Origin of the sequence: Streptomyces sp. NPDC048484 (assembly GCF_040651415.1) — a bacterium.
In the GTDB taxonomy this organism is placed as follows: Bacteria; Actinomycetota; Actinomycetes; order Streptomycetales; family Streptomycetaceae; genus Streptomyces.
The window spans coordinates 1-115,343 of sequence record NZ_JBEZJY010000008.1 but is presented as its reverse complement, the minus strand read 5'-3'; the positions used below and the strand labels follow the sequence as shown (position 1 = coordinate 115,343).

Here is a 115,343-nt window from a genome sequence, read left to right as displayed (position 1 = left end):
AAGGAGAGCAGTCCGTAGAGCACGGCCGGGACGACCATGACGCCGAGCATGACCTGCCAGGCCTCCAGGCCCATGACCTTGCCGCGCTGGTCGCCGTCGGCGGCGTTGAGGATGCCCCAGTTGACGAGCTGCGAGACGGCGATGCCGATGACGATCGCGGCCTGCTGGAAGGAGCCGAGCCGCCCGCGGTACGCGGCCGGGGAGACCTCCGCGATGTAGGCCGGGCCGATGACCGAGGCCATACCGATGGCGAAGCCGCCGATGACCCGCCAGAAGGCCAGGTCGTACAGGGCGAAGGGCAGCGCGGAGCCGACGGCGCTGACGGTGAACAGCACGGCCGAGATCTGCATGCAGCGGATACGGCCGATGCGGTCGGCGATCCGGCCCGCGGTGGCGGCGCCGATCGCACAGCCGATCAGCGCGATGGCGATGACCTGAGCCAGGGCCGCGGAGCCGACATCGTATCGGTGACGAATGGCCTCGACGGCGCCGTTGATCACGGCACTGTCGTAGCCGAAGAGAAAGCCACCCATCGCGGCCGCCGCCGCGATGAAGATGACGTGCCCGAGATGCTCGGGGTGAGCCGTCTGGGCTGCTGACGGGGGTGGCTGCGCTGTGCTGGTCACGTGTAACTCCTCGGGCCACCGGCCTCACTGCCGGGGGTGGGGGGCGAGCCCTTCCGGACGGTGTCTCCAGTGGCGCACACGTTTACGCCACCCACCACCTGAAGGTAAAAGCAACGAAGCAGAGACTATGCCTTCAAGTTTCGAAGTCAAGAGGGGGTCACTGTCTAAAAAAACACCACAGGTGACGGACTCGTGTTCAAGTATTGAAGAGATAGGGACCGCATAGCTACGAATACCCCGTAAGCGGCGCGGGGAACGTCACACCCGTGCGCCCACCGCCACGGCTGATCCGGGATCTGATCCAGGAGCTGACCCGGGGCCTGATCCAGGATCTGATCCCGGACCTGATCCGAGACAGCCGGTATGGCCGGTACGGCCGTTCAGGCGAGGGTCAGTGGAGCCGCTGGCTGATGACCTTGGACACTCCGTCGCCCTGCATGGACACGCCGTACAGCGCGTCGGCGACCTCCATCGTCCGCTTCTGGTGCGTGATCACGATCAGCTGCGACGCTTCCTGCAGCTCCTCCATGAGCCGGATCAGCCTCTGCAGGTTGGTGTCGTCGAGCGCCGCCTCGACCTCGTCCATCACATAGAACGGACTGGGCCGCGCCTTGAAGATCGACACGAGCATCGCGACGGCGGTCAGCGACCGTTCCCCGCCGGAGAGCAGCGAGAGCCGCTTGACCTTCTTACCCGGCGGCCGCGCCTCGACATCGATGCCCGTGGTGAGCATGTTGTCGGGGTCGGTCAGGATCAGCCGTCCGTCCCCGCCGGGGAACAGCCGGCTGAAGACCCCCTCGAACTCCCGCGCCGTGTCCCAGAACGCCTCGGTGAAGACCTGCTCGACCCGCTCGTCGACCTCCTTCACCACCTGGAGGAGATCGGCACGCGTCTTCTTCAGGTCCTCCAGCTGCTCACTGAGGAACTTGTGGCGCTCCTCCAGCGCGGCGAACTCCTCCAGCGCGAGCGGATTGACCTTACCGAGCTGCTGATAGGCCCGCTCGGCCGACTTGAGCCGCTTCTCCTGCTCGGCCCGGTGGAAGGGGCGGGGCTGGTTGCGCGGATCCGCCGGGTCGTCCGGCAGTTCCTCGCCCTCGGCGGGAAGGGAGGGCGGGACCGGCTGGGCGGGACCGAACTCCTCGATCAGCCCCGCCGGTTCGACGCCCAGTTCCTCCAGCGCCTTCGCCTCCAACTGCTCGATCCGCATCCGCTTCTCGGCGCCCAGCACCTCACCGCGGTGCACCGAGTCCGTCAGCTTGTCGAGCTCGGCCTTGAGATCGCGGCCTTGGTTACGGGCGACGACGAGATCCTGCTCCCGCCGCGCCTTGGCGCTCTCCGCGGCGTCACGTTCCTCGTCCGCCCGGCCGAGCGAGACCTCGACATGGGCGAGCAACTGCCGCGCGCCGGAGGCGACGGCCTCGGCGACGGCGGCCTCGTGCCGCAGCCGCGCGCGGCGCTGCTCGGCGCGGGCACGGGCCTCACGTTCGGCGCGCGCGGCCCGGTCGAGCGAATCGGCCCGCCCGGCAAGACCCTTGACCCGCTCCTCGTGGGTACGCACCTGGAGCCGGGCCTCCATCTCGGTCTGCCGCGCGTTGGCTCCGTCGGCCGCGAGCCGGTCCCGTACAGAGGTGTCGGGCTCCTCCTCCACCGGCATCTCCTCGGCCACGATGAGCCGTTCGGCCAGCTCCTCGGCCTCTTCCACGGCCCGGTCGAGGGCTTCCTGCGCACGCGCGGCGGCCGCGGTGCTCCGCTCGGCCTCTCCCACGGCGCCCCGCGCCTGCCCGGCCAGCCCTCCGAGCTGCTGCGCGACCTGGGACTTCTCCCGTTCCCCGGCCCGTCGCCGCTCGCCCAGCTCGTCGACCGCGGCGACCCGTTCCCCGCGCAGCTCGGTGGCACGGTGCTGAGCTTCGCTCAGCTCCTCGCACCGCACGCCCAGCTCTTCCAGCTCCGCCGCCGCCTCGTCGACCGACGCCTGCACTTCGAGCAGACTGGGCGCCCCGGCGGAACCGCCCTGCGCGAAGTGCGCCCCGAGCAGGTCTCCCTCAGCGGTCACAGCGGTCGTCTCGGGGCGCGCGTAGACGAGATCCTCGGCGTCCTCCAGCGTCCCGACCACGACGATGCCCCGCAGCAGCCGCCGTACGGCAGGCATGAGGTCGGACGGCGCACGGACGAGATCGGCGGCGTACACCGGCGGGCGAGGGCCGGCCGCCCGCGCCTGCGGAGGTACGCGGCCGGGGCCGTCCAAGTCGCCGTGGCCCTCGGGGCTGTCGGGGCCGGCGGGGCCGGCGGGGCTGCGGGGGCCGTCGTGCTCGTGTACGCCGTCGGGTGCGCCGCCCGCAGCGGACGCGTCCTGCGCCGCCCGGTGCCGGCTGCCGTCTCCGGGAGAAGAAGCCGGGGACCCCGGCGCGTCCGTCGGCTCCGGGGCTCCCGCCAGCAGGAGCGCCGCCCGCCCCGCGTCCTGCTTGCGCAACAGACGGATGGCGTCCGCCGCCGCGGCGGGCGTGGTCGCCGCGATCGCATCCGCCGCGGCACCGAAGGCGGCCGCCAGCGCGACCTCGTGGCCCGGGGCGACCGAGAGCAGTTCGGCCGCGGGGCCGAGCAGGCCCGACAGCCGGTCCTTCGCCGCGAGCAGCGCCCCGGTGCCGTCCTTTCGGCGCAGTCCCAGGGACAGGGCCTCGTGGCGGGCCTGTGTGGCCGCGCGCCTGCGCTCTGCCGAGGTGGCCGCCTCACGGGCCGCGGTCAGCGCGGCCTCGGCGTCCACGAGGGCGCTCTTGGCCGCCTCGTGCTGGTCGGCGAGTTGCTCGTCGCCCGCGTCCAGGCCGTCGACCTCTGCCTTGAGCTGCTCGTACGCCTCCTGGGCGGCAACGGCGCGGTCCTGTGCCTCGTCGCGGGCGGAGGCGAGCCGGTCGATCTCGGACTGGGCGGAGGCGGCGCGCGAACGGGCCGCGTTGACCTGGCCGCTCAGCCGGGCCAGGCCCTCGCGCCGATCGGCGATGGCCCGGGCCACATCCTTGAGACGCCGCTCCTCCACCGCCAGTTCACGTTCCAGGTCGGCCCGGTGGGCGACCGTGTCCTCCAGGGCGTGCTCGGCGGCCTCCAGGGCCGCTTCGAGTTCGGCCTCCTGTTCCCGCACCCGCTCGGCCTCGCGCTCCATGTCCTCGGGGTCGCGTCCGCGCCGCTCCTCCGGCGGCTGGGCGGTGGCGCTCTTCACCCGGGCGTCCGCCAGCGAGACCGTGCCGCGTACCCGCTCGGCCAGCTGCGAGAGCTCGTACCAGGTCTGCTGGGCCCGCTGCAGGCGCGGGGCGAGCCGCCGCACCTCGTCCTCAAGCATGGCCTCCCGTTGGAGGGCCTTCTTCAGCTCGGCCTCGGCGGCCTCCTTGCGCTCCTTGAGCGCGGCCTCGTCGGCCACCTCGGCCTGGAGCGCCCCCCGGAGTCGTACGAGATCGTCGGCGAGCAGCCGCAGGCGGGCGTCCCGGAGGTCGGCCTGGATCACGGCGGCCCGGCGCGCGACGGCGGCCTGCCGGCCGAGGGGCTTCAGCTGCCGCCGCAGCTCGTCGTTGAGGTCCTGCACGCGCGCGAGGTTGACCTGCATCGCGTCCAGCTTCCGCAGCGCCTTCTCCTTGCGCTTGCGGTGCTTGAGGACGCCCGCGGCCTCCTCGATGAAGGCGCGGCGGCCCATCGGATCGGCGTGCAGGACGGAGTCGAGCCGGCCCTGCCCGACGATGACATGCATCTCACGGCCGATACCGGAGTCGGACAACAGCTCCTGGATGTCCAGCAGTCGGCAGGTGTCGCCGTTGATCTGGTACTCGCTGCCGCCGTTGCGGAACATGATCCGCGTGATCGTGACCTCGGCGTACTCGATGGGCAGCGCACCGTCGGAGTTGTCGATCGTCAGCGAGACCTCGGCACGGCCCAGCGGGGGCCGCCCGGTGGTGCCGGCGAAGATGACGTCCTCCATCTTGCCGCCGCGCAGCGACTTGGCGCCCTGCTCGCCCATGACCCAGCTGAGCGCGTCCACGACGTTGGACTTGCCCGAGCCGTTGGGCCCCACGACGCAGGTGATGCCCGGCTCGAACCGCAGCGTGGTGGCCGAGGCGAACGATTTGAACCCGCGCAGGGTCAGGGCCTTGAGGTGCACGCAGCCGGACTTTACCTTCCGGGTCGGCCTCACTCCACGAACGCGCGGTTTCACCCATGAACGTGCAGGGCACATCAGACGTTAAAGAAAGTGCACAGTAAGTGTTGGGGCGCGGGGGCGGGAAGACGCAGGAAAGACGCGGAGGCAAGAAAGAAGGGACGCCGAAGCGTCCCTTGCAACTGTGTTAGCGGCTGACACAGGCAGCCTGTTCACTGGTGGTGGTGTCTGTGCTGTTCAGTGATCAGGTGAGCGCAGGCTCCGCCTGGGGTACGTCGATGCTCTCGAGAAGCGAGTCGTGAGAAGCGGCAGCCGCGAGCGCGTCGTTCTCGGCCTGGATTCGTCCGAGTTCGGATTCCAGGTCCTGGACGCGCTGCTGGAGCCGTCGCATCTCGGCAATGAGTCGCGGGTCGGAACCGCCGACGTAACCGAGAAGCGCCTTTGCCATGATGGATGGTCCTCCACACTGAGTGACCGACCGAAGCGGTGTGGGTCGTGAGGGAATCGCACCCGCGATGCTTGGCAATCTTGAGTTCTACTGCCGCTCTTACATGCCAAACAGCTAAGGTGCGCGGGGTTTTCAGCGTCTCACCAAAAAGTTTGACGGTCAACACGATCACGCCCCGTATTGGGCGGCGCCCCTGGGCGCGCGGGCCGGGACAGGCGGCGCTGCCTCACTTCAGAGGCCCTGAGGGTGCGGAGATCATTCTTGTCGGCGGAGCCTGCCACGGTGGGGCCTTTCTTGGCAACCACCTGGTGGTTTCCACCCTGGGCAGGTGCCTGGCGCACGCCCCGCGCTCCCGTTCCGGGGCGTCCCGACCGGCGCGGCGGAGTGGATCTCACCGGATGGCGAACCCGTCGTAGCCGCCTCGGGGCGTGTCCCAGATCTCAGTGACTCCGTCCACCCGGCCCGGCGTGTCGTCTCCCACGAGCCACTCGAGCAACCCCTGACACCCGTCCTCGGGGCCCTCCGCGACCACCTGGACCCGTCCGTCCTCCAGATTGAGAGCAAAACCACTCAGGCCGCCGATCTCCAGAGCCTTGGCCCGCGTGTACCAGCGGAAACCCACACCCTGGACGCGCCCGCGTACCCAGGCGACCAGCCTTTTATGCTCACTCATGGCTGCACGCTAACCGGCCAATTGCTCTCGGAGCACTTCCTCCCCTTGCACCATGCGATACCGTCCCGACCCAATGAGCCTCACCCGTTCGGATGAGGCTCGCGTTGACCGCAAGGATGAGGAAGGCCAGAAGATGGGACGCCACCGACGCTCCGCCGCCGGCCGCGCCGTCACAGGCCGCGCCACCGGGGATACGCAGACGTACGAGTCACACACGAACGGTTACGCGACGGGTGGTGCGGGCGACTACGCGGACCTGGGTGACCACACCGCCGCGGGTGACTACCGCACCGCCGGGGACTACCTGACCGGGGGCCCCTACTCGACCGCCGGCCTGTACAGCTCGCCGGGCGGCATTCACGAGACGGGCGACCTCTACTCGAAGAGCGACGCCTACCTCTTCGAGGCGCGCGGGGCCGCCGGCCACGCCTCGGGCGACTACGCGCCCGACCGCGGCTCCGGGGGCCAGCGCCGCCGCAAGAAGGCCGTGACTCCCGTACGCACCGGCCTGCTCGGGGTCTCGGCCGCCGTCGCGATGGGTGCTGTCGCCGTCGCTTCCGGGCTGATACCGGGCAGCGACAGCCTCTCGATCGGCGGGGGCGGCGCTGACAACGTGCGCGCCCAGGACACGCCGAGCGACGTGCAGACCCAGGGCGGCACGAACGACTCCGCGGACGACCGCGTGGACCCGGGCACGAGCCGGGACCTGGAGCGCTCCGCGTCCCCCTCGGTCTCGCCGACGAAGGCTCCGGAGAAGACCGAGAAGAAGCCGTCCGCCACGCCGTCGGCCAAGGCACCGGCCAAGGACTCGAAGACCGAGAAGCCGGCCACGAAGGCTCCTTCGAAGAAGGCGCCCGAGACGACGCCGTCGAAGGCGGCGTCCACGCCGTCCACCGCCGAGGCCGCGGTCCTCTCGCTGGTCAACGACGAGCGGGCCAAGGCCGGCTGCAGCCCGGTGACCGCGTCCGGCTCGCTGGCCGCGCTGGCCGAGGCCTTCAGCGAGGACATGGCCGCGCGGGGCTTCTTCGACCACACGGACCCGAACGGGGCCTCCCCCTGGGACCGGGCGGAGAAGGCCGACATAACGAACCTCGGTGGCGAGAACATCGCCCGCGGCCAGGCCGACGCCGCCGCGGTGATGGAGGCCTGGATGAACAGCCCTGGTCACCGCGCGAACATCCTGAACTGCGACTTCAAGACCCTGGGCGTCGGCGCGCACTTCGCGTCGGGCGGCCCGTGGTGGACGCAGGACTTCGGCTACTAGTCACGACGCGGGCACGCTCTGCAGCAACGCCGTACTCCCGGACAGCGCTAACTTCTGGTTAGCGCTGTCCGGGAGTACGCTCTGCTCATGGACGCCACGGATCGGCCGGATCTCGCGTACGACGTGTTCTCCAAAGGGTGCCCGTCCCGGGGCACTCTTGAGCACGTCACGGGACGCTGGGGCGGGCTCACGCTGGGAGCGCTGTCCGAGAGCCCGCTGCGCTTCAACGAACTGCGCCGGCGCGTGGACGGCGTGAGCGAGAAAATGCTCTCCCAGACACTGCACGCGCTGGAGCGCGACGGGCTGGTGCACCGGGAGGCCCAGCCCACGAACCCGCCGCGGGTGGACTACGAGCTGACGCCGCTGGGCCGCGAGATCGCCGGTCGGCTGGTTGCCCTCATCCACTTCGTGGAGGGGCGCATGGACGACGTACTGGGGGCGCGCGAGCGCTATGACACCGCGCGCGGCGGGCGCTGACAGCGCGGACAGAAGTAGCTGGACCGATTCATCCAGGGCCTGCGCCGCATCACGGTGCCGCAGCGGCGGCACGGCTCGCCCTCACGGCCGTACGCGTCGAGCGAGCGGTCGAAGTAGCCCGACTCCCCGTTCACGTTGACGTAGAGGCTGTCGAAGCTGGTGCCGCCGACGGCGAGAGCCGCGTTCATCACATCCCGTACATGGCCCAGGAGTTCGGCCGTGCGCGGGCGCGTGAATCCGGTGGTGGAGCGCTCGTAGTGGAGCCGCGCGCGCCAAAGTGCCTCGTCCGCGTAGATGTTGCCGACGCCGCTGATCAACGACTGGTCGAGCAGGGCGCGTTTGACGGTGGTGCGCCTGCGGCGCAGCGCCTCGTGGAACGCGTCGTCGTCGAACAGCGGGTCCAGAGGGTCACGGGCGATGTGCGCGATGACGTCGGGCAGCCCGTCGGGCGACGTCTCGTGCAACGAGAGCCCGCCGAAGGTGCGTTGGTCGACGAAGCGGAGCTCGGTGCCGAGGTCGTCGGAGAACCGGACGCGGATGCGCAGATGCTTCTCGTCCGCTGCGTCCTGCGGCTGGACGAGCAGCTGACCGCTCATCCCGAGGTGCGCGAGGACGGCGCTCGGTGAGTCCGCGAGCGGCAGCCAGAGATATTTGCCGCGGCGCTGGACCAGTCCGACGCGGTGGCCCTTCAGCCGGGCCCCGAAGTCCTCGCCGCCCGCGATGTGCCGGCGCACGGCGCGCGGGTGCAGCACCTGCGTGTCCGCGACGATCCGTCCGCTGACCCAGCGTTCGAGGCCTCGCCGTACGACCTCGACCTCGGGCAGTTCGGGCACGGGGTCTCCTCCGGAGGGGGCGGTTTCTGAACGTGTGCGTTGCGCTGGGCTGGGCTGTTGTCGGGCGCGGGTCGGTGGGAGCTGGTCGCGCCGCTGGAGGCAACGGCGCTTCGCGCGTTGAACGTGTTTGCCCGCCCCCGGTGACCGGGGGCGGGCAAACACGGATGCTTCAGGCCGAAGCGGGGTCGGATGCCGTCGGGGGGGAGGCGTCGAGCGTCTCCTCCTCGACTGCGTCGACCGTCTCGACTGTCGTCGGTGCTTCAGCCTCTGCGGCGGCGGCCGCCTCGGCCCGCTCGTCCGCGGCGGAGCGGATGGCCCGCCAAGCGGACTCCGCGGCCTGCTGCTCCGCTTCCTTCTTGCTGCGGCCGGTGCCGGTGCCGTACGAGACGCCTCCGACGCGGGCAGCAGCGGTGAAGGTCTTCTCATGGTCCGGGCCGGTCTCGGTGACCAGGTACTCGGGAACGCCGAGCCCCTCGGTCGCCGTGAGTTCCTGGAGACTGGTTTTCCAGTCCAGGCCCGCGCCCAGATTCGAGGATCTCTCGATCAGCGGGTCGAAGAGCCGGTGGACGAGTTCGCCCGCCGCATCCAGACCCTGGTCGAGATAGACAGCGCCGATCACCGCTTCGAGGGTGTCGGCGAGGATGGACGCCTTGTCCCGGCCGCCTGTGCCCTCTTCACCCCGGCCGAGCCGGATGAAGGAGCCGAGGTCGAGCCCCCGGCTCACCTCCGCAAGTGCACGCGAGTTGACCACCGCGGCCCGCAACTTGGCCAGCTGGCCTTCGGGCAGGTCGGGGTGGGTGGTGTACAGCGTGTCCGTGACCACGAGGCCGAGCACGGAGTCCCCGAGGAACTCCAGTCGTTCGTTGGTCGGCAGACCGCCGTTCTCGTATGCGTACGAACGGTGGGTCAGTGCACGCACCAGAAGGGCGGACTCGAGCTTGTACCCGAGCCGCCCTTCCAGAAGGGTGTGGGACGAGGCTGTGTTCTCCGCCTTTTTGCTGGCGCTGACTTCCGCCTTGGCGTCGTCCGCCTTCTTGGGGCTAGACACAGTGCCTCTCACCAGCCGCTCAGACCTCGAGGACCTGGCGCTTGTTGTAGGTGCCGCAAGCGGGGCACGCGATGTGCTGCAGCTTGGGCTCGTGGCAGCGCTCGCACGCAACCAGGTTGGGGACCGCAGCCTTCCACTGCGACCGGCGGTGGCGCGTGTTGCTGCGCGACATCTTCCGCTTCGGAACAGCCACGGCTACTTCTCCTGCTTCTCGGCGGCGCGTGTTGACTTGGGCGCTTCGCCGCTCTTGTCCTTCTCGCCATCTTCGAGTGAACCGGCGAGTCCCTGCAGTGCCGCCCAACGGATGTCGACGGCGTCATGGTGGTGGTCCGGGTCGTCCGCGAGCCGGGCTCCGCACTGGGAGCACAGGCCGGGGCAGTCGTCCTGGCACACCGGCTGCATCGGCAGTGCGAGCACCACCGCATCACGCAGCACGGGTTCGAGGTCGAACAGGCCGTCCTCGATGAAAAGCGTGTCCTCGTCGTCCTCGGCGTCGTCGGCCGGCTCCGCTTTCACACGGCCCCGGTCGTCGGCGTCACGGTACGAGAACATCTCCTGGAAATCCGTTTCGAGCTGCTGCTCGACCGGCTCCAGACACCTTACGCACTCCCCCTTGGCCAGTGCACGGGCGGTGCCTGTGACAAGCACCCCTTCCATGACCGACTCAAGACGGAGGTCGAGCTTCACCGGGGTGCCTTCCGGCACTCCGATGACTCCCTGGATACCGAGATCCGTGGGAGCGTCGATCTCGCGGGTCAGGCGCTGCAGCGCACCGGGACGCCGCCCCAGCTCGTGTGTGTCGAACACGAGAGGGTTGCGGTGGTCTAGGCGGGCGTTCAGAACCTGTTCCTACTTTCGATCTTGAAACTCGGGGTTACCGCCCTTGGTGTTTCCCGGGCAGCGTTGATCGCGGACGTGCACACGACCGAAGAGCCAGGATACTGGACCTTTCGCTCTCGGCCCAATCCGGCGTCAGCGCCCCTGTTCGTACGCCCGCAGCTGCTCCGCGCTGATCATGCCGGTGTCGAAGAGGCTGGTCTCGTCGAGCGCATTCTCGGGCGGCTGGGGCGTCTGGGGCGGCTGAGGGGACGGGGCGTACGCCTGCTGCCCGTTCTGGTCGTACGCGACCTGCTGGTCGTAACCCTGCTGCGGGTAGGCGGCGTACGGATCGGCGTTCTGCTGGTAGCCGTACCCGTCCTGCTGTACGTACTGCTGCTGCTGCTGATAGCCGTACGGGTCGGCGCTCTGCTGCTGGTAGGCGTAGGCGTCCTGCTGCGCGTACTGCTGCTGGTGGGGCAGGTCCACCGGAGCCGGAGGCTGGGGCAGGTCGGCGGGCCGGAGCGGGGCCGAGGCGGCGGCGGACTGCTCGGGGGTCTCCGCGAGGCCGTCCAGGTACTCGGCGTCGGTGGTGTGCCCCGGCGTCCCGTCCTCCCCGAAGCCGCCCAGGTCGCTCAGGTCGTCGCTGGCGATCCTGCCGTGCAGCTTCTGGCGGCCCCGGCCGACGGCGTCCAGGGTCTTGGCGAGGACGGCCTCGAAGGCGCCGAGCTTGACGTCGACGTATTCGTCGGCGCTGCGGCGCAGGGTCTCCGGGTCGTGGCTGCGCTCGGGGGCGTCCTCGTCCTCGTAGCCCTGTTCATCGGTGCCGGGCCCGGTGCCGAGGAGCTTCTCGCGGCCCCGGCCGACCGAACCGAGGGTCTTGGTGAGTACGACCTCGAAGTTGGCGAGCTTGGAGTCGACGTACTCGTCGGCCTCGGCGCGGACGTCCTCGGACTCCTTGCGGGCCCCGGCCAGGATCCGGTCTGCCTCGTTCTGCGAGCGGCGGGCGACCTCGGTGTCGGAGATCAGCGAACCGCGTTCGGCGTGCGCGGACTCGACGATCCGCTCGGCCTCCAGACGGGCCTGCTCGACCATCTGCTCGCGGCCGCCGATCAGTTCCTCTGCCTGGGCGAGAGAGCCCGGCAGCGCCTGGCGTACCTCTTCCAGCAGGGAGAGGAGCTCGGCGCGGTTGACCACGCACGAGGCCGACATGGGCATGGAACGGGCGCTGCCGACCACCGAGACGATCTCATCGAGCTTCTTCTGCACGTCCACCGTGTGCTCGCCACTCTCTACAGCTGTGATGGAGACGGACAGTCCGACTGTACGACCACTCCTGCCCCGCCCGACACCGGATGGCGGACTCCCGGAACCGCGAGGGCTGTTCAGTCCTTCCTGAGACGCTCACCGAGTGCCTGCAGGACCACCGGGGGCACCAGGTGGGAGACGTCTCCGCCCCAGGTCGCGACCTCCTTGACCAGTGAGGAGGAGAGGAAGCTGTAGGTGGGGTTGGTCGGGACGAAGAGGGTCTCGACGCCGGAGAGGCCGTTGTTCATCTGGGCCATCTGCAGCTCGTAGTCGAAGTCGCTGACCGCGCGCAGGCCCTTCACGATGGCCGGGATGTCGCGCTCCTTGCAGAAGTCGACGAGGAGTCCGTGGAAGGCCTCCACCTCGACGTTCCCGAACTCGGCGGTGACCTGACGGATCAGGTCGATCCGCTCATCGATCTCGAACAGCCCCTTCTTGGACTGGTTGATCATCACCGCGACGTGCACGACGTCGTACAGCCTGGACGCTCTGGCGATGATGTCGAGATGTCCGTTGGTAATCGGGTCGAACGACCCGGGACAGACGGCGCGGCGCACTTCAGATCCCTCGCTCTCCGGTCCGGTCATCGTGCGTCTTCGCACGTAGAGGCGGCGCGACCGTACCAAAACGTTCCCTCGCCGTAGCGACGGGAGCGCAGTGCTTCAAAGCCGTCTGGCCATCGGAATTCGCCGCCTCTTGTACCGCGCTCAACGGTGACGAGCGCTTCGTCCGTGAGCCAGCCCCCCGCACGGAGTGTGAGGAGAATCTCGCGAAGATCGTCATCCGTGACCGCGTACGGCGGATCGAGAAACACCAGGTCGTACGGGGTTTGTGGCACGCCGGTACGGATGATCTGTTCCGCTTTGCCGGACCTCACCTCGGCGCCGGGCAGCCCCAGCGACTTCACGTTCTCCCGGATCGTGCGGGCCGCGCGGGCGTCGGCCTCGACCAGGAGGGTGTGTCCGGCGCCGCGGCTCAGCGCCTCCAGGCCGACCGCGCCCGAACCGGCGTACAGGTCGAGGACGCGGTCGCCTTGCAGGGGGCCGCCGAGCAGGGACTGCCAGGTGGAGAAGAGACCCTCGCGGGCACGGTCGGAGGTGGGCCTTGTGCCGGTGCCCGGCGGGACTGCCAGGCGTCTTCCGCCTGCTGTGCCGGCGATCACGCGGGTCATCGCGGGTCCTTGCTGGAGGGAGTGGTCACGGGATCAGTCTGGCAGGTGGGCAGTCCTTCGCGTGGTGGGTGGGTGCGGGGCTGATCGCGCAGTTCCCCGCGGCCCTGACGGGGCGCTCGGTGCGGGGCCAGCCCGGCGCGAGGCGGGGCAGGGCGGGGCTGCCTTCGGGCGGCGGGCTCGGCTCGGAGCACCCCGGAGCCCAGGGGTCAGCCCTTGTCCAGGTACTGCTCCCTCTCCTCGTCCAGCAGAGCCTGCAGAGCCGTGCGCAGGCCGGGGAAGCGGTCGAGGTCCGGGTCGGTGGCGACCAGCGCGGTCGCCTCCTCGCGGGCCTCGGCGATGATCTCCTCGTCCTCGATGACGGCGAGCATCCGCAGCGAGGTACGGGCCCCGGACTGGGCCTGGCCGAGGACATCGCCCTCGCGTCGCTGTTCGAGGTCGATACGGGAGAGCTCGAAGCCGTCGAGCGTGGACGCCACCGAGGTCAGCCGCTGGCGGGCCGGGCTCGCCTCCGGCATCTCGGTGACCAGGAGGCACAGACCCGCTGCGGAGCCACGGCCGACACGACCGCGCAGCTGATGGAGCTGGGACACTCCGAACCGGTCGGCGTCCATGATCACCATGGCTGTCGCGTTCGGCACGTTCACCCCCACCTCGATGACCGTCGTGGCGACCAGGACCTGGGTCTCCCCTCCCGAGAAGCGGCGCATCACGGCGTCCTTCTCATCGGGTGGCATACGGCCGTGCAGCACTTCGACCTTGAGGCCCTGGAGAGGGCCCTGGGCGAGCTGGTCGGCGACTTCGAGGACGGCGAGGGGCGGGCGCTTCTCGGCGTCCGCCGCGGCCACCTCCTCGGCGGACGGCTTCTTCTTGCTCTTCTTCTTCGGGTCGTCGTCCTCGTCGCCGATGCGGGGGCAGACCACGTACGCCTGATGACCGTTGGACACCTCCTCCCGCACGCGCTCCCACGCGCGCGCGAGGAAGTGGGGCTTGTCCGCGGCCGGGACGACATGGCTGGCGATGGGCGAGCGCCCGGCGGGGAGCTGGTCCAGGACCGAGGTGTCCAGGTCGCCGAAGACGGTCATGGCGACCGTGCGGGGAATGGGCGTGGCGGTCATCACGAGGAGATGCGGCGGCTGCTTGCCCTTGCCGCGCAGGGCGTCGCGCTGTTCGACGCCGAACCGGTGCTGTTCGTCCACCACGACCAGGCCCAGGTCGTGGAACTGCACCTTGTCCTCGATCAGGGCGTGCGTGCCGATGACGAGCCCCGCCTCGCCGGTGACCAGGTCGAGGAGGGCCTGACGGCGGCCGGCCACCCCCATGGAGCCGGTGAGCAGCACCACCTTCGTGGAGTCGGCGGCCCCGCCGAGCATTCCGCCCTCGGCCAGCTCCCCCATCATCTCGGTGATGGACCGGTGGTGCTGCTGGGCGAGCACTTCGGTGGGCGCCAGCATCGCCGCCTGCCCACCCGTGTCGACCACGGCCAGCATGGCGCGCAGGGCCACCAACGTCTTTCCGCTTCCCACCTCCCCCTGCAGCAGCCGGTGCATCGGGTGTTCCGTGGCCAGGTCGTCGAAGATCTCCCTGGAGACCTTCTGCTGGCCTTCGGTGAGGGTGAAGGGGAGCTTTGCGTCGAAGGCGGACAGCAGTCCGTCCTTCTTGGGCTTCCTTGCCACGGCGGGCAGTTGGGCGTCCGCGTGGCGGCGGCGGGCCAGGGCCACCTGGAGGACGAAGGCCTCGTCCCACTTGAGGCGGGAGCGGGCGTCCTCGATGTCCGCCTTGGTGTGCGGGCGGTGGATCTTGAGCAGGGCCTCGGGCAGGGAGACCAGGCCGCGGCCTGCCTGGAGCGGCTCGGGCAGCGGGTCGACGGCCTCCTGGGCGCTCGGCAGCACCGTCTGCACGGCCTTGGCGATCTTCCAGGACTCCAGTTTGGCGGTGGCGGGGTAGAGCGGGATCAGCGCTCCGGCCCAGGAGTCCACCGTCTCGGACGCGTCCTCGCCGCGCAGCAGCTCGTACGCCGGATGGGCCAGCTGGAGGCGGTGATTGAAGACGGACACCTTGCCCGAGAACAGCGCGCGCGTGCCGGGGAGGAGTTCCTTGTGGGGTTTGTGCACGCCGTTGCCGAAGAAGACGAGCTTGAGCCGGCCGTTGCCGTCCGTGATGGTCACTTCGAGGCGCTGGCCCTTGCCGCGGGGGGCTCTGGGCGAGGCGAAGGTGTGCAGACGGGCGTCGGCGACCTGGGCGACCACCGTCACATGCTCGTCCATGGGCAGGTCCGCGAGGTGGGTGAGCTGCCCACGCTCCTCGTACCTGCGCGGATAGTGGTGCAGCAGGTCACCGACGGTGTGCAGGCCGAGATGCTCGCCCATCACCTTCGCGGTGGCGGGTCCGAGCACCTTCTTCAGTGGTTCTTCGAGCGCGGGCACGAGATCCATTGCACACCACAGCACTGACAATGCCGTATACGTCCTGGAAATCCGCTGGTCAGACGGCTCGTTCGGGGCCTACGATGGCCGCCTCCGGCACCTGTTCGCGGTCACCTCGTTCGGGACCGCCCGACCCCGCGCCGTCGCACGTCCCCCCACCGGCGCAGCGACGATGGATTCCCAGATCTCACAGCCCTCTCAGGCACCCCAGTCACCTCATACGTTCCAGGTCGACCTGCGCGGCCTCGTGGACCTCCTCTCCCATCACCTCTACTCCAGTCCCAAGGTCTACCTGCGCGAACTCCTGCAGAACGCCGTGGACGCGATCACCGCCCGCCGCGCCGAGCAGCCGGACGCGCCCGCCCAGGTGCGGCTGTTCGCCGAGAACGGCACCCTGCGCGTGGAGGACTCCGGGATCGGGCTCACCGAGACGGACGTGCACAGCCTCCTGGCGACGATCGGCCGCAGTTCCAAGCGGGCCGACGGCCTGGAGTCGGCCCGTTCCGACTTCCTCGGCCAGTTCGGCATCGGTCTGCTCGCCTGCTTCGTGGTCGCCGAGCGCATCCGGGTGGTCAGCCGCAGCGCGCGTACGCCCGACGCGCCGCCGGTGGAGTGGACGGCGACCGACGACGGCTCCTACCTGGTCCGTACCCTGCCGCCCGAGGCCCGCGCCGAACCGGGCACCACCGTGTACCTGGAGGCGCGCCCGGGGACCGCCGACTGGCTGACCGGGGAGCGGGTGCTGTCGTTGGCCCGGGACTTCGGTTCGCTGCTGCCGTACGACGTCCGGGTGGGCGACGAGACGGTGACGGACCTTCCGGCGCCCTGGGACCGCGCGTACCCCAGTCCCGCCACCCGGAGGGTCGCCCTGGCGCGGCACTGCCACGACCTGTTCGGGTTCACACCGCTGGACTCGATCGAGCTGAACGTGCCGCTGGCCGGGATCCGCGGGGTGGCGTACGTGCTGCCGGCCGCGGTCAGCCCCGCCCAGCGCGCCGGTCACCGCGTGCATCTGAAGGGCATGCTGCTCACCGAGCGGGCCGAACAGCTGCTGCCCGACTGGGCGTTCTTCGTGCGCTGTGTCCTGGACACGGACAGTCTGCGGCCCACCGCGTCCAGGGAGTCGCTGTACGAGGACGAGACCCTGGCGGGCGTACGGGAGGCGCTGGGCGAGCGGATCCGGTCCTGGCTGACCGGGCTCGCGGCCGGAGATCCGGAGCGGCTGGCCGCCTTCCTGTCGGTGCATCACCTGGGAGTGAAGTCCCTGGCGCGGCACGACAGCGAGATGCTGCGCACGATGCTGCCGTGGCTGCCCTTCGAGACCACCGACGGGCAGCTGTCCCTCGAGGAGTTCGCCCAGCGGCATCCGGTGGTGCACTTCACGCGGACCGTGGAGGAGTACCGCCAGGTCGCGCCGATCGCGTCGGCCCAGGGCGTGGGTGTCGTCAACGGCGGCTACACGTACGACAGCGAACTGGTCGAGGCGCTGCCGTCGGTGCGCCCGGGGACGGTCGTGGCAGAGCTGGACGCCGACACGGTGACCGCGCATCTGGACGTGGTCGACCCGGCGGAGGAGCTGGCCCTGTCGGCCTTCCTCGGGACCGCGCGGGCGAAACTCGACCCCCTGGGGTGCGATGTCGTCCTGCGGGCCTTCCACCCGCTCTCCGTGCCCGCGCTGCACCTGGACGACCGGACGTCCCGCCACGAGCAGGCCCGCGCGGACGCCGAGGAGCAGGCCGACGACCTGTGGGCGGGCATACTCGGCTCGCTGCGCGGCAGCGCCCCGCGCGCGCGTCTGGTGCTCAACCACCTCAACCCGCTGGTCCGGCGGATCAGCGCACTCCACGACCGGGAACTGATCGGCACGGCCACGGAGTCGATCTACGGGCAGGCCCTGCTGATGGCGCAGCGTCCGCTGCGGCCCGCGGACTCGGCGCTCCTGAACCGGGCGTTCATGGGCCTCCTGGAGTGGGCCACCCACAGCGACCCCCCGGAGGATGGCCACCGATGAGCCGCGCCATGGACTTCGAGACGCTGCGCCGGGCGATGCAGGAGAACTACGAGCAGCCGGAGGGCCCCGCCCGCAACGCGCGCGCGGAGCAGCTGCTCACCGAGGCCGAGAGCCTGAACATTCCGCTCGCCGTGATCGAGGCGCTCGGCCACCAGCTGAAGGTCTACAACTACAGCTCCGAGAAGGACAGGATGTTCGTCCCTTTCGCGCGCCTGCTGCGCATGTGGGACGAACGGCCCGAGGACTTCGACTGGTACGAGATCCACTCCCTGCACTGGGTGTTCAAGTGGGTGTCCTCAGGGATGCTCGGTCAGCCGCACATACCGCTCGCCTCCATCGAGAAGTGGCTCGGCGAGATGGAGCACCGCTACCGGCTCGCCGGACACTCCGAACGGGCCGTGCGCGGCGCCGAGTTCAGTGTGGCCCGGGAGGTCGGAGACCTCGCGCGGGCCGAGCGCGCGTACGCCGCGTGGCTCGCCGCGGACCGGGACCGGATGGCCGACTGCCACGCCTGCGAACTGCACGACCAGGGCAGGTGGCGTGCCGAGCGGGGCGCGGACGCCGAGGCCCTTGAACTGTGGCGGCCGGTCCTGGAGGGCGAGTACACGTGCGCCCACGAACCGCACGCCGTCCTCGCGTCCTCGCTGCTGCCCCTGCTGCGCCTCGGCCGCCCGGACGAGGCACGGGCCCACCACCTGCGCGGTTTCCGGCTCGTGCGCCCCATGGAGAGCATGCGCGGCGCGTACGCGGACCACGTGGAGTTCTGCGCGCTCACCGGCAACGAGGCGCGTGCCCTGGAGCTGCTCGCGGAGCGGCCGGCGTACTTCACGGACGGCGGGGAGCCGCGCAGCCGGATGGACTTCCTGGCCGTGGTCGCCCTGCTGGCGGACCGGCTGACCTTCCTGGGGCTCAGCGAGCAGACCATGCCGGGCCCGGCCGGCCGTGCCTGGACCGCGAGCGAACTGGCCGCCCACGCGCGCGTGGAGGCCCTTTCCCTGGCCGGGCGATTCGACGAGCGCAACGGAACGACGCAGGTGAGCGAGCGGGTCCGCAAGCGCGTGGACCAGCGGCCGCTGGTGGAGCGCCTGCCGCTGGGCGTACACGCCGCGCGGACCGTCACCGCTCCCGTGCGGCCCGCTTCCGGACAGCAGACGCACGGGCAGCAGCAGCCTGGGCCCTCCGCCGGCGCGGGACCTGATCTGCCCGCGCTGCTCGTCGAGGCCCGCCGGCTCTCGGAGTCACTGCACCCGGAGTCCGTCGCGGCGTGGGCGGCGGTCGCCGGGGCCGCCGGGGACGAGGTACTCGCCCCGCGCGACCGCGCGGAGATGACCGACCACGAGGCGATGGGCCGCGGCCCCGAGGGCGTGGAGCTGTTCGCCCGCGCCGCCGAGCTGTACGAGGAAGCGGGCGACCCGGGCGAGGCCCTGGCGGCACGCGCGCGTGGAGCGTACGTACTGGCCCTGTCCGGCCGGAGCGACAAGGCGCTGGCCGCGGTCTCGGAGCCGTACGAGCTGGTGCTCGCGCTCTTCGCGGAGGGCGGCACCGGGGTCGGGCAGGCCGCTTCCGTGCTGGTCGCGAGGGCCCGGATCCTGCTGCAGCGGGTGCACGAGGCGGCGGAGACGAACGGGACGGGTGACGGGTCCGAGGCCCTGGCCGCCGCGGAGACCGCCGCCCGGGAGCTGTTGGCGCTCGCCGGGCCGGACGCCGGGCCGGACGCCGAGGGCGATCTCCTGGTCGCCGCGCGTGCCGCGGAGGCACAGGCCATGCTCGGGGAGCTCGCGGCGCACTCCGGGGACGCGGAGAGGGCCGCGGAGCTGCTCACGCGGGCCTCGGAGGCGTTCGTCGCCGCCGGGCTGCCGTGGTTCGCGGTGGAGTACGAGGCCCGGCTGACCGGGCTCGCGCGCCGGCTGGGCGACGCCGAGGCGGCCGAGCGGGCGGCCCGGGCGGCGCTGGAGCACGGGGCCTCCTTCGTGGAGCCGGCCGGTCATGCCCAGCTGCATCTCCAGCTGGCCGAGATACTCGGCGCCACCGGACGGTTCGGGCCGGCCGCGGACCACGCCCTGGAGGCGTCGCACTGGGCCGACGAGGGCGGCGAGAGTGCCACGCTGGGCGCCTGGGCACGACATCAGCTGGGCGGCTTCCTGCTGCGTCGGGGGCGCTGGGCGGAGGCAGCGGAGGTCTTGGAGTCCGCGCTGATCGAGCTGAGCGCGCGGACCCACGGCGACGGGGCGATCGTGCAGACCCGGTGGTGGCTCGGCGACTGTCTCACCGAGCTCGGGGAGCACCGCGGGGCCGCCGAACACTGGCTCCGGGCCGCCGACATCGCCCGCCAGTGGCCCGAGCAGCACGACCACGCGACGCTGGCCCACCTCGCCGCCGAGGCCCTCGGCCACGCGGGGCTGCTCCCTGAGGCGGCGCAGGCCTACGAGCGCGCCGGTGACCTCTGGCGCACCCTCGGCAACGTCCACGGGCTGATCCGCTCGCTGCGGGCCCGCGCGTGGCTGGCGGTGCGCGCCCAGGACCCCGAGGGGCCGAAGGACGCCGGGCTCGACGTGGCACGGGAGTTGATGGGCAGGGCTGTCGCCGCGTGCGAGGCCGCCCTGCTCGGCAGTGCCGCAAACGAGGAAGGTGACGAAAGCGACGAGGCGCGCGAGGCCCGCGAACAGCTTGTGTCCGAACTCGCCCACACGCACCGGCAGTTCGGTGACCTGGTCGCCCGTTCCGTGCCCGACGACGCCGAGGACGCGACGATCCACGCCCTGTTCGAGGAGGCGCTGGCCCACCTCACGTCGGCCGTCTCCGGCTTCCTCATGCTCGGCGAGGACGCCCTCCACGACCGCACGAGCGCCCAACTGGCCGCCGGGTGGCTGGAGGCCGACCTGGAGCACCCGGACCGGGCGGCGGCACACGCGCGTGCGGTGCTCGCCGCTTACGCCGACATGGGCACCCCCGCTCCCGCTCCCGCCCCCGACGCCGACGCCGACGGGACAGTGGCGGCTCGTCGCGCCGAGGCGGAGCGGCTGTTGCAGGCCACGGAGTCAGGCCTGACAGGCACGACAGTCACGACAGGCACGACAGACGTGTCGGACGTATCTGATGTGCCTGATGTATCTGATGTGCCGGACGTGTAGGGGCTACTCCACGCCGATCAGCAGCAGCGCTCCCTGGCGTCCGCCCCGGTACACGACCGTGTCCACGGCCAGGTACGACTCCCGGACCCGGGCTTCGAGATGGTCCGCGATCGCGTCGGGAGCGTCGTCACCGAGGACCAGGGTGACCATCTCGCCGCCCGCCGCGAGCATCCGGTCGAGGACCGTCTCGGCGGTGGCCGTGATGTCGGAGCCGATCACGGCCACGTCGCCCTCGATGAGGCCGAGGACGTCGCCGGCCTGGCAGATGCCGGCCATGGTCCAGGACTGGCGTTCCGCGACCTCCACCTCGGCGTACCGGGTCGCGCCCGCGGCCGAGGTCATCGCGACCACGTCCTCGTCGAAGCGCCTCTCGGGCTCGTGCACGGCGAGCGCGGCGATCCCCTGCACCGCGGAGCGCGTGGGGATCAGCGCGACCCGCACGCCCTCGGTCCGGGCCTGCTCGGCCGCCGCGGCCGCGGTGTGACGCAGTTCGGCGTCGTTCGGCAGCAGCACCACTTCGAGCGCGTGGGCCCGCCGGACCGCCTCGACGAGCTCCCCGCTCGCCGGCGGCTCCCCGGGGCGTGCGAGGACCGTGGTGGCCCCGGCCTCCGCGTAGAGGCGCGCGAGGCCTTCTCCGGGGACTACGGCCACGACCGCGCGCTGTGCCCTCTCCCGGACGGGCCGGACGGTCGAGCCGGTCGTGTGCGCGTCGGCCGGCCCGAAGTGCGTGATCCGGATCCGGTGCGGCCGGCCGGCCTCGACTCCCGCCTCCACGGCCGCGCCCGCGTCGTCGACGTGCACATGGACGTTCCACAGTCCGTCCCCGCCGACCACGACGAGCGAGTCCCCGAGCGCGTCGAGCCTGCCGCGCAGCCGCGCCACGGCCGCGTCGTCCGCGTCCAGGAGGTAGATCACCTCGAACGCGGGGCCGCTCTCCTCCGGGGCGGGCCCGCCGCCGTCCCCGCATCCCGGGGCCGTCACGGCCGAGTCGGCCCCCACGCGCGCGTGCGACGCGAGGACCGGCACCGCTCCCGCCGCGGGAGCCTCGCCCGTGAACGTCTCCACCAGCGCCGCCAGCACGGCCACGAGTCCGCGTCCGCCCGCGTCGACCACCCCGGCCCGCTCCAGGACCGCGAGCTGCCCGGGGGTCGCCGCGAGTGCCGCCCGCGCACCCTTGTAGGCGGCCCGCGCGACCGCCGCGCAGTCCTGCCCTTCAGCGGCGGCGGCCGCTTCGGCGGCCGCCGAGGCGACCGTGAGGACCGTGCCCTCGACCGGGTGCGCGACCGCCTGCCTGGCCGCGTCGGACGCGTGCCGGAGGGCAAGCCGCAGGCCCCGGCCGTCGGCCTGTGCGGTGTCGGTCCGTACGGGGGTCTGTGCGAAGTCGGTCTGTGCGGTATCTGTGTCCGCGGCGAGCACCTGGGCCATGCCCCTCAGGAGCTGCGCGAGGATCGTTCCGGAGTTCCCGCGGGCCCCGATGAGCGCGCCGTGCGCCATGGCCCGTATCGCGTCGGCGAGCGTGGGCGGCTCGATCACCGGCCCGCTCACCGGCCCGCTCACCGGCCCGCTGCGAAAGGTGTCGGGTCCCGCGGCGCCACCGGAGGCGGAAACGGCGGCGTGCGCCGCGAAGACCGCCTCGACGGCCGCGGCCGCGGATTCGACGGTGAGATAGAGGTTGGTGCCGGTGTCCCCGTCCGCGACGGGATAGACATTGATCGCGTCGATCTCCTCGCGCGCGCGGCCGAGAGCCCGCAGCGCGAGTCCGCTCCAGGCGCGTACCGCGGATGCGTCCAATGTCTGCGGCACCTGCGGCACCTGCGCCTCCTTGAGCAGCCGAACTGGACAGCCGGACCGAGCAGCCGAACGTCCGACGCAGCGTAGACCCAGGTGGGTGGGGTTCGTACCGGAAGAGGGCCGGGAGGGAGCCTGCACGGAACATGGTAGTTTCGTTGTACGGACGCAGTCGTTGTATGCTGCTCCGGTTGCCCGATCTCATCGGGCCTTCCCCCTGGCAGCGCCACTTCAGATCCTAGATCTTGATCCCGGCATGCCGGGATCCACCGTAAGTGCATCTGAAGTCTTTGGAGTGACCCGTGGCTGCCAACTGCGACGTCTGTGGCAAGGGGCCGAGCTTCGGCAACAGCATCTCGCACTCGCACCGCCGTACGTCCCGTCGCTGGAACCCGAACATCCAGCGCGTACGTACCGTGGTCAGCGGGACGCCGAAGCGCGTCAACGCTTGCACCTCGTGCATCAAGGCCGGCAAGGTCTCACGCTGACGCTCTGCCAGCGCGCGGCCACTGCCGGTTCTCTGCTCAAAGCCGGTCCACCTCACCGTGGACCGGCTTTTTGTTATGCCGGTGGCCGTCATGCCGGTGTCTGTCATGCCTGTGGGTGCTCGGGCCGCCACCGCCATCCGTGATCCACCGGCCCGATCCCGCCCCCCAGCGCGAACCCGGCCCCGATCGCGCCGGTGACGTACTCCTTCGCCGCCACGACCGCCTCCGGCACCGACCGCCCCCGCGCGAGTCCCGAGGCGATGGCACTCGCGAGCGTGCATCCCGTGCCGTGGGTGTGCCGGTTGTCGAGCCGGGGCGCGCGCAGCCAGAGTTCCTCGGAGCCGTCGGTCAGGAAGTCCACCGCGTCACCGCTCAGGTGACCGCCCTTGATCAGCGCCCAGGCCGGCCCGTACGACAGGACAGCCGCCGCCGCCCGCCGCATCCCGTCCTCCGACTCGACCCGTACGCCCGTCAGCTGGGCCACCTCGTCGAGGTTCGGTGTCGCCACCGTCGCCACGGGCAGCAGCTTCGTCCGTACGGAGTCCAGCGCCGACGAGGCGAGCAGGGGGTCGCCGTGCTTGGAGACACCGACCGGGTCGACGACGGCGGGCGCGTCGGTGCCGCCTATCAACTCGGCGACGGTCTCGACGAGTTCGGCGGAGGACAGCATGCCGGTCTTGACCGCCTGGACGCCGATGTCGTCGACGACGCTGCGGTACTGGGCGCGCACCGCCTCCACCGGCAGCTCCCAGGCGCCTTGTACGCCGAGGGAGTTCTGCGCGGTGACGGCGGTGAGCACGCTCATGCCGTGCACGCCGAGCGCGAGCATGGTCTTCAGGTCGGCCTGGATCCCGGCCCCGCCACCGGAGTCGGAACCCGCGACCGTCAGAACGCGGGGCGGAACACGGGGCAGTACAGGGGGCGGGGCGCTCATGACTCGATGTCCCCGAAGTGGTCCCAGCCGCCCTTGCTGGTCCACGGCGCCCCGTCGACGGTGACCTGGGGCAGCGCCGACGGGTTGAGGACCTCGCCGATCACCTTCCAGCGGGCGGGCAGCTTCACGTCCGCCGGGAAGGTCGCCACGATCGCATGGTCCTCACCGCCGGTGAGCACCCACTGGATCGGGTCGACCCCGACGGCCTGCCCGATGTCGTTCATCTGCGTGGGGATGTCCACGGCGCCGGAGCGGATGTCGATACGCACCTTGCTGGCCTCGGCGATGTGCCCGAGGTCGGCGATCAGCCCGTCACTGACGTCCGTCATGGAGGTCGCGCCGAGCCCGGCGGCCGCGGGGCCCGCGTGGTACGGCGGTTCCGGTCGCCGGTGCGCCTCGACGAAGGCGCGCGGCGAGCGGAAACCGCGGGAGAGCACGGCGTGCCCGGCCGCGGACCAGCCCAGCCAGCCCGTCACGGCCACCACGTCGCCGGGCCGGGCGCCGGCCCGGGTCACCGGCTCGTGGTTGCGCAGGTCACCGAGCGCGGTGATCGCCACGGTGATGGTGTCGCCGCGTACGACGTCTCCGCCGACCACGGCCGCACCCGCGACCTGGCACTCGTCGCGCAGGCCGTCCATCAGCTCGGAGGGCCAGGTGGCGGGCAGTTCGGCCGGGACGACCAAGCCGAGCAGCAGCGCGGTCGGCACGGCGCCCATGGCGGCGATGTCCGCGAGGTTCTGCGCGGCGGCCTTGCGCCCGACGTCGTACGCCGTGGACCAGTCGCGCCGGAAGTGCCGCCCCTCCAGGAGGATGTCGGTACTCGCCACGACCCTGCGGTCGGGGGCGGCCACCACGGCCGCGTCGTCACCCGGCCCGACGCGTACCGCCGGGGTGGTGGTGAGCCGAGAGATGAGCTCCTTGATGAGCCCGAACTCCCCCAACTCGCCCACGGTTCCCTTCACCGAGTCTCACCTGTTCCCTTCGTGCCCATGAACTCGTGCCCCATGAACTCGTGTCCATGAACCGAGCTGTCTTTTGACCGGGAGTCCGCCCGGTCGCGGTCCCTCTCATACCTCGGTACGGTCGAGTCGGCCGTCAACCTGTGCGGCCCGTGTACCCCGGCGCGCAAGCCCCCGCCCTCGCGGGTCTCCCCGTGGCGCACGGCGACGCGATACCGTGGCGTTCCTTTTCCCCACATGATCCTCGTGGCCGCCCTGGAGGTTCCGTGGTACAGGCGTACATCCTGATCCAGACGGAGGTCGGCAAAGCGTCGACCGTCGCCGAGACGATCAGCAAGATTTCGGGGGTGATCCAGGCCGAGGACGTGACAGGACCGTACGACGTGATCGTGCGGGCCCAGGCCGACACAGTCGATGAGCTCGGCCGCATGGTGGTCGCGAGAGTCCAGCAAGTGGACGGCATCACTCGCACCCTGACCTGCCCGGTCGTGCACCTGTAGCCCCCGTCTACGCTGGGCCGGTGGACCTCTTCCGTCACCGGCGTGCTTCTCTGGTCGGGCTGCGTGCCCTCGTCCTGCTGATCGCTGCCACCGGCTGCTCCTCAGCAGACGACAACGCCCCGACCTCGGTTCCCAGTCCGGGCACGAAGGCCACCAAGCTGTGTCAGAACCTCGACAAGTCGCTGCCACGGAAGGTGGACGGCCTCGATCGGGAGGATCCCGAGCCCCGGTCAGCACTGACCGCGGGCTGGGGAAGCCCGGCGATCATACTGCGCTGCGGGGTCTCGCGGCCCGCGAAGATGGTCGACCCCGAGGTGGCCAACGGCAACGACCCGACGGCGATCGGTGGCGTCGTGAACGGTGTCGACTGGCTGATGGAGAAGCGGGACGACGGAGCGACCCGCTTCACCTCCGCTCAGCGTCTCGCGTACGTCGAGGTGACTGTGCCCGACGGGCGGGACACGTCCTCCGTGCTGGTTGATCTGGCCGGGGCGGTCAAGAAGGCGGTCCCTGAGGGAATCGCGGACTGAGATCGCCACGGTCGCCCGTCGACCGCTACCGCAGGCCGGTCGGCCTGCGCAGCGCCGCCTGGATCAGGCGGTCCACCAGTTCCGGGTAGGGCACTCCGGTGGCTTCCCACATCTTGGGATACATCGAGATGGGGGTGAAGCCGGGCATCGTGTTGATCTCGTTGATCACGAACCCGCCGTCCTCCGTGAGGAAGAAGTCCGCGCGGACCAGGCCCTCGCAGGACGCGGCCTCGAAGGCGTCGACGGCGAGGCGCCGGACCTCGGCGGTCTGCTCGGGAGTGAGCGGCGCGGGCACGATACCGGGGGTCGAGTCGATGTACTTCGCCTCGAAGTCGTAGTACGCGTGCGACTGCACCGGCGGAATCTCGGCCGGCACGGAGGCGCGGGGGCCGTCCTCGAAGTCCAGCACCCCGCACTCGATCTCCCGGCCGCGCAGCAGCGCCTCCACGAGGATCTTCGGGTCGTGGAGGCGGGCCGCGGCGATCGCCTCGTCCAGTCCCGACAGGTCGTCGACCTTGGTGATGCCGATCGACGACCCCGCGCGCGCGGGCTTCACGAAGAGCGGCCAGCCGTGCTCCGCCGCGAAGTCGACGATCTTCTTGCGGGCCGCCGCCTCGTCCTGCTCCCACTCGCGGGGACGGATCACCACGTACGGGCCGACCGCGAGCCCGAAGGAGGTGAGCACCCGCTTCATGTACTCCTTGTCCTGGCCGACGGCCGAGGCAAGCACGCCCGAACCGACGTACGGGACACCGGAGAGCTCCAGCAGACCCTGAAGGGTGCCGTCCTCACCGTACGGACCGTGCAGCACCGGGAAGACGACGTCGACCTCGCCGAGCGCCTTGGGCACCGAACCGGGCTCGCTGTAGACCACTTCACGGTTGGCGGGGTCGACGGGCAGGATCACGCCGCCCTCGCTCGACTCGGCGAGTTCCTCGACGTCGGGCGTACGACGCTCGGTGATCGCCATGCGTTCCGGTTCGTCGGCGGTGAGCACCCAGCGGCCCTGCCGTGTGATGCCGATCGGCAGGACGTCGTACTTGGTCCGGTCGATGGCCCGCAGGACAGCTCCGGCGGTGACCATGGAGATCCCGTGTTCGGAGCTGCGCCCGCCGAAGACGATGGCCACGCGAGGCTTGCGAGGCGGCTGCTCAGGGCTCTGGGGGAGATTCTCGATGCTCATATCGGGTTGAGAATACCCGTTGGTAGGGCATCGGGTCAGCGTCCGTGGGGCCCGGTCGCTCAGCGTCGCGCGGACGGTCGCTCAGCGTCGCCCGGACACCCTCGGCGCCGTTCGCTCAACGCCGTTCGTTCAGCGCCGTTCGGGCTTGGCGCTGCGCGACATCATTTCCTTGAGGGCGACGACCGGCGGCTTGCCCTCGTGGACGATGTCGACGACGGTCTCCGTGATGGGCATGTCGACTCCGTGCCGGCGCGCCAAGTCCAGTACGGACTCGCAGGACTTGACGCCCTCGGCGGTCTGCCTGGTGACCGCGATGGTCTCCTGCAGAGTCATGCCTTTGCCGAGGTTCGTGCCGAAGGTGTGGTTGCGCGAGAGCGGCGAGGAGCACGTCGCCACGAGGTCGCCCAGGCCCGCGAGTCCGGAGAACGTCAGCGGGTCCGCGCCCATCGCGAGCCCGAGCCGGGTCGTCTCCGCCAACCCTCGTGTGATGAGGGACCCCTTGGCGTTGTCGCCGAGCCCCATGCCGTCCGCGATGCCGACGGCGAGGCCGATGACGTTCTTGACCGCGCCACCCAGTTCGCAGCCCAGCACGTCGGTGTTGGTGTACGGACGGAAGTACGGCGTGTGGCAGGCGGTCTGGAGCCGCTGGGCCACCCCTTCGTCGCTGCACGCGACCACGGCGGCGGCCGGCATACGGGCGGCGACCTCACGGGCCAGGTTGGGCCCGGTGACCACGGCGATCCGGTCGGCCCCGACCTTCGCGACGTCCCCGATCACCTCGCTCATCCGCATCGCGGAGCCGAGTTCGACACCCTTCATGAGGGAGACCAGTACCGTGCCGGGCGCGAGCAGCGGCGCCCATTCCGCCAGGTTTTCGCGCAGTGTCTGCGAGGGCACGACAAGCACCGTGAAGTCGGCGTCGTGGGCGGCCTCGGCGGCGTCCGTGGTGGCCCGCAGATTCTCCGGGAGTTCGATGCCCGGCAGGTAGTCGGGGTTGGTGCGGGTGGAGTTGACCGCTTCCGCGATTTCGGCCCGCCGTCCCCACAGCGTCACGTCGCACCCGGCGTCGGCGAGCACCATGCCGAAGGCCGTGCCCCACGATCCGGTCCCGAAGACGGTCGCCTTGACGGGCCTGCCGGATGTCGTCACTTGCCGTGCCCCTTTTCGTGCTCTGCCTCGGTCATCTCCCGCACGGTCTTTCCCCGCACGGCCTTTTCATGCTCTTGCCGGTCTTCGTGCTCTTCCCGGCCTTCCCGCTTCCCCGTCCTGGGCTGCTGCCCGCCGCGCACCCTGCGCGGGTCGTACGGCGTGACGGGCGACTTCTCACCGCGGATCAGCTCCAGCTGCGCGGTGATCGCGGCCATGATGAACTCGGTCGCCTCCTTCAGCAGGACCGGGGTCATCTCCTCGCCGTAGAAGCGTGAGAGGTCGACGGGCGGGCCCGCGAGCACATGGTGTGTCTTGCGCGGCCAGAGGTCGGGCTTCTTGGCGTACGGAGCCAGCAGGTGGTTGGCGCCCCACTGTGCCACCGGGATGACCGGGCACCTGGTCTGCAGCGCGACCCGCGCGGCACCCGTCTTACCGGTCATCGGCCACAGGTCGGGGTCGCGGGTGAGGGTGGCCTCGGGATAGAAGGCGACGCACTCGCCACGCTCCACGGCCTCGATCGCGGCTCGGTAGGCGCTGAGCGCGTCCGAACTCTCGCGGTACACCGGGATCTGCCCGGTCCCCCGCATGGCCGCCCCGACGAAACCGCTCTTGAAAAGCCCGCTCTTGGCCAGGAACCTCGGAACCCGACCCGTGTTGTACTGGAAGTGCCCGTACCCGAACGGATCGGCGTGTGAATTGTGGTTCACCGCGGTGATAAATCCGCCCTCGGCAGGAATGTTCTCCATTCCCCGCCAGTCCCGCTTGAGGAGAACCACCAGCGGCGGTTTGCAGAGGAACGCTGCGAAGCGGTACCAGAAGCCGATTCTGCGGCGGGACACGCGAACACCTTCCTCCTGGACCTGGGGAGCCGCACAAGTGTCGCCCCAGGTCGTCTGTCTGTCGAGAACACCGTACGCCCCGGCCCCGGGCCCGCCCCGGTGTACGGGTGACAATGGGTGCGACAAGAGAGGGACTGAACGCTCGTGCAGTGGACCTTGGTCGTACCCCTCAAAGCCCTGGCGCGGGCGAAGAGCAGGCTCGCGGACACCGCGGCCGACGGTTTGCGCCCGGGACTCGCCCTCGCCTTCGCACAGGACACGGTGGCGGCGGCGCTGGCCTGCCCGGGAGTCGCAGATGTGGCAGTAGTCACGGGCGATGCGCTGGCCGGGCGCGAGCTGACCGCCCTGGGTGCCCGGATCGTCCCGGACGAGCCTGGCGGCGGGCTGAACGCCGCCCTGCGGCACGCGGCGACGGTCGTACGCGCCAGGAACCCCCGGACTCCGCTGGCGGCCCTGAACGCCGATCTGCCCGCTCTGCGCCCTCTGGAATTGGCCCGCGTACTCACCGCGGCCGCCGAATTCCCCCGCGCTTTCCTCCCTGACGCCGCCGGATTCGGCACCACTCTCCTGGCCGCGTCCCCGGGCCGCGAATTGCTCCCCGCTTTCGGAACCGATTCCCGGGTCCGTCACCGCGCCTCGGGTGCCGTGGAACTCCTTCTGCCCGCGGTGGATTCCGTACGCCAGGATGTGGACACGGGTGCGGACCTGCGAGCGGCTCTGGCCCTCGGTGTGGGTCCGCGCACGGCGACAGCGGTACAGCTCCTGAAGACATCGAGCGCATAGGGTTCCCCCATGCAGGCGACCGCGTACACATACGACTCCGACACCCGCACCGGCCAAGTGCTGCTGGACGACGGCACTCCCGTCCCCTTCGACGCCCCGGCATTCGACAAGGGCGGTCTCAGACTGCTCCGTCCGGGCCAGCGCGTACGGATCGAGGTCGAGGGCGAGAAGGACGACCGCCGCATCACCCTGGTGACCCTGCAGACTTTCTGAGTGCAAAGCTTCTGCGCGCGGAAGTTCTGCGTACGGAACGTCTGCGTGCGGAACTTCTGAAAACGCCGCGGGCCGGGCTCCCCCGTGGAAGCCCGGCCCGGCGCGTTTATGCCGTGCGCCCCTGTCTACCTGCGGGCGGTGGCCTTCTTGGCGGTGGTCTTGCGGGCCGCCGACTTCTTGGCCGGGGCCTTCTTGGCCGCCGCCTTCTTCGCGGGGGCCTTCTTCGCCGCCGCCTTCTTGGCGGTGGTCTTCTTGGCCGTGGTCTTCTTGGCGGCCGCGGAGGTCTTCTTCGCGGTCGTCTTCTTGGCCGTGGCCGTGGTCTTCTTGGCGGCCGCGGAGGTCTTCTTCGCAGTCGCCTTCCTGGCCGTGGCCGTGGTCTTCTTCGCGGCTCCCGTCGCCTTCTTGGCAGTGGTGGCCTTCTTGGCCGCGGCCTTCTTGACCGTGGCGGAGGCGCCGCCGGTCAGGCTGCCCTTGGGCGCCTTCTTGACCGCGACATCGTTCTTCGGGAGCTTCTTCGACCCGCTCACCAGGTCCTTGAAGCCCTGGCCGGCACGGAAGCGCGGCACGGAGGTCTTCTTGACCCGCACGCGCTCTCCGGTCTGCGGGTTGCGGGCGTAACGGGCCGGACGGTCCACCTTCTCGAAGGAACCGAAGCCGGTGACCGAGACCCGGTCCCCGCCGACAACTGCACGCACCACGGCGTCCAGTACGGCGTCGACCGCGTCGGCGGCCTGCTGACGCCCGCCGACCTTGTCGGCAATCGCTTCTACGAGCTGCGCCTTGTTCACGTCTTCCCCTTCGGAGACATTGCCAGAACGAAAGTGTTCAAGCTTTTTCGCACGTTAGGCAGATATATACCGCAAATCAAACACGAAACGGGCTAATCACCCTTGTGCCGCAACGAACTGGGACTGTCGCCAAGTTCCTCAGCGTTCCTCTTCGGGGATTCGGCCCTCGTAGAGGTCCGCTGTGAACCGCTCCAGACGCCTTGTCGCATCGGCGAGATCATGTTTGGCCACGGCCGTAATGACCAGCAGCTTCCGGGTCAGCGCCATTCGTACGCCCTCCGGGACTTGCAGTGCGCGCACCGCTGCGTGCGCTTCCTTGAGTTGGGACGCGACCGCCACATAGAGCTCGAGTTGGCCGTCGTGTTCCATGCACAGATTGTGCCATCTGGGGCGAGTTGTCGCCTGCGCAGGGGGTAACTACCGCCTCCCGAGGGCCTCCCGCACACCTCTCCACAAGGCTCTGCCGAGTTTCGGCTACCCCATCAAGGCCCCTTGAAACAAGGGTAGTTGAGGCCAACCACAAAGGCCGGAACACCCCTTCCCAAGGCAGACACAGATGTACCCCCAACCGTCCACGATTGGGGGTACAGAGGCCTGTTGCCCTGGCTGAAATCAGCCTTGCGGGTTCGGCTCCGATCAGACCTGAACGGTCCGCGGCTTGTAGGACGGCCTCTTGGACTCGTACGCGGAGATGTCCGTCTCGTTCCGCAGGGTGATGGAGATGTCGTCCAGCCCGTTCAGCAGCCGCCAGCGGGCGTTCTCGTCGAGTTCGAAGCCGGCCGTGATGCCCTCGGCACGTACCTCACGGGCCTCCAGGTCGACCGTGACCTCGGCCTCGGGGTCCTTCTCGGTGAGCTCCCGCAGCGCGTCCACGATCTCCTGCTCCAGAACCACCGTGAGCAGGCCGTTCTTCAGCGAGTTACCGCGGAAGATGTCTGCGAAGCGGGACGAGACGACGGCCTTGAAGCCGTAGTTCTGCAGTGCCCACACGGCGTGCTCACGCGAGGAGCCCGTGCCGAAGTCGGGTCCCGCGACGAGGACCGTGGCGCCCTTGCGCTCGGGCTGGTTGAGGACGAAGGACGGGTCCTTGCGCCAGGCCTCGAACAGCCCGTCCTCGAAACCGTCCCTGGTCACCTTCTTGAGCCAGTGGGCGGGGATGATCTGGTCGGTGTCGACGTTGCTGCGGCGCAGCGGGACCGCCCGGCCGGTGTGCGTGGTGAATGCTTCCATGGCTCTCAGACTCCAGCGGGCGTACGGACGTCGGCGTCGGACAGGTCGGCGGGGGACGCCAGATGGCCCAGGACCGCCGTCGCGGCGGCGACCTGCGGCGACACCAGATGCGTACGGCCGCCCTTGCCCTGCCTGCCCTCGAAGTTGCGGTTGGAGGTGGAGGCGGAGCGCTCACCGGGGGCCAGCTGGTCGGGGTTCATGCCCAGACACATCGAGCAGCCCGCGTGCCGCCATTCGGCGCCGGCCTCCTTGAAGACCAGGTCCAGGCCCTCGGAGACGGCCTGCAGACCGACGCGCGCGGAGCCGGGGACCACCAGCATCCGTACACCGTCGGCGACTTTGCGGCCCTCGACGATCGCCGCGACGGCGCGCAGGTCCTCGATGCGTCCGTTGGTGCACGAACCTACGAAGACGGTGTCGACCTTGATGTCGCGCAGCGGTTGTCCGGCGGTCAACCCCATGTATTCCAGGGCCTTTTCGGCGGCGAAGCGTTCCGAGGCGTCCTCGTACGAAGCCGGGTCGGGGACGGCTGCCGAAAGCGGTGCGCCCTGGCCGGGATTGGTGCCCCAGGTGACGAACGGCGCGAGGGAGGCGGCGTCGATGACGACCTCCGCGTCGAAGTCCGCGTCGTCGTCCGACTTCAGGGTCTTCCAGTACGCGACGGCGGCGTCCCAGTCCTCGCCCTCGGGGGCGTGGGCGCGGCCCTCGATGTACGCGAAGGTGGTCTCGTCGGGGGCGATCATGCCCGCGCGGGCGCCGGCCTCGATCGACATGTTGCAGATGGTCATCCGGGCCTCCATCGAGAGTTTCTCGATGGCGGAGCCGCGGTATTCCAGGATGTATCCCTGGCCGCCGCCGGTGCCGATCTTGGTGATGATCGCCAGGATCAGGTCCTTGGCCGTGACGTCCTCGGGCAGTTCGCCGTCGACCGTGATGGCCATGGTCTTGGGGCGGGCCAGCGGCAGCGTCTGGGTGGCCAGCACGTGCTCGACCTGGGACGTGCCGATGCCGAACGCCAGCGCGCCGAAGGCGCCGTGCGTGGAGGTGTGGGAGTCACCGCACACGACCGTGGTGCCGGGCTGGGTCAGGCCCAGCTGCGGGCCCACGACGTGCACGACGCCCTGTTCGACGTCGCCCAGCGAGTGCAGGCGCACGCCGAAGTCGGCGCAGTTCTTGCGGAGCGTCTCCAGCTGGGCCCGGGAGACCGGGTCCGCGATGGGCTTGTCGATGTCGAGGGTGGGGGTGTTGTGGTCCTCGGTCGCGATGGTGAGGTCGAGCCGGCGCACGGGGCGCCCCGCCTGGCGGAGACCGTCGAAGGCCTGGGGGCTGGTCACCTCGTGCAGCAGGTGCAGATCGATGAAGAGAAGGTCGGGCTCGCCCTCCGCGCGCCGGACGACGTGGTCGTCCCATACCTTCTCCGCGAGTGTCCTACCCATCGCTTTCCCTCCGGCCGGCCTGTGTCGGCGCCGGCCCAACTAGAGATTTCCGGGGCGGCGGCGTCCGTACCCCCGGTTCCGGACGCCTGCCGCCAGGCCCGTTGGTCCGCGGGCCGTGTATCTATCAGGGTGGCGCGTTCCACGGAAAATTGAACTTGCGTTTCACAGAGTGAGACGCGAGTATCGTTTCATGGACAACAGTAGCGGCGTCGGCGTTCTGGACAAGGCAGCCCTTGTCCTGAGCGCACTGGAGTCCGGTCCGGCCACCCTCGCGGGCCTGGTCGCGGCGACCGGACTGGCACGGCCCACGGCACATCGCCTCGCCGTGGCACTTGAGCACCACCGGATGGTGGCGCGTGACATGCAGGGCCGTTTCATTCTCGGCCCCAGGTTGGCGGAACTGGCCGCGGCAGCGGGCGAAGACCGTCTCCTCGCCACGGCGGGCCCGGTGCTCACCCATGTCCGCGACCTCACGGGTGAGAGCGCGCAGCTCTACCGCCGCCAGGGGGACATGCGTATCTGTGTCGCCGCGGCGGAGCGCCTGTCGGGCCTGCGGGACACGGTCCCGGTCGGCTCGACGCTCACCATGAAGGCGGGCTCCTCGGCCCAGATCCTGATGGCCTGGGAGGAGCCGGAGCGTCTGCACCGCGGCCTCCAGGGCGCCCGCTTCACGGCGACGGCCCTGTCGGGCGTACGGCGCCGGGGCTGGGCCCAGTCGATCGGCGAGCGCGAGCCGGGCGTCGCGTCCGTGTCCGCACCGGTGCGCGGGCCCTCGAACCGTGTGGTCGCCGCCGTCTCGGTGTCCGGTCCGATCGAGCGCCTGACGCGCCACCCGGGGCGGATGCACGCCCAGGCGGTCATCGACGCGGCCGCGCGCCTGTCGGAGGCACTGCGCCGCACCAGCTGACACCGCATCCACCGGCTGCCCCGTCCGGCGCCGACTGGCACCGGCTGACACCGGCTGACACCGGCTGACACCGCAAGTCGACTCCCCGGCCGATCGCTTCAACGCCGCAGCGAACGGCCGGAGTTGATGACCTCACGGTACGCAGCACAGAGCCGACGGAAGCCGCGACACGAAAAAAGCCCTCCCCTGTTGCTGGGGAGGGCTTCCTCTATATATACGTGTACCCCCGACCGGATTCGAACCGGCGCTACCGCCTTGAGAGGGCGGCGTGCTAGGCCGCTACACAACGGGGGCCTGAGATCACAAATGATCCTGCTGGGCTACCAGGACTCGAACCTAGAACAACGGAACCAGAAACCGTCGTGTTGCCAATTACACCATAGCCCAATGATGGTCTAGACCACCCTGTACCCCCGACCGGATTCGAACCGGCGCTACCGCCTTGAGAGGGCGGCGTGCTAGGCCGCTACACAACGGGGGCCCTAGCGATCCTGCATGAGAGTCAGCGGGTGCGACCCGAACTGTCCCCCTGGGAAGGATCTGTACCCCCGACCGGATTCGAACCGGCGCTACCGCCTTGAGAGGGCGGCGTGCTAGGCCGCTACACAACGGGGGCCTTGCAGAGTTGGTCTCTGCCATGCAGATAAGCTCTGCGAGCTGGCCTACCAGGACTCGAACCTAGACTAACGGAACCAGAAACCGTCGTGCTGCCAATTACACCATAGGCCACTGAAACTCAACCCCCGTGGGAGTTTTGTTTTAGCTTGCATCTCCGGCTTGTGGCCTTTCGGCCCGCTCTCCGGCGGCGCAGGAAGAACATTACCTGAAGGTGGACGGCGCTCCAAAACGGGTATCGGGCCGGAGGATCGCGGGGAGTTCGGCCAGCGAGACGATCCGGCGCGGGCGGGCGAACCGATCCCCCGACCGGCCGGTCGGCCGGTCCGTCGGCCGGTCCGGTGCGGCGTCCGGACCGGTGGGTGTGACGGCACTCGCGCCGGTGCGGTCGATCCAGACCGAGAACAGTCCGGCGTCGGCGGCGCCCCTGCCGTCGATCTCCGGGTGGTCCCCGATGTAAGCGACCTGGTGCGGTGGCAGTTCCAGGGCCTCGCAGGCCGCGTGAAAGGCCTCAGCCGCAGGCTTCGAGACACCCAGTTCGGCGGCGCACAGCACCGATTCGAAGCGCTCCCGCACACCGAGGACGCGCAGTTTGTGGTCCTGGACACGCAGGCTGGAGTTGGAGAGCACGGCGTGGCGGTGGCTGCCCGCCAGGAGGTCGAGGACGGGCAGGACATCCGGGAACAGCGCCCAGGCCGTCTCGTAGTGGTTCAGATACCGGACGAACCAGTCTTCCGCCTCCGTGTCGGTCAAAGGCCGCCCCAGGAACGCCCGCACCCGGTCCCGGCGGCCGCCCTCCCAGTCCACGTTTCCCGCCGCGAACCTCGCCCACTGCTGGTCGGTGAGCTCGCGCCAGCGGTCGAGGGCCTGCCCGACGGACGCGTACACGTCCAGCAGACCCTCGGCCGCCAGATGTCCGCGCATACCGACGCGGTCGGCTGTGGTGTAGTCGAAGATCGTGTCGTCCACGTCCCACACAACGGCTGCGATCGTCATGCTCCGACGGTACCTCCGGCACCGCTCCCGGCGGGATGCGGGAAGGGGCGGCATCCGACGCGGATGCCGCCCCTTCCCTTTCCCTTGCAACTGTTCCGTCGCCCCGCACGAACTGTCCCGTACGGCGTCTACGCGGTCAGCTTCGCCAGTGCGGCGTCGATCCGGCGCAGCGCCTTCTCCTTGCCCAGGATCTCCAGCGACTCGAAGAGCGGCAGGCCGACCGTGCGGCCGGTGACGGCGACGCGGACCGGGGCCTGGGCCTTGCCCAGCTTCAGGCCGTGGGCCTCGCCGGCTGCCAGCACGGCCTCCTTGAGGGCTTCGGCGGAGGTCCAGTCCGCGGACTCCAGCTTCTCGCGGGCCGTCCGGAGCAACGCGTCCGAGCCCTCCTTCATCGCCTTCGTCCAGGACGCCTCGTCGACGGCCGGCTCCGGGAGGAACAGGAAGTCGACGTTGTCGGTGATCTCGGAGAGGACCTTGAGGCGAGTCTGGGCGTGCGGGGCGATCGCGTCCCACTTGGCGGAGTCGAAGTCCTCCGGCGCCCAGGGGGCGAAGGGGGCCCGCAGCCAGGGGGCGCAGCGCTCGGCGAAGTCCTTCACGTCGAGCAGCCGGATGTGGTCCGCGTTGATGGCCTCGGCCTTCTTGAGGTCGAAGCGGGCCGGGTTGGGGTTCACGTCCGAGACGTCGAAGGCGGCGACCATCTCCTCGATGCTGAAGATGTCACGGTCCGCCGAGAGCGACCAGCCGAGGAGCGACAGGTAGTTCAGCAGGCCCTCCGGGAGGAAGCCGCGCTCCCGGTAGAGGTTCAGCGACGACTCCGGGTCGCGCTTGGAGAGCTTCTTGTTGCCCTCGCCCATCACATACGGGAGGTGGCCGAAGGCCGGGGTCTCCTTGGCGATGCCCAGCTCGGTCAGCGCCTTGTAGAGGGCGATCTGGCGGGGGGTGGAGGAGAGCAGGTCCTCGCCGCGCAGGACGTGGGTGATCTCCATCAGGGCGTCGTCGACCGGGTTGACCAGCGTGTAGAGCGGGGCGCCGTTGGCGCGGACGATGCCGTAGTCCGGCACGTTCTCCGGGAGGTAGGTGATCTCGCCGCGGACCAGGTCCGTGAAGGTGATCGCCTCGTCGGGCATGCGGAAACGGACGATCGGGGTGCGGCTCTCGGCCTCGTACGCGCTCTTCTGCTCGGCGGTCAGGTCGCGGCAGTGGCCGTCGTAGCCGGACGGCTTGCCGGCGGCGCGGGCGGCGTCCCGGCGGGCGTCCAGCTCCGGCGTCGAGCAGTAGCAGTGGTAGGCGCGGCCGGCGTCCAGGAGCTTCTGGGCGACGTCCTTGTAGAGGTCCATGCGCTGCGACTGGCGGTACGGCGCGTGGGGGCCGCCGATCTCGGGGCCCTCGTCCCAGTCGAAGCCCAGCCAGCGCAGCGAGTCCAGGAGTTGCCCGTACGACTCCTCGGAGTCGCGGGCCGCGTCGGTGTCCTCGATGCGGAAGACGAACGTGCCGCCGGTGTGGCGGGCGTACGCCCAGTTGAACAGGGCCGTGCGGACCAGTCCCACGTGGGGGTTGCCGGTCGGGGACGGACAGAAACGGACGCGGACAGTCGCGTTAGCCACGCTTGATCACCTTGTTGGCGAGAGTGCCGATGCCTTCGATGGTGACGGCGACCTCGTCGCCGACACTGAGCGGGCCCACCCCTGCCGGGGTGCCCGTGAGGATCACGTCGCCGGGAAGCAGCGTCATGGCCTCGGTGATGTTGACGATCAGATCCTCGATGGAGTGGATCATCTCGCTGGTGCGGCCGAGCTGGCGCTGTTGGCCGTTGACCGTGCACTGGATGGTGAGGTCGGACGGGTCGAGGTCCGTCTCGATCCAGGGGCCGAGCGGGCAGGACGTGTCGAAGCCCTTGGCCCGGGCCCACTGCTTCTCGCGCCGCTGGACGTCGCGTGCGGTGACGTCGTTCGCGCAGGTGTAGCCGAGGATCACGTCCTTGACGCGGTCACGCGGGACCTCTCGGCACATACGGCCGATGACCACGGCCAGCTCGGCCTCGTGGTGCAGTTCCTCGGAGAAGGAGGGGTACGCGATGTCGTCGCCGGAGCCGATCACCGAGGTGGACGGCTTGAAGAAGGCGAACGGGGCGTCGGGCACCTCGCCGCCCATCTCCTTGGCGTGCTCCGCGTAGTTGCGGCCGAAGGCCACGACCTTGTTGGGGAGCACGGGCGGCAGGAGCCGGACCTTGCTCAGCGGGACCTTGGTCCCGGAGAGCTCGAAGTCCGCGAACGGGATGCCCTTGATGATGTCGAGCACGAGGCCGTCGGTCGATCCAGGAGGGCTCTGACCCTCGACCGCACCGAACGCGACGTAGCCGTCGATGGAGAATCTGGCGATGCGCACGGTGTCCTTGCGCCCCTCACTGAGCTGGCCGGAGTCTGACGCTCCAGGCTAACGCGGCAAGGGGCGGGCGCCTCGCGCGTGTCCCGCACGGATGAGGTCGGGGAGCCCGTGGGAGGCTTACTCGGTGGTCGTCGCCGCGACCGGGACGTCCATCAGGATCGTGCGCCGGGGGTTGGCGGTCTGCGTGGGGAGTTCGACGTTGTGCTCCCACTGCTCCGGCTGCTCCGGCGTACGCGGCTCTTCGGCGTCCTCCAGGTGCGCCAGCGTCGTGCGGCGCGGGTTGGCTATGTCGCGGAACATCATCGTCGTCTTCATCTGGGGTTACAGGCCCTGTTCCATAGAGGCGCCGAACGGGTTCGGAAACCGTCACGTAGGCGCGGGTTGTCGGATTTGCCATCCCTGTAAAGCGTCAGGCTAAACATTCGCTTCCCTGTCGAAGCCGTGAAGACGCCGTGATCGTCGTGTGAGTTTCCTCACTTGCTGCCAGGCAAATCGGTCAATCCAGACTCTTGACTCGGGGTCGCAAAACAGGCATTACGCCACGGAAGACATCATTCCGCTCCTGATCATCGCGACTGGGACACCGTCTACCCAAGAAGGTCTCGTCCCCTTGTGTCCGAAATGGATGAGATCACTTTCTACGTCTCGTGACGCCGCCCTCACAACGTGTCACGGTGGTCACAGCATGACCCATGGGCCTTGTTGGAGATCCGCCACTGTGCTGGAATTCCTCGGACCGCCGCAGGAACGAACCGGCGCGCAGGGGCGCAACGCAGCGCCGAGTGGCGGTGGGACAGAGGAACCTGCGCCGGTCACTCACGACCACCATGGGAACGCCTTCAAGGTGCTCCCAAGACGCCGACACCGTCCCGCCGTTCACGCGGAGGGGCGCCTGGTCCAGAGGTTGCGACGCTAGTGCAGGGACGTTTCAAGAGGGATGGCAGCGCTTCGGCGGAGCCGGAGCCGCAAGGCGGGACTGGCCCCAGGGCAGTCGGCTCCTCGCCCCAGCACGCCCAGAACCCGGGACCGGCGCAGGCCGGCAAGAGTGGTGACCGCTCCTCGCGCCCCGGCGCGCCCAAGGGCGCCCAGGGCAAGAACGGTCCTGACGCGGCGAACGGTGCTCCCGGCGCCACGCCCTCCGCGCCCCCGAAAGCGAAGGCGAAGGCCCCCAGTGGCCCCGGACCACGCATAGCTCTGCGCAACTGGCGCATCTCCACACGTCTGGTCTCACTGCTCGCCCTGCCCGTGGTCGCCGCCACCTCGCTGGGCGCGCTGCGCATCAGCGACACCATGGACGAGATCCAGCAGCTCGAGAACATGAAGCTGCTGACCGACATGACCAAGCAGGCGACCGACCTCGCCACGATGCTCCAGGAGGAGCGCGACAAGTCGGCCGGACCGCTCGCCAACGGCACGAAGGCCAGCGACGTCACGATCAAGGGCCTCCGTGACAAGACGGACCGTGCGCGGGCCGCCTTCCTGGAGGGCACCCACGAGCTCGACGACCAGGGCAACAACGAGAACCTCGACGGTGTCCGGGACAACGTGGTGGCCATCGCCACCCAGCTGAACAGCCTCAGCAAGGTGCGCAACGGCGCCTTCCAGGACGAGGGCAACGCCTCCCAGTCGGTCGAGTCCTACCACCGGCTCATCGAGCAGCTGCTCGGCCTGTCCCAGGACATGGCCGAGGCGACCAGCAACCCGGAGATGATCCAACGCACGCGCGCCCTGGCGGCCTTCTCCACCGCCAAGGAATACGCGTCCATGCAGCGTGCGATCATCGCCGGGGCCCTGCCGGCCACGGACAAGACGTTCGGTGAGCTGTCCCCGAACGACCGGCAGTACGGTCTCTCCGCCTTCGAGAACCAGCGGTTCGAGCTCACCAGCTTCGCCAGCATCTACGAGGGCGACTCGGACCAGCTCACCAAGCCCCTCGACGAGCCGAGCCCGACCATCAAGGACGCGGACGGCTATCTGCAGCGTGTGCTCCAGCGCAACAACGGTCTGCAGCTGCAGGCCAAGCGCTCGTACCTGGACTGGGTGGACGCCGACTCCGCCAAGATCCAGGAAATGTCGAAGATCGAGCTCACGCTCCTCAACCAGATGGAGCAGAAGGCCCGCGAGCTGCGCAAGGACTCCGAGCAGGAAGCGATCATCTCCGGTGCGCTGATCCTGCTGGTGCTCGGTGTCTCGCTGGTCGGCGCCTTCGTGGTGGCCCGCTCGATGATCCGCTCGCTGCGCCGGCTGCAGGACACCGCGACGAAGGTCGCCCAGGACCGGCTGCCCGAGCTGGTCCGGCAGCTGTCGGAGTCGGACCCGCAGGACGTCGACACCTCCGTCGAGTCGGTCGGTGTGCACTCCAAGGACGAGATCGGCCAGGTCGCCGCGGCCTTCGACGACGTGCACCGCGAGGCGGTCCGCCTCGCCTCCGAGCAGGCCATGCTGCGGGGCAACGTCAACGCGATGTTCACCAACCTCTCGCGTCGCTCCCAGGGCCTCATCCAGCGTCAGCTCTCGCTCATCTCCGAACTGGAGTCCCGCGAGGCCGACCCGGACCAGCTGTCCTCGCTGTTCAAGCTCGACCACCTCGCGACCCGCATGCGCCGTAACGGCGAGAACCTCCTCGTCCTCGCCGGTGAAGAGCCCGGCCGCCGCTGGACCCGCCCGGTCCCGCTGGTCGACGTGCTCCGTGCCGCCGCCTCCGAGGTGGAGCAGTACGAGCGCATCGAGCTGTCGTCCGTGCCCACCACCGAGGTGGCGGGACGCGTGGTCAACGACCTCGTGCACCTGCTCGCCGAGCTGCTGGAGAACGCCACCTCGTTCTCCTCCCCGCAGACCAAGGTCAAGGTCACCGGTCACGCGCTGCCCGACGGCCGCGTACTGATCGAGATCCACGATACCGGTATCGGCCTCTCGCCCGAGGACCTCGCGGCGATCAACGAACGGCTCGCCTCGCCGCCCACCGTGGACGTTTCCGTCTCCCGCCGCATGGGTCTGTTCGTGGTCGGCCGCCTTTCGCAGCGACACGGCATCCGCATCCAGCTGCGCCCGTCCGACTCCGGTGGTACGACCGCGCTGGTCATGCTCCCGGTCGATGTCGCCCAGGGCGGCAAGCAGGTTCCGGGCAACAAGCAGGGCCAGGGCGCTCCCGTCGTCGGCGGTCCGGCGGCGGCGCAGGCCGCGGCCGGTGTCGCGGCAGCCCGTCGGGGCGGTACCGGAAGCGGTCCCGCCCTCGGCACGGGTGCTCCCGGCGGCGGCAACGGCGGCCGGCTGAACCCGCCGCCGCAGCGTGGACAGGTCGGCGCCGGCAACGCACCGCGGGCCGCGCTGCCCAGGCCCGACGCGGGCGGCCGCCCGGGCGGACCGGGTGCGCCCGGTGGAGCACGCAACCCGCAGCAGCCTCAGCAGCCCCCGCAGGGCAGGCCGGCTCCCGCGGGCGCAGGCGCCGCACAGAGCTTCAACGGCTTCGGCAACGACTCCGGCCGACAGGACATGTTCGGTGGCGCACGCCAGGACACCACGGGCAGCAACCGCCGCCCCGGGTCTCCGCAGCAGCCCCAGCAGCGGCCTGCCAACAACGGCGAGCAGGGCCGTCGTCCCCAGCAGCAGTCGCCGCAGCTGCCGCCCCGCGGCGGTCCGCGCGCCGAGCTGCCGGGCGGCAGCCCGCAGCCTCGCGTACCGAGCTGGAGCGACGACAACGCCCAGCCGCCGGTGCCGCGTTCCGCGCAGGACGCCCCGCGCGGACACGACGATCCCGAAGCCACCTCGCAGATGCCGCGGATCGACGACCGGCAGGGCGGCCCCGCCTCCACTGCCGGGTTCCAGCGGCCCGACCATGACGCGCCGCGCCCCGGCGCGGATGCGCAGCAGGGCAGCGGGCAGTTCGTCCGCCCGGACGTGTTCGGCACGCCGAATCCTTCCGGCGCGGGACAGAACGGCCAGGCGCCCGGCCAGTACAACCGCCAGGACCCGGCCCAGTACGCCCCGAACGGCTACGACAGCGGTTCCGGTTCCAACGGTGGGTACCCAGCGCCGGGCCGTGAGGCCCCGCAGGACACCGGTCAGTTCCCGGCGCAGGGCCATGGCGAGCGGCAGGGCGGTGGTGGCACCGGGCAGTTCGAGCGGCCCGCCGACACCAACGGCGGCCGTCCGCAGCAGCGCCCGCAGTCGCGCCGCCGCCCCGCGCTCCCCCAGGAGCCGGACACTCGGGCCGCCGCACAGCGGCCCGACGAGGTGCGGTCGAACGACGGCTGGGAGCTGCCGCCGGCGACGGGCCCCGGTGACGGGCGCACGCCGCTGTACGACACCCTGGAGACCAACTGGTTCAACCAGGCTCAGGGCGGCGACGGCGCCCAGAGCGAGCAGGCACCGCAGCAGCCCGCACAGCCCGCACAACCCGTGCAGGCTGCTCCCGCGGCACCGCAGCGTCCGGCACCCGCCGGCGCTTCCGCCTCATGGCGGTCCACCCCCAATGACGAACTCGGCCGTCAGGCCGAGCGGGTACGCCAGCCCTCCGCGGGTGGCGTGACCGTCTCGGGTCTGCCGCGCCGGGTCCCCCGCGCGAACCTCGTCGCGGGGACGGCTCAGCAGCAACAGCACCAAACCGGTCCGCAGGTCTCGCGTGCGCCTGATGACGTACGCGGCCGGCTGACCAATCTTCGTAGGGGCATTCAGCAGGGCCGCCAGGCCGGTACCGGCCAGACCGGCAGCTTCCCCAGCCCCACTCACCAGCAGGAGCGTTAGTTGAGCCAGATGAGCCAGGCGGCACAGAACCTCAACTGGTTGATCACCAACTTCGTTGACAACACCCCCGGGGTGTCCCACACCGTCGTCGTATCCGCCGACGGACTCCTTCTGGCAATGTCCGAGGGCTTCCCGCGCGACCGCGCCGACCAGCTCGCGGCCGTTGCCTCCGGACTCACGTCCCTGACCGCCGGCGCCTCGCGCATCTTCGAGGGCGGCACGGTGGCCCAGACAGTCGTCGAGATGGAACGGGGCTTCCTGTTCCTGATGTCCATTTCGGATGGGTCGTCCCTCGCGGTCCTCTCCCACCCGGACTGCGACATCGGCCTCGTCGGATACGAGATGGCTCTGCTTGTGGACCGTGCGGGCGCTGTGCTCACACCGGATCTGCGGGCGGAGCTCCAGGGCAGCCTGCTCCACTAGCAAGGTTCTACCGAATGTAGAAAAAACCGTCCGGCCGCCCTCCCCCCACCGGCCCCGTCAGACGGCACGACTGACCGACTTGCTGTCCCGCCCGGAGGACCCACATGACCCCGCCCACCGCCTCTCATGATCCGTACGCACATTCGTACGAGGATGAGGGCGACCAGCCGCTGGTACGTCCGTACGCGATGACCGGCGGCCGGACCCGGCCGCGCTACCAGCTCGCCATAGAGGCACTGATCAGCACCACGGCCGATCCGGCAGCGCTCATGGGACTGCTCCCCGAGCACCAGCGGATCTGCCACCTCTGCCGTGAAGTGAAGTCGGTGGCCGAGGTGTCGGCCCTGCTGTCCATGCCCTTGGGCGTGGCACGGATTCTTGTCGCGGACCTCGCGGAGGCCGGACTCGTCGCGATCCACCAGCCGGGTGGCGACGAAAGCAATGGTGGCGCCCCGGCCGTGACACTGCTCGAAAGGGTGCTCAGTGGACTTCGCAAGCTCTGACGGAGGGCGGGCGACCACCTCCGCGAAGATCGTCGTGGCGGGTGGTTTCGGCGTCGGCAAGACCACGTTCGTGGGTGCCGTCTCGGAGATCAACCCGCTGCGCACCGAGGCCGTGATGACGTCCGCTTCGGCGGGCATCGACGACCTCACTCACACCGGGGACAAGACGACGACCACCGTCGCCATGGACTTCGGCCGTATCACCCTGGACCAGGACCTGATCCTGTACCTCTTCGGTACGCCGGGTCAGGACCGCTTCTGGTTCATGTGGGACGACCTGGTACGCGGCGCGATCGGCGCCGTCGTCCTGGTCGACACCCGCCGCCTCGCCGACTGCTTCCCCGCGGTCGACTACTTCGAGAACAGCGGACTGCCGTTCGTCATCGCCCTCAACGGCTTCGACGGCCACCAGCCCTACACTCCCGAAGAGGTTCGCGAGGCGCTCCAGATCGGGCCCGACGCCCCGATCATCACGACGGACGCCCGCCATCGTTCGGACGCCAAGAGTGCGCTGATCACACTGGTCGAGCACGCGCTGATGGCGCGCCTTCGGTAGGGCACGCGGGGAGACCGCGCCGGGGGGGACGGTGTCGTGGCAGACCTCGCACTCCGGTCGGCAACACCATACGAAAGGTGTCGTAGACGCATTGGAGTCGGCTGTGTCGTTTGACACGGTCGGCCTCAGTGTTCATAACGTTTCGACAGAGATATCGAGTGGTGCCGCCACGCGTCGCGGTCGCCTGATGCCGCTGTGCTCACAAAAGCCCCGCCTTTTGGCGGGGCTCGTTCTTTATGACCGTTTTATCTGGGGTTTACGTCACCTGAAATCTTCCGTTCCATGTGTTTGGACGAGCACACCCTGACGTGCTGGAATGCCAGAACTGCCCAGTAGCAGAACTGCCCAGTAGTGAGGGCCGGAAAGACACACGCGGCACGACGAAGGTGCCGAGCCGAGAGGTTGTTGGTCGAGTGAGGCGAAGCAAGAACGGTCCCGAGCCGTCGGCACGGGGCAACTTCACCCCGCCGCCGCGCGGAGCGGCACCCGCACATGTGCCCGGCTCGGAGCCGACGGCCCCACCCCCACCCAGCGGCGGCCGTTTCTCTCCGCGCAACTGGCGTGTACCGACCAGGCTGAACGCGATCCTGCTCATACCCGTGGTGGTCGGCCTCGTCATGGGCGGCTTCCAGGTGAAGAGCTCGATCGACACCTGGCAGGAGGCCGAGGACGCGCAGAGCACCGCGCGCCTGGTCCGCGCCGCTCTGACCTACGGGGACAAGCTGTACTCCGAGCGCGACATCACGGCCGCTCCCCTGCTGCAGGGCGACGGTGAGAAGGACCCGACCGTCGTCAAGGCCCGCCGTGAGACGGACGCCGCCGCCGGCGCCTTCAACGAGGCCGCCGAGGACATGCCGGCCAAGCCCGGACTGGAGCGCCGCCTCGGTATCTTCCGTCAGCAGGAGCCCAAGCTCGAAACGCTGCGCAAGGCGGCGTACACCTCGAAGCTCACCGGCGTGCAGACCGAAGAGGGCTACGTCGAGATCCAGCACCCGCTGATGGAGTTCGCCAACGAGCTCGGTCTGGGTACCGGAAACATCACCAGCTACGGCCGTACGGTCTACGCGATCTCCCTCTCCAAGGCCGCGCTCTCGCTCCAGCGCTCCATCGGCATGCACCTGCTGATCAAGCCGGGCCCGTCCGACGACAGCCTGGGCAAGCAGCGTGTCGCCCTCACCTCGTACGCCTACCTTGAGGGCATCGCCATCGAGGAGTACATCGGTGGTGGCACCGAGAGCGACGCCGCCAAGCTCGAACAGGCCACGAAGCAGATCCAGGCCAACGGCGCGGCCCAGGCCAAGGAGGCCGCGGCGGCCGCCGAGGCACGCGGCCGGACCTATGTCCCGCCGCCGTCCGACCCGACCGCGATGGTCAGCGGTCTCGGCACCCTCTCGTCGACCGACGCCAGTGCCCGGGTCGCGCTCGCCGACAAGGGCGTCACGGCCGAGAACTGGTGGGCGGTCAACACCGCCAAGTACAACGCCTACCGCACGATCGAGGCGGACCTCGGGGACAAGGCCGTGAGCGAGGCCTCGACCATCGCCGCCGACGCCAAGCGTGACGCCTTCATCACCGGCGCCGCTGTCGTCATCGCCCTGCTCGCCGCCTTCATCCTGGCCGGCATGGTGGCCCGCCAGATGAGCCGCGCGATGCGCCAGCTGCGCAACGCGGCCTTCGGTGTCGCCGAACAGCGCCTGCCGATGCTGGTCGACCAGCTCTCGCGTACCGACCCGGGCCGGGTGGACACCCGTGTCCAGCCCATCCCGATCACCACCACGGACGAGATCGGCGAGGTCGCCCGCGCCTTCGACCAGGTCCACCGTGAGGCCGTACGGCTTGCCGCCGAACAGGCCATGCTGCGGGGCAACATCAACGCGATCTTCACCAACCTGTCGCGCCGCAACCAGTCGCTGATCGAGGGCCAGCTGACCCTGATCACCGAGCTGGAGAACAACGAGGCCGAGCCGGACCAGCTGGAGAACCTCTTCCGCCTGGACCACCTCGCGACCCGTATGCGCCGCAACGGCGAGAACCTCCTGGTCCTCGCGGGCGAGGAGCCGGGCCGCCGCTGGGACCAGCCGGTCCCGCTGGTCGACGTGCTGCGCGCCGCCTCCTCCGAGGTGGAGCAGTACGAGCGCGTCGAGATGTCCGGCGTTCCGGAGGCCGAGATCCACGGCCGCGCCGTGACCGACCTCGTGCACCTGCTCGCCGAGCTCCTGGAGAACGCCACCACGTTCTCCTCCCCGCAGACCAAGGTCCGCGTCACCGCGACCCGGCTGCCGGACGGCCGCATCATGGTCGAGATCCACGACAAGGGCATCGGCCTCACCGCCGAGGACTTCGCGGACATCAACCACAAGCTGGCCAACCCGCCGACCGTGGACGCCGCGATCTCGCAGCGCATGGGCCTCTTCGTGGTCGGCCGGCTGTCCGACCGGCACGGCATCCGAGTCCAGCTGCGCCCCTCGGGCGAGCAGGCCGGCACGACCTCGCTCGTCATGCTCCCCGACGCGATCACCCATGGTGGCGGCGGCGAGCACCAGACGCAGCGCGACGACTTCACGGTCTCGCAGATCATCCCGGAGCACGAGCAGCAGCCCTTCCAGGGCGAGGAGTTCCAGACCGTCCAGCCGCCGGCCATGCGCACCGCCGCCGAACTGGGCTTCGACGACAGCCGCTACAACCCCGAGGCCCCGGACGACATACGTGAGCTGGACCCGGTGGGCCGCTCGCTGATGCGTGAGGAGCGCCGCGCGGCGCTGGAGGCCCAGGCACAGGGTCCCGAGGGTGAGGCCCCGTCCTTCCAGGGCGAGTTCGACCCCCAGCAGGCCTACGACAACGTCGGTCAGGGGTACGAGAACGGCCAGGCCGCGTTCGACAACGGAACGGCCGCGTACACCGAGGCTCCCGCGTACGAGCTGGAGACCCGGCAGACACCGTACGAGGACCAGCAGCAGACGTCGTACGACGAGACGTACTTCCCGCAGACCGGCGGGTACCCGGAACCGTCCTATACGGAGCCTCTCCAGGAGCAGCCGCAGCCGGTTCAGACTCCCGGGCAGGACGCGTTCCCCGCCTTCGGGGAGCAGCCCTACCAGGACGACTGGCCGCAGCAGAACGCGTACCAGGACGGCTATTCCGGCGGATACACGCCCGAAGCGGAAGCAGTGCAGGCCGCTGACGCTGCCGAGCAGGACCGCGTAGGCTTCGATTCTCCGGGGCCGGTCCCCTCCAACCCCCACGAGCTGACCGACGCCGGGCTTCCGCGCCGCGGAGCCACCGACGCCGGGCTCCCCCGCCGCGGAGCCACCGCGAGCGGCCGGCAGTCCGTGGGCCCGGAGTCACCGGCGCCCTTCGCGAACAACGACAGCAACGCCACCAGCAACGGCATCGCCAACGCCGACAGCAACGGTGGTACCAGTAACGGCAAGGCCAAGGGCGACTGGCGGTCGAACAACGACCAGATGTGGCACCGCGCCGAGCAACTGAAGGAGCCCAAGGCGGGCGGGGTCACCTCCTCCGGCCTGCCGCGGCGGGTGCCCAAGGCCAATCTGGTCGAGGGCACCGCGGAATCGACCTCACAGGGCGGCCCTCAGGTCTCCCGCGCTCCCGAGGACGTCCGGGGCAGGCTGAGCAACCTGCGCCGGGGTGTGGAGCGGGGACGTAATGCAGGCAGCGATACGAACGGTCAGGGCTTCGGCTCTGACAGCACCTACAACCAGGAGCGTTAGTGTGAGCCCGATGAGCCAGGCGGCACAGAACCTGAACTGGTTGATCACCAACTTCGTGGACAACACCCCAGGGGTGTCCCACACGGTGGTGGTCTCCGCCGACGGACTCCTTCTGGCGATGTCCGAAGGGTTCCCGCGTGACCGTGCCGACCAGCTGGCGGCCGTCGCTTCGGGCCTGACCTCACTGACCGCAGGCGCTTCCCGCATCTTCGAGGGCGGGAGCGTGAATCAGACCGTTGTGGAGATGGAGCGGGGATTCCTCTTCATCATGTCCATTTCTGACGGGTCCTCGCTCGCGGTTCTCGCACATCCGGATGCGGACATCGGTCTCGTTGGGTACGAGATGGCCCTTCTGGTCGATCGTGCCGGTACTGTCCTCACGCCGGACCTGCGTGCGGAGCTCCAGGGGAGCCTTCTCAACTAGCAGACAAGCGATACGTTTTGGCGTCCCGTGGCCGTAAGGTTTCGGGACGCGGCTCCATATTGATGGGCCCGGCACATACGGAGGAGGAGAAAGTGGCGACACCCCCAGGCGGTTCGTCTTCGGGCAACTGGTCCTACGGCCAGGGACAAGGCCAGGGACAGGGCCAGGGACAGGGCGGCGACGGTTCGCCGAACCGGTACAACTTCCCCTCCGCGCCGAGCCCGCGACGCCAGCAGCCGTACTCTCCTCAGGGTCCCGGCCCTTCACCGTACGACCAGCCGCCGGCGCCGCGCATCCAGCCCGTGCAGCCGCAGCGGCGCTCGCCCGAACCGTCTCCCGCGGGGAGCGCCAGCAATCCGCTGGTACGCCCTTACGCCATGACGGGCGGCCGCACCAGGCCGCGGTACCAGCTCGCCATCGAGGCACTGGTGCACACCACCGCGCAGCCGCATCAGATGCAGGGCCAGCTGCCCGAGCATCAGCGCATCTGCAACCTCTGCCGGGAGATCAAGTCGGTGGCCGAAATCTCGGCCCTCCTGACGATCCCTCTCGGTGTGGCCAGGATCCTCGTCGCCGACTTGGCGGAAGCGGGCCTGGTCGCCATTCATCAGCCGGGCGGCGACGAGAGCGCCGGCGGCCAGCCAGCCGTGACTTTGCTCGAAAGGGTGCTCAGTGGACTTCGCAAGCTCTAGCGGAGGGCCTTCCCGCTCCACCACGTCCGCGAAGATCGTGGTGGCGGGCGGCTTCGGCGTGGGCAAGACCACATTCGTCGGGGCCGTCTCGGAGATCAACCCGCTGCGTACCGAGGCCGTGATGACGTCCGCTTCGGCGGGCATCGACGACCTCACCCACACCGGGGACAAAACCACCACCACGGTGGCCATGGACTTCGGCCGTATCACCCTGGACCAGGACCTGATCCTGTACCTCTTCGGTACGCCGGGCCAGGACCGCTTCTGGTTCATGTGGGACGACCTGGTGCGCGGCGCGATCGGCGCGATCGTCCTGGTCGACACCCGCCGCCTCGCCGACTGCTTCCCCGCGGTCGACTACTTCGAGAACAGCGGACTGCCGTTCGTCATCGCCCTCAACGGCTTCGACGGCAGCCAGCCGTACAACCCGGACGAGGTCCGCGAGGCGCTCCAGATCGGCCCCGACACCCCGATCATCACGACGGACGCCCGCCACCGCGCGGACGCGAAGTCGGCGCTGATCACGCTGGTGGAGCACGCCCTGATGGCGCGCCTGCGGTAGCCGGGTCTCCCCAAGCTCCAGACGGGGGCGGCAGCCATTGACTGGCTGCCGCCCCCGTCTGCGTACGCGTCCGCTCGAACGCGGGTCTGGCCTCCACGCAGCGCTCCACGTCGAGCGTCGTATTCATCACGGAGTCGAACGTCGTAGTCATCACGGAAGCGCGGTCACCACCATTGAACGCGGCTGCGCCGATCCCGAGGGCGGTCAGTTGCTGGTTGCGGCGCTGTATCTGGCCAGCATGGTGACGACCGCCTGGTCGACGGCGCCTTGGATCGCGACAGTTCCGGGATTCCAGTCCACCAGGAGCATGCGAGGCCACAGGACGTAGTTGGAGATCATGCCGAGGAACTGGTTGGCGGCCGTCTCGCTGTCGTCCACGCTCGCCGTTCCGGCTGCGCTCTCGGCCTCCAGGTAGCGCTGCACCGACTCGAAATACGGCATCTTCCCCAGCCGGAACTGCACCCGCCCGAGCTCGGGGAACCGCGGCAGCTCGGCGATGACGATCCGGAAAAGCGACGCCATGCCCGGGCGGTCCAGAAGTTCCGCGTACTGGCGCCCGATGGCGCCCAGTCCCGCGCGCAGATCCCCCGCCGCCGGCTGTGCCGTCATGCCCTCGCCAAGGTCCCAGTACGTGGTGACGATGGCCTCGAAGAGAGCCGATTTGGTGGGGAACTGCTTGAAGAGCGTCGACTTGGAGACGTCGGCCGTTTCCGCGACCCGGGCCAGCGAGGTGCCATCGTATCCGCGTTCGAGGAACAGTCGGGTGGCTGCCTCGATGATGGCGGCACGCTTCTCCTGGGCAACTCGGCGGTGGAAAGCGAGGGGCTCTGCAGTCATGTCCTCCAGTATGAAGCACCACGAGGCGAGTCACTTGACTCGTAACCTTGGGCAGCCTACGGTCTCTCGAACGAGGCGAGTCACTTGACTCGCCACCTGAATGCCGCATCAGCCCCACCTGCACCGGCCCCAGGCGTAGACCGTGGATTCACGCTCACGAACCGCGCCGTCGGCAGGCAGGGCAGACCTCTGGTGCCGTCTCCGCGTAGAGGAACAAGATCATGACAACCCAGAAGATCGCTCTGATCACCGGGGCGAACCGAGGAATCGGCCGAAGCACCGCCCTTGCGCTCGCCCGCATCGGCGCAAAAATCGTGGTGACTCACCGGAGTGACGAAGACGGAGCCGCCCAGACCGTGCGGATGATCCGCGACGCAGGCTCGGACGCTGTCGCTCTGCGACTCGACATCAGCGAGGTCACCTCGTTCACCGGCTTCACCACTGAAATGATCGAGCAGATACACACCCACTGGGGCAGCAGGCAGCTCGACATCCTCGTCAACAATGCCGGCATCGGGCTCTTCGGCCCGCTGGAAGATGTCACCGTGCAAGATTTCGACGCTGTCGTCGGGACCAACTTCCGTGGCACGTTCTTCCTCATCCAGGCCTTGGCCCAGGTCATGTCCGACGGAGGCCGCATCATCAACGTCTCCACCTCGATGACCCGCCACACGAGCCCAGCCACCGCGCTCTACACGGCCTCCAAGGCGGCAGTCGAAGCCTTCTCTCGCAGCCTTGCAGTCGAACTCGGGCCACGCGGCATCCGGATCAACTCCATCGCACCGGGCCCTACCGCAACCGACTTCAACGGCGGCGCCATGCGGGACAGCGCCGCACTCCGGGAAGGCCTTGCCGCGCAGACCGCCCTCGGACGCGTAGGAAAACCCGACGAGATCGGTGAAGCCATCGCATCGCTCGCCTCGGACGGCATGCGCTGGATCACAGCGGAGCGCATCGAGGTTTCCGGAGGAGCCCTCCTCTGAGACCACGTGCGGAGCCACATGACCCGGCCTGCCCCGCCGGCCGCCTGCGCGGCGCCGGAAACAGCGATCGCCGGACGGGCTCCTCGTGGAGGCCGTCCGGCGATTGGTGAAGCAGGCGCTCAGCCCTGCCAGGAGTGCGGGGCGCGGAAGCCCGGGGTGCGCTCCAGGCGGCGCCAGCCGGCCTTCGCACGGCCCTGGTGGGCGGGAGCCTCAGCGGGAGCAGAGGCCGCGCGAGCCAGCAGGATCGCCGTCACAGCGGCGACTTCCTCGGGCTCGGCGTGGCCCTTCTCGACGCGGATGTCAGGAGTGTCCATAGGTGTCAGTCTCCGTGAGAGAGAGGTCCGCGCGGTTGCCGCGACGGGTCCTGCGGGTTACTGCTGCGCGGGCAACTACTGCGGCGGGTTTCCGTGCTTGCGGGAGGGCAGGTCCGCGTGCTTGGTGCGGAGCATCGCAAGGGAACGGATGAGGATCTCGCGGGTTTCCGTGGGGTCGATGACGTCGTCGACCAGACCGCGCTCGGCCGCGTAGTAGGGGTGCATCAGCTCGGCCTTGTACTCCTTGACCATGCGTACCCGCATCGCCTCGGGGTCCTCCGCCTCCGCGATCTGGCGGCGGAAGATGACGTTGGCCGCACCCTCCGCGCCCATCACGGCGATCTCGTTCGTCGGCCAGGCATACGTGAGGTCGGCGCCGATGGACTGGCTGTCCATGACGATGTACGCGCCTCCGTAGGCCTTGCGCAGGATCAGCGAGATCCGCGGCACGGTGGCGTTGCAGTAGGCGTAGAGGAGCTTCGCACCGTGCCGGATGATTCCGCCGTGCTCCTGGTCGACACCGGGCAGGAAGCCCGGCACATCCAGCAGCGTGACGATGGGAATATTGAAAGCGTCGCACATCTGGACAAACCGTGCAGCTTTTTCCGACGCCTCGATGTCCAGGACGCCCGCCAGGGCCTGCGGCTGGTTGGCGACGATGCCCACCACCTGACCGTCGAGCCGCGCCAGGGCGCAGATGATGTTGCGGGCCCAGCGCTCGTGGATCTCCAGGTAGTCGCCGTCGTCGACGAGTTCCTCGATGACCTTGGTCATGTCGTACGGACGGCTGCCGTCCGCCGGGACCAGGTCCAGGAGCACGTCCGAGCGGCGGTCGGCCTCGTCCTCGGTGTCGGCGGCCGGCGGGTTCTCGCGGTTGTTCTGCGGCAGCATCGACAGGAGGTAGCGGACCTCCGCGATGCAGGTCTCCTCGTCGTCGTACGCGAAGTGCGCGACGCCGCTCGTCTCGGCGTGGACGTCCGCGCCGCCCAGGCCGTTCTGGGTGATCTCCTCGCCGGTGACCGCCTTGACGACGTCCGGTCCCGTGATGAACATCTGCGAGGTCTCGCGGACCATGAACACGAAGTCCGTGAGGGCGGGGCTGTAGGCCGCGCCGCCCGCGCACGGGCCGAGCATGACCGAGATCTGCGGGATGACACCCGAAGCGCGCGTGTTGCGCTGGAAGATGCCGCCGTACCCCGCGAGCGCGCTCACGCCCTCCTGGATACGGGCGCCCGCGCCGTCGTTCAGCGAGACCAGTGGCGCTCCGGCCGCGATGGCCATGTCCATGATCTTGTGGATCTTCGTGGCGTGCGCCTCGCCCAGCGCGCCGCCGAAGATGCGGAAGTCGTGCGCGTACACGAAGACCGTGCGGCCCTCGACCGTGCCCCAGCCGGTGATGACGCCGTCCGTGTAAGGCTTCTTGGCCTCCAGGCCGAAGCCGGTCGCCCGGTGCCGCCGCAACTGCTCGACCTCGTTGAACGAGCCCTCGTCCAGCAGCAGCTCGATCCGCTCCCGGGAGGTCAGCTTGCCCTTGGCGTGCTGTGCCGCGGTCGCCTTGTCGCTGGGGCCGCGAAGAGCCTCCGCACGGATCGCCTGCAACTCGGCTGCCCGCCCCCGGGAATCCGTGGGCTCGCCGGTTGAGGGATCGGTCTCGTCCAAAACGGTCATGTAGTGACCTTACGAAGTCCACCAAGGAAAGCGGGCCGTCGACTCCGTACAGTCTCCGGCCCGTTTTACTGGTACCCCTGAACAGAACCCCGGCCGCGTGCAGGCGATCCGACTGCTCAGAGGGCGTGCGGCTTGTAGGGGTCTCACAAAGCCGTCGCAGGCCGTCAGCTGAGAGTCACCTCACATTCGTGCGTTTCGCAGGCCTTCCCCGGCGTGACGCGCAGCCTCAGCCCGCGCCCGGTGGCAAGCACCTCGACACCCGGGCCGGCCCGCACGACCCTGCGTACGGGACGGTCCCAGACGATCTCCAGGGCCTCCCCGGTGCGCGGCGGTTCGCTCACACAGAGGGTGGCGGTGCGGCCCCGGCTGCGTACCAGCACGCTCGCGGGGGCGGAGACGGTGAGCGGGCCCGCCGTTCCCGGCCGCCAGAAGTTGGCCGCGAGCAGCCCCAGGGCCGGTACGGCCACGGCCTGGCGGCCGGAGTCGTTGGCGAGAATCGACAGCGGGCGCCGGTCCGCCGCGCGGGCTGCGACCGTGCGGCGCGAGGCGCCGGGCAGTACGACGTAGGCGTACGTGGCGTCCACCGGGTCCGTGCCGTGGTCGAGCCAGAGTGTCTGCCAGCGGCGGGTCCGGCGTTCGGTGGTGCTGGTGGTGTTGATGTCGGACCAGGCCCCGGTGCGGTCCTCCCGGAGGGTGCGCAGGGCGGGCCCGTCCAGGACCACCCATCCCCCGTGGCCTTCCAGGTGGGCCCAGCCGGGACCTCGTACGAGGGTCTGCGTGCCGCCCTCCCCCAGGTTCCTGTTGTCGACGACCGTCTCGACCGGGACGCCGTCCGTGGCGGTGATCCCCGCACCGAGGCAGACGATCGCGTCGGCGAGGCAGAACCACGACTTGCGGGCCTGAAGGGTCGAGCCGAGGCCCGACAGGTGCTGACCGACAGCCGCGTACTCGCCGTCGGTGGTGCCGCCGACCCAGCGCACCGCGGGTTTGGGCTCGCCCCACTCGCCGCCCGCCCGGTCCGCGAGCCGCTTGGTGGACACGGTCGTGCCGGGGAGCCGGTACCAGTCGACGGTCGGCCAGAACCAGTCCGTGTACTGGTCGGACCGGTCGGAGCGGGTGGACCGGGCGAGCCGGGCCGAGCGGGAGGAATGAGCCGAGCGGGCTGAGTGGGCCCCGGGTCCGTCGGCCCACCAGTAGAGCATCCCGGCTCCCGTGTGCCACCCGCGCGGGTTCTCGCCGTTGCCGCACTCGTAGTGGGCGATCCGCTCGCTCGCCATGGCGATGTTCGCGGTGAAGCCGGGACCGCGGTGGACGGCCCGGTCCATCGCGGCGAAGAGGTGGTGACCGGCCGGCTCCGGGGCGGCCGGCAGGGCCGAGTCGGCGACGGCGTGCAGGCGGGCCAGATCGGCCACGCCGAACTGGCGTGCCGTCAGGATCGGGGTGACGGTGTCCCGTTCGATCCAGCCCTTGATCCGCCCCTGCCAGCGCTCCCGTTCCGCCGCGCTCGCGCCCTCGGCGAGCAGCGCGATCGCTGCGACCAGCGCCTGGCCGTGGAAGTGGTCGCTGCGCATGACCTGCCGGTCGTCGCTCCTGAGGTAACCCCGGCTGATGGCACGTCCGTTGACACTGTCCATCATCAGCCCGTCGTGGATCAGCGGCGCGTAGGCCTTCTCCACGCTGTCGAGGACGATCTGCTTGCCGGGGTCGGTCACCTCCCACTCCGAACCGGCGAGCAGCGCGAAGAGCCGGCCGAGTCCGTCGAGCATGACCTGTCCGTACGTCCCCGAGTACGCGACCCAGGTGTGCTGGACGAACGACCCGTCGGCGTAGAGCCCGTCCCCCTGGGTGACGTACGGGAAGACGGGTGAGAGCGCGTCCCGGGCGAGCGCGATCTTCTCCGGGGCGCGGCCGAGGATGCCGCGCAGGGCGACGGAGCGGCACAGGTCGACGCGGTTGGCTCCGGTCGAGGTGCCGGTGTAGTCGCGCAGCATGCTGTCGGGGACGAAGTGGTCGACGGCGGCGCAGGCGGCGGCGATCCGCTCGTCCGTCAGCTCGCCGTGCAGGGCGGCCACGATGTCCGTGAGGAGGCGGGGGCTGCCGATCTGCCACTCCCACCAGTTGCCGTAACGGCTGGTGGAGGGGTTGTAGACGGTGGTGGAGAGGTGGTCGAGGCCGCGCAGGATGTCCGCGAGCAGCCCCGCGTCGCCGGTGGAGCCGGTGCCCTCCTGGACGTACGCCTGGGCCATCGTCCACAGCCTGCTGTAGCTCTGGGTGATGCCGGAGGGCGGGTCGTACGGGTAGCCGGGCCACAGCGAGTTCGCCGCCGGAGCCATGGCGGCCCGGAAGCCACGGGCCAGCTCGCCGGTCTCGGCGAGCCGGGCGGCGTACGGCTGGGCGGCCGGGTCGTAGCCGGCTCCGAGGGCGATCTCCAGCCAGCGGAGGCGGAGCGTGTCGTACGCGTCTTCAGATGTGCCTTCATACGGGCCTTCGTATGGGCCTTCGTATGGGCCTTCGTACGCGTCGCCGTCCGCCGCGCGCGCAGAGGAGGGGAAAGCGGACGCGAGGAGCGGCCCGCTCGACGTGAGCGCGGCCGCCAGCAGGAACGCACGGCGGGTGGTCCGGGCGGAACGGCGCTTCATACGGAGCCTCCTGCGGGTGACCGTACCGACTGAAGGCGATGGTGCCCGAGGTCTACACGTGTCCACCAGGGTGCCAACGGATCGTCTTCGGTGTAGACCAATGGCAACCGGGTGCAACCGGGGCAACACGCCCCGCGCACTGTTGAAACTTGTATGGAATAGGTCTACGGTCGCAGTAGTTGAACAGTAAACAGCTTCGGTACAGGGCCGGGGCTCGTCATCAAGGAGCTAGTCATGGGTATCTTCGGCCGCAAGGACACGGACGGCATCACCACCGCGGCGCCCGGCGCCGTCAGCCCCGACCTCGCCGCTCTGACCGGCGACTACGCCATCGACCCGGCCCACTCGACGATCGGCTTCGTCGCGCGCCACGCCATGGTGACGAACGTCAAGGGTGGCTTCGAGGACTTCACCGGAAGCCTGCACCTGGACGGCGGCGACCCGTCGCTGTCGACGGCGACCATCGACGTCAAGATGGACAGCATCAGCACCGGTTCCGCCGACCGTGACGGTCACCTGAAGAGCGCGGACTTCTTCAAAACGGAGGAGTTCCCCACGATGACCTTCCGCTCCACCGCGGCGGAGGCCCTGGGCGGCGACGACTACCGCATCACCGGTGATCTGACGATCCTCGGCACCACCAAGCCGCTCTCCATCGACCTGGAGTTCAACGGCGCCGCGAAGGACCCGTTCGGCAACGAGCGTGTCGGCTTCGAGGGCAAGGCGCAGATCCTGCGCTCCGAGTGGGGCCTGACCTGGAACGCGGCGCTGGAGACCGGTGGCGTGCTCGTCTCCGACAAGATCAAGCTGACCTTCGACATCTCGGCGATCAAGAACGCCGGCTGAGCCGGGCATCTGGTCGCGCCGGGTACGGGACCGGCCCGAGCACCTGGTTGCGCCAGGTAACGGACCGACCCGAGCATCCGGCTGCTCCGAGTAACGGACAGATCCGAGTATCCGGGTGACGGATGCCGTCCTGTTCTGCGAATTTCCGAGCGCGCCCGTCCTCCGGCTCCCTGTGAGCGGAAGGCGGGCGCTCGGCTGTCCGGGGCGGGAGCCCGGCCGGGCCGGGGCGCGGTGGGGCGGGGCACGGTGGGGCGGGGCACGGTGGGGCGGGGCACGGTGGGGCGGGGCACGGTGGGGATATCCCGGTGCGGGGCCGGCGGGTCGGGCATTAGCCTCCGGCCATGACATGGCTGCCCACTGACTTCGTCCACCCCCTGCACGTCGACGTGCCCGGCGGGCATCACCTCCGGCCGATCACCGGCGCGGACGCCGCGATCGACTACCCGGCGGTGATGGGGTCGCGGGAGCGGCTGTGGTCCGTCTTCGGGGAGGCCTGGGGCTGGCCCGCCGCCACGATCACGTACGAGGCCAACCGGGCGGACCTGGAACGGCACGCGGCCGAGATCACCGCTCACGAGTCCTTCAACTATGTGCTGTTCGACGAGGCGGAGACCACCGAGTACGGGTGCGTCTACATCGATCCGCCGGAGAAGGCCGGCGCCGACGCCGAGATCTCCTGGTGGGTCGTCGACGACCGGGCGGGGACCGCTCTGGAGCGGGGCCTCGACGCGTTCGTGCCGCGGTGGATCGCCGAGGCGTGGCCCTTCGAGCGGCCGCGGTTCATCGGACGGGACCTGTCGTGGAAGGAGTGGCTGGCCCTGCCGGACCGCGGGTGACCGCAGTCCCTGCTGACCCGAGCCCTTGCCGACCGGACTCCCCGCCGGCCGGACTCCTTGTTGACCGGACTCCTTGCCGGCTTGGACTCCTTGCTGACCGGACTTCTTGCTGACCGGATCGGAACGGCTGGTTTTCACCCCTTGTGGCGGTGCTCACAGCGTTCCCATAATCCCTCAACAGAAAATGACCGGCTCATGCCAGGAAATCCGCGATTTCTTCCCGTTTGATTTGGCATGCGCCTGTCACTTCCACCCCCCACGGAAGGCATCACGTTGCAGAGACTTCTCAAGACACTCAAGAGATGCGCGGTCGCAGGCGCCGCCGCCCTCGCGGTCATCAGCCTTCAGCCCGTCTCCTCCGCGCAGGCCGCCCCGGCGCCCGTCGTCGGCGGAACCCGCGCCGCGCAGGGCGAGTTCCCGTTCATGGTCCGGCTCTCCATGGGCTGTGGCGGCGCGCTCTACACCCAGCAGATCGTGCTCACCGCCGCGCACTGTGTGGGCGCCACCGGCAACAACACGAGCATCACCGCCACCGCCGGTGTCGTGGACCTCCAGTCCACCACCGGCCGGGTCCAGGTCAAGTCCACCAAGATCTACCGGGCCCCCGGCTACAACGGCAACGGCAAGGACTGGGCGCTCATCAAGCTCGCCCAGCCGATCAACCTGCCCACGCTGAAGATCGCCACCACCACGCAGTACAACTCCGGCACCTTCACCGTCGCCGGATGGGGTTCGGCCAGCGAGGGCGGCGCCCAGCAGCGCTACATGCTCAAGGCCAGTGTGCCGTTCGTCAGCGACGCCACCTGCCGCACCTACAGCGGTTACAGCGGCCTCGTCGCGGGCGACGAGATCTGCGCCGGCTACGCCGCGGGCGGTGTGGACACCTGCCAGGGCGACTCCGGCGGCCCGATGTTCCGTAAGGACAGCGCCGGCGCCTACATCCAGGTCGGCATCGTCAGCTGGGGCATAGGCTGCGCCCGCGCCAACGCCCCCGGCGTCTACAGCGAGGTCTCGACCTTCTCCTCCGCCATCGCATCGGCGGCAGCGACCCTCTGACGCACGCGGTACGACGAACGCAGCGCGACGCGACGCGACGCGCGGTACGACATCCGCGCTACGACGCGCAGCACGACGTCCGCGGACCCGGCGCCCTGTTGCGCCGAGCCCGCGGACGTACTTGTGGCCGTACTTGTGGCCGTACTTGTGGCCGTACTTGAGGCCGTACTTGAGGCCGTACTTGAGGCTTTACCTGTAGGCGTACCGGCGGGCGGTCTCAGAAACCCCCGCCGAAGTCGCCGCCGCCCCCGCCGCCTCCGAAGTCCCCGCCGCCGAAGCCTCCGCCGAAGTCACCGGAGTCGAAGTCGGCACCGGACACGTCCCCGCCCTCATAACCGGCGCCTCCGAAGTCCCCGTACCCGGAGCCGTAGTCGGCCGCGTACGCCGGGCCCGCCATCATCGAGCCGAGCATGGTGCCGACGAGGAGGCCGGGCAGGATTCCGCCGCCGAAGTAGCCGCCCGCCCAGGGACCGTACGCCGGGCCCGCCTCCCAGTAGGGGCGGCGGCCCGAGTCGGTGTCGACCTCGCGGACGGCGGGGTCGTGGCCCTCGGCCAGCCGGACCCGGTCGGCGGCGCACACGGGCACCTCGCGGGGCGCTCCGCCCGCCGGCGTCCAGGTGGCGTCGGTGACCGACGGCCCGTGGCGCGGGTCGAAGAAGCAGGGCGCCCGGCGTTCGGGAACGGGCCTGCCCTCGCGGCGCGCGGCGAGCACGGCGAGGGAGAAGCGCCCGTCCTCCAGGGCCTCGGTGACGGCACGCACCTCTTCGGGGCGGGTGGCCGCGGCCATGAAGGACTTCGCCTTTTCGTACGCGTCGAGGGAGCGCTCGTAGTCGGCGCGCATCGCGTCGTCCGCGCCGGCCTCCGCCGGGTGGAAGTCGAGCCGGTCGAGTTCCTCGCCGAAAGCGGTGATGTCCTCGTCCACGACGACCCGCAGCCTGTCGAGCGCGGCCCGCCGCTCGGCTTCCTTCTTGCGGCGGCTCCGCCGCGCGAGGGCGTACGCGCCCGCGCCGCCTGCCACGATCACCGCGCCGACCGCGATCAGGGCGCCCGCCTCGACGCCGTCTCCGCCACCGCCGTCGGACCAGCCGCTGGGCGCGGAGCCGCCGACGTTGGCGAGGGCCCGGTCCGTGAAGTCGTTCAGCTGGGTCTTCGTGTCCTCGCCCCGGACACTGGTCACGAGGTTGCGCACGGCGTCGTTCGGCAGGACGGAGGAGTCGGCCTTGGCGTCGAACCGGTCGCCGAGCCGGATCGCGTACAGGCCCGTGACGCCGGTGTCGGTGCGCAGGTTCCGGAAGAGGTTCTCCGCGGGGAAGTCCCCGGGGAGGACGGCGACGAAGACTGGTTTGTCCGCCTTCTCGATCTTCTCGGCCAGGGCGTCGGCGTCGGCCGCGGACAGTTGCCCGGACATGGACGGGTCGACGTACACCGGGTTCTCGCGCAGGGCGTCCGCGACCGCCGAGACGTCCGTGGCAGCTCGGGCCCCCGCGGCCCCGACGGCCGACAGCCCCAGCCACGCGAAGGCGATCAGCAAAACGGACAGTCCTCGTACAAGTACGCCCTTCATACCTTCGAAGCTACTCCAGCCCACCAATTCAAGGCGGGCGGGACCAGCTTCTGGTGGCTACTCCGCGGGTTCCACCCCGGCCCGCAGCAGCCCGTACGTGTATGCGTCCTCCAGCGCCTGCCAGGACGCGGCGATCACGTTCTTCGCGACACCCACCGTCGACCACTCCCCCGCCCCGTCCGAGGTCGAGATCAGCACTCGCGTCGTGGACTGCGTCCCGTGCTTGCCCTCCAGGATGCGGACCTTGTAGTCGACGAGCTCCAGCTTGGCGAGCTGTGGGTAGATCTTCTCCAGACCGACCCGCAGGGCCCGGTCGAGCGCGTTGACCGGGCCGTTGCCCTCCGCCGTGGCGACGATCCGCTCGCCCTTGGCGAAGAGCTTGACCGTGGCCTCGTTGGCGTGGCTGCCGTCGGGGCGGTCCTCGACGATGGCCCGCCAGGACTCGACTGCGAAGTACTTGCGGGCCTTCCCCTCGGCCTCCTCCCGCAGGAGCAGCTCGAAGGAGGCGTCCGCGGCCTCGTACGTGTAGCCCTGCAGCTCACGCTCCTTGACCCGTGCCACGACCCGGCCGACCAGCTCGCGGTCGCCGCCCAGGTCGACGCCCAGCTCCTTGCCCTTGAGCTCGATGGAGGCGCGGCCCGCCATGTCGGAGACGAGCATCCGCATCGTGTTGCCGACCAGCTCGGGGTCGATGTGCTGGTAGAGGTCCGGGTCGACCTTGATGGCCGAGGCGTGCAGGCCCGCCTTGTGGGCGAAGGCCGAAACACCGACGTACGGCTGGTGCGTGGACGGGGTCAGGTTCACGACCTCGGCGATCGCGTGCGAGATGCGGGTCATCTCGGACAGCGCGCCCTCGGGGAGGACCTTCTTGCCGTACTTGAGCTCCAGGGCGGCGACGACGGGGAAGAGGTTGGAGTTGCCGACACGCTCGCCGTAGCCGTTCGCCGTGCACTGGACGTGGGTCGCGCCCGCGTCCACGGCGGCGAGGGTGTTCGCGACGGCGCAGCCCGTGTCGTCCTGGGCGTGGATGCCGAGGCGCGCCCCGGTGTCGGCGAGGACGGTGGCGACGACGGCCTGGACCTGCGCGGGCAGCATGCCGCCGTTGGTGTCGCAGAGGACGACCACGTCGGCGCCGGCCTCCGAGGCGGCCCGGACGACGGCCTTCGCGTACTGCGGGTTCGCCCGGTAGCCGTCGAAGAAGTGCTCGCAGTCGACGAAGACGCGGCGGCCCTGCGCCCGGATGTACGAGACGGTGTCGCGGACCATCTCCAGGTTCTCGTCGAGGGTGGTGCGCAGCGCCAGTTCGACATGGCGGTCGTGGGATTTGGCGACGAGTGTGACGACGGGCGCGCCGGACGCGACGAGCGCCTTGACCTGCGGGTCCTCGCTCGCCTTGCCGCCGGCCCGGCGGGTGGCCCCGAAGGCGACGAGCTGGGCGTGCTGGAAGTCGATCTCCTGCTGGGCGCGGGCGAAGAACTCGGTGTCGCGCGGGTTCGCTCCCGGCCACCCGCCCTCGATGAAGCCCACGCCGAAGTCGTCCAGGTGCCGTGCGATGGCCAGCTTGTCCGCGACGGTGAGGTTGATGCCCTCACGCTGCGCGCCGTCGCGCAGCGTGGTGTCGAAGACGTGGAACGAATCGTCGAGCTCGCTGGTTTCGGTCATGGTCTCAAGGCTCCTGAGGATTGGATCTCGGTCGGTACCGGAATGACCGGTTCCACCGTCCCCATATGGTCCCTCGCGCTCTCGCCTCCGGCTGAGGGTGGGCCAGAAAAGCGAAAAACCCCTCGCGGGTGCGAGAGGTCTGCGCGCGGGTCGAGGATGACGGTGTCCACCCGTACCTGGTCGTACGTGGTGGTCACTGTGGACCGGCGCGCCTGCTGCCAATAATCATGACGAACGAGAGCACGGAGGCAGTCTGGCACAGACCTCTTCCGTGCTCACCGTCCGTCTCAGGATGCGAGCACTGTGCTGATCGCCGCTGGGTCGGTCGGCGAGCCACAGCTCGTGGCGCCCGCCGCGCGGATGCCGCTGCAGCACAGGGTCAATCCCCTGAATTGAGTACAACTCAGGCGTATCTCCAGGCGCCCGCGAGGAGGTTCTCGGCCAGGAACTCCCGTTCCTGGCCGAGAACCTCCTCGCGGTTCAAACCGCTCAGCGTTCGAGCCGCTCAGCGTTCAAGCCGCTCAGCCCAGGTTGTGCATCCAGCCGTGCTTGTCCTCGGCGACACCGCGCTGGATGTCGAGGAGCGCCTCACGGAGCTTCATCGTGACCTCGCCGGGACCGCCGCCGCTCTGCTGCCACTCGCCGGTGTTGCTCTTCACCGTGCCGACGGGGGTGATGACGGCCGCGGTGCCGCAGGCGAAGACCTCGGTGAGGGTGCCGTTCTCCGCGTCGCGCTTCCACTGGTCGCTGGAGACGCGGGCCTGCTCGGACCCGTAACCGAGGTCACGGGCGACCGAGAGGAGCGAGTCGCGGGTGACGCCCTCCAGGATGGAACCGCTGAGGGTGGGCGTGACGATCACCGGCTTCGAGCCGGAGTCACCGCCGTACACGAAGTACAGGTTCATGCCGCCCAGCTCCTCGACCCACTTGTGCTCGACGGCGTCGAGGTAGCAGACCTGGTCGCAGCCCTTCGCGGCGGCCTCGGCCTGGGCCAGCAGGGACGCGGCGTAGTTGCCGCCGGTCTTGGCGTCGCCCACCCCCCCGGGGACGGCGCGCACACGGTCCTCGGAGAGCCAGATGGAGACGGGCTGCACACCGCCGGGGAAGTAGGCGCCGGCGGGAGACGCGATGACGATGAAGAGGTACTCGTTCGCGGGCCGCACGCCCAGGCCGACCTCGGTGGCGATCATGAAGGGGCGCAGGTAGAGCGACTCCTCACCGCCGTGCGCCGGCACCCACGCCTTGTCCTGCCGGATCAGCACGTCACAGGCTTCGACGAAGGTCTCGACGGGCAGCTCGGGCATGGCCAGGCGGCGGGCGGACGACTGGAAGCGCAGGGCGTTCCTGTCCGGGCGGAACGTGGCGACCGAGCCGTCGGGCTGCCGGTAGGCCTTCAGGCCCTCGAAGATCTCCTGCGCGTAGTGCAGGACGCTCGTCGCGGGGTCGATGGAGAGCGGGCCGTACGGGACGAGCTGACCGTCGTGCCAGCCACGCCCCTCCGTCCACTTGATCGTCACCATGTGGTCGGTGAAGTGGCGGCCGAATCCGGGGCCGGCCAGGATCGCCTCCCGCTCCGCGTCGGACAGCGGGGTCGAGGAGGGCTTGAGCTCGATCGTGGGCGTCGTCATGAGTGGTTGTCCTTCACCGGTTGTGTGTGACGGGCCGCGCTCACGCCTGTACTGCCAGTGGCCAGTGTTAGGACGTCCGAGCATTCCCTCATTCGGCGGCTCCGCGTTCGATTATCGCGCGGACCTAGCCGAATGGGGGCACCACCCGTGCCACGGAGGCCATGGGGGGCGAAAACGGTGTGAATGCGGCCCAGGAATTGATGGTGACACCCGGCGAGGCATACGAAAAGCCGCCGGGTGCGTAAGCGACCCGGCGGCTTGGGTGGTACCGGCGGGTCAGCCGGATACTCGGCCGACGAGCGCGTCGCCGATTTCCTCGGTCGAACGGGTCGTGGTGCCGCGCTCCGCGAGGTCGGCGGAGACGGCGTCCTCGATGCGGGCGGCCTCGGTCTCGTAGCCGAGGTGACGCAGCAGGAGCGCGACGGACAGGACGGTGGCGCTGGGGTCGGCCTTGCCCTGGCCCGCGATGTCCGGGGCCGAGCCGTGCACCGGCTCGAACATGGACGGGAACTCGCCGCTCGGGTTGATGTTGCCCGAGGCGGCGACGCCGATGCCGCCGGAGACGGCCGCGGCGAGGTCGGTGATGATGTCGCCGAAGAGGTTGTCGGTGACGATCACGTCGAAGCGTGCGGGGTCCGTGACGAGGTAGATCGTCGCGGCGTCCACGTGGATGTAGTCCGTGGTGACCTCGGGGAACTCCTCGGCCACCTTGTTGAAGGTGTTCGTCCACAGGTGGCCCGCGAAGGTGAGCACGTTGTTCTTGTGGACCAGCGTGAGCTTCTTGCGGGGGCGGGCCTGGGCGCGGGCGAAGGCGTCACGCACGACGCGCTCGACACCGAAGGCCGTGTTCACGGAGACCTCGGTGGCGACCTCGTGCGGGGTGCCCTTGCGGATCGTGCCGCCGTTGCCGGTGTACGGGCCCTCGGTGCCCTCACGGACGACCACGAAGTCGATCTCCGGCTGGCCCGCGAGCGGGGTGGCGACACCCGGGAGGAGCTTCGACGGACGCAGGTTGACGTGGTGGTCGAAGGCGAAGCGGAGCTTGAGCAGGAAACCGCGCTCCAGGACACCGGACGGGACCGACGGGTCGCCGATCGCGCCGAGCAGGATGGCGTCGTGCTGCTTCAGGGCGTCCAGGTCGGCGTCGGTGAGGGTCTCACCGGTCGCGCGGTAGCGCCGGGCGCCGAAGTCGAACTCCTTGGTCTCCAGCTTCACATCCTGCGGAAGGACGGCGGAGAGGACCTTCAGGCCTTGGGCCACGACTTCCTGGCCGATGCCGTCACCGGGGATCACTGCGAGATCGATGCTGCGAGACATGTCGGCACCCTACGCCCCGTCCCACGGGATGACACCGGGCGTCCGCGATACGGACACGACCCGACGGGACGGGCCTACGGATCTGCCTACGGATCCGGAGAGGCGGGAGGGTCGCGCATCATCCCGTCGGCCGCCGTTCACCTGTACGTATGGCGGATGTTGGCGCTCGATGGGAAGTTCACCATCATGACTGCGCCTTTCAGGGAGACACCCCCCGGGCCTCCCGGACCCCCCGTTCCCGATGTCGGCATCCCGCCGCAGCTCGCCCGCCGGATGAGCATGGCGGAGCAGTACGAGTACCTGCGGACGAAGTTCTCCCGCCGCCGCGCCCTGGTGAGCGCGGGCGCGGTGGCCGGCGGGCTGCTGACCGGCTGCTCGGGCTCCGGTTCGGGCTCGGGTACGGACACGGCGAGCCGTTCCGCCTCGCCCCTGTCCGCGGGCTCCACCCCCACCGAACGGGTGGAAGGCGCGGTCGTCGCCCCCTTCGGCCGCCATCTCGCCTTCGGCGCGGACCCGAAGACCCAGATGCGCGTCTCCTGGCAGGTGCCGCTCGCGGTCAGGAAGCCGTACGTGCGGGTGGGGCTGAAGCCCTGGGAGCTGAGCCGGAAGATCGACGCCGAGGTCCGCGACCTGCACACACCAGGGCTCGAAGGCCGGCGGCTCGCCCTCGACCAGTACTACCTGCACGCAGCGCTCGACGGCCTGCGCCCCGGGACGACGTACTACTACGGCGTCGGTCACGAGGGGTTCGACCCGGCGTCCAAGGAACGGCATTCGACGGTCGGCTCGTTCACCACCGCGCCCGCCCGTGCGGAGAAGTTCGTGTTCACCGCATTCGGCGACCAGGGCGTCACCCCCGACGCGCTCGCCAACGACCGTCTGATCCTCGGCCGGGAGCCGGCCTTCCATCTGCACGCGGGTGACATCTGCTACGCGGACGTGACGGGCCACGGCAAGGACTCGGACATCTACGACCCCGCCGCCTGGGACCTGTTCCTCAAGCAGACGGAGTCGGTGGCGAAGACGGTTCCGTGGATGGTGACGACCGGCAACCACGACATGGAGGCCTGGTACTCACCGAACGGCTACGGCGGCCAGTCGGCGCGCTTCTCACTCCCGGACAACGGCTTCGACGCGAAGAACGCCCCGGGCGTCTACTCGTTCACGTACGGCAACGTCGGGATCGTGGCGCTGGACGCGAACGACGTCTCGTACGAGATCCCCGCCAACAGGGGCTACACGGACGGCCGGCAGACGGACTGGCTCGACAGGCGGCTCGGGGAACTGCGCAAGGAGAAGGGGGTCGACTTCGTCGTCGTCTTCTTCCACCACTGCGCCTACTCGACGTCGACGCACGCCTCGGACGGGGGCGTACGGGACGCCTGGCTGCCGCTGTTCACCAAACACGAGGTGGACCTGGTGATCAACGGCCACAACCACGTGTACGAGCGGACCGACGCCATCAAGAACGGCGGAGTGGGCAAGCCGGTGCCGGTCGGCGCGTCGACCGATCCGACGCGGGACGGGATCGTGTACGTCACGGCCGGCGGCGCGGGCAAGAGCCTGTACAGCTTCCCCTCAGGAGTGAAAGACAGCTACGAGGAAAAGGTCGCCGACCGCGAGTCCGTGAAGACCTACCACTGGACCAGGTCGGGGAACCAGAACCCCGACACCGTGGAGTGGTCGCGGGTGCGGTACACCGGCTACTCCTTCCTCTCCGTGGAGGTGGAGGCGGGCTCCGCTCCCCGGCTCAAGGTGTCGGCGCTCGCCGAGAACGGCAGGCGCATCGACCACTTCGAGGTACGGCGCGGAGCGTGAGACCCCGCGCCACCGCGCCACACCATGACTCAGCCATGACTCAGTGACCCGGCAGGGCCTGTTACGGCCCGTCGCTACGGCTCAGTGGCCCGTCGAACCGCCGTTGTCCCTGCGGTCGAGGGCGCGCTGGAGCGCGGCGGCGGCGTTCTTCCGGTCGGACTCGCTGGTACGGGAAACGTGACGGACTCGGCGAGTGGTCGTCTCGGCCATGATGAATCGACTCCTTGCCTCCGGCAGCGGCCGCCGGAAGTGCGGTGAGGGACTACGAGACGCCGGAAGAGGCGGGGAGCGGTGCCGCAGGGGTTGCCTGCCAGGGGCTCCGGCTCACGACCGCCATTCGCTGGGTCGAGCGAGACGTTCGGCTCCTACAAAGCTAAGTGAGGACCGCGCATCTGTCTCCATAGTTAGTCGGACTTCCTACTATCTGAGACGGCCGATTGGGTCACACCGCCCTGACCTGCACTTTCACCGTACGCGGCGAGAGTGCCCGTAGCTCCCCGACCAGTGCGCGCGGCCGGGGATCACGGGCCGTGTGAACCAGGGAGTACGACTACTGAACGGCGCATCAGCAATCCGATGTCTGATGCTGTCAGATGCCTTGACATGCCCCAACACCCCCTTCACTCTCACTTTCATCGCCCAGTCATCGGATGACTGTGACAGAAGGGGTTCCACATGGCGGTCCCAGCCCGGACCAGCACCATCACGCTGATGCTCTGTTCCGCACTCCTCACCACCACCGCGGCGACTCTCCCGGCCCGCGCGGAAACCCCGGCGGCCGCCGCCACGTCATGGGAGGTGCGCGGCCCGCACGGCTCCCCCACGGCCGTGGTCTCCCTCGACCCGGCCGACGGCCGCCCGACCCTCGCGGTGAGACGTGCCGGCCGCACGGTCCTCGAACCGTCCCCGGTCGGACTGGTCACCGAACAGGCCGACTTCTCCCAGGGCCTGACCCTCACCGGCCGCTCCGAACGGAAGGTCGCGGAGCACTACACGGTCCCGACGGGCAAGTCCCACAAGCGCGACGTCCGCATGACCGAGTCCCGTTTCCGCTTCCGCACGGCGGCCGGGGCCCGCATCGACCTGCTGACCCGCGTCGCCCCGGACGGCGTGGCCTACCGCTACGTCCTGCCCGGCGACCACGGCGACGTGGTCCGCGAGGCCTCCGCCTTCACCCTCCCCGCCACCGCCGAGGCCGTACTCGGCCGCTACCGCGCGGACAACGAACTCCCCTTCAGCCGCTATACGACGGCGGCCACGGCCCCGGCGGGCACGTACATGATGCAGTCCCTCTTCAAGACGGACGGCGGCTACGCCCTGATCGCCGAGTCGGACCTCTCCGGCGACTACTCGGGCGCCCACCTCACCCACGCCGCCGGCTCACCGACGTACGGCGTGGGCCTGTGGAACGACGAGCCGGTCCAGGTGTCCGGCAGCCTCACCACGCCCTGGCGCGCGGTGGTCACCGGTGATCTGGCGACGGTCACCGAGTCCACGTTCACCGACGACCTCGCCCCCAGGTCCCGCGTCCGCGACACCTCCTGGATCAAGCCGGGTCCGGCCCTGTGGACCTGGCTCGCGGGCGGCAAGGAGGCGGGCCAGAGCCTGGAGGCGCAGAAGAAGTACGTCGACTACGCGGCCGAGCGCGACTGGCCGTACGAGGTCGTCGACGCGGGCTGGTACTACAAGCCCGGCGAGTGGGACGTCATCGACCCCGACTGGCAGAAGAACAACTGGATGCCCGAGCTGGTGCGCTACGGCAAGGAACGCGGCGTCGAGATCCAGGTCTGGCTCCACTACTCCCTTCTCACCGACCCCGTGGAACGCGAGAAGTGGCTCTCCACGCTGGAACGCTGGGGCGTCAAGGGCGTGAAGATCGACTTCATGGACTCGGAGTCGCAGGAGCGGATGCGCTGGTACGACGACGCCCTCAAGGACACCGCGAAGCACCACCTGATGGTCAACTTCCACGGTTCCACGATCCCCAAGGGCATCCAGCGCACCTGGCCGCACGTGATGACGATGGAGGGCGTCGGCGGCGAGGAGAAGCGCAACAACACGCCCGAGCAGCTGGCCTCGCTCCCCTTCACGCGCAACGTCATCGGCTCCATGGACTTCACCCCGGGCGCCTTCCACCGCCCGTTCCGCCCCAACGTCAACTCCGACGCGGGTGAGTTGGGTCTTGCCGTGCTCTACGAGTCCGGCATCCAGAACCTCTCCGGCACTCCGGAGTCGTACGAAGCCCGTCCGCAGGCCCGCCGTTATCTGGAGCAACTGCCCACCGGCTGGGAGGACACCCGCCTGCTCACCGGCGACCCCGGACGCTCGGCCGTCATGGCTCGCCGGGCGTCCGACGGCCGCTGGTTCATCGGCGGTACGTTCGCGGGGGCGGCCCAGAGCGTGGACGTACCCATGCGTCTCGGAGCCGGCAGGTGGCTCGTGGAGACCGTGACCGACGGCCCGTCGGGGCTGGTCCGCGAACCGCACGTCGTCCGTGGCGGCGACAGTCTCACCGTGCCCGTCGTGGCGGACGGCGGCTTCGCGGCGCTGGCCTGCCGCTGGCACCCGGGCCGCACGAGCTGCGACCGCTGACGCACACGGCGTCGGCGCCCCCGCGCGAAAGCACGTCCGCGCGGGGGCGCCGCTGCGCGGTCCGGTACTCGGTCCGGTACTCGGCCCCGTACCCGGCTCGGTACTCTCGGCCCCGTCCCCGGTCCGCCGCGGCCGCTCACAGGGCGGCGGCGACCGCCCGGCGGAAGCCCGTCGGATCCTCGACCCAGGGCAGGTGCCCCGCCGTCGGCAGGGTCGTCCGCCGTACGCGCGGCAGGACCCGCTCCAGCGAGTCCACCGCCGAACGCGGCCGGATGTCCGCCGCCCCGTCGACCACGGCCACCGGGAGGTCGAGCGCCCGGCAGGCGGAGAACAGCCCGGGGGCGCCCCAGGTGCTCGACCGCTCCGCGTTGAGGGCCTTGTTGCAGGCGTCGTTGACGTCGAACCAGGGGTCGGCCATGCGTCCGGCGTGCTCCAGGTCCCGGTCCCGGCCGACGAACTCGACCGACCAGCGCAGGACGGCCACCTCTCCTTCCTCCGACGGAGAGCGCCACTGACGCCTCGTCAGCTCACGGAAGCGAGCCAGCCGTTCGGGCCGCTCGCCGAGCCGGCCGAGGAAGGCTTCCCGATAGGCGTCATGCCAGTCCGAGTCCGGCCCGATCCCCGTACCGCTCACATACACCAGCGAGCCGACCCGCTCCGGGTGGGCCAGCGCGTAGCTCAGCGCCAGTTGCGCGCCCCAGGAGTGGCCGAGCAGCACCATCCGCTCCAGCCCGAAGTGCCGCCGCACGGCGTCCAGGTCGGCCACGAACCGCTCGGTGGTCCACGGCCCGGCGCACCGCTCGGAGCGACCGCAGCCGCGCTGGTCCCAGCGGATCACCGCGGCCGTGTCGGTGAACATCCCCGCCACGTCCCCGAACATGTCCCACAGCCCGGGCCCGCCGTGGCACAGAACGAGTGGCTCGCCCGGCCGCTCCGGTGCGCCCACAGCCGTATGCCGTCGTCGGCGGTCACACTCGTCTGGCCCGTCTGGCCCGTCTGGCCCGTCTGGCCCGTCTGGCCCGTCTGGCTCGTCTCGCTCGTCCAGGTCATGACGGAAGTCTGCCCGGGTCGGCGTCCGGTCCATGTGCGGGGACGTATCAGTCCATGTGCCGGCAGGTCTCAGCCCATGTGCGGGTACGGGTAGTCGGTCGGCGGGACCAGCGTCTCCTTGATGGCGCGGGTCAGCGTCCAGCGCATCAGGTTCTGCGGGGCGCCCGCCTTGTCGTTCGTACCGGACGCGCGGCCGCCACCGAAGGGCTGCTGGCCGACGACGGCGCCGGTCGACTTGTCGTTGATGTAGAAGTTGCCCGCGGCGTAGCGGAGCTTCTCCATCGTGTACGCGGCGGCGGCACGGTCACCCGCGACGACCGAGCCGGTGAGGGCGTAGTCCGACACCGACTCCATCTGGGTCAGCATCTCGTCGTACGCGTCGGCCGAGCTGTCGTCGTAGACGTGCACGGCGAGGAACGGGCCGAAGTACTCCGTGGTGAAGACCTCGTTGGCCGGGTCGGAGCACTCGACGACGGTCGGGCGCACGAAGTAGCCCACCGAGTCGTCGTACGTGCCGCCCGCGACGATCGTGCAGCTCGGGTCCTCGACGGCCCGGTCGATCGCGGCCTTGTTCTTGGCGAAGGACCGCTCGTCGATGACGGCGCCCATGAAGTTCGTCAGGTCGGTGACGTCACCCATCGTGATGCCGTCGACCTCGGCCGCGAACTCCTCCTTGAGGCCGGAGTTCCAGATGGAGGCCGGGACGTACGCGCGCGAGGAGGCGCTGCACTTCTGGCCCTGGTACTCGAAGGAGCCACGGAGCAGGGCGGTCTTCAGGACGGCACGGTCGGCGCTCGGGTGCGCGACGACGAAGTCCTTGCCGCCGGTCTCGCCGACCATGCGCGGGTACGTGCGGTACTTCTCGATGTTGTTGCCGACCGTCTTCCACAGGTACTGGAAGGTCTTGGTCGAGCCGGTGAAGTGGATTCCGGCGAGGTCGCGGTGTTCGAGGGCGACCTTGGAGACCTCGATGCCGTCGCCGGTGACCAGGTTGATGACGCCCTTGGGCAGACCCGCCTCCTCCAGGAGCCGCATGAGCAGCACGGCGGCGTGGGTCTGCGTCGGGGACGGCTTCCAGACGACGACGTTGCCCATGAGCGCCGGAGCGGTGGGCAGGTTGCCCGCGATGGCCGTGAAGTTGAACGGCGTGACCGCGTAGACGAAGCCCTCCAGCGGGCGGTGGTCGAGGCGGTTCCAGACGCCGGGCGAGTTCGCCGGCGGCTGCTCGGCGAGCAGGTCACGGGCGTACTTGACGTTGAAGCGCCAGAAGTCGACCAGCTCGCAGGGACAGTCGATCTCGGCCTGCTGGGCGGTCTTGGACTGGCCCAGCATGGTGGAGGCGGCGAGGGTCTCGCGCCACGGTCCCGCCAGCAGCTCGGCGGCGCGCAGGATGATCGCGGCGCGGTCGTCGAAGGACATCGCGCGCCAGGCGGGCGCGGCGGCGAGGGCCGCGTCGACCGCGTCCTGGGCGTCCTGCTGGGTGGCGTTGCGCAGGGTGCCGATGACGGCCTTGTGGTTGTGCGGCTGCACCACCTGGAACGGCTCGCCGCCGCCCATGCGCTTCTCACCGCCGATGGTCATCGGCAGGTCGATCGGGTTCTCGGCCAGCTCCTTGAGCTTGACCTCCAGGCGGGCGCGCTCGGGCGAGCCGGGGGCATAGCCGTGCACCGGCTCGTTGACGGGGGTGGGGACCTGGGTCACAGCGTCCATGGGTTCCGTACTCCTTAGTGAGCGGGTGTGCGGGTGTTTCGGGGCTCGCGCCCGTGGTGACGATTTGACGACCGGGGAGTCTCGAACCTTCTCGTTCCTTCTCGGTCTTTTTCGGTCTTTTTCGGTCCTTCTCAGTCCTTGGTGAGGGCCGAGCGGGCGAAGAAGAGGACGTCGGCCGGCTTCTCCGCGAGGCGGCGCATGCTGTGCCTGCCCGGGGGACAACCCCCGGACCCCCGGCCGAAAGTCTGCGTCGCCGTCATCTCTCAGCCTCGGGTCAACATGCTGCGGGCGAAGAAGCGGACGTTGGCCGGCTTCTCCGCGAGGCGGCGCATGAAGTAGCCGTACCAGTCGGTGCCGTAGGCGGTGTAGACCCGCATGCGGTGACCTTCGGCGGCGAGCCTCAGGTGCTCGTCGCTCCTGATCCCGTACAGCATCTGGAACTCGTACTCGTCCGGCTTGCGCCCGGCGCGCCGCCCCAGCTCCTGCGCGATGGAGATCAGGCGGGGGTCGTGGGACCCGATCATCGGGTACCCGTCGCCCTCCATCAGGATGCGCAGAACGCGGACGTACGCCTTGTCGATCTCCGGCTTCTGCTGGTACGCGACCTCGGCGGGCTCCTTGTACGCGCCCTTCACGAGCCGTACGCGGCTGCCGTTCGCGGCGAGGCGACGGGCGTCGGCCTCGGTGCGGAAGAGGTAGGCCTGGATGACGCAGCCGGTCTCCGGGAAGTCCCTCCGGAGCTCCTCGTGGATGGCGAACATCGAGTCGAGAGTGGTGTGATCCTCGGCGTCGAGCGTGACGGTCGTGCCGATGGCGGCGGCGGCCTCGACGACGGGGCGGACGTTGGCGAGCGCGAGCTCGTGGCCACCGGGGAGGGCCTGCCCGAACATGGACAGCTTCACCGACATCTCGGCGCGCGTCCCGAGGTTCAGCTCCTTGAGGCGGCCGATGAGCTCCAGGTAGGCGTCACGGGCGATCCCGGCCTGTCCGGGAGTGGTGATGTCCTCGCCGACGACGTCCATGGTCAGTTCCAGGCCCTTGGCCGCGAGGTCCTGGATGATCGGCACGACCTGGTCGACGCTCTCGCCCGGAATGAAGCGGTCGACAACCGGCCTGGTCACCGGGGCCGCCGAGATCAGACGACGTATCCGGTCGCTGCGCGAGGCGGCGAGAATCACGGGACCCAGCACGGGGCACCTCCACAACAAGGCCGGCGGAAGGCCGTACCCGCCCAGGCGGGTCGTTCGGATACGGCACGGATAACCACCGTGAAACCTAGGGATCGCTTCGATCGTCGACCATGGACAGCTGTCACGCATCCGTGCCCTGGATCTCAGACAGATGTATGAAGCCGCGGGGAAATAGGAGAGAATGCCCGAGTGACGCCGGAACACAAGGGTGACTACCAGGAGCTGGTCGACGAGATCTCGGAGCTCCTCGGGGCCCCCGCGACGCTGGAGAACCGCGACTTCGAACTGATCGCCTTCGGCGCGTACGACAGCGAGGACGAGCTCGACGCCTCCGCGCTGGACCCCGTGCGCACCCGTTCGCTCCTCACGCGCCGCTCCACCGCGGCGGTCCGCACCTGGTTCGAGAGTTTCGGTATCGCGCGGGCGAGCGGCCCGGTCCGCATCCCGCCGACCCCCGAGGCGGGTGTCCACCGCGGCCGTGTCTGCCTCCCCGTACGCCATCGGGGTGTCGCCCTCGGCTATGTGTGGCTCCTGGCCGACGACCAGGGCCCCACCGACCGGCAGCTCGCGGCGGCCATGGAGGTGACCCCGCGCATCGGCGCGCTGCTCGCGGACGAGGCCCAGGCGGGGGCCGACCTGAGCCGCGAACTCCGCGCCGTCCTCACCGCCGGGAGTGGTTGGCAGCGCGAGATGGCGGTGGCGGAACTGAGTGCGGCCCTCGGGCCCCGCGGCGAGGGTCTGTTCGCGGTGGTCTGCGTGGCCCCCTGGCCTTCGGCCGACCCCGACGACGCCCCCTCCGTCCTCACGATCCCGGGCGCCACCGCCCTGTGCGCCCTCCCTTGGGTCACCCCCGCCACCGCCACCGCCACCCGTCAGAGCCTGGCCCTGCTGGTCCGTCTCCGCTCCCCGGAGGTCCTCACACCGGCGACGACAGCGGCCGCCCGCCTGCTGGAGACGGCCGAGGCGGCACGGGGGGCGGCAGCAGCGGTCGTGCCCGCACCCGGGCCCGCCCAGCCGGAACCGTCCGACCAGGCCCGGAGCGCCGCACGTACACAGCCGTCCGGCCGGACCCGGGCCGTCGGGGCCGGCCGATCGGCGGAGCCGCACGACCCACGCCCCGGCCCGGCCGCCACCGGCCCCGCCGCCACCGGTCCGGCTGCGACTGGTCCGGCTGCGACTGGTCCGGCCGCGGCCGGGCTCGCCATGGCCGGGATCGCCGCGCCCCGCACCGGCCTCGCCGACCTCGGCGCCGCATGGCAGGAGGCCTCGGCCGCGGCTCGCGCGGCACTGGCCGAGCCCCGGCTGGGCCCGGTCGCGCACTGGTCGTCGATCGGCCCGTACCGCCTGCTGACGACGCTGGCCCCGAGCGCTTCCCACGACCCCGCCGTACGCCCTCTCCTCCCCCCCGTCCACCGCGAACTCGCCCACACCGCCGAGGTGTTCCTCGACTGCGCGGGCCAGGCCGGCCGCACCGCCGCCGAACTGGGCATCCACCGGCAGACCCTCTACTACCGCCTGTCGCGAGTCGAGCAGCTCACCGGGCTCGACCTGGACGACGGCGAGGCCCGACTGCTCCTGCACATGGCACTCAAGGCGCAGCGCATCTGACGGCGTGTAGGTTCCGCGTCTTGATGGACAACGGGCCCGCCCGTGAAATGGGCAATGGATGAGCAATTTCACGGGTCCGTGGTCACTGACCGCTTTCAGTAACTACCGTCCTCCGCATGGCGATCAAGGGTTCAGCCCCGCTGTCGGGAAGGGGCCCGCCGAGCGTACGGGCCGCCTCGTCCAGCTCCGCGTGTGTGGCGGGACGTGCGCATCGGACATCGTCCAGGATGCTCTCCATCCATTCGATCCGCATCGTCTCTCCGTTCAGAAGGTCGGAAGTCGGAAGGTCGGAAGGTCGGAAGTGAGCTGGGCCGGTTCGGGTCGTCAGACGAGGCCGTGCTCGTGGGCGAACACCACGATCTGCACCCGGTCGCGCAAGCCGAGCTTGCGCAGGATGGATCCGACGTGGGTCTTGACCGTCGACTCTCCGGCGAAGACGCTGCGTGCGATCTCGGCGTTGCTCAGTCCCTGGGCGACGGCGACGAAGACCTGCCGCTCCTTGTCCGTCAGGGCGCCGAAGGCGACCGGTGCCGGGGTCGTGGCGCGGACCTGCTGTTCCATGAGGGTGATGAGGTCGGCGGGGGCGAGCACCGCGTGCCCCGCGTGCACGGTGCGAATGGCGTTGCACAGCTGCTGCGGGGTGGCTTCCTTGAGGAGGAAACCGCTGGCGCCGTGGCGGATGGCGGTTGCGGCCCGGTCGTCGAGGTTGAACGTGGTCAGCACCACCACCCGGGGCGGGCGGGTGCGGCCGGTGGTGGGAGAGGGCAGGAAGATCTGCCGGGTGGCCTCGACGCCGTCCATGCCCGGCATGCGGATGTCCATGAGGACCACGTCGGGCCGGCGCTCGTCGACGAGGCGGACCGCTTCGTGTCCGTCGGCGGCGGTGCCGACGACGGACATGTCCGGCTGGGCCTGCACCATCACCTGCACGCCCTCGCGGAAGAGCCGCTGGTCGTCGACGAGCAGGACCCGGATGTCGCGGGTGGAGTCGTCGGGCCGGTTCATCGAGACTCCGTCCGTACCGGAATCCACGCTGTGACCTGAAATTCCTCGCCTTCGCTGCCGGTTCCCCGCTGGATGTCGAGCCTGCCGCCCACCAAGGCGAGGCGCTGCCGCATGCCGGCCAGCCCCAGCCCGGCGGACGCGACGGACTTCGGCTCAGCGGCGATCGCGTTCCGCACCTGGATGCGCAGTTCGTGCTCCCCGGGCCGCTGCGGCCAGTGCCGGTCCAGACGGACCGGAACACTTCTGCGGCCGTGCTTGACGGCGTTGGTGAGCGATTCCTGCAGCACGCGCAGCGCCACGTTCCGCACATCGGGCGCCAGGGGACGTTCGGTGCCGTGCTCGGTGTGGATGACTTCCTGGCCACCCGCGCGCACCCCGGTCAGGATGTCGTCCAGGCGCCCCGCCCGTCCCCCGGCGTCCGCCGGGGCGCCGGTCAGCACGTGCCGCACATCCTGCAGGGAGCTACGGGCCGATGTCGCGATGTTCTGCATGATCCTCTTCATGTCGTCGCGTGCGTCCTCGTCGTCGGGAAGGTACTGGGCCGACTCGGCCTGCGCGAGAATCACCGCCAGCGAGTGGCCGACGACATCGTGGACATCCCTGGCCAGGCGCGCCTGCTCCTCCTGGAGCGCGGCGATCTCCTGGGCCCGGGCGCGTTCGGCGTGCGCGCGTTCCGTGTCCGCCTCGGCGGCTTCCTGCGACCGCTTCGCGGCGCGGGCGCGCTCCGCGAAGCGGACCGTCAGCCCGGCCAGCCAGGGCAGCCCCAGGAGCGTCACGGCGCTGACCAGCACGACGTACGCCCAGTTCGCCCCGGATTGGCTGAGCCAGACGCTCAGCCCGTCGAGGGGCCCCGCGGTCGGCAGCGGGCCACCCGCGGCGGCGTGCAGCAGGACCAGGCCGACGGCGAGGGGGGCGGCCAGGCCACTCAGCCACAGCGTCGACCGGTTCCCCCACCGGGCACAGCCGAACAGCACGCTCGCCTCACCGACCTGGACGAGCAGGAAAGGAGCGGCGGCCAGCACCTGGGCCACGCTCACCAGCGCGGCCAGGGCGAGCGCCGCACCCGGTGCGCGCCGGCTCCCGCCGACCACCGTCGCGGCGCTCGTGACCAGCAGGAGCTGTCGGCCGTCGGCCGTGGACGGGGCGCGCCAGGCCACCTCCAGGAGCCCCAGGAGAAGGACAGCTAGGCCGACGGTCGCGTCCGGAGCCCAAGCACGCCGGTACCAGGAGACGCTCAAACCGTTTCTCCACTCGTGCCGGGGCCGGTCAGCCCAGAACCGACCCGAGGAAACCCTGGTAGATGACCGCGTAGGCGCACAGTGCCAGTGACACGGTTGCCGCCAGCGTCAGCGCCCGCTCACGGTTGCCGCGCCCCATCACCAGAGGCAGCGCCACCATGAGCACCGCACACACGCAGGCCTGCGGCATGTACTGCAGCACGAAGGCGTAGTGGGCGGCCTCCGCGCCGATCGCTCCGGCCACCGCGGCGCCCCCGACGATACGGCGGTTGAGGCTGCCCCGCCGCCACCATGCCCCGGCGGCGCCGAACAGCGGTCCGGCCAGGACCGCCATGACCAGCCACACCAGCGCGTGAGTCAGCATGCCCATGCCGCCACGGCCGAATTCGGCGAACCCGTAGTAGCCGGTGACCAGCCCCACCTCCGCGGCCAGCCCTCCGGCCACCGCCACCCGCACGCCCCGGTCCGCCAGCAGGGCGCCGGCGACGAAGGCGACCGCCGACCAGACCGCCCCCGAGTTGGCGATCTGATTCCAGTTGCCAGGCAGGCAGCCCTGCGCCAGGTTCGTCATGACACCCAGCGCGAGTCCGGCGCCGAGACATCCCGCGACCCTTTTCAGCGCGAAACGGTCCGGCGAGAGCGGTACGACCTCGCGCCTCTGCGTGGCGAACATGTCGGGGCCAGCCCTTCTGCAGCGATCGGCGATGACGTCCCGCCGCACGTCAGACACGGTGCGGCTGAGCAGGCTCCCACTGTCCCGATCCATTGCCTGCGCCGCCTCCGCCTCAGGTACGCGAAGTCGGCACCTGAGGCGGAGGCGGTGAGGGGATGAGTCTGCGAGGTGGCAGCTGCAGCGGATCTTGCCGTTGTCCCGGGGCTCACCAGTGGATGCAGCGGCCGTCGATGCTGTGCTTCCCACCTGCCTAGGCGAGGGGTCTCGGCGCTCGACCCGTCCCTGCGCGCGGGCATCCTCAATCTGCTGGCCGAACTCCAGGAGCGTCTCGGCCTGGGCTATCTGTTCATCTGTCACGACATGGCGCTCGTGCGCCACTTCTGCGAGCGTGTCGCGGAGATGCGCGACGGCCGGATCGGTCGGATCGATCCGACCGTCAGGACGACTCCTCCAGTGTCGCCGGGGGCACCTTCCCGCCCATCGCCTCCATGACCCGCCGCAGCCCCTCGGTGAGTTCACCGGCGTCGGTCGCGGTCTCGGGGTCGAACGTCCACTGCGCGATGAGGCCCATCATCAGGGTCATGTAGAACTTGCCGAGGGTGTCGACGTCCGCCTCCGGGACATCCTCCTCCAGGCCGCCCATCAGCATCGGGATGATGCCGCGCGCCCCTTCCCGCTGGGCCTTCGCCAGGTGGTCGCGCACCCCGGGCAGCTTGTCGCCCATGGCCACGACCTCCATGCTCAGGTGCCAGGGCGAGCCGGGCGTGCGCATGGTCCCGATGATGTTCTTCCAGACCTCGTGGAACCTCTCAAGCGAGCCCGGCTCCGTGCCGGTCAGGCTCTGCCCTTCCCCGTCGAAGTGGTCGGAGATCCCCTCCACGATGGAGATGTACGCCTCCGCGAGCAGCGTGTCCTTCGACCCGTAGTGGTAGCCGATCGACGCCAGGTTGGTCCCCGACTCCCTGACGATGTCCCGCGCGGTCGTCCGGGCGAAGCCCTTTTCCAGCAGGCAGCGCTTGGCGCCTTCGAGCAGATCCTCACGGTGTCCCATGCCGATCAGCGTACCTCCGTGACAGACAACTGTCCCAGACGTACGTATTACACGTTCGTATTACGCAACCGTATTACACAGCCGTATTACACGCTCGTCCTAGACGCACGTTTAATACGTCCGTACAGTCCTCGGCATGAAGAACCCGACAAGTCCGACGAGCCCGAACCCCGACCCCGCGCCGCCTGCAGGGCCCCGAGCCGGACGCCGCGAATGGACCGCACTCGGCGTCCTGATGCTGCCGCTGCTCCTGGTCTCGATGGACGTCTCGGTCCTCTACTTCGCGATCCCCCAGATCAGCGCCGACCTGGAGCCGACCGGCACCCAGCAGCTGTGGATCTTCGACATGTACGCCTTCGTGCTCGCCGGGCTGCTGATGACGATGGGCTCGCTCGGCGACCGCATCGGCCGCCGCAAGCTCCTGCTGGTCGGCGCCGCCGCCTTCGGCGCGGCCTCCCTGGTCGCGGCGTACGCGAACAGCGCCGAGACGCTGATCGCGGCTCGCGCGGTGCTCGGCATCGGCGGCGCGACCCTGATGCCGTCCACCCTGGCGATGATCCGCACGCTCTTCACGGACCCGGGCCAGCGCTCCAAGGCGATCGGCCTGTGGTCCGCGGTGATGACGGGCGGCGTCGCGCTCGGCTCGGTGATGAGCGGCATCCTCGTCGAGCACTTCTGGTGGGGCTCGGTGTTCCTGGTGAACCTGCCCGCGATGGCGCTCCTGCTGGTCCTCGGCCCGTTCCTCCTCCCGGAGTCCAGGAACCCCGCGCCGGGCCGCTTCGACCTGCTGAGCGTGCCGCTGTCCCTGGCGGCCGTACTGCCGGTGATCTACGGACTCAAGGAGATCCCGTCGGAGGGCTGGAACGTCCGCTACGTCGTCTCGGTGACCGTCGGCCTGCTCTTCGCCACGCTCTTCGTCCACCGCCAGCGGACCGTCGAGTCACCGATGATCCCGCCCGCGCTCTTCCGCGGCCGGGGCTTCACACCCGCCGTCACCCTGAACCTGCTGTCGACGTTCGCCATGATGGGCTCGGCGTTCTTCACCACGCAGTACCTCCAGTCGGTGCTCGGCAAGAGCTCCATGGAGGCCGCGCTGTGGGCGCTGCTGCCCACCGTGCTGGTCGGTGTGGCCGCTCCGGTCGCCGCCCAGCTGGTGCAGCGGGGGGTGAACCGCGCGTATGTCGTCTCCGGCGGATTCCTGCTCGCCGCCTGCGGTTACGGACTGCTCACGGCCGCCGATACGGACTCGATGTGGCTGGTGCTCGCCGGGGCCGGCCTCATCGCCTCCGGGCTCGTCACCGTGATGTCCCAGATGATGGACCTCGCGCTGGGCACCGTACCGGCGCAGCAGGCGGGCACCGCGTCCTCGGTCCTGGAGACCGGCGCGGAGTTCGGCGGCGCGCTGGGAATGGCGCTCCTGGGGTCGATCGGCACCGCGGTGTACCGCCACGAAATGCCGGCCACGGCGCCCGCCGCGGCCCACGAGACCCTCGGCGCGGCCCTCGCCGAGGCCCGGCTGTTGCCCGGCCGGGCGGGCGAATCCCTGATGACCGCGGCCCGCGAGGCCTTCACCAGCGGGATGCAGGCGGCTGCGGTCGCCGGGGGACTGCTTCTGGTGGGCGCGGCGGTGCTGGCGTCGGTGACCCTGCGCGAAGTCCGGGTCCGCGAGCCGGAATGTGTCGAGGCCGAGGTCGCCCCCGCCGCTCCTGCCCATTCCCGTCACTGACTCGGGGGCTCCGCCCCCGCACCCCCGTTGCGCAGTTCCCCGCGCCCCTGGGTATCCAGGGGCGCGGGACTGTGACATGTGCGGGGGCCGGCAGCCCCCAGGCGGGTCGGCCGGGCCTCAGACCAGGTCGACCGAACGGGCCTGCGTGGCCCCGATCTCCTCCGCCAGCTCCGTCAGAACCGTCTGCGGAACCGTGTCGTCCACCGTGAGGATGGCGAGCGCCTCGCCACCGACGTCCGCACGGGCGACCTGCATACCGGCGATGTTGATGCCCGCCTCGCCGAGGATCCGGCCGAGGGCGCCGACGACACCGGGGCGGTCGGTGTAGTTGAGGACGACCATGTGGTCGGCGAGCGCCAGATCCACGTCGTACTCACCGACGGCGACGATCTTCTGGTGGTGCTTGGGACCGGCGAGCGTGCCGGAGACCGAGACCTCCTGGCCGTCGCTGAGGGTGCCGCGCACGGTGACCACGTTCCGGTGGTCCGGGGACTCCGAGCTGGTGGTCAGCCGCACCTCGACGCCACGCTCCTGCGCGAACAGCGGGGCGTTGACGTACGACACGGTCTCGTCGACGACGTCCTCGAACACACCCTTGAGCGCGGAGAGTTCGAGCACCTTGACGTCGTGCTGGGTGATCTCGCCGTACACCTCGACGTCGAGGCGGACCGCGACCTCGCCCGCGAGCGCGGTGAAGATGCGGCCGAGCTTCTCGGCGAGCGGCAGACCCGGCTTGACGTCCTCGGCGATGACTCCGCCCTGGACGTTCACCGCGTCCGGGACCAGCTCACCGGCGAGGGCGAGGCGGACCGAGCGGGCGACGGCGATGCCGGCCTTCTCCTGTGCCTCGTCCGTGGAGGCGCCGAGGTGCGGGGTGCAGACGACCTGGTCGAGCTCGAAGAGCGGGGAGTCCGTGCAGGGCTCCTTCGCGTACACGTCGAGGCCGGCGCCGGCGACCCGGCCCTCCTTGAGCGCCGAGTACAGCGCGACCTCGTCGACGATCCCGCCGCGCGCGGCGTTGACGATCCGCACCGACGGCTTGACCTTGTGCAGCGCCTCGTCGCCGATGAGACCGAGGGTCTCGGGCGTCTTCGGCAGGTGGACGGTGATGAAGTCGGAGACCTCAAGGAGCTCGTCCAGCGAGAGGACCTTCACGCCCATCTGCGCGGCTCGCGCGGGCTGTACGTAGGGGTCGTAGGCGACGACCTTCATACCGAAGGCGGACATGCGCTGGGCGACGAGCGCGCCGATGCGGCCCAGGCCCACGACACCGAGGGTCTTCTCGGCGAGCTCGACACCGGTGTACTTGCTGCGCTTCCACTCGCCGTTCTTCAGGGCCGTGTTGGCCTGCGGAATGTAGCGCGCGGTGGCGAGCAGCAGACCGCAGGCCAGCTCGGCCGCGGTCACGATGTTCGAGGTGGGGGCGTTGACGACCATCACGCCGGCCTTGGTGGCGGCGGAGACGTCGACGTTGTCCAGGCCGACGCCGGCTCGTGCGACGACCTTCAGTTTCTTCGCGGCGGCGACGGCCTCGGCGTCGACCTTCGTCGCGGAGCGGATCAGGATCGCGTCGACGTCGGCGATGGCGGGCAGCAGTTCGGCGCGGTCCGCGCCGTTGCAGTGCCGGATCTCGAAGTCCGGGCCCAGGGCGTCGACGGTGGCGGGCGACAGCTCTTCAGCGATGAGTACGACAGGTTTCGAGCTCACGTGAGTCCTCACAAGTCCATTGCGGACGGCCGTCCCGACGGCCGCAGGCGGTGGAGGGAGCGGCGCCGGGGGTTACGGGAACGGGGAACGCACCCGCAAATCCTCGGTGTCGCGATTGCCGCGTGGAAGACGCACGACGCTGTGGGCCCGACGCGTATGTAGTGGAGCAGTCTAGTGGCGGCGCGCCGGTGTTCTCGCGCCTCCACAGAAGGATCACCCGCACGTGCAGGATCCGACGTGCGCAATCCAGCATGCGCGCAATGGAGCCCCTCCGGCGAACGAGGAGCAGGTCCGGGGCGAGCCCCGTGGCAGCACCTCAGGCAGACAGGCACGGCCGTGGTACCGGGCAGTCCCGGCGCCACGGCCGAACCGGCGGAGTCACTCGTCGTCGTTGACCCACGACATGAGCTTGCGCAGCTCCTTGCCGGTGGTCTCCAGGAGGTGGTTCTCGTCCTGGGTCTTGTACTCGTTGTACTTCTTCAGACCGCCGTGGTACTCGTCCATCCAGGCCTGGGCGAAGGTGCCGTCCTGGATCTCGGCGAGGACCTTCTTCATCTCGGCCTTGGTGGCGTCCGTGATGATCCGCGGGCCGGTGACGTAGTCGCCCCACTCGGCGGTCTCGGAGATCGACCAGCGCATCTTCTCCAGGCCGCCCTCGTACATGAGGTCGACGATGAGCTTCAGCTCGTGCATGCACTCGAAGTAGGCGATCTCCGGCTGGTAGCCCGCCTCGGTCAGCGTCTCGAAGCCCGCCTTGACCAGCGCGGCCGTTCCACCGCAGAGGACGGCCTGCTCACCGAACAGGTCGGTCTCGGCCTCCTCGGTGAAGGTCGTCTTGATGACGCCGGCGCGGGTGCCGCCGATGCCCTTCGCGTACGAGAGGGCCAGCGCGAAGCCGCTGCCGGTCGCGTCCTGCTCGACGGCCGCGATACACGGAACGCCGCGGCCCTCCTCGTACTGCCGGCGGACCAGGTGACCCGGGCCCTTGGGGGCGACCATGCAGACGTCGACGCCGGCCGGGGGCTTGATGAAGCCGAAGCGGATGTTCAGGCCGTGGCCGAAGAACAGCGCGTCGCCGTCGTTCAGGTTGTCCTTGATGGACTCCTCGTAGACCTGGCTCTGGATCGGGTCCGGGACGAGGATCATGATGACGTCGGCCTCGGCGGCGGCCTCCGAGGGGGTCACCACACGCAGGCCCTGCTCCTCGGCCTTCGCCTTGGACTTGGAGCCCTCGTGCAGACCGACCCGGACGTCGACGCCCGAGTCACGGAGCGACAGCGCATGGGCGTGGCCCTGGCTGCCGTAACCGATGACCGCGACCTTGCGGCCCTGGATGATGGACAGGTCGGCGTCGGCGTCGTAGAACAGCTCGGCCACTTTGGGTTCTCTCCTTGGTGTGCAGGTGTTGCTCCCCACCGTATGCCGGTGGGATGAGGGGACGTTCCGGGGTCTCGGAATGCGGGCGGCCGACGGCTGCCGGCCGCCCTTTTCCGGCCTTGCGTGAATCTCTTGCCTTGCGTGAGTCTCTTACGAGGACCGCGCGACCTGTACGAGGACCGCGTGACCTGGGCGGCCTACGCGGACCGGTCCAGCGCGCGCAGCGACCGGTCGGTGATCGAGCGGGAGCCGCGGCCGACGGCGATCGTGCCGGACTGGACGAGCTCCTTGATGCCGAAGGGCTCCAGCATCTTGAGCATGGCCTCCAGCTTGTCGCTGCCGCCGGTGGCCTCGATGGTGACGGCCTCCGGGGAGACGTCGACGGTCTTGGCGCGGAACAGCTGGACGATCTCGACGATCTGCGAACGCGTCTCGTTGTCGGCGCGCACCTTCACCAGGACGAGTTCGCGCTGAACGGCCGCGCCCGGTTCCAGCTCGACGATCTTCAGGACGTTGACGAGCTTGTTGAGCTGCTTCGTGACCTGTTCGAGCGGAAGTGTCTCGATCACGTTCACCACGATGGTGATGCGGGAGATGTCGGGGTGCTCGGTGACACCGACCGCCAGTGAGTCGATGTTGAAGCCGCGGCGGGAGAACAGGGCGGTGATCCGGGCGAGGACACCGGGCTTGTTCTCCACCAGGACGGAGAGCGTGTGCTTGGACATGGGTCTGCTTCCTTTACCTACGGCTCTCAGTCGTCTTGGTTGTCGCCGAAGTCGGGGCGGACGTCCCGGGCTGCCATGATCTCGTCGTTCGAGGTGCCGGCGGCGACCATCGGCCACACCATGGCGTCCTCGTGGACGATGAAGTCGATCACGACGGGGCGGTCGTTGATCGAGTTCGCCTCTTCGATGACCTTGTCGAGGTCGTCCACCGACTCACAGCGGATCGCGTGGCAGCCCATGGCCTCCGACAGTTTCACGAAGTCGGGGACGCGGGTGCCGGCGCTCGGCTGCTTACTGGAGCCCTCGGCGGAGCCGCTGTTCAGCTCGGAGGGGCCGGAGTGCAGCACGGTGTTGGAGTACCGCTGGTTGTAGAAGAGGGTCTGCCACTGGCGGACCATCCCGAGGGCGCCGTTGTTGATGATGGCGACCTTGATCGGGATGTTGTTCAGGGCGCAGGTGGTGAGCTCCTGATTGGTCATCTGGAAGCAGCCGTCGCCGTCGATCGCCCAGACCGTGCGGTCCGGCGCGCCGGCCTTGGCGCCCATCGCGGCCGGCACCGCGTAGCCCATCGTCCCGGCGCCGCCGGAGTTCAGCCAGGTCGCGGGCTGCTCGTACTGGATGTAGTGCGCGGACCACATCTGGTGCTGGCCGACGCCCGCGGCGAAGATCGTGCCCTGGGGCGCGAGCTGCCCGATGCGCTCGATGACCTGCTGCGGCGAGAGCGAGCCGTCCTGCGGCTGCTCGTAGCCGAGCGGGTAGGTCTCGCGCCAGCGGCTGAGGTCCTTCCACCAGGCGGTGTAGTCGCCGGCGTGGCCCTCGCTGTGCTCCTTCTGCACCGCCTGGACCAGGTCGGCGATGACCTCGCGCGCGTCCCCGACGATCGGCACGTCGGCTGCGCGGTTCTTGCCGATCTCGGCCGGGTCGATGTCGGCGTGGACGATCTTCGCGTGCGGGGCGAAGCTCTCCAGTTTGCCGGTGACGCGGTCGTCGAAGCGGGCTCCGAGGGCGACGATCAGGTCGGCCTTCTGCAGCGCGGTGACGGCGGTGACCGCACCGTGCATGCCCGGCATTCCCACGTGCAGCGGGTGGCTGTCGGGGAATGCGCCGAGCGCCATCAGGGTGGTGGTGACGGGCGCTCCGGTGAGTTCTGCGAGGACCTTCAGTTCGGCGGTGGCACCGGCCTTGATGACGCCGCCGCCGACGTAGAGGACGGGCCGCTTGGCCTGGGTGATCAGCCGGGCCGCCTCGCGGATCTGCTTGGCGTGCGGCTTGGTCACCGGGCGGTAGCCGGGCAGGTCCTGGGTGGGCGGCCACTGGAAGGTGGTCCGCGCCTGGAGGGCGTCCTTGGCGATGTCGACCAGGACCGGGCCCGGACGGCCGGTGGAGGCGATGTGGAAGGCCTCCGCGATCGTCCGCGGGATGTCCTCGGCCTTGGTCACGAGGAAGTTGTGCTTGGTGATCGGCATGGTGATACCGACGATGTCCGCCTCCTGGAAGGCGTCCGTACCGATCGCCTTGGAGGCGACCTGGCCGGTGATCGCGACCATCGGCACGGAGTCCATGTGCGCGTCGGCGATCGGCGTGACCAGGTTGGTGGCGCCGGGGCCGCTCGTCGCCATGCAGACGCCGACCTTGCCGGTGGCCTGCGCGTAACCGGTGGCCGCGTGACCGGCGCCCTGCTCGTGACGGACGAGCACGTGCCGCACCCGCCTGGAGTCCATCAGCGGGTCGTAGGCCGGAAGGATCGCGCCGCCGGGAATGCCGAATACCGTCTCGGCCCCGACCTCCTCAAGAGAGCGGATGAGGGACTGCGCGCCCGTCACCTGCTCGGGGGCGGACTGCTGTCCTCCGGAACGGGGCCGCGGCTGCGGATGGTGGCCCCCGGTGGCCTGCTCGGTCATCGGCATTCTCTTCTCGATGCTGAGGGTTTTTGCGAGTTTTGTGCGATGTGCGGTTACTGGTCGACAGTCACTGGTGCAACAAAAAACCCCTCGTGCCGTGAGGCAAGCGAGGGGAGCGCGTCGGGTGCGGTCGCTGGGAGTTCCGGGTCATCGATCCGGTGCGTCCCAGCTCAGCCGACGCGCTTTCCAAGTACGAGAATTCGGGTGCGCATGGCACAGACCCTCTCTCTGGCACGCAGTGCGTGTCAAGTGGGTGGGATGGGGGTCTCATTATGTGAGCGGAGGGCGGTTCCGGTTCCGTAGCCTCCCGAGGCCGCCCCCGCCGCGTACGCACTCGCGCCGCCACCTGCGTAGACGCCACTGCCGCCACCTCCCATGAACACGGGCTCGACCGGCCCGTGGGGCATGGGGTAGATGCTCGCCGACAGGGCGCGGCGCATTCTGTACTCGTCCAGCGGCCCGGAGAAGGCCATGCCCTGCCCGTGGGTGCAGCCCATCGAGCGCAGGGCGACGACCTGCTCGGGCAGATCCACGCCGTCGGCCACGGACTGCAGCCCCAGATCGTTCGCGATACGCAGCAGCCCGCCGGTGATCTTGTGGAGCCGGGCGGACTCGACGACGCCCTCGACCAGACCGCGGTCCAGTTTCAGTACGTCGACGGGCAGACGGCGCAGCGCGGCGATCGTGCCGTAGCCGCTGCCGAAGCCCTCCAGGGCGATACGGACACCGAGCCGCCTGAGCGCCTTCAGGCGGCGTTCCAACTCGTCCAGGGAGACCTTGGGATCCGTCTCGGCCAGTTCGACGATCAGGCCGCCGGAGGGCAGTCCGTACCGGGTCAGCAGGGCCTCCACGGAACTCAGGGGCATGGAGCGGTCGAGGAGTCTGCGGGCGGTCATCCGGACGGCGACGGGCACGGCCAGCCCGGTGGCGGCGCGCTCGGCGGCCTGCTCGACGGCCTCCTCCAGCATCCAGCGGCCGAGCTCGGCGGTGCGGTCGCTGTCCTCGGCGACGCGGAGGAACTCCGCGGGTGTGAAGAGCACCCCCTGGGCCGAGCGCCAGCGCGCCTGCGCGGCCACCGCCGTGATGCGGCCGGTGTCCAGGGCGACCACGGGCTGGTGCAGCAGCGCGAACTCGCCGTCGTGCAGGGCGGCGCGCAGCCGGGTGGCCAGTTGCGCCTTCCGTGCGACGTCCTGCTGCATCTGTGGCGCGTACAGCTCGACACGGCCCTTGCCCGCCGCCTTCGCGCGGTACATCGCCAGGTCGGCGTTGCGCAGCAGTTCGCCAGCGCCCAGGCCCGGCTCGGAGAAGGACACGCCGATGGAGGCGGCGACGCGGACATCGTTGCCGTCGATGAGGTACGGCTGGGAGAGCGTCGTACGGAGCCGGTCGGCGAGCTCGAAGATCTGGCGCTCGCGCGCGGCACGGTCCCGGGAGCCGTCGCCGACGATCAGGGCCGCGAACTCGTCGCCGCCGAGCCGGGAGGCGGTGTCGCCCTTGCGGACCGCGTCCTGGAGCCTGCGGGCGGCCTGTACGAGCAGTTCGTCACCGGCCTGGTGGCCGATCGTGTCGTTGACCGCCTTGAATCCGTCGAGGTCGATGAAGAGCACGGCGGTGCCCTGGTCGGAGGAGCGGCGGCCGGAGAGCGCCTGCCGGACGCGCTTGGTGAACAGGGCGCGGTTGGGCAGGTCGGTGAGCGGGTCGTGTTCGGCGTTGTGCTGCAACTGGGCCTGGAGCCGCACCCGCTCGGTCACGTCACGGCTGTTGAAGATGAGGCCGCCGTGGTGACGCTTGACGGTCGACTCGACGTTGAGCCAGCCTCCCCCACTTCCGGCTTCGCCCGAGCGGGAGGTGCCCCCACCGCCGGACCTGAAGCGGCACTCTATGCGGGTGGTGGGTTCCTCGGCGGGGCTGGCGGCGAGGAAGCGGCGCACCTCGTGCACCACGCAGCCGAGGTCCTCCGGGTGGATCAGCGAGGCGAGCTCGGAGCCGACCAGTTCCTCGGCGGGGCGTCCGTAGACCCCGGCCGCGGCCGGGCTGACGTACTTGAGGATGCCGTTCGGGGCGGCGATCATGATGACGTCGCTGGAGCCCTGCACCAGGGAGCGGAAGTGGTTCTCCTTCTGTGCCAGTTCCTGGGCCAGGGTGATGTTGTCGACGAGCATGATGCCCTGGCGCACGACGAGGGCGAGCACGACCGTGCCCCCGGTGACAAGCACCACGCGGTCGACGCTGCGGCCGTTGAGCACGTTGTAGAGAATGCCCAGCGTGCAGACGGCGGCCGCCAGGTAGGGAGTGAGTGCCGCCAGCGAGCTGCTGATGGGCCGGCCGGCCGGATACCGACTGTGGCCTCCTTCCTGGAGGGGCACGTGTGCCGGTTGCCCCTGCCGGGGCCCGGGCACGTAGCCGTACACCACGCGCGTGTGCCCCTCTTCTTCCGGTTGTCCGTGTCGTTGCCCCACCCAGGGGGCGTAGGCGAGCAGCAGTGATCCGGCGAACCAGCCTGCGTCGAGCAGCTGCCCGGAGCGGTAGTCGTTGTGCAGCAGTGGCGAGGTGAACAGGGCGTCGCACATCACGGTCAGGGCCAGCGCCCCGATCGCGGTGTTCACCGCCGAGCGATTCACCGCCGAGCGCCTGAAGTGCAGTGCGAGCACCATGCTCACGAGGGCGATGTCCAGCAGCGGGTAGGCGAGCGACAACGCGGTGTGGGGGACACTCGGCCCCTCCGCCTTCGCCGCCTGGGCGAGCGCGAGGCTCCAGGAGAGCGTGAGCAGCGAGCCGCCGATCAGCCACGAGTCGAGGGCCAGACACACCCAACCGGCCTTGCTCACCGGTCGTTTGGCGAGGACGAGCAGTCCCACGATGGCCGGCGGCGCGAAGCACAGGAAGAACAGGTCGGCCCAGCTCGGGTTGGGCACCGGGCTTTCCAGGACGACCTCGTACCAGCCCCAGACGAGGTTGCCCGCCGCCGCCATCGCGGAGGAGAGCGAGAAGAGCAGCCATGCGGGTCGAAAGCGGCTGCGCCGGGTGCGGGCGTAGAGGAAGCAGGAGACGGCCGCGGTGGCGGCCGCCGCGCTCAGCCCGAAGTCGCCCATGATCAGAGCGACTTCCGGTGTGCCCCAGCCGAGCGCGGAACCGACGGCGTATCCCGCGCACATCAGGGCGAGGACGAGCTGCGGGACCATGCTTGCCCCACCCGCCATGGTCGGCCTGCGGACCGGCAGTGCCCTCAGGGAGTTCACTGCACTTCTCCGGCCCGAGCCGCCCCCGAGTCCCTCTGGTCCCGGTGTGCCGGGTGTGCGTGCCTCCTGCGGCCGCCCGGCCGTCGGTGGTGATGGCCGCTGCGGCCGCTTCTGCGCATGGGTGGACACCAGGGTCGCCGTCGACGGCCCCGCCGCGTCGGATCGTTGGTCCATAGGCCGTGCATCGCCCGTCGCCCCCCTCGCTGTTGCTGTCTCTCAATCCCCGGCGCCGAATGATGCGCGGCGCAGCCCCTGTCGGGACGATACACCAGTCTCGTCACTCAGGGACATAGTTCCTCTACGCTCCGTAACGATCGGTGGAAGCACGGACACGGCGCGCGTTCGGAGGAACGCGGAGGGTACTCGAGCGCCCCTCCGCTCGCGGGCGGCCGGGAGTGGGATGGGAGTGGGAGGACTACGAGCCTGTCGTAAGGACCACGTTCCGCAGTGGTTCCCGGTTCACGAATCGGTTCAACTGGTCCACCAGGAGCCGTTGGGCACGTGGGAAGAACGCGGAGGTCGGGCCGCCCACGTGGGGGCTGATGAGCACGCCGGGCGCATGCCACAAGGGGTGTCCCGGCGGCAGCGGTTCGGGATCGGTGACGTCCAGGGCCGCCCGGAGCCGGCCGCTCTCCAGCTCGGCGAGGAGTGCCTTGGTGTCGACGACACCGCCGCGTGCCACGTTCACGAGGAGCGCACCGTCCTTCATCCGGGCCAGGAAATCGGCGCCGGCCAGGCCTTTCGTCTGCTCGGTGAGGGGCGTGATGAGGACCACCACGTCGGCTTCCGGGAGAAGTTCGGGCAGAGCGGTGATCGGATGCACGGGGCCGCGCGCCGTGTCACGTGCGGAGCGCGCGACGCGCGCCACCCGCGCGAGCTCGAACGGCGCGAGCCGGTCCTCGATGGCGGAGCCGACCGCACCGTAGCCGACGATCAGTACGCTCTTGTCGGCGAGCGCCGGACGGAAGCCCGACCGCCACTCCTCGCTGTCCTGCCCCCGGACGAAGTCGGGGATGCCACGCAGCGAGGCGAGGATCAGGGTGAGGGTGAGTTCGGCGGTGCTGGCGTCGTGCACCCCACGGGCGTTGCACAACCGCACACCCCTGGGCAGCAGTTCGAGGCCCGGCTGGACGTGGTCGATACCGGCCGACAAGGTCTGCACGACCTCCACGGACGTCATGTCGGCCATGGGACGCACCGCGATGTCACTGCCCTTCATGTAGGGCACGACATAGAAGGCGCAGTCGGCGGGGTCGGCGGGAAAGCCGTCCTCACCGTTCCAGTAGCGGTAATTGGGGCCCTCGGGCAGGCCGTCGAGTTCCTCTGCGGGAAACGGGAGCCACACTTCGTACGTCATGGTCAGGAGGCTATGCGAAGCGCCGCTGGACGCAGAGGTTAGTTTGGGGTGCCAGGAAAGGGAGGGCACGGCCAGGTGGAGCGCAGGACGATCGGGGCGGCGGCGCTCGAAGTGGGGGCAGTCGGCCTCGGGTGCATGCCGATGAGCTGGGCCTACTCGGGTTCGCGGCAGCGGGGCGGCGAATCGCTGCGGACCGTGCACGCGGCCCTCGACCGGGGTGCGACGCTTTTGGACACCGCCGACATGTACGGGCCCTTCACCAATGAGCTGCTGGTGGGGCGCGCGCTGAAGGGGCGGCGTGCGGAGGCCTTCGTGTCGACCAAGGTCGGCCTGCTGGTGGGCGAGCAGCACATCGTGGCCAACGGCCGCCCCGGCTATGTGAAGCGGGCGTGCGACGCCTCTCTGCGCCGTCTGCAGACGGATGTCATAGATCTCTACCAGCTGCACCGCGAGGACCCGGAGGTGCCGGTCGAGGAGACGTGGGGCGCGATGGCGGAACTCGTCTCGGCGGGGAAGGTGCGGGCCCTCGGGCTGTGCGCGATGGGCGCGCGCTCCGGCCGCAGGCCGGGGGCACGGCTGCACGACGGAACGATCCGGAAGCTGGAGCGGGTGCAGCAGGTCTTCCCGGTGAGCGCGGTGGAGGCCGAGCTGTCGGTGTGGTCGCCCGAGGCGCTGGAGTCCCTGCTGCCGTGGTGCGAGGCACGCGGCGTCGGTTTCCTCGCGGCGATGCCGCTCGGCAACGGCTTCCTGACCGGGACACTCACTCCCGGCGAGGGGTTCGAACCTGACGACATACGGGCCCGGCATCCCCGTTTCACCGCCGAGATGATGGCCGCGAACCAGCCGATCGTCGTCGGCCTGCGACGTATCGCCGCCCGCCACTCGGCCGCGGCGGAGGGAGCGGACGTCACCCCCGCCCAGGTGGCTCTCGCGTGGGTGCTGTCGCGCGGGCGGCAGGTGGTCCCGGTGCCCGGGGCCAAGCGGGAGTGCTGGGTCGCGGAGAACACGGGGGCGGCCGGGCTGCGTCTGACGGCGGAGGATCTCGCCGAGGTGGCGGGGCTGCCGTCGGCGCTCGGATCCTGGGACTGAGCGGGGACTTGGGACTGAGCGGGGACTTGGGGCTGACGGGGCCCTGGGATTGAGCGGGGGTCCTGGGTGGAATCGCCCGGTTCGGGCGGGCGGCCCGGGTGAGGGTCCGGGCAGAGGTCCGGCGATTCGATGTCCGTGATCGGGAACCTGTAAGGCCCGAGCGGTGTATGAAAAGTAGAACCTGCCGCGTCGAAGGGATCCTGCATCGTGCAACGTCGAGCTGTGACGGCCGTGTTGGCCGCAGCCACGCTCCTGCTGACGGCCGGGTGCTCCTCGGGTGACGAGGAGAAGCCGGACGGCGGCGGGAGTACGTCTCCGGGCGGCTCGGAGCCCGGCGCCTCGGCCCCGGCCTCCGGGCAGGCGGCCGAGGAGACCCCGCCCGCCAAGGGCTCCGTGAAGGTCGTGCGGACCGTCACCGAGGGCCTGAAGACACCCTGGGGTCTGGCGCCCCTGCCCGAGGGCGGTCTCCTGGTGTCCTCGCGGGACGAGGGGACGATCACCCTGGTCGACGAGAAGACCGGCAAGAAGACGGAAGTGGGTTCGGTGCCCGGAGTCGCTCCCGGCGGCGAGGGCGGCCTGATGGGACTGGCCCTGTCCCCGTCGTACGCGTCCGACCACATGGTCTACGCGTACTTCACCTCGGACTCGGACAACCGCATCGTGCGCATGCAGTACGACGCGAAGCGGCCGGCCGGTGAGCGGCTGGGCGCGCCCGACACGGTGTTCCGGGGCATCCCCAAGGGCACGAACCACAACGGCGGCCGGATCGCCTTCGGCCCGGACAAGATGCTGTACGTGGGAACGGGCGAGACCTACGTCACCGAGCTGGCCCAGGACAAGAAGTCGACGGGTGGCAAGATCCTCCGTCTGACACCGGAGGGCGAACCGGCACCGGGCAACCCGTTCGACTCACCGGTCTACTCGTACGGCCATCGCAATGTGCAGGGTCTGGCCTGGGACACCGAGCAGCGCCTGTTCGCCTCGGAGTTCGGCCAGGACACCTGGGACGAGCTGAACCACATCAAGCCTGGCGGCAACTACGGCTGGCCGGACGTGGAGGGCAAGTCCGACGACTCCAAGTACCAGAGCCCGATCGACCAGTGGAGCACCGACGAGGCCTCCCCCAGCGGCATCGCCTACGCCGAGGGCTCCATCTGGATGGCGGGCCTGCGCGGCAAGCGGCTGTGGCGCATCCCGCTCAAGGGCACCGAGGAGTCGGCGGACCCCCAGGCCTTCCTGGAGGGTGACTACGGCCGTCTGCGCACGGTGGTCCCGGCGGGCGGCGACAAGCTGTGGCTGGTCACGAGCGAGACGGACGGGCGGGGGACCCCGAGCAGCGGGGACGACCGGATCCTGGAACTCGAGGTGAAGTGAAGCAACGTGACGTGAGGTGGCGTGCCGTGGGGTGAACCAGGGGCGCCTACGCGGAGGCTTCCGCATTCCCCTCGGCCGCGGGCTGCGTCGGCGGGCGTACGACCACCTTGCCCGAGGACAGATCTATCGGGCCCCGTCCGGGGTCACCGTCGTTCAGGTCCACCCGGGACAGCTCCAGCCGCTTGCGTTCCTCCTGGGTGTGCTTGCGGCCCGGCGCGAAGAGTTGCTCGATCATGTTGAACACGGTGCCTCCCTGGGCCCGGCGTCCGATACAGCGTAGACCTCGGTCATCTGGTTCATCCGGCTCGGCCGGTCGGGCGGGCCGCGGCCGTCTCCGGCGGGAACAGCCGCATCCGGTGCGCCACCGCCGCCGCCTCGCCCCGGCCCGAGACCCCGAGCTTGGCCAGGATGTTCGAGACGTGGACGCTGGCCGTCTTCGGGGAGATGAAAAGCTCCTCGGCGATCTGCCGGTTGCTGCGGCCGACGGCCACCAGACGCAGGACGTCGCGCTCACGGCTGGTGAGGCCGAGCGCCTCGGCCGGGTCGGCGGGAGCGAGGGAGGTCCGTCCGGACTCACGGGCGAGCGTGAGGCGGGCGCGCTGCGCGAGCTGGGCGACGGCGTCGGCGAGCGGGCGCGCGCCGAGGTGGTCGGCGACGGCACGGGCCAGCCGCAGCAGTTCGGTGGCGCGGCCCCGCTCCTCCTCCGTGCTGCCGAAGCCGAGCAGGGCCTCCGCCAGCCGGTACCGGACGCGGGCCAGGTCGTACGGACGCTCCAGCGGCTCGAAGGCACCGACCGTCTCGGACCAGTCGTCCGGGGTGTCCCGGCCCTCGGCGCGCAGCAGTTCGGCGCGCACCCAGAGCTCGTACGCCTGCCAGAGGGGCACGTTCGTGACGAGGGACTTGGCGGTCTCGCGGAGGCGCTCGACGAGTTCGGCGCGGCCCGGTTCGGCGGCGGGCAGCCCGCGGGCGTCGGCCTCCGCGGTCGCCGCGGCGAGCAGCAGGGGCCAGCCGTAGCGCTGGGTGCCCGGCGGGAAGCCGAGGCGCAGCGCCTCCTCCAGCTCCGCGCGGGCGTCGAGGAGACGGCCTTCCGCGGCGGCGCTGCCGATCGCGAGCGTGATCAGGGGCAGCGCGTGCTGGGGTACGGCGTCGTGGGTGCCGAAGTGGTCGCGTGAGTCGGCCAGTTGGCCGCCCGCGGCAGCCAGGTCACCCTGGGCGAGCGCCAGATGGGCGTGGAGCATGGTGCGCAAGCCGCGCGGCTTGGCGCTCTGGCCGACCCGCTCCGAGTTGTACCCGGCCTCGGCGGCCTCGTCCCAGCGGCCCAGCGAGAAAAGGGACTCGCCGAGATTGCCCCAGACCCAGGCCTCGGTGTCCAGCAGGCCCAGTTTCCTGGTGAGTTCGACGCCCTCCTGGAGGATGCGGACGGCTTCCTGGGAGCGGCCTATGCCCTCCAGGTGGGACGGCAGGTTCACATGGGCACGGCCTATCACATAGGCCGTGCCCAGTTCCGTGGCCCGTTGCTTGACCTCGTGCACCTCGGCGAGTCCGGCGTCGACGTCGCCCGACTCGACCAGGAGCCCGCCCAGGGTGAGCCGCGCGTTCAGCTCGATGTCGCGGGCTCCCACCATGCGGGCGTACTCCACGGCGCGCTCGGCGGCCTGGAGCGCGTCCGGTCCCGGCCTGTGCATCATCAGCCAGTTGGCGACGTGGGCGAGGACGTCGGCGTGCACCTCGGACGGCGGCAGCCCCCGGACCAGGTCCTGGGCGGTGCCGAGTTCCTGCCAGCCGTCGCCGAGGGCCTGCGCCTCGACGAGCCGGGAGCGCTGGATCCAGAACCAGGCGGCGCGCAGGGGATCCTGCTCGTCCTCCAGAAGGTGCAGGGCTCGCTTGGTGATCTGCAGGGCGCGCTTGCGCTCCCCGCAGAACCGGCCCGCCACGGCGGCTTCGGCCATCAGATCGAGATAACGCAGCGGTGCGGTCTCAGGATCACAGCCGCACGGGGGATAGACCTCGGTGTAGTCGACGGGCCGCAGCTCGGCGCGTACGGACTCGGGAGCGGTGTCCCACAGTTCCATCGCGCGCTCCAGGAGCCGCAGTTGCTCCGAGTAGGCGTGCCGGCGGCGGGCCGCCACGGAGGCGTCGAGGACGGCGGGCAGGGCCTTGGCGGCGTCGTGCGCGTGATACCAGTGGCTGGCCAGCCGGGCGGCGCGCTCGCCGGCCGGGACGAGTGAGGGGTCCGCCTCCAGGGCTTGTGCGTACCTGCGGTTGAGGCGGGAGCGCTCGCCGGGCAGCAGGTCGTCGCCGACGGCCTCGCGCACCAGCGAGTGGCGGAAGCGGTAGCCGTCCCCGTCGGTCGTCGCGAGCAGGATGTTGGCGCCGACGGCGGCCCGCAGTGCCTCGATGAGGTCGTCCTCGGCGAGCCGGGCCACGGCGGCGAGCAGCCGGTACTCCACGGTCGAACCGCCCTCGGCGACGATCCTGGCGACCCGCTGGGAACTCTCGGGCAGGCTTTCGACACGGACGAGGAGCAGGTCGCGCAGCGAGTCGGTGAGGCCGGTGCGGCAGCCCTCGTGGGCGGCCACGGCCAGCTCCTCGACGAAGAACGCGTTCCCGTCGGAGCGGGCGAAGATGTCGTCGACCTGGGCCGGATCGGGTTCGGAGGCGAGGATTCCGGCGATCTGGCGGCCGACTTCGGCGCGGCTGAAGCGGCCGAGTTCGATCCGGCGGACGGTGCGCAGCCGGTCGAGTTCGGCGAGCAGGGGGCGCAGCGGGTGGCGGCGGTGGATGTCGTCGGCGCGGTAGGTGGCGACGACGAGGAGACGGCCGCCGCGCAGCGTCCGGAAAAGGTAGGCGAGGAGGTGGCGGGTCGAGGCGTCCGCCCAGTGCAGGTCCTCCAGGAGGACGACGACCGGGCGGCCGGCAGCGACGCGTTCCAGGAGGCGGACGGTGAGCTCGAAGAGGCGGGCCATCCCGTCCTCGTCGTGTCGCCCGCGCGCGGTCTCGCCCAATTCGGGCAGCAGCCGGGCCAGCTCGCCCTCCTGCCCCGCGGCCGCGGCGGCCAGTTCGTCGGGCAGGTGGCGGCGCAGGGCCCGCAGGGCGGTGGAGAACGGTGCGAACGGCAGCCCGTCGGCGCCGATCTCGACACAGCCGCCGACCGCCACGACGGCTCCCTCACGGCAGGCGCCCGCAGCGAACTCCTCGATGAGCCGGGTCTTTCCGACACCGGCCTCACCGCCGAGCAGCAGCGCCTGTGGCTCGCCCGCGGCAGCGCGGGCGAGCGCGTCGTTCAGTACGCCCAGTTCGTCGGCCCGGCCGACGAAGACCGGACTGACGGATCTGGTCTCCACAGCGCCGAGCATCGCACAGGGGTCCGACACCGCGGCACTGGTTATCCAGGCCCCGGCCACGGCGGCGGACGCGCCTACGACGGCGGACGAGCCCACGGCCTCGGGCCCGTCCGCGACTGCGGACGAGCCCGAGGTCGGCGTGGACGGGTTCGTAGTCGGCGAGGACCGGTCCGTGACCGGCAGAGCGGTCACCGTGCCCTCGCCCCGCTCAGGACGGCCGCCCCCCGCGCGGTCGCCCTCCCGTGCCCCGGCGCTCATGCGGTGCGCGTGATCCGGGGCCTGCTGTGACGGTGGCCGTTCACCCGCCCCTCGCTGTCGTCGCGATCGGATCGCGCGGCCTCGCGCCTGGCGGCACGACGGGCGCGGGCGGCCTCACGGGCCATGCGGTAGTTGTGGGCGTCGCGGATCATTTCCGCGGAACGGATCTGATGGAGCTCGTACGCGAACATCCTGTACCCCTCGTGAAGAGTCACTCGTGAAGAGAGACCGTCGGCTTCGCTCGTCTGCGATGTCTCAACCTTCGTCTCCAAGGGGGGTGCGCCACATCGGGAGAGTTCCGCATCTTGAACGCACGAGGGGCCTTAGTTCCGCCGTGAGGGGCTCACGACGGGACTAAGGCCCCTTAAGAAGCTGTGGACGTGCGGTGTGTCAGCCCCCGGACGGCATGGCGAGCAGGACGTCGGAGTACTTGAGGGCGGCCAGCAGCAGGCCGAGAACTCCGAGCGAGACGCCCGCCCAGGCGACGGACTTGACCCACGGGGACTGGGCGGGGATCCGGTCCGGGTTACCGAACGCGGGCCTCACCAGCACCACGACGCCGGCGATCAGCGCGACCAGCGCGAAGAAGCCGGCGACCAGCGCGTTGGCGTTCCAGGAGTCGCCGTACACCTGTTTGATCTGGGTGGCCACGGGTGCACCCTGCACGGTCTCCATCTGGCCGTACAGCGAGTCGCGGGCCTGTGCGACGGTGCCGACCCAGCTGCCGGTCAGCGAGACGATGCCGAGTCCGGCGGAGACGACGGCGGCGGCTCCCATGGCCACGCCGGGTCCGGCGGCCGCCGCAGCCTGCTCGTTCTCGCTCTCGTGCTCGTCGTCGTCAAGGTCCGCGTCGGTGTCCGCGTCCAGGACCTCGGAGTCGGTCCGGCCGTCGGCCGGGTCGGCGCCCTTGACCTCCTCGACCTCCCCGATCGCGGGCGCCCCGTCGCTCTTGCCGAGCTTCACGGCCTCGTCGTCGCGCTGTGCCTCGGTGCCGGTCTCGGTTCCGGCCTCGTTCTCTGTCTTGGTTCCCATGCTCCGCACCGTACGGACGCTGTCTGAGAATTTCTTTAAGATCCCAGGATCCTCACGCGCGGGTCCACACATCGCCTTGTCCGGGGCCCGCCTACGTCGTCCTCGGAACGCCGCACACATTGTCTTCGTGACCCCGGACACGTCGTCTCCGTGCCCCCGCAGCCGCCGTCATTCCGCGGGTGTCCGCCCCCGCGCACGCGCGGCCCGCCACTCCCCCGCGAGCACCGACCACACCTCTGTGTCCTGGCGTACGCCCCGGTGGAGGTAGCTCTCCCTGAGGACGCCCTCCCGGCTCATGCCGAGCCGTCGTGCCACGTTCAGGCTGGGCTCGTTGGAGGCGGCCGCGTACCACTCCACCCGGTGGATACCGCGCTCGTCGACCGCCCAGTCGATGAGGACGCGTACCGCGCGTGTGATGAGCCCGCGGCCCGCCGCCGCGGGCTCCAGCCAGCAGCCGGCCTCGCAGGTGCCCTGCTCGGCGTCGAAGACCCGGAAGAGCACGCCGCCGACGAGCTTCCCGTCCAGCCACACCCCGTGCAGGCTGCCGGTGTCGGCGGCCTTCTTGTCGGCGTACGACTGGAGCAGCACGCGTGCGGAGTCGGTGTCCGTGGCGCGTGACCCGAAGGGGATGTACCGCTGGACGAACTCGCGTCCGCGGTCGAGATGGGCGAGGAACTCCTCAGCGTGCCACGGCTCCAGAGGCCGCAGTTCGGCGCCGTCATCACCCAGGGATATCGCGTACATCCTGCTGCCGCTCCTTCACGCGTACGTCCGCATCCACCATGTCCACCACGTTCATGAGCCCGTCCTCACGCGCTCCCGGGATCCTCGCACGGTCGCCTCCGCCTGCGGTACGGATTTCCGGCGGCTCGATGCTGAGACGCGGCAGGCGCCGGTCGAGCCAGCCGGGCAGCCACCAGTTGGCTCCGCCCAGCAGGTGCATGAGGGCGGGCACCAGGAGCGTACGCAGCACGAAGGCGTCGAGGGCGACGGCGGCTGCCAGTGCCAGGCCGAACATGGCGATGACGCGGTCGCCGCTGAGCACGAAGGCCAGGAAGACCGAGATCATGATCACAGCGGCGGAGTTGATCACCCGGCCGGTCTCCGCGAGGCCCACGCGGACGGCCCGGCGGTTGTCACCGGTCGCCAGCCACTCCTCGTACATCCTGCTGACCAGGAACACCTGGTAGTCCATGGAAAGCCCGAAGAGCACGGAGATCATGATCACCGGCAGGAAGGGCTCGATCGGTCCCGCCCGGCCAAGGCCGAGCAGTTCGCTGCCCCAGCCCCACTGGAAGATCGCGACGACGACTCCGAAGGCGGCGGCGACGGCCGCGACGTTCATCGCCGCGGCCTTCAGGGGGATGCCGACGGACCGGAAGGCGAGCAGCAGCAGGACGCAGCCGAGGCCGATCACCACGCCCACGAAGAGAGGCAGCTTGCCGACGATGACGTCGGCGAAGTCGTCGTAGGCGGCGGTCGTTCCGCCGACCTCCAGGTCGAGCGTGGTCCCGGTCTCGGCCCGCGGCAGCACCTCGTCACGCAGCCGGTCGACGAGTTCGCTGGTTCGCTGGGACTGCGGCGAGGACTCCGGTACGACGGCGAGGTAGGCGGTGTCCCCGTCGCTGTCGTACGTCACCCGGGTCGCGGCCCGGACACCCTCGGTCTCCCGGAGCGTGGCGTCGAGGTTGTCGAGGGCGAGCCGGTCCTGGGCGCCGCTGACGGGCGTGGCGAGGGTCAGCGGCCCGTTCAGGCCTGGCCCGAAGCCTCCCCCGCTCTCCGAGGTGCCTCCGGCGAGCAGGTCGTACGCCTGCCGTGTGGTGGTCGTTTCCGGGTTGTTGCCCTGGTCGGAGGTGCCCAGGTGCAGGGAGAACATCGGCAGCGCGAGCAGTGCCATGACGGCCAGGGCGGCGCCGCCGAGGAGCTTCGGGTGCTGTTCGACGAAGGCGGACCAGCGGGCGGCGAGCCCGGCGGGGACCTCGGGTGCGGGCCCGTGCTCGACAAGTCGGCGTCGTTCGCGGCGGCTCAGTGCGCGCATGCCGATGAAGGAGAGCAGCGCGGGCAGCAGGGTCACCGAGGCCGCGACCGTCAGGACCACGGTGAGTGACGCGGCGATAGCGACACCGTTGAGGAAGCCGAGTCGCAGTATGAGCATGCCCAGCAGGGCGATGCACACGGTGGCGCCCGCGAAGACGACCGCGCGCCCGGTGGTGGCCACCGCGTTCCGTGCGGCCTCCTCGACCGGGAGGCCGCGCTTGAGACCACGGCGGTGCCTGGTCACTATGAACAGCGCGTAGTCGATGCCGACGCCGAGTCCGACCAGCGTGCCGAGCATCGGCGCGAAGTCGGCGACCGTCATGACATGCCCGAGGAGCACGATTCCCGCGTACGCGGTGCCGACGCTCACCAGGGCCGTGGCGATGGGCAGCATCGAGGCGGCGAGGGAGCCGAAGGCGAGGAAGAGGACCACCGCGGCGACGGCCACGCCGACGATCTCGGCGAGGTGCCCGCCCGGGGACTCGGTGAGGGCGATGGCCTGCCCGCCCAGTTCGACCTGGAGCCCGTCGGCCTCGGCGGCCTTCGCGGCGGCGACGACCGCCGCGGCCTCGCCCCTGTCGATGTTCTCGGCCGGTTCGTCGAAGGTCACCGTGGCGTAGGCGGTACGGCCGTCCTCGCTGATCTGGCCCGAGCCGCGGCCCTCGTAGGGGCTGACGACGGCGGCCACCCCGGGCAGGCCGCCGATCCTGTCGAGGGCGCGGGTCATGGTCTGTTCGACGTCGGCGGCGCGGACCGATCCGGGGGTCGAGTGCCAGACCACGGTGCTGCTGTCGCCGCCGAGGCCGGGAAAGTTGTCCTGGAGGAGCTCGGTGGCGTGGCCCGACTCGGTGCCCGGCACCTCGTAGTCGTTCGAGTAGTCGGATCCGGTGACGGCGGCCGCGGCGGTGACCCCGCCGAGAGCGAGGAGCCAGAGCAGTAGGGCGACGAGACGGTGCTGGACACACCAACGTGCTAGGGCTGCCACGGACGAGCTCCCTGGATGATTTGTGGATCTTTACCGGGAACTGCCCGCAAAGAACGCATGACCGACGCGTTGTCACTCTTCCAGCCGAAAGTGATCGTTGGCCTCATTCGAGGATTTACTCACAGGATTGCGAGGCAGTTCACACGACAGCCCGAAGGGGGTGCATCGGCTCCGATGCACCCCCACCGAGGAACGCCGAAGGGGCGGCGCACCTGACCACAGGTGCGCCGCCCCTTCGACCGACCGAGTAGAACCGACCGAGTAGAACCGCCAAGCAGAACCGCCAAGCAGAACCGCCAAGCAGAACCGGCCAAGCAGGAAAGCCGGGAGCTAGCCCTCGACGCCCAGCTTCTCCAGGATCAGCTCCTTGACGCGGGCGGCGTCGGCCTGTCCCCGAGTGGCCTTCATGACCGCGCCCACGAGGGCACCCGCCGCCGCCACCTTGCCGGCCCGGATCTTGTCCGCGACCCCCGGGTTCCCGGCGATGGCCTCGTCGACGGCGGCCGTCAGCGCGCCCTCGTCGGAGACGACCTTCAGGCCGCGCTTCTCGACGACCTCGTCCGGCGTGCCCTCACCCTTGACGACCCCGTCGATGACCTGGCGGGCCAGCTTGTCGTTGAGCGAACCCTCGCTGACCAGGGCGGTCACCCGGGCGACCTGCTCGGGCGTGATGGCCAGCCCGTCCAGGGACACCCCGGACTCGTTGGCCGCGCGGGCCAGCTCACCCATCCACCACTTGCGGGCGGACGTGGCGTCGGCGCCCGCCCCGATCGTGGCGACGATGAGGTCGATGGCACCGGCGTTGAGCATCGACTGCATGTCGTGGGCGTTGACCCCCCACTCCTCGCGCAGCCGGTTGCGGCGGGCCAGCGGCTGCTCGGGCAGGCCCGCGCGCAGCTCCTCGACCCACTCGCGGGACGGGGCGACCGGGACGAGGTCGGGCTCCGGGAAGTACCGGTAGTCCTCGGCCTCTTCCTTCACGCGCCCCGAGGTCGTCGACCCCGTGTCCTCGTGGAAGTGACGGGTCTCCTGGATGATCGTGCCGCCGTCGTTGAGCACGGCCGCATGCCGCTGGATCTCGAAGCGGGCCGCACGCTCGACGGAACGCAGCGAGTTGACGTTCTTCGTCTCGCTCCGCGTACCGAACTTCTCCCGGCCGTACGGGCGCAGCGACAGGTTCACGTCGCAGCGCATCTGGCCCTGCTCCATCCGGGCCTCGGAGACACCGAGCGCCTTGATGAGCTCGCGCAGCTCGGCGACGTACGCCTTGGCGACCTCGGGAGCGCGCTCGCCGGCGCCCTCGATCGGCTTGGTGACGATCTCGATGAGGGGGATACCGGCGCGGTTGTAGTCGAGCAGAGAGTGCGAGGCGCCGTGGATACGGCCCGTCGCGCCGCCGACGTGCAGCGACTTGCCGGTGTCCTCCTCCATGTGGGCGCGCTCGATCTCCACGCGGAAGACCTCGCCGTCCTCCAGCTGGACGTCGAGGTAGCCGTTGAAGGCGATCGGCTCGTCGTACTGGGAGGTCTGGAAGTTCTTCGGCATGTCCGGATAGAAGTAGTTCTTCCGGGCGAAGCGGCACCACTCGGCGATCTCGCAGTGCAGCGCGAGACCGATCTTGATCGCGGACTCGACGCCGATCGCGTTGACGACCGGCAGCGCGCCGGGCATACCCAGGCAGGTCGGACAGGCCTGCGAGTTGGGATCGGCGCCCAGCTCGGTGGAACAGCCGCAGAACATCTTGGTCTTGGTGCCGAGTTCGACATGGACTTCGAGGCCCATGACGGGGTCGTACGACGCCAGCGCGTCCTCGTACGACACCAGGTCAGTCGTGGCAGTCACTGTGAAACTTTCCCCTCAGCCCAGCAGGACGTCTTCGTCGCCCAGGCGCTTGAGCTCCCGGTAGAGGATGGCGAGGCCGGTGACGATGGCGGCGGCGGATACGGTCGCGTCGATCAGCCTCAGCGTGTCCCCGTCACTGCGGGCCAGCTTGATCTGCTTGGCGACGCTGATCGCGCCGAACGCGGTACTGCCGAGCGACACGTACAGCCCGGTCTTCGACTTCTTGAAGTTCTTTGCCTTCTTGGCCATGGCACTCACAGCGACGGAGCCTCCTCGATCAGCGGGTGACCCCAGCGTTCCACGAACGCGGCCTCGACGGCGGCTCCCACCTTGTAAAGGCGGTCGTCCTTGAGGGCCGGCGCGATGATCTGCAGGCCGACGGGCAGGTTGTCCTCGGGCGCGAGGCCGCAGGGCAGCGACATCGCGGCGTTGCCCGCGAGGTTCGTCGGGATGGTGCACAGGTCCGCGAGGTACATCGCCATCGGGTCGTCGGCGCGCTCACCGATCGGGAAGGCGGTGGTCGGGGTCGTCGGGGAGACGATCACGTCGACCTGCTCGAACGCCTTCTCGAAGTCCCGCGTGATGAGCGTACGGACCTTCTGGGCGCTGCCGTAGTACGCGTCGTAGTAGCCGGAGCTGAGCGCGTACGTGCCGAGCATGATGCGGCGCTTGACCTCGTCGCCGAAGCCCGCCTCACGGGTGAGGGCGGTGACCTCCTCCGCGGAGTGCGTGCCGTCGTCGCCGACGCGCAGGCCGTAGCGCAGACCGTCGAAGCGGGCGAGGTTGCTCGAACACTCGGACGGGGCGATCAGGTAGTACGCCGACAGGGCCAGGTCGAAGGACGGGCAGTCCAGCTCGACGATCTCGGCGCCCAGTTCCCTGAGGAGCGAGACCGACTCGTCGAAGCGCTGGACGACACCGGCCTGGTAGCCCTCGCCGCGGAACTGCTTCACGACGCCGACGCGCATGCCGGCCACGCTGCCGTTACGGGCGGCCTCGACGACGGCCGGTACCGGCGCGTCGATGGAGGTCGAGTCGAGGGGGTCGTGTCCGGCGATGACCTCGTGCAGCAGGGCCGCGTCCAGGACCGTACGGGCGCAGGGGCCGCCCTGGTCGAGGGAGGACGAGAACGCCACCATGCCGTACCGCGACACCGCGCCGTACGTCGGCTTCACGCCGACCGTGCCGGTGACGGAGGCGGGCTGGCGGATGGAGCCGCCGGTGTCGGTGCCGATGGCGAGGGGCGCCTGGTAGGAGGCGAGGGCCGCGGACGAACCGCCGCCGGAACCGCCGGGGATCCGCGTCAGGTCCCAGGGGTTGCCGGTGGGCCCGTACGCGCTGTTCTCGGTGCTGGACCCCATGGCGAACTCGTCCATGTTGGTCTTGCCGAGAATGACGACGTCGGCCGCCTTCAGCCGCTTCGTGACCGTGGCGTCGTACGGCGGGATCCAGCCTTCGAGCATCTTCGAGCCGACGGTCGTCGGGATGCCCTCGGTGGTGAAGATGTCCTTCAGGGCGAGAGGCACGCCGGCGAGCGGCCCGAGCTTCTCGCCCTTCGCCCGCTTCTCGTCGACCGCGCGGGCCTGGGCGAGCGCCCCTTCCCGGTCGACGTGCAGGAAGGCGTGCACCTTCTCGTCGACGGCCTCGATGCGCGCGAGGTGGGCCTCGGTGACCTCGACGGCGGTCAGCTCGCCGGAGACGATGCCGGAGGCGATCTCCGAGGCGGTGAGCTTGATGATGTTGACGTTGCTGTCCGTCATGGTGGTTAGTCCTCCCCCAGGATCTGCGGCACCTTGAAACGCCGCTGCTCCTGGGCCGGGGCGCCGGAGAGCGCCTGCTCGGGGGTGAGCGACGGACGGACCTCGTCCGCGCGCATGACGTTCGTCAGCGGCAGCGGGTGGGAGGTCGGCGGTACGTCTTGGTCGGCGACCTCGCTGACGCGGGCGACCGCGCCGATGATGTCGTCGAGCTGACCGGCGAAGTGGTCGAGCTCTTCGTCCTTCAGCTCCAGACGCGCCAGTCGGGCGAGGTGGGCGACCTCCTCGCGCGTGATGCCAGGCATGCAGCGATCCTCAGGGGTGAGTGTGTGTGATGTGCCCCAATCCTATGGGGCGCGGGGGAATCCCCGTACATCGGTTTCCCCGCCACCGGTCGGCACGGGGCACACGCGGGCCGTACCGGCGGCCGCGCGGGCCGTACCGGCGGTGTGGAGCTGTGCCGGCGGTGTGGAGCTGTGCCGGTCGTACGACGGACGGACGGTCGCCGACGGCGGGAACCCCCGCGGGAAACGCTCACCCGTCGAGATGCCCGTCACGGGCGGTGCGGGCGGGAAAACAAGACCCCACCGACCCGCACCCGCTACTCGTCCCCGGCCGCCGCAGGCAAGACCGCCGGCAACGCCGCAGGCGACACCGCAGGCGAGACCGTCTTGGGCTGCCGCTGCCACCCCCGGGACCCCCGGGCGAGCAGCCACGCGGTGGCCTCCTCCGGAGGCATCGCCGCGGCCACGAGCCATCCCTGGACCGCGTCGCACCCGAGGTCCCGAAGCCGCTCCCACGTCTCGTCGTCCTCGACGCCCTCGGCGACGACCAGCAGCCCGAGCGAATGCGCGAGGTCGACGGTGCACCTCACGATCTCCGCGTCCTCGGTATCCACGGCGAGCCGGGCCACGAACGACCTGTCGATCTTCAGCTCGCTCACCGGCAGCCGCCGCAGATGCACCAGCGACGAGTACCCGGTCCCGAAGTCGTCGAGTGACATCTTCACGCCGTGCCCGGTCAGCCCGGCCAGCGTGTCCGCGGCCCGCTGCGGGTCCTCCAGCAGGACGTGTTCCGTTATCTCCAGCTGGAGCGCCCCCGGGGGGACGCCGTGCCGGGCCAGCCGCGCGGCCACCGATCCCGCGAACCCGGGTGTGTGCACATCCCTGGGCGACACGTTGACGGCGACCGGGACCCGAAGCCCCTGAGCCCGCCAGCGGGCCACCTGCGCGAGCGCGGTCTCCAGTACGTACTCGGTCAGATGCGGCATCAGACCTGAGGACTCGGCGATGGCTATGAACTCGTCCGGCGGTACTCTCCCGCGCTCGGGGTGCACCCACCGCACGAGCGCCTCAAGACCGGCGACCTGTCCGTCGAAGCGCACCTTCGGCTGGTAGTGCAGTTCGACGTCTCCCGCGTCGAGCGCCCGCCGCAGGTCCCCCAGCAGCCCGAGCCGGTCGGGGGTGTTGGAGTCCCGCTTGGACTCGTAGACCTCCACCCCCGTGCGGTCCCTCTTCGCCTGGTACATCGCGACGTCCGCCCGCCGCAGCAGCCCCTCCGCGTCCAGCGCATGGTCGGGGAAGACGGCCAGTCCGGCGCTGGCCTCCAGCACGAGCGTCAGCCCGTCGAGGTCGAGCGGGGACCCGAGCGCGGTCACGAGGTTGCGGGCGACCCGCGTCGCGGACGTCGTCGAGTCGACCATGGGCAGCAGCACGGCGAACTCGTCCCCGCCGAGCCGCGCGGCCTCCGCCCCGCGCGGCAGAGCGACGCGCAGCCGGTCCGCTATCTGCAACAGCAGCCGGTCCCCCGCGAGATGCCCGAGCGTGTCATTCACGGCCCTGAAGCGGTCAAGGTCGATCAGCATCAGAGCGGAACGTGCACCGATTCGCTCGGCGTCGTCCAACGCCCGCCAGGTCCGTTCGAGAAGCCACTGCCGGTTGGGCAATCCGGTGAGGGGATCACGCAGTTGCTCCTCGGCCCGTGCACGCGCTATCCAGAGCGTGGAGTCGAGAGCCATGAGGGGCACGGAGAAGAGCGGCAGGAGCACGGGGAGGGCGATCGCGACGACACAGATCAGCGGGGCGATGCCGAGCAGCGCGACGGCGACCAGCCCCTGTCTGACCAGGGCCGTACGAGCCACGGTCGGCAGTCCGGGCGTACGCGGCGCATGGAGGTACCAGAGGAGCGCGCGGCTCACCGCGAGATACGCCCCGGCCACCAACACCACCTGCGGCACGGTGTAAACGGTCCAGGTCTCCGGTTTCCAGGGCGTCTCGACGGATGGCGACCGGCTGAACGCGGCCAGCACGAGCGCCCCTGCGCCGATGCCGAGGATGTCCACCGCGCCGTGCAGGACACCCTGACGCCAGCGGTGGCGGCGGGCTATGCCGACGAGCACGACGACGGTGAGGCTGACCATCCCGGCCGGCACCCAGCCGTACAGCAGCAGGACGGCGAGGGTGAGGGCCGCTCCGGAGCCCGTGCCGCCCCACCAGCGGGAACGGCCGAGCGCCACCAGATGGCCGACGATGATGCCGACCAGGACGGCCAGCGCCCAGCCGGCAGAGCCGGAGGGAAAGAGCGCGTGGTGGCCGGTGAAGGCACGGTAGAAGCCCGCGCCCAGCACGAGGGCGGCGGACGCGACGACCACCGCGGGCAGTGCGGGCCAGGACATCCGCCGGTCGGTTTCCTGGCCGGGCAGCTGGGAGTGGGGCGGGGAGTAGGAGCCGGGGGCGGCGGTGGTGCGGCCGGAGGCGGTGCGGCCGCGACCGTCCGCCGCGACGCGCTGTCCGGCGGCATACCCCGGTACTCCGGTCCGCTCCGCGGGTTTGGTGACCCCGAGGTTCGTTCCGAACTCCCGGCTTCGCTCAAGCAAGGGGTGGCCCCATCGCCGCACGCCGGTCATCCAGCGCGGGCGCAGCCGTGAGTCCGGGGCGGCGCTCTCGGTCGGTTCCATTCCCGTCCCTCTCACAGCCGGCGGTGCCCATGCCACGGGGCCCGGTGCCCGACTGGTCCCTCAACGGCACCATGAAAACCCTTCCCCCGGCTCATGAAGAGCAGGGGGATGCCCCAACCGCAGCTGGACACGGCAGGCGCACACCTCAACAGTAGGCCGCAGAAGGCCTCTACGGGCAGCGGTCGCCCACGGTTGCCCGAATGCGACCCGCGCACCCGTATGCATCTGATATGCGCCGAACGGGTGGTCTTCAACCGCTACTCGTCGATCGGAAGCGCGACTTCCGCCGCCGCCTCCGGCCCTTGTTCGAGCAGAACGGCGAAGCCGTCCTCGTTCAGAACTGGCACTTTAAGTTGCATTGCCTTGTCGTACTTCGACCCAGGATTGTCACCTACAACAACGAAAGACGTCTTCTTCGAAACAGAACCGGTCACTTTCGCTCCCCGGTTCTGCAGTGCCTCTTTCGCTCCGTCGCGGGTGTGACGTTCCAGAGTGCCGGTCACGACGACGGTGAGCCCTTCGAGCGGGCGGGGTCCCTCGTCCTCACCGGAGCTCTCCTCCTCCATGCGGACTCCGGCGGCCTTCCACTTGTGGAGGATCTCCTGGTGCCAGTCCACCGTGAACCACTGCTTCAGCGAGGCGGCGATGGTGGGCCCGACTCCCTCGACGGCGGCGAGTTCCTCCTCCGTGGCCTGCTCGATGCGGTCGATCGAGCGGAACTCCCGGGCCAGGGCCTCGGCCGCGACCGGGCCCACGTGCCGGATGGACAGGCCTGTGATGATCCGGGCCAGCGGTCGCTCCTTGGCCGCGGCGATGTTCTCCAGCATCGCGAGGGCGTTCTTCCTGGGGGCGCCCTCCTGGTTGGCGAAGACCGTGGCGATCTTCTCCTCGCCCGTCTTCGGGTCCCGTTTGGGCAGTCCGCTGTCCTGGTCGAGGACGTACGCCTTGATCGGCAGCAACCGCTCGATGGTGAGGCCGAAGAGGTCGCCCTCGTCCCGCAGGGGCGGCTCAGCCGGCTCCAGGGGCTTGGTCAGCGCGGCGGCGGCCACGTAACCGAAGTTCTCGATGTCCAGGGACTTGCGGCCGCCGAGGTAGAAGAGGCGCTCGCGCAACTGGGCCGGGCAGGTGCCGCCGTTGGGGCAGCGCAGATCGATGTCCCCCTCCTTCGCGGGCGCCAGCGGTGTGCCGCACTCGGGGCACTCGGCGGGCATCACGAACTCCCGCTCGCTGCCGTCGCGCAGGTCGACGACCGGCCCGAGGATCTCCGGGATGACGTCACCGGCCTTGCGCAGCACGACGGTGTCCCCGATCAGGACACCCTTGGCCTTGACCACGTCCTGGTTGTGCAACGTCGCGAACTCGACCTCGGAACCGGCCACCGTGACGGGCTCCACCTGCGCGTACGGCGTGACGCGGCCCGTACGGCCCACGCCCACCCGGATGTTGATCAGCTTGGTGTTGACCTCCTCCGGCGCGTACTTCCACGCGATCGCCCAGCGGGGGGCGCGGGACGTCGAGCCGAGGCGGCCCTGGAGGGGGATCTCGTCGAGCTTGACGACGACACCGTCGATCTCGTGCTCCACGGAGTGGCGGTTCTCTCCGTAGAAGGCGATGAACTCCCGCACCCCGTCGAGGTCTTCGACGACCTTGCTGTAGCGGGTCGTCGGCAGGCCCCACTCGTGCAGCAGCTCGTACGCGTGCGAGAGGCAGTCGATGTCGAAGCCCTCTCGCGCGCCGATGCCGTGCACGACCATGTGCAGCGGACGGGTCGCCGTGACGCGGGAGTCCTTCTGGCGCAGTGAACCCGCCGCCGCGTTGCGCGGGTTGGCGAAGGGCTTGTCGCCGGCCTCCACCAGGCGGGCGTTGAGCTCCTCGAACTTCTCCATCGGGAAGTAGACCTCGCCGCGGATCTCCACGAGGTCGGGGATCCGCTCGCCTCTGAGGCGGCCCGGGATATCCGCGATCGTACGGACGTTGGGCGTGATGTCCTCGCCCGTGCGGCCGTCACCGCGGGTCGCCGCGCGGGTGAGACGCCCCTGCTCGTACGTGAGGTTGACCGCGAGGCCGTCGACCTTCAGTTCGCACAGGAAGTGGTACGCGGACGTGCCGATCTCCTTGGCGAGACGGTCGGCCCAGGCGGCCAGCTCCTCGTCGTCGAAGGCGTTGTCCAGGGAGAGCATGCGCTCCCGGTGCTGGACGGCCGAGAACGTCGTGAAATCACCCGCGTACGCCCCCGCGACCTTCTGGGTCGGCGAGTCCGGGGTCCGCAGCTCGGGATACTGCTCCTCCAGAGCTTCCAGCGAGCGCAGGAGTTTGTCGAAGTCCGCGTCGCTGACGACCGGCGCGTCATTCCTGTAGTACCGGAAGCGGTGTTCCTCGATCTGCTCAGCGAGCTGCGCGTGCTTCTCCCGTGCCTCGCTGGGCGCGGGCCCCGCAGCCGCAGCCGAGGCGGTCTGTGCGTCCTTGTCGCCGGCCACCGTGTCGTCCTCCCGTTACTCTGATTACTCTGGGTTGTCCGCGAGGGATCTCGCCGCCCGGACGCAGTGGGCGAGCGCCCTGCGCGCGTACTCGGGGGAGGCGCCCGCGAGTCCGCACGACGGGGTGAGGGTGACCGCGTCCGTGAGAAGCCCCGGACCCAGCCCCAGCCTGCGCCACAGCGTCCTGACACCCATGACGCTACCGGCAGGGTCTGACAACGGGCCGTCCGTGCCCGGCACCACACCGGCGAGGAGTCTGGTCCCTCCCTCCACCGCTTCCCCGATCGCGTCGTCGTCACGCTCGGTGAGGAGCGCGAAGTCGAAGGAGACGGCGGACGCTCCTGCCCTGCGCAGCAGCGCGAACGGAACGTCGGGGGCGCAGGAGTGCACGACCGCAGGGCTTCCCTCCTGCACACCGATCACGTCCCGCAGGGTGGCCTCGACGAGCTGCCGGTCCACGGCCCGGTAGGTGCGGTAGCCGCTCGCGGACCTCACCTGGCCGCGCAGGGCGGCGATGAGTGAGGGTTCGTCGAGCTGCAGGACGACCTGGGCGCCGGGGACGCGGCGCCGTACGTCGGCGAGGTGCTCGCGCAGTCCCTCGGCGAGCGACCCGGCGAGGTCCCGGCAGGCTCCGGCGTCGGAGAGCACCGCCTCGCCGTTGCGCAGCTCCAGGGCGGCCGCGAGCGTCCAGGGGCCGACCGCCTGCACCTTCAGCGGTCCCTCATAGCCCTGGGTGAACTCCTCCAGGGCGTCGAGGTCTTCGCCCAGCCACGACTTGGCCCGCTTGGTGTCGCGGCCCGGCCGGTCCCCGAGACGCCAGCCGCTGGGCTCCACGCGCGCGTACAGCTCGACCAGCATCCCGGCGGTCCGGCCGATCATGTCCGCGCCGGGGCCCCGGGCGGGCAGTTCCGCCAGGAACGGCATGCCCGTCTCGGGTCCCTCGAAGGTCCCGGCCACGGACTTGGCGGCCTCCCGGGTGTCCCCGCCCGGCATCGACCCGATGCCGGTCGCGGGGCCGGGCCTGAACTCACTGTTTTCGCTCACCCGGGCAGCCTACGGAATCGCCGGGCCGGGGCTGCGGCCGGTCGGCAGCCTGTCAGCGGCCCGGGCGTACCGACAGGTCGTTGACCTCCGCGTCCTTCGGCAGGTCCAGCGCCATGACGATGGTCGTGGCGACGGACTCGGGGTCGATCCACTTCGAGGGGTCGTACTCCTTGCCCTCCTGCTGGTGGACCTTGGCCTGCATGGGGCTCGCGGTGCGGCCGGGATAGACCGAGGTGACGCGGACCCCGTTCGCGTGCTCCTCGTGGCGCAGGGAGTCGGCGAGGGCCTTCAGCCCGTGCTTGGAGGCGGCGTACGCGGACCATTCGTAACCGGCGTTGAGTCCGGAGCCGGAGTTGACGAAGACCACATGGCCCTGGGTGAGCCGCAGTTGCGGCAGGAAGTGTCGGGTCAGCTCGGCGGGCGAGATCAGGTTGACGTCGAGCTGGTGGCGCCAGGTCTTCGGGGTCAGGTCACCTACCCGTCCGAGGTCGATGACGCCCGCGATGTGCAGGAGCGAGTCCACCCGGTCGGGCAGCGTCTGGTGGGAGAAGGCCCAGGAGAGCCGGTCCGGATCGGCGAGGTCACCGACGAGGGTCCGGGCCCCGGGAAACCCGGCGGCCAGCTCCTTCGCACGACCCGCGTCGCGCGCGTGGAGCACGAGGTCGTCCCCGCGCGCGTGGAGGCGACGGGCGACGGCCGCGCCGATGCCGGAGCCGGCCCCGGTGATCACATGAGTAGCCATGCCCGCCATGCTCGCAGCACCCTGTCGTCGCCCGCAGCACCCGGGCGTCCACTTACCCGGTGCGTTACCCCGTACATCGCAGCCGGTGCCGGCCCCGGCGGCGCCCTGCGCTCACTGCGTGCCCCGGCTCTCCTCCAGGTAGGCGAGCGCCCCCACGGCCTCCTCCGCGAAGAACACCAGGTCGGTGAGCGGCACGGGCAGGAACCTCTCGGCCTCCATGCGCAGGAACTGCTCCTTCAGGCCGTCGTAAAAGCCCGCGGTGTTGAGCAGGACGACCGGCTTGTCGGTGTGCCCGTGCTTCTTCAGCTCCAGGATCTCGGTGGCCTCGTCGAGGGTGCCCGTACCGCCGACCATGATGACGACGGCGTCGGCCTTCTCAAGAAGCAGCGCTTTCCGCTCCGCGAGGTCCCGGGCGACGACCATCTCGTCGGCGCCCTCGCGCGCCTTGGCTGCGAGGAACTCCACGGAGACGCCCACCAGCCGCCCGCCCGCCTCCTGCACCCCGTCGGCGACGACCTTCATGAGCCCGACGTCCGAGCCGCCCCACACCAGGGTGTGTCCACCCTTGCCGAGCAGCTCGGCGAACTCGCGGGCGGGCCGGGTGTAGCGCTCGTCGAGGTCGGCGGCGGAGAGAAAGACACAGATGTTCATGACCCCACGCTAGGACAGCCTCCGCACCAGGACCGTCCAGTACTCGAAAATGGACCCGAAGCCGGGGAAGAACCCGACAGCGGCCCGCGCTGTACCGGTCAGAACCGCTACCCGAGGAGGGCGAGAAGCCGTGACCACAGGCCACCGCATCACCGTCGAGCAGGGCACCGAGCACGTCCGCGTCGTCCACGGAGGGCAGGTGCTCGCGGAGAGCACACGCCCCCTGTTGCTGCACGAGACGGGCCTGCCCGTGCGTTACTACCTCCCCGTGGAGGACGTACGGGTCGATCTCCTGACCGCGTCGGACACCAGCACGCACTGCCCGTTCAAGGGCGACGCGTCGTACTGGTCACTGCCGGACACCCCCGACCTCGTCTGGGCATACCCGGACCCGAAGCCGGAAGTCGCCGAGATCAAGGACCACTTCTGCTTCTACGAGGTGGAGACCGTCGCCGCGGGATGATCCCTCCTACCGACACCGTTTGATGACACCAGTTCATGCCACCATTTCTGACTGCTAGCGTGGTGGCATGTCTGTTATGACCCTCCGTATCCCGGATGAACTCGACCCATCGATAAAGGCCGCAGCCGGCGCCGCCGGACTCTCGCTCAACGCGTACATCGTGCGCGCGGTCCGACGGCAGTCGGTCATCGACGCCGCGCAACAGCTCGCGGCGCTCGGACTCGGCGACGACCTGTGCGGGGACGGGGACGTGCTGTGAAACGGGGAGAGGTCTGGACGCTCGACAACGGGCGGAGCGTGCTGGTCATCTCACTCGACGGGCTGGAGGGTGCGTACGGCGCGGTACTCGCGATCGTGCTGCATCCCGCCGGCCGGTTTCCGGACACCGCGATGTCCGTGACGATCGAGGAACCGTTGCCCTGCACCGCGGTGGCGGTCAACGTCCAGCAGTTGAGGACCACGCGCTTCGAGGACGCGAAGCTGCACGGCTCGGTCGATCCGGCGACCTTGGACCGACTGAACCAGGCACTCCGCGCGGTCCTGGACCTGTAGCCACACGCCGCGCTCTCCGACCCGACGACACCCTCACCGCGAACGTCGGGGCTTGCGCCGGGGGCACCGGTTCAGTTCTCCCGGGGCTCGAAGCGGCCCTACCGTGCCGCAAGAATCCTGTCGAGTCAGATGAAATCGCTGCCGTATACCGTTGAGCCGGGGTTCCCCGACCGAATCCCCGGCGTCGGGTCATCCGGCGGTGAGAACGTGCGCCCACGGCTCATCGATGTCGGCCAGACCCAGTACGGCGACCACGTTGTCGAGCATTCCGGCGCCGAACCACCGCCGCACGGCGTCGTCGTCACCCAGCAGCCGCCGAACGGTGTCGACCTGCTTGGCGTAGCACCGACGCACGGCCTGCCCCACCAGCGGCTCGCCGGCGGCACAGTTCGCGTGCATGAGGAAACGCAGGATGTTCCGGTCCGCGACGAGCGCGGCGTAGGCGCCGCGCGCCGCGTCCAACGCCTGCTCGGACGCCGGCCCGGCCCCACCCGACGCGGGCGAGTGTGTGACCAGGGTTTCGGTCATCACGCCGGACACGTGGTCGACCGCCGCCGCGAACAGCGCTTGCTTGTTCGGGTACAGGCGATAGAGATACGGCTGAGAAATGCCGACCCAGTCAGCGATCTCATGTGTCGTCGTACCGTAGAAACCCTTTTGCGCGAAGCAATCGATCGCGGCGGCCATGATGGCCCGACGTCGTTCGTCACTCTTCGCGCTGGTACCGGCGGCAGGCATGGGCGTCAGTCAAACACGGCTCCCCTCAGCCTCCAAAAGTCACGCTGCGGTCAGAGGCGGACGACACGTCGTCGGGTGTGAGCGCCTCGATCGCCACCAGTGGGTTCCAGTAGTCCAGGTAGTGGGTGATGAGCGCGTCGTCATCGGTTCGGACGACGGAGATGCACGTCTGCTCGTACGGCTTGCCGGTCGGCCGTGCCGTGCCCGTCGAGCGGAATTCGGCGATCACGAGACCCGGATCGACCGTCTCGTGGAACACCAGGTCGCCGAACTCGACGTCAAAGGTCTCGGGAAAGTGACTCATGTGCGCGATCAGCGCGTCTCGCCCCGACACGCGTCGAGGCACACCGGCCGGCGCGAACGGGAACTCGAGCACCGCGTCCGGGGCGAACAGCGCCACCCATTCGTCGACGCGCCCTGCGGCGGTAAGGCGCAGATGCTCGGCCACAGCGTGCTGGGCAGCGGCGCGGCGGTTGGCGTCGTCTTCCTTGACTGTCATACTCACTCCTACGTTAGTGGTCGATTGATAACCTACCACGTCGCAGCAGCCGACCTCGAAGTCGGTCCCTGCGGGAATTACCTCAAGATCGGCCACCTACCGATGCGGCATGCTCAGGCTCGGCGGCCGTCGGCGGCCTCGATGAGCTCGTCGAGGCAGGCGAGCACGGCCCCGGGCTTTCGCGCAGGCCGGCAGGACAGGGCAGCCGCTCCCGCCTGTTCGGGCAGCCATCGTGCCCGGGGGCTTGCTGACCCGGCACCGGCGCTGCGTCTAGCGTCCGAGAGTGAGCCTTTGGACTTCTCTGGAGCCCGCCTCCGCGACTGTGGACCCGGGTGGCAGTACGACCGTGCGGCTGCGTCTGCGCAACACCGGTGATGTGGTGGACGAGTACCGCTTCGAGGCGGTCGGTTCGCTTGCGCCGTGGACGGTGGTGGAGCCGCAGACGCTGCGGTTGTATCCGGG

97 protein-coding genes, 5 tRNA genes and 1 pseudogene (1 of these 103 running past the window's edge) are annotated in these 115,343 nt (G+C 70.0%); 32 read left to right on the top strand and 71 right to left on the bottom strand.

The features are described 5' to 3' along the window. The 4 genes from AB0D14_RS10530 to AB0D14_RS10515 all read right to left on the bottom strand — a co-directional run. A protein-coding gene (locus tag AB0D14_RS10530) for a sugar porter family MFS transporter (protein WP_362776800.1) crosses the window boundary here: on the bottom strand, positions 1-626 show its 5' portion. The gene continues 793 nt to the left of window position 1, outside the view; 626 of the gene's 1,419 nt are visible here — the first part of the coding sequence; its start codon is at positions 624-626; the stop codon falls past the left edge of the window. 391 nt (positions 627-1,017) lie between these two features. Beyond that, on the bottom strand, positions 1,018-4,767 hold the full coding sequence (locus tag AB0D14_RS10525; RefSeq protein WP_362776798.1) for an AAA family ATPase: 3,750 nt from the start codon (positions 4,765-4,767) through the stop codon (positions 1,018-1,020). 241 nt (positions 4,768-5,008) lie between these two features. Then, positions 5,009-5,212, bottom strand: a complete 204-nt coding sequence (locus AB0D14_RS10520) for a hypothetical protein (RefSeq protein WP_107021972.1) — start codon at positions 5,210-5,212, stop codon at positions 5,009-5,011. Positions 5,213-5,603: 391 nt separating this feature from the next. Beyond that, positions 5,604-5,885 carry an acylphosphatase gene (locus AB0D14_RS10515; protein WP_362776795.1) on the bottom strand — a complete coding sequence of 94 codons (282 nt, stop codon included), beginning with the start codon at positions 5,883-5,885 and terminating at the stop codon, positions 5,604-5,606. A gap of 133 nt (positions 5,886-6,018) precedes the next feature. Here AB0D14_RS10515 and AB0D14_RS10510 point away from each other — a divergent pair, with 133 nt between their 5' ends. Together AB0D14_RS10510 and AB0D14_RS10505 are read left to right on the top strand one after the other, a co-directional pair. Next, positions 6,019-7,149: a CAP domain-containing protein gene (locus tag AB0D14_RS10510; RefSeq protein ID WP_362776793.1), complete on the top strand. Its 1,131-nt coding sequence runs from the start codon at positions 6,019-6,021 to the stop codon at positions 7,147-7,149. 87 nt (positions 7,150-7,236) lie between these two features. Then, the gene (locus AB0D14_RS10505) at positions 7,237-7,626 is read left to right on the top strand and encodes a helix-turn-helix domain-containing protein (protein ID WP_362776791.1); all 390 of its coding nucleotides are present in this window, start codon (positions 7,237-7,239) and stop codon (positions 7,624-7,626) included. Here AB0D14_RS10505 and mutM read toward each other — a convergent pair. The 8 genes from mutM to recG all read right to left on the bottom strand — a co-directional run bounded on the left by mutM (position 7,599) and on the right by recG (position 15,234). After that, entirely contained in the window at positions 7,599-8,459 is an 861-nt protein-coding gene (gene mutM / locus AB0D14_RS10500) for a bifunctional DNA-formamidopyrimidine glycosylase/DNA-(apurinic or apyrimidinic site) lyase (protein ID WP_362776788.1), read from the bottom strand. The two genes, AB0D14_RS10505 and mutM, sit on opposite strands and share 28 nt — an antisense overlap. Positions 8,460-8,628: 169 nt before the next feature. Further along, entirely contained in the window at positions 8,629-9,519 is an 891-nt protein-coding gene (rnc, locus tag AB0D14_RS10495) for a ribonuclease III (protein WP_362776785.1), read from the bottom strand. A 7-nt stretch (positions 9,520-9,526) separates the two neighbouring features. Next, entirely contained in the window at positions 9,527-9,700 is a 174-nt protein-coding gene (gene rpmF / locus AB0D14_RS10490; protein ID WP_033321093.1) for a 50S ribosomal protein L32, read from the bottom strand. A gap of 2 nt (positions 9,701-9,702) precedes the next feature. After that, on the bottom strand, positions 9,703-10,347 hold the full coding sequence (locus tag AB0D14_RS10485; protein WP_362777031.1) for a DUF177 domain-containing protein: 645 nt from the start codon (positions 10,345-10,347) through the stop codon (positions 9,703-9,705). Positions 10,348-10,479: 132 nt separating this feature from the next. Next, on the bottom strand, positions 10,480-11,598 hold the full coding sequence (locus AB0D14_RS10480) for a cell division initiation protein (protein WP_362776783.1): 1,119 nt from the start codon (positions 11,596-11,598) through the stop codon (positions 10,480-10,482). Positions 11,599-11,708: 110 nt separating this feature from the next. Beyond that, positions 11,709-12,188: a pantetheine-phosphate adenylyltransferase gene (gene coaD / locus AB0D14_RS10475; protein WP_362777028.1), complete on the bottom strand. Its 480-nt coding sequence runs from the start codon at positions 12,186-12,188 to the stop codon at positions 11,709-11,711. A 26-nt stretch (positions 12,189-12,214) separates the two neighbouring features. Beyond that, positions 12,215-12,802, bottom strand: coding sequence for a 16S rRNA (guanine(966)-N(2))-methyltransferase RsmD (gene rsmD, locus AB0D14_RS10470; RefSeq protein ID WP_362776781.1), 588 nt, complete (start codon positions 12,800-12,802; stop codon positions 12,215-12,217). 206 nt (positions 12,803-13,008) lie between these two features. Beyond that, positions 13,009-15,234, bottom strand: a complete 2,226-nt coding sequence (gene recG, locus AB0D14_RS10465; RefSeq protein WP_362776779.1) for an ATP-dependent DNA helicase RecG — start codon at positions 15,232-15,234, stop codon at positions 13,009-13,011. 163 nt (positions 15,235-15,397) lie between these two features. On the opposite strand from recG, the gene AB0D14_RS10460 reads away from it, so the two are divergent. After that, on the top strand, positions 15,398-17,236 hold the full coding sequence (locus AB0D14_RS10460) for an HSP90 family protein (RefSeq protein ID WP_362776777.1): 1,839 nt from the start codon (positions 15,398-15,400) through the stop codon (positions 17,234-17,236). Further along, positions 17,233-20,367, top strand: a complete 3,135-nt coding sequence (locus AB0D14_RS10455; RefSeq protein ID WP_362776776.1) for a tetratricopeptide repeat protein — start codon at positions 17,233-17,235, stop codon at positions 20,365-20,367. Before AB0D14_RS10460 ends, AB0D14_RS10455 begins: the two co-directional genes overlap by 4 nt. Positions 20,368-20,370: 3 nt before the next feature. Here the strand turns inward: AB0D14_RS10455 and AB0D14_RS10450 are convergent, their stop codons facing one another. Next, positions 20,371-22,179 carry a DAK2 domain-containing protein gene (locus tag AB0D14_RS10450; protein ID WP_362776773.1) on the bottom strand — a complete coding sequence of 603 codons (1,809 nt, stop codon included), beginning with the start codon at positions 22,177-22,179 and terminating at the stop codon, positions 20,371-20,373. A gap of 278 nt (positions 22,180-22,457) precedes the next feature. Between AB0D14_RS10450 and rpmB the strand changes: the two genes are divergently transcribed. Then, positions 22,458-22,643 carry a 50S ribosomal protein L28 gene (gene rpmB / locus AB0D14_RS10445; RefSeq protein ID WP_107021922.1) on the top strand — a complete coding sequence of 62 codons (186 nt, stop codon included), beginning with the start codon at positions 22,458-22,460 and terminating at the stop codon, positions 22,641-22,643. Between the two features lie 103 nt (positions 22,644-22,746). On the opposite strand, the gene thiD is transcribed toward rpmB, so the two are convergent. Together thiD and AB0D14_RS10435 are read right to left on the bottom strand one after the other, a co-directional pair. Continuing rightward, positions 22,747-23,577, bottom strand: coding sequence for a bifunctional hydroxymethylpyrimidine kinase/phosphomethylpyrimidine kinase (gene thiD, locus AB0D14_RS10440; protein WP_362776771.1), 831 nt, complete (start codon positions 23,575-23,577; stop codon positions 22,747-22,749). Further along, positions 23,574-24,539, bottom strand: coding sequence for a thiamine-phosphate kinase (locus AB0D14_RS10435; RefSeq protein WP_362776769.1), 966 nt, complete (start codon positions 24,537-24,539; stop codon positions 23,574-23,576). Before AB0D14_RS10435 ends, thiD begins: the two co-directional genes overlap by 4 nt. Positions 24,540-24,802: 263 nt before the next feature. On the opposite strand from AB0D14_RS10435, the gene AB0D14_RS10430 reads away from it, so the two are divergent. Continuing rightward, the gene (locus tag AB0D14_RS10430; RefSeq protein ID WP_107021925.1) at positions 24,803-25,036 is read left to right on the top strand and encodes an Lrp/AsnC ligand binding domain-containing protein; all 234 of its coding nucleotides are present in this window, start codon (positions 24,803-24,805) and stop codon (positions 25,034-25,036) included. Between the two features lie 20 nt (positions 25,037-25,056). Then, positions 25,057-25,566, top strand: a complete 510-nt coding sequence (locus tag AB0D14_RS10425) for a DUF3515 domain-containing protein (RefSeq protein ID WP_362776767.1) — start codon at positions 25,057-25,059, stop codon at positions 25,564-25,566. Positions 25,567-25,591: 25 nt separating this feature from the next. Here AB0D14_RS10425 and AB0D14_RS10420 read toward each other — a convergent pair whose 3' ends face one another. From AB0D14_RS10420 to AB0D14_RS10410, 3 genes are all read right to left on the bottom strand, one after another. Continuing rightward, positions 25,592-26,749, bottom strand: coding sequence for a D-alanine--D-alanine ligase family protein (locus AB0D14_RS10420; RefSeq protein WP_362776765.1), 1,158 nt, complete (start codon positions 26,747-26,749; stop codon positions 25,592-25,594). Between the two features lie 129 nt (positions 26,750-26,878). Then, positions 26,879-27,898 (bottom strand): NAD(P)H-dependent glycerol-3-phosphate dehydrogenase, encoded by a 1,020-nt coding sequence (locus AB0D14_RS10415; protein ID WP_362776763.1) that lies wholly within the window; start codon positions 27,896-27,898, stop codon positions 26,879-26,881. After that, the gene (locus AB0D14_RS10410) at positions 27,895-28,737 is read right to left on the bottom strand and encodes a lysophospholipid acyltransferase family protein (RefSeq protein WP_362776760.1); all 843 of its coding nucleotides are present in this window, start codon (positions 28,735-28,737) and stop codon (positions 27,895-27,897) included. The genes AB0D14_RS10415 and AB0D14_RS10410 overlap by 4 nt, the downstream gene beginning before the upstream one ends. Before the next feature lie 144 nt (positions 28,738-28,881). On the opposite strand from AB0D14_RS10410, the gene cofC reads away from it, so the two are divergent. Further along, the gene (cofC, locus tag AB0D14_RS10405) at positions 28,882-29,520 is read left to right on the top strand and encodes a 2-phospho-L-lactate guanylyltransferase (protein ID WP_362776758.1); all 639 of its coding nucleotides are present in this window, start codon (positions 28,882-28,884) and stop codon (positions 29,518-29,520) included. A gap of 9 nt (positions 29,521-29,529) precedes the next feature. Beyond that, a complete protein-coding gene (locus tag AB0D14_RS10400; RefSeq protein WP_362776755.1) occupies positions 29,530-29,733 on the top strand; it encodes a hypothetical protein in 204 nt (67 codons plus the stop codon). A 125-nt stretch (positions 29,734-29,858) separates the two neighbouring features. On the opposite strand, the gene AB0D14_RS10395 is transcribed toward AB0D14_RS10400, so the two are convergent. From AB0D14_RS10395 to leuC, 4 genes are all read right to left on the bottom strand, one after another. Then, positions 29,859-30,521 (bottom strand): HU family DNA-binding protein, encoded by a 663-nt coding sequence (locus AB0D14_RS10395; protein ID WP_362776754.1) that lies wholly within the window; start codon positions 30,519-30,521, stop codon positions 29,859-29,861. A gap of 138 nt (positions 30,522-30,659) precedes the next feature. Next, positions 30,660-30,890, bottom strand: a complete 231-nt coding sequence (locus AB0D14_RS10390) for a hypothetical protein (protein ID WP_362776752.1) — start codon at positions 30,888-30,890, stop codon at positions 30,660-30,662. Positions 30,891-31,157: 267 nt separating this feature from the next. Next, on the bottom strand, positions 31,158-31,751 hold the full coding sequence (leuD, locus tag AB0D14_RS10385; RefSeq protein WP_362776750.1) for a 3-isopropylmalate dehydratase small subunit: 594 nt from the start codon (positions 31,749-31,751) through the stop codon (positions 31,158-31,160). Between the two features lie 5 nt (positions 31,752-31,756). Beyond that, on the bottom strand, positions 31,757-33,187 hold the full coding sequence (leuC, locus tag AB0D14_RS10380) for a 3-isopropylmalate dehydratase large subunit (RefSeq protein WP_362776748.1): 1,431 nt from the start codon (positions 33,185-33,187) through the stop codon (positions 31,757-31,759). A 190-nt stretch (positions 33,188-33,377) separates the two neighbouring features. On the opposite strand from leuC, the gene ndgR reads away from it, so the two are divergent. Then, complete coding sequence (gene ndgR, locus AB0D14_RS10375) at positions 33,378-34,094, top strand: IclR family transcriptional regulator NdgR (protein WP_362776746.1); 717 nt, start codon at positions 33,378-33,380, stop codon at positions 34,092-34,094. A 221-nt stretch (positions 34,095-34,315) separates the two neighbouring features. Here the strand turns inward: ndgR and AB0D14_RS10370 are convergent. The 9 genes from AB0D14_RS10370 to AB0D14_RS10330 all read right to left on the bottom strand — a co-directional run bounded on the left by AB0D14_RS10370 (position 34,316) and on the right by AB0D14_RS10330 (position 38,405). Beyond that, positions 34,316-34,388, bottom strand: a tRNA-Glu gene (locus AB0D14_RS10370). Positions 34,389-34,409: 21 nt separating this feature from the next. Further along, positions 34,410-34,481 (bottom strand) — tRNA-Gln (locus AB0D14_RS10365). Between the two features lie 21 nt (positions 34,482-34,502). Next, positions 34,503-34,575 (bottom strand) — tRNA-Glu (locus AB0D14_RS10360). Between the two features lie 62 nt (positions 34,576-34,637). Further along, positions 34,638-34,710, bottom strand: a tRNA-Glu gene (locus AB0D14_RS10355). A 41-nt stretch (positions 34,711-34,751) separates the two neighbouring features. Continuing rightward, positions 34,752-34,823: transfer RNA gene (locus AB0D14_RS10350), tRNA-Gln, on the bottom strand. 90 nt (positions 34,824-34,913) lie between these two features. Beyond that, positions 34,914-35,705, bottom strand: a complete 792-nt coding sequence (locus AB0D14_RS10345) for an HAD family hydrolase (RefSeq protein ID WP_362776744.1) — start codon at positions 35,703-35,705, stop codon at positions 34,914-34,916. A gap of 128 nt (positions 35,706-35,833) precedes the next feature. After that, positions 35,834-37,309 (bottom strand): glutamate--tRNA ligase, encoded by a 1,476-nt coding sequence (gene gltX / locus AB0D14_RS10340; RefSeq protein WP_362776742.1) that lies wholly within the window; start codon positions 37,307-37,309, stop codon positions 35,834-35,836. Next, positions 37,302-38,090, bottom strand: a complete 789-nt coding sequence (locus tag AB0D14_RS10335; protein WP_362776741.1) for a fumarylacetoacetate hydrolase family protein — start codon at positions 38,088-38,090, stop codon at positions 37,302-37,304. Before AB0D14_RS10335 ends, gltX begins: the two co-directional genes overlap by 8 nt. 117 nt (positions 38,091-38,207) lie before the next feature. Next, complete coding sequence (locus tag AB0D14_RS10330; RefSeq protein WP_362776738.1) at positions 38,208-38,405, bottom strand: hypothetical protein; 198 nt, start codon at positions 38,403-38,405, stop codon at positions 38,208-38,210. A 600-nt stretch (positions 38,406-39,005) separates the two neighbouring features. Here AB0D14_RS10330 and AB0D14_RS10325 point away from each other — a divergent pair. The 8 genes from AB0D14_RS10325 (at position 39,006) to AB0D14_RS10290 (ending at position 49,724) form a co-directional block, all read left to right on the top strand. After that, on the top strand, positions 39,006-42,833 hold the full coding sequence (locus AB0D14_RS10325; RefSeq protein WP_362776736.1) for a nitrate- and nitrite sensing domain-containing protein: 3,828 nt from the start codon (positions 39,006-39,008) through the stop codon (positions 42,831-42,833). 9 nt (positions 42,834-42,842) lie between these two features. After that, positions 42,843-43,256: a roadblock/LC7 domain-containing protein gene (locus AB0D14_RS10320; protein ID WP_055520031.1), complete on the top strand. Its 414-nt coding sequence runs from the start codon at positions 42,843-42,845 to the stop codon at positions 43,254-43,256. 104 nt (positions 43,257-43,360) lie between these two features. Further along, a complete protein-coding gene (locus AB0D14_RS10315) occupies positions 43,361-43,759 on the top strand; it encodes a DUF742 domain-containing protein (protein ID WP_055520025.1) in 399 nt (132 codons plus the stop codon). After that, entirely contained in the window at positions 43,740-44,315 is a 576-nt protein-coding gene (locus AB0D14_RS10310; RefSeq protein ID WP_055520027.1) for an ATP/GTP-binding protein, read from the top strand. Before AB0D14_RS10315 ends, AB0D14_RS10310 begins: the two co-directional genes overlap by 20 nt. A 413-nt stretch (positions 44,316-44,728) precedes the next feature. Continuing rightward, positions 44,729-48,046 carry a nitrate- and nitrite sensing domain-containing protein gene (locus tag AB0D14_RS10305; protein ID WP_362776733.1) on the top strand — a complete coding sequence of 1,106 codons (3,318 nt, stop codon included), beginning with the start codon at positions 44,729-44,731 and terminating at the stop codon, positions 48,044-48,046. A gap of 10 nt (positions 48,047-48,056) precedes the next feature. Further along, on the top strand, positions 48,057-48,470 hold the full coding sequence (locus tag AB0D14_RS10300; protein WP_037791334.1) for a roadblock/LC7 domain-containing protein: 414 nt from the start codon (positions 48,057-48,059) through the stop codon (positions 48,468-48,470). Positions 48,471-48,562: 92 nt separating this feature from the next. Then, entirely contained in the window at positions 48,563-49,162 is a 600-nt protein-coding gene (locus AB0D14_RS10295) for a DUF742 domain-containing protein (RefSeq protein ID WP_362776730.1), read from the top strand. Next, the gene (locus AB0D14_RS10290; RefSeq protein WP_006375305.1) at positions 49,143-49,724 is read left to right on the top strand and encodes an ATP/GTP-binding protein; all 582 of its coding nucleotides are present in this window, start codon (positions 49,143-49,145) and stop codon (positions 49,722-49,724) included. The genes AB0D14_RS10295 and AB0D14_RS10290 overlap by 20 nt, the downstream gene beginning before the upstream one ends. Before the next feature lie 204 nt (positions 49,725-49,928). Here AB0D14_RS10290 and AB0D14_RS10285 read toward each other — a convergent pair whose 3' ends face one another. After that, a complete protein-coding gene (locus tag AB0D14_RS10285) occupies positions 49,929-50,561 on the bottom strand; it encodes a TetR/AcrR family transcriptional regulator (RefSeq protein ID WP_362776728.1) in 633 nt (210 codons plus the stop codon). 221 nt (positions 50,562-50,782) lie between these two features. Between AB0D14_RS10285 and AB0D14_RS10280 the strand changes: the two genes are divergently transcribed. Continuing rightward, on the top strand, positions 50,783-51,544 hold the full coding sequence (locus tag AB0D14_RS10280) for an SDR family oxidoreductase (RefSeq protein ID WP_362776725.1): 762 nt from the start codon (positions 50,783-50,785) through the stop codon (positions 51,542-51,544). A gap of 119 nt (positions 51,545-51,663) precedes the next feature. On the opposite strand, the gene AB0D14_RS10275 is transcribed toward AB0D14_RS10280, so the two are convergent. The 3 genes from AB0D14_RS10275 to AB0D14_RS10265 form a co-directional block, all read right to left on the bottom strand. Beyond that, positions 51,664-51,858, bottom strand: a complete 195-nt coding sequence (locus tag AB0D14_RS10275) for an acyl-CoA carboxylase subunit epsilon (RefSeq protein ID WP_362776723.1) — start codon at positions 51,856-51,858, stop codon at positions 51,664-51,666. Between the two features lie 75 nt (positions 51,859-51,933). Continuing rightward, positions 51,934-53,526 (bottom strand): acyl-CoA carboxylase subunit beta, encoded by a 1,593-nt coding sequence (locus AB0D14_RS10270; protein WP_362776721.1) that lies wholly within the window; start codon positions 53,524-53,526, stop codon positions 51,934-51,936. Between the two features lie 164 nt (positions 53,527-53,690). Then, positions 53,691-56,165, bottom strand: coding sequence for a polysaccharide lyase 8 family protein (locus tag AB0D14_RS10265; RefSeq protein ID WP_362776719.1), 2,475 nt, complete (start codon positions 56,163-56,165; stop codon positions 53,691-53,693). A gap of 234 nt (positions 56,166-56,399) precedes the next feature. On the opposite strand from AB0D14_RS10265, the gene AB0D14_RS10260 reads away from it, so the two are divergent. From AB0D14_RS10260 to AB0D14_RS10250, 3 genes are all read left to right on the top strand, one after another. Next, the gene (locus AB0D14_RS10260) at positions 56,400-57,011 is read left to right on the top strand and encodes a YceI family protein (RefSeq protein WP_362776717.1); all 612 of its coding nucleotides are present in this window, start codon (positions 56,400-56,402) and stop codon (positions 57,009-57,011) included. 341 nt (positions 57,012-57,352) lie between these two features. Continuing rightward, complete coding sequence (locus AB0D14_RS10255) at positions 57,353-57,847, top strand: N-acetyltransferase (RefSeq protein ID WP_362776715.1); 495 nt, start codon at positions 57,353-57,355, stop codon at positions 57,845-57,847. A gap of 273 nt (positions 57,848-58,120) precedes the next feature. Beyond that, a complete protein-coding gene (locus AB0D14_RS10250; protein WP_362776713.1) occupies positions 58,121-58,903 on the top strand; it encodes a serine protease in 783 nt (260 codons plus the stop codon). A 217-nt stretch (positions 58,904-59,120) separates the two neighbouring features. Here AB0D14_RS10250 and AB0D14_RS10245 read toward each other — a convergent pair whose 3' ends face one another. The 4 genes from AB0D14_RS10245 to AB0D14_RS10230 form a co-directional block, all read right to left on the bottom strand. Then, positions 59,121-60,467, bottom strand: a complete 1,347-nt coding sequence (locus AB0D14_RS10245; RefSeq protein ID WP_362776711.1) for a hypothetical protein — start codon at positions 60,465-60,467, stop codon at positions 59,121-59,123. Positions 60,468-60,524: 57 nt separating this feature from the next. Continuing rightward, complete coding sequence (gene cimA, locus AB0D14_RS10240) at positions 60,525-62,129, bottom strand: citramalate synthase (RefSeq protein ID WP_362776709.1); 1,605 nt, start codon at positions 62,127-62,129, stop codon at positions 60,525-60,527. A 521-nt stretch (positions 62,130-62,650) separates the two neighbouring features. Further along, a complete protein-coding gene (locus tag AB0D14_RS10235; RefSeq protein WP_362776706.1) occupies positions 62,651-63,757 on the bottom strand; it encodes a branched-chain amino acid aminotransferase in 1,107 nt (368 codons plus the stop codon). A gap of 276 nt (positions 63,758-64,033) precedes the next feature. After that, positions 64,034-65,074 (bottom strand): 3-isopropylmalate dehydrogenase, encoded by a 1,041-nt coding sequence (locus tag AB0D14_RS10230; RefSeq protein ID WP_362776704.1) that lies wholly within the window; start codon positions 65,072-65,074, stop codon positions 64,034-64,036. A gap of 186 nt (positions 65,075-65,260) precedes the next feature. Between AB0D14_RS10230 and AB0D14_RS10225 the strand changes: the two genes are divergently transcribed. Further along, positions 65,261-66,892: a metallophosphoesterase family protein gene (locus AB0D14_RS10225; protein ID WP_362776702.1), complete on the top strand. Its 1,632-nt coding sequence runs from the start codon at positions 65,261-65,263 to the stop codon at positions 66,890-66,892. Positions 66,893-66,973: 81 nt separating this feature from the next. Here the strand turns inward: AB0D14_RS10225 and AB0D14_RS10220 are convergent, their stop codons facing one another. After that, positions 66,974-67,102, bottom strand: a complete 129-nt coding sequence (locus tag AB0D14_RS10220) for a hypothetical protein (protein ID WP_362776700.1) — start codon at positions 67,100-67,102, stop codon at positions 66,974-66,976. Positions 67,103-67,567: 465 nt separating this feature from the next. Here AB0D14_RS10220 and AB0D14_RS10215 point away from each other — a divergent pair, with 465 nt between their 5' ends. Further along, a complete protein-coding gene (locus AB0D14_RS10215; protein WP_362776698.1) occupies positions 67,568-69,484 on the top strand; it encodes a glycoside hydrolase family 97 catalytic domain-containing protein in 1,917 nt (638 codons plus the stop codon). Between the two features lie 136 nt (positions 69,485-69,620). On the opposite strand, the gene AB0D14_RS10210 is transcribed toward AB0D14_RS10215, so the two are convergent. From AB0D14_RS10210 to AB0D14_RS10195, 4 genes are all read right to left on the bottom strand, one after another. Then, positions 69,621-70,430, bottom strand: coding sequence for an alpha/beta hydrolase (locus tag AB0D14_RS10210; RefSeq protein WP_362776696.1), 810 nt, complete (start codon positions 70,428-70,430; stop codon positions 69,621-69,623). A 173-nt stretch (positions 70,431-70,603) separates the two neighbouring features. Continuing rightward, complete coding sequence (gene pruA, locus AB0D14_RS10205; RefSeq protein WP_362776694.1) at positions 70,604-72,244, bottom strand: L-glutamate gamma-semialdehyde dehydrogenase; 1,641 nt, start codon at positions 72,242-72,244, stop codon at positions 70,604-70,606. A gap of 131 nt (positions 72,245-72,375) precedes the next feature. Next, positions 72,376-72,504 (bottom strand): hypothetical protein, encoded by a 129-nt coding sequence (locus AB0D14_RS10200; protein ID WP_362776693.1) that lies wholly within the window; start codon positions 72,502-72,504, stop codon positions 72,376-72,378. Between the two features lie 3 nt (positions 72,505-72,507). Continuing rightward, on the bottom strand, positions 72,508-73,434 hold the full coding sequence (locus AB0D14_RS10195) for a proline dehydrogenase family protein (protein ID WP_362776691.1): 927 nt from the start codon (positions 73,432-73,434) through the stop codon (positions 72,508-72,510). A 189-nt stretch (positions 73,435-73,623) separates the two neighbouring features. Between AB0D14_RS10195 and AB0D14_RS10190 the strand changes: the two genes are divergently transcribed. Next, on the top strand, positions 73,624-75,042 hold the full coding sequence (locus tag AB0D14_RS10190; protein WP_362776688.1) for a helix-turn-helix domain-containing protein: 1,419 nt from the start codon (positions 73,624-73,626) through the stop codon (positions 75,040-75,042). A gap of 324 nt (positions 75,043-75,366) precedes the next feature. On the opposite strand, the gene AB0D14_RS10185 is transcribed toward AB0D14_RS10190, so the two are convergent. From AB0D14_RS10185 to AB0D14_RS10170, 4 genes are all read right to left on the bottom strand, one after another. Next, positions 75,367-76,047, bottom strand: coding sequence for a response regulator transcription factor (locus tag AB0D14_RS10185; RefSeq protein ID WP_362776686.1), 681 nt, complete (start codon positions 76,045-76,047; stop codon positions 75,367-75,369). Further along, positions 76,044-77,285 carry a histidine kinase gene (locus tag AB0D14_RS10180; protein ID WP_362776684.1) on the bottom strand — a complete coding sequence of 414 codons (1,242 nt, stop codon included), beginning with the start codon at positions 77,283-77,285 and terminating at the stop codon, positions 76,044-76,046. The genes AB0D14_RS10185 and AB0D14_RS10180 overlap by 4 nt, the downstream gene beginning before the upstream one ends. 28 nt (positions 77,286-77,313) lie before the next feature. After that, a complete protein-coding gene (locus tag AB0D14_RS10175) occupies positions 77,314-77,958 on the bottom strand; it encodes a DUF6518 family protein (protein ID WP_362776682.1) in 645 nt (214 codons plus the stop codon). A gap of 436 nt (positions 77,959-78,394) precedes the next feature. Then, positions 78,395-79,009 (bottom strand): TetR/AcrR family transcriptional regulator, encoded by a 615-nt coding sequence (locus AB0D14_RS10170; RefSeq protein ID WP_362776680.1) that lies wholly within the window; start codon positions 79,007-79,009, stop codon positions 78,395-78,397. A gap of 136 nt (positions 79,010-79,145) precedes the next feature. Between AB0D14_RS10170 and AB0D14_RS10165 the strand changes: the two genes are divergently transcribed. Next, on the top strand, positions 79,146-80,735 hold the full coding sequence (locus AB0D14_RS10165; protein ID WP_362776679.1) for an MFS transporter: 1,590 nt from the start codon (positions 79,146-79,148) through the stop codon (positions 80,733-80,735). Between the two features lie 117 nt (positions 80,736-80,852). Here AB0D14_RS10165 and serA read toward each other — a convergent pair whose 3' ends face one another. From serA to AB0D14_RS10135, 6 genes are all read right to left on the bottom strand, one after another. Next, the gene (serA, locus tag AB0D14_RS10160; RefSeq protein ID WP_362776677.1) at positions 80,853-82,442 is read right to left on the bottom strand and encodes a phosphoglycerate dehydrogenase; all 1,590 of its coding nucleotides are present in this window, start codon (positions 82,440-82,442) and stop codon (positions 80,853-80,855) included. 378 nt (positions 82,443-82,820) lie between these two features. After that, complete coding sequence (gene ilvC / locus AB0D14_RS10155; RefSeq protein ID WP_362776675.1) at positions 82,821-83,819, bottom strand: ketol-acid reductoisomerase; 999 nt, start codon at positions 83,817-83,819, stop codon at positions 82,821-82,823. A 197-nt stretch (positions 83,820-84,016) separates the two neighbouring features. After that, positions 84,017-84,544, bottom strand: a complete 528-nt coding sequence (gene ilvN, locus AB0D14_RS10150) for an acetolactate synthase small subunit (protein ID WP_362776672.1) — start codon at positions 84,542-84,544, stop codon at positions 84,017-84,019. 26 nt (positions 84,545-84,570) lie between these two features. After that, positions 84,571-86,451 carry an acetolactate synthase large subunit gene (locus AB0D14_RS10145; RefSeq protein WP_362776670.1) on the bottom strand — a complete coding sequence of 627 codons (1,881 nt, stop codon included), beginning with the start codon at positions 86,449-86,451 and terminating at the stop codon, positions 84,571-84,573. 239 nt (positions 86,452-86,690) lie between these two features. After that, positions 86,691-89,645, bottom strand: a complete 2,955-nt coding sequence (locus AB0D14_RS10140) for an EAL domain-containing protein (protein WP_362777026.1) — start codon at positions 89,643-89,645, stop codon at positions 86,691-86,693. 454 nt (positions 89,646-90,099) lie between these two features. Continuing rightward, positions 90,100-91,041 (bottom strand): 2-hydroxyacid dehydrogenase, encoded by a 942-nt coding sequence (locus AB0D14_RS10135; RefSeq protein ID WP_362776668.1) that lies wholly within the window; start codon positions 91,039-91,041, stop codon positions 90,100-90,102. A 75-nt stretch (positions 91,042-91,116) separates the two neighbouring features. On the opposite strand from AB0D14_RS10135, the gene AB0D14_RS10130 reads away from it, so the two are divergent. Then, positions 91,117-92,130, top strand: coding sequence for an aldo/keto reductase (locus AB0D14_RS10130; RefSeq protein WP_362776665.1), 1,014 nt, complete (start codon positions 91,117-91,119; stop codon positions 92,128-92,130). 222 nt (positions 92,131-92,352) lie between these two features. Then, positions 92,353-93,504, top strand: coding sequence for a PQQ-dependent sugar dehydrogenase (locus AB0D14_RS10125; RefSeq protein ID WP_362776662.1), 1,152 nt, complete (start codon positions 92,353-92,355; stop codon positions 93,502-93,504). A gap of 46 nt (positions 93,505-93,550) precedes the next feature. Here AB0D14_RS10125 and AB0D14_RS10120 read toward each other — a convergent pair whose 3' ends face one another. The 15 genes from AB0D14_RS10120 to AB0D14_RS10050 all read right to left on the bottom strand — a co-directional run bounded on the left by AB0D14_RS10120 (position 93,551) and on the right by AB0D14_RS10050 (position 112,629). Continuing rightward, positions 93,551-93,748 carry a DUF6191 domain-containing protein gene (locus AB0D14_RS10120; protein ID WP_362776660.1) on the bottom strand — a complete coding sequence of 66 codons (198 nt, stop codon included), beginning with the start codon at positions 93,746-93,748 and terminating at the stop codon, positions 93,551-93,553. Between the two features lie 52 nt (positions 93,749-93,800). Continuing rightward, a complete protein-coding gene (locus tag AB0D14_RS10115) occupies positions 93,801-96,860 on the bottom strand; it encodes an AAA family ATPase (protein WP_362777025.1) in 3,060 nt (1,019 codons plus the stop codon). A gap of 242 nt (positions 96,861-97,102) precedes the next feature. After that, the gene (locus tag AB0D14_RS10110; RefSeq protein ID WP_362776658.1) at positions 97,103-97,297 is read right to left on the bottom strand and encodes a hypothetical protein; all 195 of its coding nucleotides are present in this window, start codon (positions 97,295-97,297) and stop codon (positions 97,103-97,105) included. Between the two features lie 199 nt (positions 97,298-97,496). After that, positions 97,497-98,138 (bottom strand): hypothetical protein, encoded by a 642-nt coding sequence (locus AB0D14_RS10105; protein WP_362776657.1) that lies wholly within the window; start codon positions 98,136-98,138, stop codon positions 97,497-97,499. 168 nt (positions 98,139-98,306) lie between these two features. Then, a complete protein-coding gene (locus AB0D14_RS10100) occupies positions 98,307-98,882 on the bottom strand; it encodes a GNAT family protein (protein ID WP_362776656.1) in 576 nt (191 codons plus the stop codon). Continuing rightward, a complete protein-coding gene (locus AB0D14_RS10095) occupies positions 98,860-101,160 on the bottom strand; it encodes an MMPL family transporter (protein WP_362776654.1) in 2,301 nt (766 codons plus the stop codon). The genes AB0D14_RS10100 and AB0D14_RS10095 overlap by 23 nt, the downstream gene beginning before the upstream one ends. 330 nt (positions 101,161-101,490) lie before the next feature. Next, positions 101,491-103,002 carry an Asp-tRNA(Asn)/Glu-tRNA(Gln) amidotransferase subunit GatB gene (gene gatB / locus AB0D14_RS10090; protein ID WP_362776653.1) on the bottom strand — a complete coding sequence of 504 codons (1,512 nt, stop codon included), beginning with the start codon at positions 103,000-103,002 and terminating at the stop codon, positions 101,491-101,493. Positions 103,003-103,017: 15 nt separating this feature from the next. Next, positions 103,018-103,251, bottom strand: coding sequence for a hypothetical protein (locus AB0D14_RS10085; RefSeq protein ID WP_189776246.1), 234 nt, complete (start codon positions 103,249-103,251; stop codon positions 103,018-103,020). 5 nt (positions 103,252-103,256) lie between these two features. Further along, positions 103,257-104,762, bottom strand: a complete 1,506-nt coding sequence (gene gatA, locus AB0D14_RS10080) for an Asp-tRNA(Asn)/Glu-tRNA(Gln) amidotransferase subunit GatA (RefSeq protein WP_362776651.1) — start codon at positions 104,760-104,762, stop codon at positions 103,257-103,259. A 5-nt stretch (positions 104,763-104,767) separates the two neighbouring features. Beyond that, positions 104,768-105,064: an Asp-tRNA(Asn)/Glu-tRNA(Gln) amidotransferase subunit GatC gene (gene gatC, locus AB0D14_RS10075; protein ID WP_362776649.1), complete on the bottom strand. Its 297-nt coding sequence runs from the start codon at positions 105,062-105,064 to the stop codon at positions 104,768-104,770. A 296-nt stretch (positions 105,065-105,360) separates the two neighbouring features. Beyond that, positions 105,361-107,715 (bottom strand): bifunctional diguanylate cyclase/phosphodiesterase, encoded by a 2,355-nt coding sequence (locus tag AB0D14_RS10070; protein ID WP_362776647.1) that lies wholly within the window; start codon positions 107,713-107,715, stop codon positions 105,361-105,363. A 257-nt stretch (positions 107,716-107,972) separates the two neighbouring features. After that, positions 107,973-110,192, bottom strand: coding sequence for an NAD-dependent DNA ligase LigA (gene ligA / locus AB0D14_RS10065; RefSeq protein WP_362776646.1), 2,220 nt, complete (start codon positions 110,190-110,192; stop codon positions 107,973-107,975). 24 nt (positions 110,193-110,216) lie between these two features. Then, positions 110,217-111,236 (bottom strand): methionine synthase, encoded by a 1,020-nt coding sequence (locus tag AB0D14_RS10060; protein WP_362776643.1) that lies wholly within the window; start codon positions 111,234-111,236, stop codon positions 110,217-110,219. Positions 111,237-111,288: 52 nt separating this feature from the next. Then, positions 111,289-111,987, bottom strand: coding sequence for an SDR family oxidoreductase (locus AB0D14_RS10055; protein WP_362776640.1), 699 nt, complete (start codon positions 111,985-111,987; stop codon positions 111,289-111,291). 102 nt (positions 111,988-112,089) lie between these two features. Next, entirely contained in the window at positions 112,090-112,629 is a 540-nt protein-coding gene (locus AB0D14_RS10050; RefSeq protein ID WP_362776637.1) for a TIGR00730 family Rossman fold protein, read from the bottom strand. A gap of 130 nt (positions 112,630-112,759) precedes the next feature. On the opposite strand from AB0D14_RS10050, the gene AB0D14_RS10045 reads away from it, so the two are divergent. The 3 genes from AB0D14_RS10045 (at position 112,760) to AB0D14_RS10035 (ending at position 113,644) form a co-directional block, all read left to right on the top strand. Beyond that, positions 112,760-113,092: a DUF427 domain-containing protein gene (locus tag AB0D14_RS10045; protein WP_362776635.1), complete on the top strand. Its 333-nt coding sequence runs from the start codon at positions 112,760-112,762 to the stop codon at positions 113,090-113,092. Between the two features lie 67 nt (positions 113,093-113,159). Continuing rightward, positions 113,160-113,351 carry a toxin-antitoxin system HicB family antitoxin gene (locus tag AB0D14_RS10040; protein WP_362776633.1) on the top strand — a complete coding sequence of 64 codons (192 nt, stop codon included), beginning with the start codon at positions 113,160-113,162 and terminating at the stop codon, positions 113,349-113,351. Beyond that, positions 113,348-113,644, top strand: a complete 297-nt coding sequence (locus tag AB0D14_RS10035) for a hypothetical protein (RefSeq protein ID WP_362776631.1) — start codon at positions 113,348-113,350, stop codon at positions 113,642-113,644. The genes AB0D14_RS10040 and AB0D14_RS10035 overlap by 4 nt, the downstream gene beginning before the upstream one ends. Positions 113,645-113,833: 189 nt before the next feature. Here AB0D14_RS10035 and AB0D14_RS10030 read toward each other — a convergent pair whose 3' ends face one another. Both AB0D14_RS10030 and AB0D14_RS10025 read right to left on the bottom strand, forming a co-directional pair. Further along, complete coding sequence (locus AB0D14_RS10030) at positions 113,834-114,382, bottom strand: TetR/AcrR family transcriptional regulator (protein WP_362776630.1); 549 nt, start codon at positions 114,380-114,382, stop codon at positions 113,834-113,836. Positions 114,383-114,407: 25 nt separating this feature from the next. Further along, positions 114,408-114,881, bottom strand: a complete 474-nt coding sequence (locus AB0D14_RS10025; RefSeq protein WP_362776628.1) for a nuclear transport factor 2 family protein — start codon at positions 114,879-114,881, stop codon at positions 114,408-114,410. Between the two features lie 283 nt (positions 114,882-115,164). Here AB0D14_RS10025 and AB0D14_RS10020 point away from each other — a divergent pair. Continuing rightward, a pseudogene (locus tag AB0D14_RS10020) lies at positions 115,165-115,343 on the top strand (hydrolase); the annotation flags it as partial.

Excerpts from the sequence above, each read along its gene's own strand:
- AB0D14_RS10520 (WP_107021972.1), bottom strand. The coding sequence starts at position 5,212 with ATGGCAAAGGCGCTTCTCGGTTACGTCGGCGGTTCCGACCCGCGACTC.
- AB0D14_RS10515 (WP_362776795.1), bottom strand. The coding sequence starts at position 5,885 with ATGAGTGAGCATAAAAGGCTGGTCGCCTGGGTACGCGGGCGCGTCCAG.
- AB0D14_RS10510 (WP_362776793.1), top strand. The coding sequence starts at position 6,019 with ATGGGACGCCACCGACGCTCCGCCGCCGGCCGCGCCGTCACAGGCCGC.
- AB0D14_RS10505 (WP_362776791.1), top strand. The coding sequence starts at position 7,237 with ATGGACGCCACGGATCGGCCGGATCTCGCGTACGACGTGTTCTCCAAA.
- rsmD (WP_362776781.1), bottom strand. The coding sequence starts at position 12,802 with ATGACCCGCGTGATCGCCGGCACAGCAGGCGGAAGACGCCTGGCAGTC.
- recG (WP_362776779.1), bottom strand. The coding sequence starts at position 15,234 with ATGGATCTCGTGCCCGCGCTCGAAGAACCACTGAAGAAGGTGCTCGGA.
- AB0D14_RS10460 (WP_362776777.1), top strand. The coding sequence starts at position 15,398 with ATGGATTCCCAGATCTCACAGCCCTCTCAGGCACCCCAGTCACCTCAT.
- AB0D14_RS10455 (WP_362776776.1), top strand. The coding sequence starts at position 17,233 with ATGAGCCGCGCCATGGACTTCGAGACGCTGCGCCGGGCGATGCAGGAG.
- thiD (WP_362776771.1), bottom strand. The coding sequence starts at position 23,577 with ATGAGCGCCCCGCCCCCTGTACTGCCCCGTGTTCCGCCCCGCGTTCTG.
- AB0D14_RS10420 (WP_362776765.1), bottom strand. The coding sequence starts at position 26,749 with ATGAGCATCGAGAATCTCCCCCAGAGCCCTGAGCAGCCGCCTCGCAAG.
- AB0D14_RS10400 (WP_362776755.1), top strand. The coding sequence starts at position 29,530 with ATGCAGGCGACCGCGTACACATACGACTCCGACACCCGCACCGGCCAA.
- AB0D14_RS10390 (WP_362776752.1), bottom strand. The coding sequence starts at position 30,890 with ATGGAACACGACGGCCAACTCGAGCTCTATGTGGCGGTCGCGTCCCAA.
- leuD (WP_362776750.1), bottom strand. The coding sequence starts at position 31,751 with ATGGAAGCATTCACCACGCACACCGGCCGGGCGGTCCCGCTGCGCCGC.
- leuC (WP_362776748.1), bottom strand. The coding sequence starts at position 33,187 with ATGGGTAGGACACTCGCGGAGAAGGTATGGGACGACCACGTCGTCCGG.
- ndgR (WP_362776746.1), top strand. The coding sequence starts at position 33,378 with ATGGACAACAGTAGCGGCGTCGGCGTTCTGGACAAGGCAGCCCTTGTC.
- AB0D14_RS10345 (WP_362776744.1), bottom strand. The coding sequence starts at position 35,705 with ATGACGATCGCAGCCGTTGTGTGGGACGTGGACGACACGATCTTCGAC.
- AB0D14_RS10330 (WP_362776738.1), bottom strand. The coding sequence starts at position 38,405 with ATGAAGACGACGATGATGTTCCGCGACATAGCCAACCCGCGCCGCACG.
- AB0D14_RS10320 (WP_055520031.1), top strand. The coding sequence starts at position 42,843 with ATGAGCCAGGCGGCACAGAACCTCAACTGGTTGATCACCAACTTCGTT.
- AB0D14_RS10315 (WP_055520025.1), top strand. The coding sequence starts at position 43,361 with ATGACCCCGCCCACCGCCTCTCATGATCCGTACGCACATTCGTACGAG.
- AB0D14_RS10300 (WP_037791334.1), top strand. The coding sequence starts at position 48,057 with ATGAGCCAGGCGGCACAGAACCTGAACTGGTTGATCACCAACTTCGTG.
- AB0D14_RS10285 (WP_362776728.1), bottom strand. The coding sequence starts at position 50,561 with ATGACTGCAGAGCCCCTCGCTTTCCACCGCCGAGTTGCCCAGGAGAAG.
- AB0D14_RS10280 (WP_362776725.1), top strand. The coding sequence starts at position 50,783 with ATGACAACCCAGAAGATCGCTCTGATCACCGGGGCGAACCGAGGAATC.
- AB0D14_RS10275 (WP_362776723.1), bottom strand. The coding sequence starts at position 51,858 with ATGGACACTCCTGACATCCGCGTCGAGAAGGGCCACGCCGAGCCCGAG.
- AB0D14_RS10270 (WP_362776721.1), bottom strand. The coding sequence starts at position 53,526 with ATGACCGTTTTGGACGAGACCGATCCCTCAACCGGCGAGCCCACGGAT.
- AB0D14_RS10265 (WP_362776719.1), bottom strand. The coding sequence starts at position 56,165 with ATGAAGCGCCGTTCCGCCCGGACCACCCGCCGTGCGTTCCTGCTGGCG.
- AB0D14_RS10260 (WP_362776717.1), top strand. The coding sequence starts at position 56,400 with ATGGGTATCTTCGGCCGCAAGGACACGGACGGCATCACCACCGCGGCG.
- AB0D14_RS10255 (WP_362776715.1), top strand. The coding sequence starts at position 57,353 with ATGACATGGCTGCCCACTGACTTCGTCCACCCCCTGCACGTCGACGTG.
- AB0D14_RS10245 (WP_362776711.1), bottom strand. The coding sequence starts at position 60,467 with ATGAAGGGCGTACTTGTACGAGGACTGTCCGTTTTGCTGATCGCCTTC.
- cimA (WP_362776709.1), bottom strand. The coding sequence starts at position 62,129 with ATGACCGAAACCAGCGAGCTCGACGATTCGTTCCACGTCTTCGACACC.
- AB0D14_RS10235 (WP_362776706.1), bottom strand. The coding sequence starts at position 63,757 with ATGACGACGCCCACGATCGAGCTCAAGCCCTCCTCGACCCCGCTGTCC.
- AB0D14_RS10230 (WP_362776704.1), bottom strand. The coding sequence starts at position 65,074 with ATGTCTCGCAGCATCGATCTCGCAGTGATCCCCGGTGACGGCATCGGC.
- AB0D14_RS10225 (WP_362776702.1), top strand. The coding sequence starts at position 65,261 with ATGACTGCGCCTTTCAGGGAGACACCCCCCGGGCCTCCCGGACCCCCC.
- AB0D14_RS10220 (WP_362776700.1), bottom strand. The coding sequence starts at position 67,102 with ATGGCCGAGACGACCACTCGCCGAGTCCGTCACGTTTCCCGTACCAGC.
- AB0D14_RS10215 (WP_362776698.1), top strand. The coding sequence starts at position 67,568 with ATGGCGGTCCCAGCCCGGACCAGCACCATCACGCTGATGCTCTGTTCC.
- pruA (WP_362776694.1), bottom strand. The coding sequence starts at position 72,244 with ATGGACGCTGTGACCCAGGTCCCCACCCCCGTCAACGAGCCGGTGCAC.
- AB0D14_RS10200 (WP_362776693.1), bottom strand. The coding sequence starts at position 72,504 with ATGACGGCGACGCAGACTTTCGGCCGGGGGTCCGGGGGTTGTCCCCCG.
- AB0D14_RS10185 (WP_362776686.1), bottom strand. The coding sequence starts at position 76,047 with ATGAACCGGCCCGACGACTCCACCCGCGACATCCGGGTCCTGCTCGTC.
- AB0D14_RS10175 (WP_362776682.1), bottom strand. The coding sequence starts at position 77,958 with ATGTTCGCCACGCAGAGGCGCGAGGTCGTACCGCTCTCGCCGGACCGT.
- AB0D14_RS10170 (WP_362776680.1), bottom strand. The coding sequence starts at position 79,009 with ATGGGACACCGTGAGGATCTGCTCGAAGGCGCCAAGCGCTGCCTGCTG.
- AB0D14_RS10165 (WP_362776679.1), top strand. The coding sequence starts at position 79,146 with ATGAAGAACCCGACAAGTCCGACGAGCCCGAACCCCGACCCCGCGCCG.
- ilvN (WP_362776672.1), bottom strand. The coding sequence starts at position 84,544 with ATGTCCAAGCACACGCTCTCCGTCCTGGTGGAGAACAAGCCCGGTGTC.
- AB0D14_RS10145 (WP_362776670.1), bottom strand. The coding sequence starts at position 86,451 with ATGCCGATGACCGAGCAGGCCACCGGGGGCCACCATCCGCAGCCGCGG.
- AB0D14_RS10140 (WP_362777026.1), bottom strand. The coding sequence starts at position 89,645 with ATGGCGGGTGGGGCAAGCATGGTCCCGCAGCTCGTCCTCGCCCTGATG.
- AB0D14_RS10135 (WP_362776668.1), bottom strand. The coding sequence starts at position 91,041 with ATGACGTACGAAGTGTGGCTCCCGTTTCCCGCAGAGGAACTCGACGGC.
- AB0D14_RS10115 (WP_362777025.1), bottom strand. The coding sequence starts at position 96,860 with ATGCTCGGCGCTGTGGAGACCAGATCCGTCAGTCCGGTCTTCGTCGGC.
- AB0D14_RS10110 (WP_362776658.1), bottom strand. The coding sequence starts at position 97,297 with ATGTTCGCGTACGAGCTCCATCAGATCCGTTCCGCGGAAATGATCCGC.
- AB0D14_RS10105 (WP_362776657.1), bottom strand. The coding sequence starts at position 98,138 with ATGGGAACCAAGACAGAGAACGAGGCCGGAACCGAGACCGGCACCGAG.
- AB0D14_RS10100 (WP_362776656.1), bottom strand. The coding sequence starts at position 98,882 with ATGTACGCGATATCCCTGGGTGATGACGGCGCCGAACTGCGGCCTCTG.
- AB0D14_RS10085 (WP_189776246.1), bottom strand. The coding sequence starts at position 103,251 with ATGGCCAAGAAGGCAAAGAACTTCAAGAAGTCGAAGACCGGGCTGTAC.
- gatA (WP_362776651.1), bottom strand. The coding sequence starts at position 104,762 with ATGACGGACAGCAACGTCAACATCATCAAGCTCACCGCCTCGGAGATC.
- gatC (WP_362776649.1), bottom strand. The coding sequence starts at position 105,064 with ATGCCTGGCATCACGCGCGAGGAGGTCGCCCACCTCGCCCGACTGGCG.
- AB0D14_RS10070 (WP_362776647.1), bottom strand. The coding sequence starts at position 107,715 with ATGGAACCGACCGAGAGCGCCGCCCCGGACTCACGGCTGCGCCCGCGC.
- AB0D14_RS10055 (WP_362776640.1), bottom strand. The coding sequence starts at position 111,987 with ATGGCGGGCATGGCTACTCATGTGATCACCGGGGCCGGCTCCGGCATC.
- AB0D14_RS10050 (WP_362776637.1), bottom strand. The coding sequence starts at position 112,629 with ATGAACATCTGTGTCTTTCTCTCCGCCGCCGACCTCGACGAGCGCTAC.
- AB0D14_RS10040 (WP_362776633.1), top strand. The coding sequence starts at position 113,160 with ATGTCTGTTATGACCCTCCGTATCCCGGATGAACTCGACCCATCGATA.
- AB0D14_RS10030 (WP_362776630.1), bottom strand. The coding sequence starts at position 114,382 with ATGCCTGCCGCCGGTACCAGCGCGAAGAGTGACGAACGACGTCGGGCC.
- AB0D14_RS10025 (WP_362776628.1), bottom strand. The coding sequence starts at position 114,881 with ATGACAGTCAAGGAAGACGACGCCAACCGCCGCGCCGCTGCCCAGCAC.